Here is a 115,343-nt window from a genome sequence, read left to right as displayed (position 1 = left end):
ATGAGCCATTGCTGGTGTCAAGGGAGATAGTCCTTCTGAGATCCGAATGCCATGCTTACCATACAGAAAGGTCTCAACCGCTACCTCATGGCAACTTTGACAACTTTCCTGGGTTGGTTTAACCACTAATTCTTTAGTTTCAGAGTCTTGGTGACAGCTAGAGCAGTTGACGTCTGCTAAGGCATGAGCACTGCCTTGCCACAACTGATTAATCTCAACTAATTCTGCTTGGGAAAGGGATGCACCGGGGTCTTTGGGCACACCCCCATTAGTGGCTACATCAATAGCAGTGTTTGCGTTACCTCGGATACCGCTGACGAATACCAACCCAATTAGGACGAGTAGAATCACAATCAGTTTTTTCATGACTCGCTCCCCAGGAATTCTTCACCTAAATCGGGAGTAGGCGGTTCTTCTAATTCCGCAGTAACTGTCCGCTCCAACAGTACAGGTTCTGGCAACATTGGCAACTGATCAAGATTCTGACGCAGGAATCCTGTGGAGATGGAGCGGTGGTCGTGGAAGTTATGACAGCCTGCGGTCCAGCAACCATCCCGAGTAAATCCTGTATGACTGGCTAAGTCACCAGTGATGATGCCTTCATGGCAAGCCATACATAGGTCTGGCTTGAGGTGAACTCCTCGCCCAAATATATGGACGTGTTCGTTATGACAAGCAGTACAGGTCAGTACATCTATCTTGGTTAAGAGTTCAGCCCAACGGGGGTCACGGAACTTTTTAGTTCCGTGAGCATCTGCTGCCATTTCGGCTTCGTGACAGCGCATACAGGTTTCGTTGGTGACCGGTTTAAACCCCTCATGACAGGAGTTACAGGACACCTCAAACAAAACATGCCCCTCCGAGGTAGTGCCAGGAAGGAACACACTGCGGTGATCTAATGCGAAGGCAGCGGTTAACCACGCTAGTAGGATCACCATCACACCGATGATGACTACTTTGGATTGGAGAATAGTGGGCTTAAAAAACTTACCTAGATTGCTTGGCATTGTTAACTATTTACATCCCCATGGCTTACAACAGCATGGCCAGGATCAGGGTAACAATTCCACCAGCGCCAAACACTCCACCGACTAATGGCCAGTTAATGTTTGTTTCCGGCACCTCATACTGTTGGGGGCTGGGTTTTGTGGACTCTGGTTTTGGGGCATCTAACTCCACTTCTTCAGAGGAATAATCTGCACCATCTAACATGATGGTGGTAATGGCTCCGTAGGCATCTACCCAGGCTTGCTTGACTTCTGGTGTCCAATCCGCACCCAAGTATTGCTCAAAGGTTTTTAGGAGGCTATTGCCCACTAATGGATAATGTTCTGGGAGAGCTCCATACTTAACATGTCTCGCTCCTAGCCCTTTGAGGGCTGCACCCAGGGTATCTGGATTGCGTAGATTTTCCACTACCAGTACCAAGGAAGCCAGCAGTTTTTTCTTTTGCGCCACCATATCAGTGGTATCGAACAGAGGCTGGGCGGCTGGATAATCGGTGAATAGATTTTCGTAGAAGCTGGCTACAAATTCTGTAGCGCGAGGCTTAACCTGATCAAAGCTTTGTTCTAATAGTTCGACTTGTAAAGACATTGTTCTATATCACTCCATGGGATTTACATGGGATTTACATAAGATTTAACTGTTAGCTTGGCACCGAGACCACGATAATTACTTGAACCCACTTCTGGGTTGGGGTTAATTAGCGATGCAGTGCTCTCGTGGGGGTTCTCACGGGGCTGGAGAGCGATGCAGCGCGGTCTTGGGGGTTTCCCCCATGAGCGACTGCATCAAGACAGGTGCGGAAGCAAGTTCCGCACACAGACCCAAAACCATGAGCAACTGCATCAAGAAAGCTAGACACCTTGACATCTCCTAAAGGTAGATGCCCAGTGGAGATAACCTCCCACCAGGCAGGATTGTAAAGATGTCTAACTGTGTAAGGTTTCCACTGACTAACACTGACTAAGTCGATGTGATTAGATCAATAGTCCATATCGAGATATAACGATAGGTTTCACGATTGTGAAACATCGTAGCTTTTGTTACAAAGAATTTATAAAAATGTATTAAATGCATTAAAATTTTGCATTGAATACATTTTTGATTTGATAATTACGCTTTGATTGGAGAACGCTTAAATTAGAGTCCGATATTCGGGTCGGAAAATCACCTGTTCGTCGGATCAGTCTCCTCTCCTATCGAGAATAGTAGTCAAATGCACTTAATTTGGTGCAGTTAATTTTTTATTGCCGTGAGGCAACGATTAAACAATGCTGAACATTTTAGAACAAGCCAGTCTTGCTGGACAGCAGGAAAATTTTTCATTACTAACTCAACATCTTCAGCAGTTGTCCTTAGGGAAAAATGGTCAGACACAGCACCGGTTAAATGATGAAGAATTTAACCTAGCCTTGAGTCTGGGATTACAGGTGCTAAAGAGTGGGGATTTTCACGAAAAATGGGATTTAGTAAAGGTGCTACCAAAACTGGGGAAAGCTGTTATTGCTCCGGTAATCAGCATCCTAGAAGATGAAGCACTAGATTTGGAAGTCCGTTGGTTTGCTGGTCGGATCTTAGGTCAGTTTGATGACCCGGCAGTGGTGATGGTGCTAGTCAAATTGCTGAAGGATGGTGAGGATGAAGAGTTAGCCTATATGGCTTCTGAAGCACTGGCAAACATTGGGACTTCAGCAGTGGCGGCTTTAAGCCGTTTCCCAGAATCCCCAGAGGCCAGATTATTGGCAGTGCAAGCCCTGGCTCATATTCATCGTCCGGAAGTTATTGAGCCATTGCTGAGTGTGGTTAATGACCCCAGCTGGGAAATACGGGCTACTGCTATTGAAACCCTCAGTAATTTTCGCTCACCTTCAATTACTCCAGTGCTCCTGAACGCCTTAAGCGATAACGTGGCAGCGGTGAGGAAAGAAGCGGTGATTGGTCTAGGGTTACTACGCACTCTGTTGCCAGATTTAGATCTAGTCAAGCGGATTAAACCATTGCTTTATGACCTGAATTTGGAGGTTTGCCACCAAGCTGCGATCGCACTCGGGCGTTTAGCTACCTTGGACGCCCATCAAGCGTTAGTTAAGGCACTCCAGTCACCACCTACACCAATCACTTTACAAATCGAGATTGTCCGTGCTTTCAGTTGGGAGTTTACTAGCAATTCCCTACAACAGTTGCAAGCAGTGCTGAGGTCGGCACCCACACCAGTCTGTCGGGAAATCATTAGCGTCCTGGGGATGGTAGAGTCAGACTATTTGAAACCCAAAGCGGCTGAGATTTTGATCGACTTTTGTCAATCAGGGCAACTGGCTACTGAAGATCAGCAAATCAAACAAACTCTAGCTATGTCCCTAGGACAATTAGCTCAATTTGAATCAATACCATTACTCAAAGACTTGGTCGCAGACTCAGATCACTCCGTGAGCTTGCATGCGATCGCAGCCCTCAAAAAATTCCCATTGTAAATTTTGATTGTAAATTCCCAGTAAATTCCCATTAGTCTAGGTGCGTCAAGCCTTCAGGGCCTACCGTTGCTAACGCTTGCATTTTTTTGTGCTATACTCTATACTTGTGGTTTAATTCAGAAGTGGGCTACCCCTTAACTCAAATCCCTAAGGCGGATTTTAATTGAGGAGAGCCGATCTGAGCCATCCATAGAGAAAGAAAAATCAATAAAAAGCAAAGATATTGCGGAGCAAGCGTGGTTTAACAGCCAATTCTGGGCGTTTGCTTCATGATTTTGCCACAAAAATTTGCTAGCATCAAGTACACTCGCGAACCCTAGGGGACGATTTGGCAGAAGGCCGTTGAGTAATCCAGCCTCAATTGTTCCTAGACTTGCTCTGTGGATGGAGAAATACGAGTGAATATAAACGACGATCCCGTATTCAAAGCACTTCTGAGTTCACTGGACACAAATCCAGGCTTTGACTTTACCAAGCACGAGATTCCAGCTCAAAAGTGCCTCAAACTTGAATCACTAGATACTAAGCAATCCTATGCACCGCCGGATCTGCTCTATGCTGCTCTAGAGGAACTCTCTACGGGTTTTGAAGAACTCAGCGAGAAGTATGAGGCTTTGCAAGCGGCTTATGCTGTCTTAGAATCACGGCAACAACATTACCATAATTTGTTTGAATTGGCTCCCGAGGGTTACCTGGTAACCAATGGTCAAGGAATTATCCAAGAAGCAAACTATGCAGCGGCTAGTCTACTCAACGTACAGCAGTATTATCTGGTGGGTAAACCGCTGATGAGCTTTATCAGTGACGCTGAGTCTAATCGGTTCCAGCACCAACTCCACGAGCTCCAGGAATTGCAAAAGCTCAAGGACTGGCAAGTGGTGTTGTGTCCACGGCAAGGTAAACCTGTAGCGGTTGATATGTCAGTGTCTGTTTTCTGTGACTCTCAAGGCAATGTGGTTAGTATCCAGTGGCTGATACTCCATGTCACTGGGTTCTACAACTGCTAAAAAAACTTGAAGTCAAAGAGATCAGGGCTCTACAATGCAGTTTTAGCATTACCGTTTCTCTGGAATTGAGCAAACCCCTGAATAAGATCATCAATTAAGTAGAACAGATGGCTGATTCTTCCTATCCCCATCTTATTCGATCATCAATATAACGTCTCTGAGCCTCTATTAACCGATTAGTGTGGCGGGAATCGGGAATCGGGAATCGGGAATCGGGAAAAAATACTGTGTACCTGATAGGTATGAAAAATCCTGTAACTATCATACAAATTCTGTTTCAAAGGTTAAATTTTTCTCGTCTAGCAGCATTTCAATTACTTCTCGCAAATTTTCCTTTAACTCGTCTAAGGTTTCTCCCTGAGAATGTGCGCCTTTAAATCTTGGAATATAACCAACGTAGAGATTGGTATCTAAATCTCGCTCAACAATTGCAGTAAATGTTTTCATGAAATTATATTTTTTAAATTTAATAATATCTTCTAGCGGTTTGCGACTTTTCAAGTAGCGTGAGCTTTTAGCTGACGGCTGACGGCTGACGGCTGACGGCTTAGGTCATAGCCCCTTACCGCCAGTCACCGATTATAACAAAGGGTGCCCAGTAATAGGCATGTTCGTAGTTAGGGTCTTTCAAGATACTTAACTGAGCATGGCGCAGGGCTTCAGCTTTGGTAAGGTTCCGTTGAGTGAATTCTTGGTAAAACTGAACCATAAGCTCAGCAGTGGATTCGTCGTTAACAGCCACCAGAGTGCCCAGGATACTGCGTACTCTAGATCTTAGGGCTAATCCCGCTAATCCAAAAGGTGTTTGATTATTCCCTACAGCACCTCCACAACTACTGAGCACGAGTAATTCAATCGGGTCGAATTTTTCCTGTTCTCTTGAACCCAGTAACTCCTCAAAGTCCTTGGCTGTAATTTTTTTGTCCCAAGCCAATATAAATGTATCTTCTGAAGAAAACTGTCCATGGGTTCCCAAGTGAACTACAGGGAAGGAAGAGGAGTTAAGTGCGTTTTTCAGGGCTGTACTAGTGAAGCTCTGATTGAGTAGAACTGAACTCGGTATCATTGAGCTAATTTGTTCTACCTCCTTCTCAACTCCAGGTGATGATCCAAAATATTGGCGGCCTCCAAAATCTTGGCGACCTTGAGAAACTCCAGCAATCAAACCTCTTAAAGGTCTGTGTACCTGGGGCTGAGGCTCTAGTATCTGTAAACCAGGGGTAACAGCAATGGCATATTTTTCTACTAAATACTGCTGACCATCGTGGAGAGCTGCTATAGGAATATCTCTTAGCCCAATATTTGGCACAAATACCAGGGTCTTGACGCTGCTTTTAGCTAACTTAGTTTCTGCTGGCTGAATAAGTAATTCGTAAACTTTTTTTGACCAAGTCAAATCTTTCCTTATCAATCTATAGACTTCTAAATATGCTATTTTAAAGCTACTAATTGTATTGTATACTTCTTCTGTAGATAAGGGTGTTGAGTAGCGGTGCAATGGTTGACCGGGCAAGTGAAGAATTACTTCCAAGCGGTCGTCTAAAATAATAGGATAGATTACTGCTGCTTGGGAATCAATCTGGTCAATTTCGATTAGATTAGGATTCAAAGGAACTATCTTACGGAAGTTGTTGAGTTCAGTCAAATGGAGAGATTCAATAACCTGACGGACTTTTATCAGAGTTTGCTGGTTAGAGCCAGTTTCTTCAGAATCCAAAAGCGACCCGATCAACCCTTGATAAACACTCTCTACAATTTCTACAAAATAAACCCGTATAGCTGGATTTATCCTAGTTAAATCACTACCTAACGATTGGATAGTATCAAAAGCTGCGGCGTAAGCAGACGATGCTCTTTGAGTATCTCCTTGAGCTGCGAGTAAACGAGCTTGGATATTTAAAGATTGGGCAAGAAGAGCTGAGTGATCTAGAGAGTTTATCTTATCTGAATTTGCTAATATATCCAAACTTTCTGAAACTGCCTTATTTGCCTGATCGAACTGCTCAAGTTGCTGATAAGCAATTGAAATATTGCTCAGGAGCATGGCTTGTTTGAGTTCATAGTCTTGAATCTCAAAGGATAGAGCTGCTTGTTTCCTGGCTCTTGCTGCCTCAGAGCGCTTATTTGCACTGTGAAGTCTTACAGCTAGTTCAGATAGCTGCGAGACATATTTAACTTCTTCCTTTGCCTGGTCACGTTCTATTTTGGCAGAATCAACCTGGCGATTTGCGTTTGCCACTCGAATTGCTGCTATTTTTACAGAAATCCCAGCTCCCAATAACGCTAAAATTAAGACACCCAACCCGAAAAGCATCTGTCGTTTTGCTTTCCGATTCGCCTCAGTTAGTACCAGATTTATCTTCTGGGCTGCTTCCCTATCTTTCCTCTCTCTCTCTAATTCCGCAAATCGATCTTTTTGAGCGATTTGCTCCTCTATCTGCTTTTTTTCACTTGCTGCCAGAAACTGCTGATCCTGATAACTTAAATTTTTACCCTTGGCCCAAGCTTGAGCATTCTTTAGAGTTTTACCCCGCAACAACAGTGACTGATCCTGACAATCCGAGGCCACCCAAGCCCTAAAGGCTTCCGAATAGGGACGTAACTGGGATAATTCTTGGTTAATCCAGTCCTGATTAAAGACTTCACGGTAGATCGGGTTATAAACTTTAAGCACTGGAGAGGTTCCAAGTCTGTGCTTGACCACTAACCCAGATAACTGTAACTTGCCCTCTTCAAAACTGTTATTAGCAACAACTTCCCCCTGCTGCCACACCTGCTGATACAATTCCAACAAATAGGCAGCCCGTTGCTCATTAGAAAGAATGCGATCGCGTATGGTCTTCAAGTGTTCCGGTTCATCGGTAGCTTCCCAGTTATCTATAAAATGCGATCGCACTAACCTCTCAATCCATGGCTTCTCCCTCTCCCCCCTTGTTAAAGGCTTCTCAATCGATTCCTTCTCCATCTCCCCCCTTGTGAAGGGGGGTTGGGGGGGATCCAAACTTGTTAAAGGCTTCTCAATCGATTCCTTCTCCTTCTCCCCCCTTGTGCTATCCATTAGGCAAAAGTAGTCGAAACAGTGATAGAGACTACGATGTAGAAACAAGTTGTGAACCTTCAAGCAAATGGTAGAAGGTTGAAAGCCCTCGCCAGAGGGTTTTCAAGCCAGGTTCGCCATCTCCAGTACGAGCCAAAAATCCACCCAAGCGTGCAATCCAAATTAGAGCTTGATGAAGAGTAGGAGGTTTTTTTGAGCGGTTTTTGGGTTGAAATTTACGTCGCAAGAGTTTCCATTCTGCTGGAGAGAACACAACTTGGCAAGAAGCATCCGGATTAAGTCGAGCTTGATAAGTCAACCACATTAGTCGCCAAGCAACGATATTATAAGTAGCCAATGCTTTGAGTAAACGCTCTCGGGTTTGAAGTTGAAGTTTTTCCATACCACAGCCACTTTTTAGGGTAAAGTGAAAGCGTTCAATCAGCCATCGATAGCTATACCACCGTACACATTGCCAAGCTTTTTGGAAGTCGTCAATGGGTAGAGTGGTGAGCAACAACCAACGAATGGGTTGACTACCATCAGCCGGTTTCTCAGTCTCTTGAACCAGTAGTACGTTAATTTCCACTGGTTCAAGATTGTGAGGTTTGGGGTGATTTTGAGGCACTTCCAGTGTCACTTTCATACCTCGAATTTGCAACGTTGCTTGACGAGCTGGACGTTTGGGATTACGCTCTAAGTCGATGGTCATTGTACCTAAAGTTGGGCTTTGTTCAATCATCGGTAACAGATATCCCATCTCCTCTTTCACCCTGCGGTTATATTCTCCTCGAATTAGTAATTCGCTATTGCTACAGCGCTTTTGGGCGAACAACTCAAAGATATCAGCTTCACGATCAGCAACATGTATGACCAAGGCTTTTTCGACTAGTCCAACGGATGCTTCTTTAACTGTCTGTAACCATCGATAGCTTTCTTTTTCTTGAATCGGTTTTTTCTTGCGTTCTTTTTTCTTTCCACTCCTATGCTTTCTTGTCCAACTCTGCTGATGTAGCAGCCCTAATGGTTCCCCTTTAACACTTACCGCTAGACAACTATGAACTTTGATTCCTTGTTGAATGGTCTGATTGATATATCCCAAACCCTTCGTTGCTTCATGTGTCGTATACTCCAAATCTGTCGTATCTTGTATTGCCAGCACTACTCCTGCTTCTTGACATCTCCTCACTACGCCTTCCCTGTGTGAAGCCAATATTTGTGTTTTTGTCACTTTCTCATTTGACCAAAATCTGTAAATACTTTGGCTGTTACTCCCATTACCACTCGCTTGTGGTACTGTTTCTCCTGGATGCTCGCTTAAGAGCAAAAGTGTCTTTCTCAATCTTTTGGCATGGCGTATGTCCTGAAAAATTTAGGATTTATTTCCTGGCTAATCCAATCCTTCATTTGTTTTTCTTGAGCTCCTGATTGACTTTTTCCTCTGATACTCTCACAACCATTACCTCCCTGTCCACTCCCGCGAGGGTGCTCCTTCTTAAGTGCGATTAGCGCAAGCTGCTGCCGTAGGCAATCGCATTTGTGATGAACGCGATCGCAGTCAAGGGAGACCCCTGTTAGTCTAATAATGGCTCTCACCACTCCTCTGTCAATTCTTACCTCAATCCTAGTCTCTATCACTGTTTCGACTACTTTTGCCTAATGGATAGCCTTGTGAAGGGGGGTTGGGGGGGATCCAAACTTGTTAAAGGCTTCTCAATCCATTCCTTCTCCTTCTCCCCCCTTGTGAAGGGGGGTTGGGGGGGATCCAAACTTGTTAAGGGGGGTTGGGGGGGATCCAAACTTGTTAAGGGGGGTTGGGAGGGATCCCAACACCCAGAACTCACCACCAACTGACAAAGCTTTTGAGTAAGAAACGGTTGTCCTCCTGTCCACTTTACTATCTCCTCGATCACTGCCTGGGGATTACTGACATGTCCCTCCAACCCCCTGACTAATGGCTCAACTTCATGGAGTTGAAAGCCATGTAACTCAACAGCTCGGCCAATATTAAACGGGGTGCGGTCTTTATCTGCAATTAAATCCCCTGGTGTCGCCACCCCCAACAGCACAAAACTGATCCGATTATAGGCATAATTTTCCGCCCGTTTGTTATAACAGGCTCGAATTAGGGCAAAGAAGTCATCTTTAAACGCCAGTTGCAGAACGCTATCAATTTCATCAATAAAAATAACAATCGGTTCGGCAATTTGGATCAGTAATACCTCTTCGATAAACTCCCGAAAAAGCTGTACTGGGGGAATATCTTTGTGCTCATTGAGCCAGCTGCGAAATGATAATTTCTCTTGTAGACCGAATCGGTTAATCAGGGTTTTGGTTAAGCCACCGTACCATTTCTCTGGGGTAACCTGTTGGGTTCCTAATTCGGTAATATCAATGGATGCACAAGCCACCCCCTGGTTTTGCAGCCGTTTCATGGTTCGCACTCTCAGGGAAGACTTCCCCATTTGGCGGGAATTCAAGACATAGCAAAACTCTCCAGCCAGCAACTGCTGGTAAAGTTCCCCGTCAGCGGTACGCACGACATAAGTACTAGCATCCGGTGGTAGGCATCCCCCAACCTGATAGGCTCCTGTACTCATGACAGTTCTCCAAGGTGGTCTCTAAAATACAGTCGATATAAATTACAACTGAGCCTGACCTGATTGCCCTGCTTTTTCACTAGCCCCATGCTGTACAACTTATCGAAGAAGGGAGTTTGTTCGCGTAGCGTGGCCAAAGGCCAGGGAAAAAGAATACCCCATCCTTTTTAAGGTGGGGATGAATTTTTCCCTCAATGGCGTTAATATATAAAAAACTGGGTATCGATCTTACCCGGCTACCCTCGGAACGAGGGAAAGTCACGCCCATGGAGTTAACAGCCGTTAGGTTGTGCCTGGGAATCCCCATCCTCTTAGGTTGGGGAAGTTCAAAGGCTGCTATCAAGTCCAGATGCACAGGAGCGTTAGCATCAATCACCTGTAACAGTGCTTTGGCCAAATCTGGGTGTGGTTGCAGCATCCGCCACAGATGTCGCAGGTGGTTAGCGTAGATGCCAGCATCTGTAGGAGCCGCTTGCAACAGTTGTGCCAGGGAATCATTACCGTTGATTTGGCAGTGAGATAAGGCTTGCTGTACCAGATCAGGATGACCTCCCACCATCCCCATCAGTTGCTCCACAAGGGATTCACTCCAATCCTGTCCATGTTGTCGGGCTAATTCCTGGACTTGTTCAGGGGTAAATTCTGGTAATTCAATGGGCACTCCCACATTAAACGGGGATTCATTGATATTGAGCGGAATATAAACGTCTGTGGAATGGACAACCACCAACCGCAACCGTTTCCAGACCTGTTCGACTTTCCCCCGTTCGTGCCACGCCCTCAGCAATCCCAAAAATTCTGAAGCTACCTCAGGGTAGGGAAACACTCGGTCTACTTCATCTAGGCATAAAACCACGGGAGCGCCAGCTTCAGGCAGAAGATAGTTCTCAAAGTATTCGGTACAATCCACTTTAGCGGTGGAAAAGTCTTCATCCCAATAATCTCTCAACCGATTCGGTATCTTCAAACTTTGACCAACACTGATACAAAACCACTTGAACAATCCATCGACATCGGTCAAGTCATTGCTATGGGCTAAGTGAAAATTTACATACGCCTTTCGGTAGCCTTTCTGGGCAAGCTGATCCAACATTCTCACCATGAGTAATGTCTTCCCCATCAGCCTCGGGGCTTTAATCCTGACTAAGGCACCGGGAGCTAAAAGAGCTTGATAACAGGAGTGTTCAATGGGAGGACGTTCAACATAAATCAATGAAGAGTCTTCTTCAGGGCAGTGTGTGATCACTACTTCTGAGTTTACTGTCCCATAGGCTGACGTATCATTGCCAGTATTTTCGTCAAAGAATGCGTTCGCGTAGCGGCTCCTACGGAGCATCGCGTTCCAGTCTTGCCCCAATTTTTCACTAATTTGTTGAAAATGCAGGTTATATACAGCTTTCCCATTCAGATAATTACTGACGGTTGATAGAGATAGTAATAACTCGTCAGCTAAATCTTTCTGGCGAGGGAAACCGTTGCGTTGAACCGCTAATTTTACCTGGTCAATATACTCTGGGCGAACTCTGAGTGAGCGTGGCATGGTCTAGGTTAGATGAGCTAATCAAACTATAACGCTCTTGCCTAGGGACTTAGCCCAACTCAGGTACAACTCAGGCATAACTCAGACCCGGTGGTGCGTTACGGGGCGGGCTGTCCAAATCCTGACTACGAAGCGGAAAATGAGAACCCCCCCTAACGCACCCTACCCAAGATTTTCAAATATGAGATGCACTATTGCCTATTGCCTATTGCCTATTGCCTTTTGACTTTTTTTATCCTACGGCAAATTCGGTCAACTTACGTGCGTTGGGGTCATGATAACCGATGACAATTTCTGACTTAGGTACTCCCAATTCTACTAGCTCATTGGCGACACCCACCTCAGTACCATCATGTTGAATCCAGATTTTTTCTCCCTTGATATCAATATGGATCAACGAACCACAAACTCGGCGGTCACCTTCCCAGCCAACTGTTACTAGTAAGTAATGATCATCGTTGTGGTCACAAACTGTAAATTGTTCAATCTCACCATAGGAAGGTACAAACTGGTTATGTCGAGCTAAAACCTGCTGAATCCATTGCCGATACTGGTTCAATCGTTCCACTGTACAACTACCTCCTGGTCTGGGTCAAAAACTAGTAGTTTTACCTTGTATTCTTTTACGCTTATTCGCCATTTTCAGTGGCACCCTATCTAAGGAAGGCGCATTTTTTAAAAAATACATCCACAACTCATCCAGTTGCTCTAACTCCTCCAACTGTTTCTCAAACTTGGGTAGTTCTACAAACACTAATTCTAAGGGATTTTATACGTAGCTGATGTTGGTTATTTTTTGTCGTAACTGGAAATGAGAGGTTACCATATTATGCTCAGCAAACATAATAAAATCGGTAATCGTCAGAGCAATCACCGGTTTGAGATAACGGTAGCCTTCCCCTTTACCTAACTGTAGGGAGTAAGCTTTCGTAGCGTTATATAAAACTCGACCAGCAAAGGATTCTACCACTGTATTTTATCATATAAATTACTTAACGATACACAAATGTTTTGATTTCAATCTTTACTCTTGCCTATTGCTTCTTTAATCTTGCTTATTGCCTGTTTCCTGTTGCCTGTTGCCTATTCTTTCCCGATTCCCGATTCCCGATTCCCGATTCCCGATTCCCGATTCCCGATTCCCGAATTTAATAATTGTTTATTGTTACTTATAATAGTATTAATTTAAATAACTATTGATAATATATCAAAAATTTGGATTAAAGCCGTTAATACTGATTTAATCTGGGAAATTCTTTACATAATTGCATGTATACTATGCTCTAATCCCATCAAGCCAAAATTTTTTGTATTAAAAAATACAAACAAAACCTCCATCCAAGGTAATTCTTAAATCGGTAAAGTTAATCGTCTCTTAAACTATCCCTTGATCAAAAACTGATCAAAAAGGGCTCAAATGAGACTAAGTCAAGACAAACGACCATGACGGGATCGGCAGATGAGCAGAAGAACTACCATAATTTTGAAGCTGGTATTTCCTGATCTGTTATCTCTGTGTGCCATATTGTCATCAATTTGTCATAAATTAGTGACATACCTAAAAAGAGACGGTAGTCCTGTTGACTTTATCCAGAGGTGCGACCCGTGGCAAATTTAATAATTAGATGCGGAAAGCGCACCTATCAAAACCCTGATTGTGTGTGAGGAAACCCTGTGAACAGATCAAAAAATTTGTGGCTCTCTGTGCTAAAGTCGCCCACCTTGTTTGTTGGGGCAACTCTATTGATTTCATCCTCAGCAGTAGCAGCAACTGAGGAAGCTTTGCCAGAAGAGACAATCTCTCAAGAATCCGCTGTCAACCCTACCACTACAGTAGAAACACTGACAGTAGAAGCAGCCCCTGACCTCACCTCCATAACTCAGTCTGTTCTTCCCTCTGATCTACCATTAGTGGCTGATGCCTCTACTGGGCATACGGTTGATATCAGTAATTCTACTATCAGTAATTCTGCTAGTGATTCAGTGACCTCATACGGTGACGAGGAAACTGCACAAGATGACTTGATGGGACCGGTGACTGGTGTTTCTCAACTAAATGGAAACACTGTAGAGGATGACTCTATGGAACAAGTCACTAATGTGTCTCAACTCAGAGACGTTTCCCCTGGAGATTGGGCTTATGAAGCATTACGCTCTTTAGTAGAACGCTACGGCTGTATTGCTGGTTATCCCAATGCTACCTTCCGGGGTAACCGAGCCTTGACTCGCTACGAATTTGCTGCTGGTTTGAATTCCTGTTTGAACCAGATTGAGCGTTTACTGGGGGGCGTTACTGGAGATTTTATCACTCGTGAGGACTTAGAAAGTCTACAACGGTTAATACAGGAGTTTGAAACAGAACTGGCTACCCTAGGGGCACGAGTAGATAACCTAGAAGGACGAGTAGCCTTCTTAGAAGACCATCAGTTTTCCACTACCACTAAACTCAAGGGTGAGGTGATCTTTGCTCTAGCTGATGCCTTTGGAGGGGATGCTGATGATGTTCAGACCGTTTTTCACAACCGGACTCGTCTCAACTTCGTAACCAGCTTTACCGGTAAGGATGCGCTCCTAACCCGTCTCCAAGCTGGGGATGTACCAAGGTTGTTCACAGGGGCTGGTGGTGAGCTGGCCGGAACTCAAGAAGGTCGCTTTACCTACGATGGACCAACTGGTAATGACGTTATTATTGATATCTTGCGCTATAAGTTCCCGCTCGGGGATAAGGTAACGGTTCAACTGTTGGCTAACCGAGCACTGCATCACTATTACGCAGATACCGTCAACCCTTTCTTTGAAGGTCGTGCTGGTGGTTCCAATGCTATTACCCGTTTTGCTGAACGTAATCCCATCTATCGGATTGGGCCGTTTGGTGCTGGTGCTGCTCTTGCCATCAAGCCCATCAAGGATGTTCGGATTGATTTAGGTTACATCTCCAACACCGCTAGCAATCCTCAAGAAGGCCAGGGTCTATTCAATGGCAACTTTTCTGCGATCGCTCAGTTGGTTTATGGTAGTGATTTCAAAGTTGGATTCACCTACATTCGGGGTTACGAAGATAATGCTGATGGACGACCCCGTTTAATCCTAGGGGGTACTGGCACGGCCCTGGCTAATCTCAATCCAGCAGCCTTGGGGAATGCTACCAGTTTAGGCACGGTTGACTTTGATAGCGCAAAAGTCGAAAGTAACTCTTTCGGTGTTCAAACCTCTTTGAGACTTACCCCCAACATCGTACTCAATGGCTGGGCAGGCTACACCGATGCTGAGTTGATTGGCTTGGGTGATGCTGAAATTTGGAACTTTGCTGCTGGTATCGCTTTCCCCGATTTGGGCAAAAAAGGTAATCTCGCCGGAATTTTTGGTGGTGCGGCACCAACCCTCAGAGGACTGGATTTAGATGATGGCAACAGTAACTTTGACAATGATTTTGCTTACCAGGTTTCAGCGTTCTATAAGTACAAACTCAACAACAACATCTCGGTCACTCCTGGTGTAGTTTGGCTTTTGAATCCTAACCAAAGTTCTGACAACGATGATGTAGTCATCGGTACCCTCAGAACTACCTTTACCTTTTAATCTTTAGGCTGGAAGTCCCGCGCTCTACCTATGCTTGGTGAGCGTCGGGATCAAAGCCGTTAGGGAAATTTGACTGGAAATTTTACTAGGAAAATTTTATTACCGAGCAAGCCTTTAGAACCGTGGGAATTTTTTCTGGCTCAATTTGTGGCGCGATAGTAAAGAGTATCAAACGTTTCAGTGAAAGTTTGTAGGCATTCGGGACAGTAGTACCTTTGGCTTCCCTTACTAGTTTTGACCTATTTATGGGTCTGATGATGACCGCACAGAGGGCATTGCATCATCCATACGACTATTTTTTCACAAGCAAGATTGATATTACCACTCCCACACTTCCCCATAGGCACTATCAGCACAGTAGGGGAGCGAGGGGTATCAACCACCATACCTCTCCTTAAATTCTGTAATAAATTATACAGATGTAAGGCTTGCTATGTAGGCGTTGCTAAATTCAACTATGAATTCGCGCTCGTGTGGTTTTGGTAAACCCCTCTAAATATCGCAAACTTTGGGAGACTTTGAAAGAGCGGAATCATAGGCACAATCAGCAATCACTACTAGTTAACCTGGGATCAGTTCAAATCAAAACAGTAAAGAAGTGATGATTATCAAATTACGATCTTGGTTCAGAGCAGGAGTCTTAGCAGTAATTCTATGCACTGCTTTGTTTCTAGGTTCTGGAATCGCGTATGCAGATACACAAGGGACTCCGGAGTGGAACGACTTGGTGGGGGTATTCTCTGAAGATGGTCGGGTCCGGTTGGATGTCGGCATACGTGCGATGAAGGAGGAAGTGCCAGCATCCCACGACTCCTGGGCTACTCGGCTAGTGATCGAGCGTTTAGATGGACCGAGTAGTGGTCCTGTGGAGCCCGATCATCTGGTTGGCATCTTCTCTGAGGATGGTAGCACCCGGTTAGATCTCGGCATACGTGCGATGAAGGAGGAAGTGCCAGCATCCCACGAATCCTGGGCGACCAGGCTGAGAATTGTTCCCTTGAATGAATTGGCACTCGGCTCGATTACCTACGGTACTGTCGTTGGGGTGTTCTCCGAGGATGCTCGGGTCCGGTTGGATGTCGGCATACGTGCGATGAAGGAGGAAGTGCCAGCATCCCACGAATCCTGGGCTACTCGACTCCATATCCTAAAGCTCTAATAGCGCCTAGGGCGTAGGTCAGGGTGAGAAATGAAACACTCCTGCTTCTTTAAGGATGGTTAGTTAGGTAAAATTCCTCTTACCTTGCCCGTAGCGCTATAAATATTTTGAGCAATTTGTCAATAAAAAAAAGCGCTCCCCATATGGAGAGCGCTTTATTTTAACTTAGCAGATTAAGCCAAGTTGAGATTAACCGTTGATGACTGGAGCAGTCAAAGCTACAGGAGTAGCTTCTGCAGCAGCTAGGTCTAGAGGGAAGTTGTGAGCGTTACGCTCGTGCATTACCTCGAAACCTAGGTTAGCCCGGTTTAGTACATCAGCCCAGGTGTTGATCACGTGACCTTGTGAGTCGATGATGCTCTGGTTGAAGTTGAAACCATTTAGGTTAAATGCCATGGTGCTAATGCCCAGTGCAGTAAACCAGATGCCGATTACAGGCCATGCACCCAAGAAGAAGTGCAAGGCACGGCTGTTGTTGAAGGAAGCGTATTGGAAGATTAAACGACCGAAGTAGCCGTGAGCTGCCACGATGTTGTAAGTTTCTTCCTCTTGACCGAACTTGTAACCATAGTTCTGTGACTCAGTTTCAGTAGTCTCACGTACTAAGGAGGAGGTTACCAAAGAACCGTGCATTGCAGAGAACAAGGAACCACCGAATACACCGGCTACACCTAGCATGTGGAACGGGTGCATTAGGATGTTGTGCTCAGCTTGGAACACGAACATGAAGTTGAAGGTTCCGCTGATACCTAGAGGCATACCATCGGAGAAAGAACCTTGTCCGATTGGGTAGATCAGGAATACGGCGCTAGCAGCTGCAACAGGTGCGCTGTAAGCGACGCATATCCAAGGACGCATACCTAAGCGGTAGCTCAGTTCCCACTCACGACCCATGTAGGCAAATACACCAATCAGGAAGTGGAACACTACTAGCTGGTAAGGACCACCGTTGTAGAGCCACTCATCTAGGGAAGCAGCTTCCCAGATTGGGTAGAAGTGTAGGCCAATGGCGTTAGAAGAAGGAACAACAGCACCAGAGATGATGTTGTTGCCATACATCAAGGAGCCAGCAACAGGCTCGCGGATACCATCGATGTCCACAGGAGGAGCAGCGATGAAAGCAATGATGAAGCAGGTGGTAGCAGCAAGCAAAGTTGGGATCATTAAGACACCGAACCAGCCTACATAGAGGCGGTTGTTGGTGGAGGTGACCCAATTGCAGAACTGAGACCACACAGAGGTATTGCTCTGTTGTAATACAGTAGTCATGTTCTAATGATTGCGGGTATGAATATGAAGTTATCGAGGTTCGTCCGGCTTGTGTGCGCCTTCATGTATTTATATTAAGCAATATATTTAGTTTTGTAAAGGGTTTTTCGAGTAATTGCCCTTAGCTATATTAAATAATGTAAATAAGTAAAACTTATATTAGTTAATTATTGACATTATGTTATATTAATGGTATAGATTAGGTTTTATAATTTAGATTTACCTCAGCAACACCAGGAAAAGCTAGATTTATCTATTGATTTATACTTTCTTAATATCTTGGCTTTTTCAGAAATCCGAAGTGCTCTGTTTTCCCTTGACTGTGACTGTCCCGATTGAAATTGGTTGACTAGATTACATTGGTGGAGTTATGGATTTAGTTAAATTGGCCAGCGTCAATGTATCAAATTCTACCGAAGTTCCTCCAAAAATCTACTATGTTCAATGAATTATGATGAAACCTCATACACCTTAGACAAATCATGCGGATTGAGCAGTTGCAGGCATTTCTGGCAGTCACCCAGACAGGTAATTTTGGACAAGCGGCACAAAAATGCGGCGTAACACAATCGACTATCAGTAGACAAATTCAGTCTCTCGAAAGCCATTTGGGTATGCCACTGTTTCATCGCACTGCTCACGCCAAGTTGACTCTTGCAGGGGAACAGCTGTTACCCCGTGCTCGTAAAATCTGTCAAGAGTGGCAAACTGCTACCCAAGAATTAGCAGATTTGATCGCAGGCAAGCAGCCAGAATTGTGTGTAGCAGCAATCCAATCAGTCTGCGCTCACTATTTGCCACCGATATTAAAGCAATTTTGTCGGGCCTATCCTCAAGTGCAATTACGAGTGACTGCCCTCGGAAGCGATCGCTCTTTGAAGGTACTGCGAGATGGTCTAGTGGATGTGGCCATTGTCATGAACAATCGCTTTTTGACCACTAGTTCAGAGATGGTTGTTGAGGTACTCTATGAAGAGCCGATCGAAGTCCTGATGGCATCAGACCATCCCTTAGTCAACTATCAACCAGTGCCCTGGTCAGAACTGATTAAATACCCACAAGTAGTCTTTAAAAGTGGCTACGGGATGCAACGTTTAGTACAGCAGCAGTTTGCCCGGCTAGGGGCTAATTTGCGGGCAGTTATGGAGTTAAATACCCTAGAAGCATTCCAAGGAGTAGTGCGCCAAGGAGAATTGATTGCCCTATTGCCCAAATCAGCCCTGATCAATGTAAAGCAAGACTCTACTCTGGCTGTACGATCCCTCGAAAAACTACCAGAATCCGTGGCTAGCTCCAACAAACTAGTAGGTAGCATCTCTGCCTTGGATTCCAAGTGGACTCGTCAGGTGGTCTTGGTCACGACTCGCGATCGCTTAGAGATTCCACCAATTCAGCATTTTTGTAAACTGGTGCGTCAGCTGGACATGCCAACAGTTCAGGCTTGGAACGTCCAGCTGCCAGCCCTTGCTCAAGCTTGATCACTGTTTCCAGCTTTGGACTAATCACTAATGAGTAATGCCTTCAGGGAATTATTAAAGAAAGTGGGCAGTGGTGTACACACTGGGAAAGCGTTAACTCGTGAGGAAGCCACCACTGCAATCCGCCTCATGTTGACACAAGAGGCTACACCAGCGCAAATTGGAGCATTTATGATTGCCCACCGCATCAAACGACCGACCAGTGAAGAACTGGCAGGCATGTTGGATGCTTATGACCAACTTGGACCAAGGTTAGAACCCTGGGACATCAACCATGGACAAGATGCTTCTCGGTCACTTTCGTCTGCTTCATCCCTGGGGATTACAGTGTTAGGAACACCCTATGATGGACGAAACCGTACTGCACCAGTCACACCCCTGACCGCCTTAGTCTTAGCTACTGCTGGGGTACCTGTGGTCATGCATGGGGGAGATTGTATGCCCACTAAGTATGGAGTCCCCTTAATTCAGATTTGGCAGGGATTGGGCATGGATTTCTCCCAACTTTCTCTGCCCCAGGTGCAACAAATATTGGAGAGAACTGGCTTAGGATTTATCTATTTACCCCAGCATTTTCCCCAAGCTGATCAGTTAGTTTCCTACCGCGACCAAATCGGGAAACGTCCACCCATAGCAACCATGGAAATTCTATGGTCTGCCTATAGGTCTGGTGATCAAGGAGAAACTCATCATGTTGCCGGGTATGTTCATCCACCTACAGAAAATCTGTTTAGACAGACATGTCAGCTGCGTCTTGTCAAGAATTTTACCTTTGTCAAAGGCTTAGAGGGTAGCTGTGACCTACCACGCGATCGCACTGCCATCATAGCCATTAGTCAACCATCAGCCAGTCAAGGGTTTGAGCGTTTGCTACTCCATCCGAGTGAATACGGTTTGGCTGGCAAGGAGTTACCGTTTGAGTCAACCACTACACTGCTGGCACAGTACCAGGAAATCCTAAAGGGTAAATCCAACCCATTGATGCCAGCCGCTATCTGGAATGGTGGGTTTTATCTGTGGCGTTGTGGTATTTGCCAAGATTTAACAGCAGGTCTGGCCAAGGCTGAAGATTTATTCACCAGTGGTAATGTGGAGCAAAAATTTAACGAAATTGTTGATTACTTACACAAGCTTCAATAAACAGAAGGTAAGTATTCAGCTATCAGCTATAGCGCGTGTCGCGTATCAGCTATCAGCTAATCAGTCACAGGCTAGAAGCCTGTGCCACGCTACTTGATGTGATCCATGAGCATAGGGCAAGCTACACCGAACAGCTTTTGAATAAAATCGGTAAGCATTGGAATAATGCTGCAGTGTTGTCACAGGACTTGTGGCCTGTGTCATAAAGCTGACTGCTGACCCCTAGTGGTAATTCAAAATTCAAAATTCAAACTTCAAAATAAAGAAAATCCGTTCCCGCAGCGTGGCCTACGGCCTTAATTTGGCAATTTTTTAATTCTGGGTACAAGCCCCCCGGGTAATTAAAAATTCAAAATTCAAAATTCAAAATATAGAATTGTCCGAATCATTTTGAATTAATAATTTTGAACTTTGAATTGGAGCGCGTTAAGCAACGTGACCTACGGTAAGCGCGACTTGTGGTCTTCAATCAGTGGCGGGTACAAGCCCCCACTGATTGTCATTTTGAATTAATAATTTTTAATTTTGAATTGGAGCGCGTTAAGCAGCGTGACCTGCAGTAAGCGCGACTTGACTGCTGAGAGCTGTTCGCGCAGCGTGCGCGTAGCGCATATGCTTACAACACTCAACCAAATTACTGAACCGAGGTTCTTGCCGGAGGTGGCGCAAAGGTCGGAGACAATTCGGAGGGATATTGATTAACAGAAATACAAGTGTTTAGAGCCTTGTCAGGGCTAGCGACATTGGCACTATTCAAGCCAATAACACATTCAGAAAATTGCTCTGGCAGGAGGCTACGACGGCAGTGATCCAGCACTGAGTTAGCATTTATATTTTCAATCTGCTTGTCAATATCAATCACACAGCTAGCCAATTCCAAAGGTCGTCGGACTCGTGTACAAGCACCTAAAGCTTTTTGGCCTGCTAATGAGGTCAGTACCTTGATTTTCAGTACACACAACGATAAATCCTCAGGTTGTAGTGCCTCTGAACAAGCTTGTGATGCGATTTCTGAAGTGATATTGGCCGCTTTGAGATCTTTGGCACACAAAGCAAATTGATTCCCAGCAGTGGCAGCACCATGAGGAATCCCTAGGGTTACTAGGCCAGCAATTGCCAACTGAGTAGTACAAAATTTCAATAAAGATGTATGTCTAAACCTACTTTGCTGCTTCATAACTAGTCTTAGTCGATAAAATTTTATAAGCTACCAATTATAAACGCTCAATTATAAACAATCAAGGTATTGGTTATGTTAAACCTTGATTAGCGTTCCATGGTAAATCTATGAGTAACTACCAATCAACCTAGCTCGTTTTTAACAACTTGCTATGATAGTCGATATTTTAAACCCCTAATCTGACAATTAGTCATTCTTTGTAAGCTATCCCTTAGGGATATCTAATCTGTTTATACGTATGCTTATGCGATTCTACCAATTTTTAAGTCAAACAGTTCGCTCACTTTACTCTAATAGCCAGGGGACTGTACTCCTAATGCTAATGGCATTGTGTGTCAGCTGCTCCCCAAAAGAATCCCCTGACCTTGAGTTAGAACTAAGTGTGAAAGCAGCCAGTCGTCCTGGTGCGTATACTGTATCCGGTACTAGTAATCTACCTAACCAAAGTCAAATTGCTGTAGCTGCTATTCGTTATTTGCGTCCGACACAACAGCCTTTATTTGGTTCTAACCCCCTAGGAACCTATTCCATTTTGGATCGCCAAGTTGTTGAAGTAAACGACCAGGGTCAATGGCAAGCTAGGCTTAAACTATGGGAGGTGGCACCAGATGGTCGCCTTCAGGAAGCTTGGCAAATCAATCAATCACAAGGACGATTCTCAGTTAGCCCCAATAATAGTGTCTCTTTCGTAGCTACCTATGAGCCCTATGGTCAGGTAGGAAGAACTGAAGAGCAACAGCCACAGATTCCCAAGATGGAAGGTGACCTCGTCCGATTTAATAATGATGGTCAAGCTTACGTAAAGGCCAGTTACACTCTACCGATAGGGCTACCTAGTGGCAGGAAATCAGTACCTAGCATTAGGGCAGCAGAACGCAATGGTGGCTGGGGAAACCGCTCAGAACTTAAACCCCAACCATCGGTTAGTGGTAGTATTCGCCCACTAACCAATTTAACTAATCAAAACAATACTCCACTCTCGCCGTCAGAGTTTTTCCGATAAGACAAAACTTTGATCTTACTTAATTGTTAATGGTCATGGTTCATGGTTGGTCACTATCAAGCCTGAACCATGAATAGTACTCAGAATAATATTCATAATAATACTCAGCAAAACTGTGCACGCTCTTACCGACATACCTTAACAGTTTTATTTAATGAGCGCTATTATCGTGTTTTGTTGGCACTTTTTGTGGAAACGATCACGGTCATATAAATCGTGACAATCCAGTAATTAGCTAATGCCAAATTAATCCATTTATAAATCGAGGTTATAATTGTGAATTACAAAGGCAGAAATGGTAAACTAAATTCAGCAATTTTTAATCATTATCAACAGTAAACTATCTATACCTAACTTTCTGGATTAAATTCCAGTAGATGCTTTTTAGCTTATGGTTGGATAACAATGCACCCTAATCGTCTAACAACTTGTATTAAACCTTCTTAAGCATTTACAGACCAGGACTTAACAAGTTTTTTGGATGGGCTATTCCCTACAGGTACCTCAATCCCTCCACTTTTATGTGTGCCATCAAGGGCGGATTGTAAAGAAGCCATCTGAGTCATAATTGTTTGAAGTTGAGTGTTGAGTTGCTCTAGCTGCTCGGGTTTTGGTGAACTTACTTCGATAGGTGGGGTAACTACAGGTTTTGTGCGCACAAAACCTAGAAACGTTTGTGCTGAGGCAAACTTATGGGTTACATCCTCTACAGACCTTGTAGCGGTTGTTATGGAAGGCTCTTCAACAACATTCGAACTAGTCACTATAGTTTGAAATACTGGCTGGAATTCAAGGCTGTTATCCTGAGTTTCCGTAAGGTTTTCTGTAAGGTTTTCTGTAAGGTTTTCTGTAAGGTTTTCTATAACTTTGTCGGTAAGGTTTTTAGTAATGTTTTCCGTAACGTTTTCTGTAACTTGTCTATGGGTTTCTGTCTCATCTATAAAATCATTGAGTCCAGAAGCTGCCAAACTCGACAGCGAAAGCTTAAGGTCTTCTAATTCTTTTTCTTTTGCCTGGATATCCTCAGCTAGAGTGGAAACTTTGTCCTGAGTTTGAGAAAATTTATGGGCGGAGTGTTGCCACCCTGAAATTGCCAAACTGGCTACACCGACTCCCAAACTTAAGGCTCCAACCAACCCTAGGTAAGGGGGAGCAAGATCCTTAATTTCACCATCCATCCACTGTTCTCCCTGAATGCGAATGGAGACTGGTTGTGAGCCAAAAATTGCTACTGGTAAGGACAGTACTGACAAGACCGCTGCGGCAAGAAGAACGGGTTTGAAAAGAAATTTATTCAGAGGAGAGCCTGACATGTTTTATAGTTAACTGTTAAAACTACTCGTGTTACTATTTACCTCAAGGGCTGTGAGAGAAATTCCGCATGGTACGGTTTTTTCACTCTGGTTACCATCTTGAGGTGCGACCCGTGATGGCCAGGGATTGCTCCCCATAACGGAAAGCGCACCTCATAGCTTTTCCGTAGTGACTAGGATAAACTACATGCTTTGATTACCTGCTGCACTTTTTGCTTCTACTAAAGTTAACCACGTGTATCAGTGATTTTCCGTAAATTACTTATGAATAGTCCTACCAGATTGTAAATTTTCTGTGAAGTCTTTACAAAGGTTAGCTTAGATAGGCCATTTTTCGAGCCAAAATGGCGGCAATCAGCAGCCAAAACCAGATTTATCCCAACTAATCCGGATGAAACGGCTCTAATTAGCAAAAAAGCTGGTTTCAGCCAGTTTTTTAGGTAGCTCCTAGTCGAAAAGTCTAATCCCTGAGATCGGGCTCCTGTAGGTTAAAATCACTAATACCCAAATCGGTGTGTCACAGGTGAACACCCTGATCAGGAATGGGGTGAGGCTAGCCACTGTTGACGATTTTCTCCAAATATCTTGCAGTATATCCAAAAATATGTTAGACTTTGATGATGAATATAGTGTCATTGAAAACATTCTGTAACTTGAATTGAAGCCGAAAACCAAAGCAAACCATGATAGTGGTTGCGTTTTCTATTAAACACAGATTTATGCGCCAAGAGCGGAACAAAACCGATCTTGGCCTTGGGAGATACCCCCTGGCTGGGAGAGCAGCTTGCAGAGCGTGGGCTAAAATCGGCAAAGTAGATTTTGGTAGCTAAAAAGTATCGGCCATAACTGATCAATTCTATAGACTCCCATTCCTGCAGCCATACCTGGAAGCAAGTCATAAAATGGCACTGGACAAACCAAGTCCTAAATTCCAAATCAAAGCCGTAGCAATCCCAATTCCCATCATTGCGATCGCTATTTCTTACTTCTTTCGCTTCTGGTAGCTTGGCAGTGCGTGTTTCTGTGCTGGTGGTAAAGGTAATGGTAGTTTATGCTACACTATTAAGTTGATCGTCCACGGTTTCATTGAATGATCGCACTGTGGTTATAATTAGGTCGGCGTCATCCTCGTTAAACACCCCATCGAGTCCTTCATAATGGAGGTCGGTAAAAGGGGCTTCGTATAGCAGTCCGGGATCCATGACTCCGTTCTGGGTTAGGTAATCAATGATTGTCTCTACAAACCGGATCTGATTAGCACTAAAGTTAGTTACTTGTAGGTATTTGCTAAAGGCTTCCTTAGCAGCATTGCGATCTAAACCTACTATCTTACGGATGAATAGTTTGAGACTTATATCTTGACCATACATTTCAAAGAAGCGATCGCGTCCTCCAATCTCCTCAGCAGTAAACAGCATTTCTTCTAAGGCAGTTAGATCTGCTTCTGTCAGAGGGACATTGCGCTTCAGTTTGGCAATGGTAATATGGTCTTCATTATTCTTAATATAAGTTTTTACCTTCTTGTGGTATTGCTCGCGACTAAAGCCTGTTTGCTGACTGGGGACATCTACCTCTACGACTTCCCCTAGTTCATCCTCAAAGTTGGTGTATACAATAATATTTTGCTCTTTCTTATCTATGAATTTGATCAGGTCGCGGAGGGAAACTCGCAGTGATTCGACCTGACTGGGGGTTACATCCGACCACCATGTTTCTTCTCGAACGTCTTCGATCAGAGGAAGTTGTTGCTTTACCATCGGGATGGTTTGTTTTTCCTCTAGGCGGTCTAGTAAGTCTCTGACTTTATCTCTGAGTTGGATGAAATCACGGGATTTCTTAAGGATCGCTAGTTGTATTTTTAGACAAAGTAGGTCGAAGCGTTTGCTTCCTTCGTTTTCTTTGGGTAGTCCGTTGGGCAGGGATGCTAGGGTTTGGATCCCCCCTAACCCCCCTTGAGTAAGGGGGGAATTTAATGGGGTTTCAATCCTGCTCTGGCCTCCCCCTTGATAAGGGGGACGGGAGGGGGATCCCAGGGCGGAACTGGATGATGGGAGCTGGTTGAGGTTGTTCCAGTTTGTGCGATCGCTAAAATACTCTACTGTCTGTAGATGTCGGCGTACATTAAAGTTACCTTTCTCCATTGTTGCCACATGGTGATGGAGTTTATCTAGTAGTGAATCCCTTAGTTGATCATACTCTGGCTTATTGCTTTCTGTGATAGCATCATTTAACCTAAGACGAGCGTTAAAGATTTGAGCGGTTAGGCTTTCTGGTGGCTTTGGATCTGATTCTTTGATATCCTGACTGAAGTAATCAAAATTGCTACAGAGGTCGAATATCAAAAAATTATCTTTATCTTGTTCTACTCCAAAGAGTTCGGGGCAGAGACGAGTTCCCCGTCCAATCATTTGATTGAATTTAACTCTGGAATAAACTGGCTTGAAGAAGACTAAGTTAACGACTTCCGGAACATCTACCCCAGTATCTAACATATCAACAGATACCGCTATGGTTGGCTCTTTGTTAGACTCAGAAAAATCATCAAGTAGGCTTTGGGCGTAGGAGTTATGACTATCAATTACTTGGGCGAATTTACCTTTATAATGGGGGTAATTCTGATCGAAGCGTTCCACAATAAACTCGGCATGGCTGTGGTTGCGCGCAAAAATGATGGTTTTACCTAAGCGATCGCCTCCTTCTACTTTTAGCCCTTTCTCCATTAATAACTCTAGGGCTTGGTCTATTGTATTACCATTAAACAGCCATTTGTTTATAGCTGCTGCGTTTACCTGGTCGGGAATTTCTCCTGTTTCCTCATCCCTGAATTTTTCCTCATAGTCTTCCCGTTCAGCTTCCGAAAGTTGGTTATAGTTTATTCCTTGGCGCAGGAACTTGAAAGGGACTTTAATCCCTTGGGGTGGCACTAGATAGTTATCCGCGATCGCATCTTTTAATTCATAAGCGAAAGTGGGAATACCAGCCTCTAGGTCAAATATACCATAAGTGTCTCTATGGATTTCATTCCTAGGAGTAGCAGTAAGTCCCACTAGCAGACTATCAAAATACTCAAATAAAGCTTGATATTTTTTATAGATACTTCTATGGGCTTCGTCTACAATTACTAAATCGAAATATCCCGGACTAAACTGTAAGTTGGAGCTATTATTACCACTAATGCAGTTGAACATAGTCGGATAAGTGGAAAGCACTACATTAGCGCTATCTGCATCTTTCTTATTCTTGGTTATGTCCACAGCAGTAACATTGGGTAAGTGGCTCTTGAAGTTACGTAATGCTTGGGTTAGCAGTGGTGTACGATCCGCTAAAAATAGCACTCGTTTCACCCATTCCCCTCGCATCAGCAAGTCAACTAGGGAGATAGCAACTCTGGTTTTACCCGTACCAGTCGCCATCACTAACAGTGCTTTGCGCTTTTTGTGTTGGTCAAAGGTTTCCGTAATGCGGCGAATCGCTTCTCGTTGATAACAGCGCCCAGCAATATCCTTGCTAGGTATGACTACATTAAGGCTTTTGCGATGGGTACGGCGAAAGATGATTCTTTCTAATTCATCCTTTTTTAGAAAGCCCTGAATTGGACGAGGGGGATAAGTGTAATCGTCCCAGATCCAATGTTCGTCACCGTTGGAATAAAATATGACTGGACGCTGGTTAAACTGTTTCTCTAAGCATTCGGCGTATAACTCGGCTTGATGTTGCCCTGTTTTGGGGCTGACACTGCTGCGTTTTGCTTCAACTAAAGCCAAAGGTTTGCCATCATCCCCCCAGAGTACATAATCAACATAACCGTTACCGGTATCATTGGGCATTCCTTGAACTGGGTACTCTTTCCAGTCAGGTTGATCAATGTCCCATCCTGCTTCTTTCAGCAATACATCTATAGTGTAGCGCCGTGTATCAGCTTCGTTGTAGTTGTGGTTATCTGGAACTGTTTCATTTTGCTGCTTGAGTTTTTTTATTTCTGCTTTTAGAGTTTCAAGTTCTTCCTCTGTTTGTTTTTGCCGCTTTTCTGCGATGCTGCGCATTTCCGAGGCTTGGTTTAGCTTCGTTTCTAGCTCTTGAAGCTGCGCAATCGATAAGTCTTGTTGAGTTTTGGGGTCCGGGATAACAGTGGGATCGAATACGATCCCCCCGGACTTAGTTCCCCCCTTATTAAGGGGGGCTAGGGGGGATCCAGAGTAGTAGCGACATAGCCAGTAAAGGAAGTGAAACAGGTCTTCAACAACCCTAAGGGAATCCTTTTTGGTTATTTTACTAGAACTATGGGCGGCTAAGTTACCTATTTTGTGAATCAGGCGAACTTTGGGGAATAGTCCGGGTTTCAGGTTGTCTTTAAAGGTTTGCTCGTGGATAAGTGCGCCCAGGTTATTCTCATAGGGTGGTTTGAGATAAGCATCGTTATCGTAGAGCCAAACTACCGCTTGTTCTAGGGTGAAGCGAGTATAGAAGCAACTGGCGCGGGGGGCTGAGTAAGTTAGACTTTCGGCTTCTTTGGCGTAGTTGTAGAGTTGGGGGAATTGGTTGCTGAGAAAGTCAAAGTTAGATGTCATGGTTTTGTTGTTGTTGTTTTATTCTTAGAGGTTGTCTGAGAAGTCCCATTTGCTACATCGAAGCCCCCTAAATCCCCCAATTTTGGGGGACTTTTAGAAGCAAATTGACTCTTGTTACCCCCAAAGTTGGGGGGCTAGGGGGGCAAAATTCAGTATCAAAAAACTTGGGAGATATCCTCTTAGAGTTCCCGAAATCGAATCAAACAATATCTTGTTTTTGTTGTAATTTGGGGATTTCGCTGGCAGGAATAACTTTGACTTTCCCTTGTTCGTCACTGATAGCAATCGATTCACCTTTTTTACGGTGGTTTTCGATGGCTTTGTCTACTGCTTGTTTAAATAGTTGACTGATTTGGTTAATATCAGTAAAATTAAGTTTATTCATGGTTACAGTTCACCTCGGAAGGCTTTTTGTAGCAGTGAGTTAAAAAGGTTGTCTGAATTTTCAAGCTGGTTTTGTTCTTTTATTATGTGATCACATATCGTTTTTTTAAGAGTTAAGTATCTTTTCTGTTTATCCATCGGCGGACAAATCAGCTTAAGACGGCTTAATCCTTGGATGTTAATGTTATAATTTCCTGCTGTAGTCCGAGCTTCTCTTACTAGACGATAACGGAAGCTAGGAAATGAAATTATGTCACGTATAAAGCCAGGATATAATTGAGCATCTGGTTTGATTCGCGCTCTTATTAAATAAGAAGCATAGACTGCTTGTTTACTATTTGCTTCAACTAAAGCACATCTACCGATATATTCAGGATTGCCGTTAGATCTTACAAATAATAAATCATCCTTTTTAAGAATCAGCTTTGATATTTATTTTGATTCAAGTTTTGTATATTTTAGTTCATCCCAGCATAGTTGATCTCCAACAATATTTGGAATTCTCAGAACTGGAATATCTTCTTTTCTTTGTATATTGCTACACTTTGAATTTGTTCCATACTTAAGTTCTTCAATCTGCGACCCTAATTTAACTATTTCCCAACCCTTCGGATTAGTTACAGGATCGCCGAACATATCGAGGAAAGTCGAGCGCAAGAGTTCTTCAGTTAGTGCGATCGCATCTTTTCGCTTCCGTCGGATTGAATCAGCTTTATCCAGTATGGCAGCTATCCGCTTTTGTTCTTCTAGGGGAGGAAAAGGAATAATCATATTTCGTAAAACTTTTAGTGATACGAATTTTTGTGTTCCTCCTCTTGTTTCACAATTTAATTGCCTTATTACTATAGGAGTTTTCAGAAGATACTTAAAATATTTTGTATCAATATAACTTTTAGCCAACTTAAATAAAGCAACATTTTTAATGGAAAACTCTTGCTCAGTGTTAACAATGACTGGGTTTCCTATTGTTCCAATCATTGCCAGAAGAATATCGCCTTTATCTACTTTCGATCTTTTGCTAATTTCATAATGATCTTTTTCTGATATATATGATAATTCAGAAAAGTCTATCCCTTCAGGTTTAAGATTTTTTGAAGTAATAAGAGGATAACCAGATGAAACATATTTAGGAGTATCGTGAGTTCCATCTCGAACATCAATGACTTCGCTACATTTAGCCCATGTCCAACTGGAGGGTAAATCAATTTTCATACCTGCTACTCTCATCCCAACATCCCCCCCAGCCCATCAATATCCATCCGAATCTCATCTAACAGCAATCTACTAAGCATAAACTAACCTCCCTTTAGGAGTAGGAATATCACGCTCCAACTCCTGAGCCGTTTCGATCCATTCTTGAATTACCACCTCAGCATTAGTCACTGCTTCGACGTAAGTTTTACCATCTGCCATACATCCAGGTAATTCTGGCACTTCTACAATAAAAGCTTGGTCTGATTCACTCCAATAGATAATTAATTTGTAGTTAACTAACATCGCAATATCCTATAGCAGTTTTCAATTGGTTGAGGGACAAAGTTATCGGTTTTAGGGAGCAGGGAGCAGGGTAAAAATGTGTACCTCATTAGGATAAAAACCGCTATACTCTTAACCTATTTAAGTTATAACGATCCCCCTGAATTACCCTTAATAAGAGTAACTTTGATCTTGCTCCCCCCTTATTAAGGGGGGCTGGGGGGGATCTAATTCTCGGATTGTAGGCCAGGGTTTTGATCCCCCGTTGGTCTTACTTAGCAAGGGTGACTGTGATCTTGCTCCCCCCTTATTAAGGATCTAATTCTCGGATTCTAGGCTAGGGTTTTGATCCCCCTAAATCCCCCTTAATAAGGGGGACTTTGATTTTAATTTAGCTCCTCCCTTAATCAGGGTGACTGTGATCTTGCTCCCCCCTTATTAAAAATCTAATTCTCGGATTGTAGGCCAGGGTTTTGATCCCCCGTTGGTCTTACTTAGCAAGGGTGACTGTGATCTTGCTCCCCCCTTATTAAGGATCTAATTCTCGGATTCTAGGCTAGGGTTTTGATCCNTCCTATGCGATCGCTATAGCGCTTTGCCACCCGTGCTAATTACAATAAGAACAAGTAGTCAGTAGTCAGTAGTTAGTAGTCAGGATTATGTATCATAACTTAACCTACACGCAAACCGCTATATGTTAAGCAAGCAAATTTACGATCAGTTGAAGCTTCTGGGTCTAATTGTTTTATCTCTATTTTTCTCTCTATTGCTTGTTTTGGTATCCGGGTTATCAGGGAAGACCCAAGAGCCTGATATTGTGTTGGGAATGTCTGCTGCATTTACAGGAGCATCTAGGAGTCTGGGCATTGAACTTTATAGAGGTTCAATGGCTTATATAGAAGATATCAATCGCCAAGGGGGTATCAATGGCAAACAAATAGTGATTCAGGCCTATGATGATGGATACAATCCCACTAGGGCGATTCAAAACACCATTAAGTTGATTGAAAATGATGATGTATTTCTACTCTTTGATTATGTCGGCACTCCCACGGTGACTAGAGTACTGCCACTGCTCAAAAACTATAGTGACAGACAAACCTATCTCTTCTTTCCCTTTACAGGGGCTCAACCCCAAAGAGAAGCGCCTTACGAGCAATTTGCTTTTAATCTAAGAGCTTCCTACCGTCAGGAAACCGAAGGATTAGTTGATAACTTTGTCAAAATTAATAGACGACGAATTGCGGTATTTTATCAGATTGATGCCTATGGTAGAAGTGGATGGGATGGTGTTAGGAGAGCGTTGGCTAAGTATGGTCTGACTATCGTTGGGGAAGCCACCTATCGTCGAGGAACCTCCTATTCCGAGAGCCTAAAACGTCAGGTAAATATTCTCAGAGCTGCCAATCCGGACGCTGTGATTTCTATTGGCTCTTATGGGGCTTGTGCAGGATTTATTCGAGATGCTAGGGATGCTGGCTGGAATGTGCCGATTGCTAATATCTCGTTTGTGGGGAGCGAGAGTTTGCTGAATTTGTTGCTAGATACTGGTGTTAAAAGTGGTATAGATTATACTACAAATCTGATTAATTCGCAAGTGGTACCGAGTTATAATGACACCTCCTTACCTGCTGTAAGTGAGTATCGAGCATTGATGGATCAATATAACCCGATGCCTCCGAGGGATTTAAGCTCGGTAGGATACAAACCCCTCAGGTATAGCTTTGTGAGTCTGGAAGGGTTTCTGAATGCCAAACTCCTAGTGGCGATTTTACAAATGATGGGGGATAAGGTTGACAAGGCTCGGCTCAGACAGGCGGTTGAGAAGGTCAAGAACCTTGACTTAGGGATTAATGCGCCAGTGTCATTTAGTGCTTTTAGAAATCAGGGACTCAATAATGTCTATTACACTACTGTTGAGCAAAGTCAATTTGTACCGCTAGACAGCTGGGAAAGGTGGGAAAAATGAAGATGTATTAAAAACCATGAAATGAAGATGTCAAAGCTATTTCAAAAAACCCTGATTGGAGAAATAATTCTGTTTGGGTTCGTTATAGTGAGCACATCCACCTTATCTGGCTGGACTCTACACACAAACCTGACTAGTGAGTATAAAAGCAAAGGGACTGCGATCGCAAAAAGTCTAGCTAGGTCTAGCCTCGATCTACTCCTATACAGAGATGCCTCAACCCTTCAGGCAGCCATAGACCAGTTTATTGAGATTAAGGGGGTTGCTTATGCCTTTATTGTGGCTGAAAATGGGGAGATCGTTGCCCATACCTTTGTTCCCAGCATCCCTAAAGAAGTCAGGAAGATGGGCTTGGGGAGATACCGAGCTACCGAGTCTGTGAGCGAACAGATAGAATTCAAGGATCTAGCAATTCAGGGGATGGGGAGCTTCACCGATATATCTGCACCGATTCTAGCTGGGGTAGCTGGATATGTCCATGTGGGAATGGATCGAGAAATTATTCATGCTCAACTTCGCACGGCAATTCTAACTCAGATCTACATCGTATCCTTGATTTTTCTAGCCAGCATTGCCGTGGCTTACTTACTGGTGAACAAAATGTCTCAACAGCTTACCCAACTGTCAAACTATGCCAAACAAGTCTCTAATGGGGATTTGACCCCCCAAGTGGAAATCCCTGCTAAAAATGAGGATGAGATCGGGGATTTACTGGCATCCATCGGCACCATGACCCAAAATTTGAGTTCTTTAATTGGTAAAGTCCAGCAGTCTGGTATCCAGATTACCGCCTCAACCACCCAAATTGCTGCTGCAGGTCAACAACTACAGGCAACCATCACCAAACAGGTAGTATCCACTAACCAGGTTATGGCCACAACCCAACAGATTGCAGCAACCTCATCGGAATTGGTCAGTACCATGAAAGAGGTCGCTAGTGTCTCAGAACATACTGCTGTTGCCGCTGACAACGCCAGCGCATACATCCGGCGCATGGAAACCACCATGGGGTCATTAACGGAAGCCACTGTTGCCATTACCACTAAACTAGGGGTAATTCATAACAAAGCTGATACTATCAATAGTGTTATCAGCACGATTACCAAAGTAGCGGATCAGACCAATTTATTATCTCTCAACGCTGCCATTGAAGCTGAGAAAGCGGGAGAGTATGGGGCTGGGTTTGGCGTTGTTGCTCGGGAAATTCGTCGGCTGGCTGACCAGACTGCAGTGGCTACCTTGGAAATTGAGACCATGGTCAAAGAAATGCAATCCGCTGTAGCCACTGGGGTAATGGCAATGGATAAGTTTAACCAACAAGTTAGTACTAGTGTAGACGATGTGGGCAAGATCAGTGAGCAAATCGCTCAAGTGATCCTGCAAGTGAAGACAATTACCCCTGGCTTTGAGCTGGTGAGTCAACGGATGGAGGAGCAAGCTGAAAGCGCACAGCAAATCAGAGTAGCCATAGAACACTTAAGTGAATCCTCCCAGGACACTTCTGACTCCCTACGGCATACCAATAGTGCTTTGGAACGATTGGATGATGCTGCCCAAGGATTAAAATCAGAAATTTCAGTTTTTAAAGTCTACCAGTAATATCATGTTCGGTTGAACACTTATAAATATTAGGTAATAGGTAATAGGGAACAGGGAACAGGAAACAGGGAACAGGGAGCATGTCACTTATGCAGAACATTTGTACTAAGGTAATAGGTAATAGGTAATGGGTAATAGCGATGCAGCGCGGTCTTGGGGAGCCAGTGCGGTCTTGGGGGTTCCCCCCATGAGCAACTGGCGTGGTTTCCCCCATGAGCGACTGCATCAAGACGGTAATAGGTAATAGGGGGAGCTAGTCCTGGATGAATATTTGTACATTATCTATAGCCCCCTCATTGGTTTAAGCTTGCTCTACTGGAAAATAGTACTAATGTTTCAGCAACTTTGACCTGCTCCCCAGGGAACAGGGGATGAGAATGGAGATTACCTACGAGAAGGAAGCTATGTTTTTTTTATAACTGATTATCTGAACATAATAGAATAGCAATTTCATTTATTATTGCAAGATCTAGCGATTTGCATGCAGATAAGTTAATTATGAAAATGTTGCAAAAAAGATAAAGTCCACTTCTTAGCAAGAATAAATAACTTAGGTTGGATGCCAACTAATCTATTCCCTATTCCCTGTTCCCAGATCCGCTGTTCCCAGATCCGCTGTTCCCAGATCCGCTGTTCCCTAAAAAACCATAACTATGTACTTAATAAAGTCGCAAACCGCTATAAATGCACATGATTTTACCAATAAAATCCGAATAATTTATGTCGGTATTATAATTATTAGATTAATACTTAATTCCTAATCCCTAACCACGATGAAGATTAAAACGAAACTTATAGGCTTGCTAAGCTTCTGTGGCTGTATCGTGCTGGTGAGTGTTGCCATCAATTGGATCGGACTTTCAAAGTTATCAGCCGACATCGCTGAGATGACTGAACAGGAGCACATTAATTATGAGCATATGAGAGACCATATGCAAGAGATGCAGACTCTACATCGAAACAGTCAAACCCTTATTAATATTGTCTTAACTGTCTGTATGCTCAGCATTGTTACAGCTGTAATTCTAGGGATAGTTATCATCCGTGATATTGTCAACTCTTTAAACAAAGCAGTCGCCATAGCCGAAGAGATTTCCGCTGGTAATCTCACATCCAAAGTAGAGTTCACCTCTGATGATGAGATTGGGCAGTTACTCAAAACCCTCAAATTCATGACCATAAACCTTAGTTCACTTATGTCTAAAGTGCAGGAGTCTGGCTTCCAAATTACTAGCTCAACCAAACAGATGGCTGCCTCTGGCAAGCAATTAGAAGCAACAGTAACTGAACAATTAGCCTCGACTAACCAAGTGACAGCAACTGCGCAAACCATTGCAGCGACTTCTGAGGAATTAGTTAAAACTATGGATCAAGTTGCTCAGCTGGCTCACCGTACTGCTGACGGGGCTAGCCAGAGTCAAAAAGACTTAGAGCACATGGAGAAAAGTATGCGTCTGTTGATAGAAGCTACCAGATCTATTTCCCAACAATTGGGGGTGATGAGTGAAAAAGCTAATAATATTAATAGCGTGGTAACCACCATTACTAAGGTAGCAGATCAGACCAATTTACTATCCCTTAACGCTGCTATTGAAGCGGAGAAAGCAGGAGAGTATGGGGCTGGATTTGCGGTTGTTGCTCGGGAAATTCGTCGGCTTGCGGATCAGACGGCAGTAGCCACCTTAGAAATTGAACAGATGATTAACCAAATGCAATCTGCTGTGTCTACTGGGGTTATGAAAATGGATAAATTTAGCAAAGACGTGGGGAATAGTGTCGAAAATGTCGGTAATATCAGTGAGCAAATTGCCCAGGTGATCCAGGAGGTACAAAGCCTCACACCACAGTTTGAAGTGGTCAGTCAAAGCATGGAAGAGCAATCCCTAGGAGCACAGCAAATTAGCGAAGCGATGGCTCAACTGAGTGCTGCATCCCAACAAACTGTATACTCCCTAAAGGATACGAATACTGCTTTGGCACAATTGGAGACTACAGCACAAGGGTTCCAGAGTGATATTGTAAAGTTGAAATTACCTAGCTAATAAATTATTAAGGATGAAGGATAAAGGATGAAATCGTAATTGCAAAGATATTATTATATAGCAATTCTACGACTTGTGAGGTACACAATTTCTAGATTTTAGGGAACAGGGAACAGGGGATCTGGGAATAGGGAAGAGATAAGAGGGAATAGCGATGCGCTGCATTAAGAGGTGCGACCCGTGGCGAATTTAATAATTAGATGCGGAAAGCGCACCTAAAAGGGAATCAACGTCAAAGAAGACTGTACCTCATGAGTCCTAGAAACGCTATAAATAATGTTTATTACTAAAAAAAACTAAAAAATGGCGTTTACTTAATAAAAATATATGTAAATAATAATTGACAAAAGCCTAAAACTATTGACTAGTTAAATCCCTATACCAATCCGTGTAGTAATTGTGATAATTTTTGTTACCTTTTCCCTACTCCCTGTTCCCTGTTCCCTGTTCCCTTTGGTATATCATAACTAGGTTTATTCTTTAGATTTAATAAACTCATAAAGTAATGGAAGGTCAGACAAGTAATCAACCAATTTTTAACGATTGTTGGAACCAAATCGGAGTGACAGGCGATCGCTCCTGCCCAGAACTAAAAACCTTCATTCATTGCCGCAACTGTCCGGTTTATTCCTTAGCAGGGCGCGGCTTGCTTGAACGTGAACCGCCTCCAGGTTACATTAATGAATGGACTAACTTACTGGTTTCCCAATCTGTGCCGCAACGGGAAAGTGCTCTGACACAACTAGGGGAAACCATATCCGTAATTATCTTTAGGCTAGGAGTAGAATGGTTGGCATTGTCTGCAAAGTTATTCAAAGAAGTAACCCAGCCTTGTGTTATCCACACTATCCCCCACCGCAGCAACGAGATATTACTGGGAATTGTGAATATTCGTGGGGAAATCCTAATGTGCGTTTCCCTCAGCAATCTCCTCGGTTTAGAAGATAATCCTGCTAACTCAGGTTCCGAGCAATCCAGAATCCAACAGCCCCTAACTCGAAAATCCAAAACCCATGTGAGTCCTGTCATGTATCAACGGATGGTTGTTGTGGAAATTGAGAGCAACCGATGGGTCTTTCCTGTTGATGAAATTTTTAGTGTTCAACGGTTTCATACTAATGAATTACTCGATGCACCAGCGGTTATTTCTAAAGCTACAGATACTTATACAAAATCGATAATTATCTGGCAGGATAAAAAGGTGAATTACTTGGACGATGAGTTATTGTTTTACACCCTCAATCGGAAGATTATGTAACCCAATGGGATGGGGGTAAAGTGCTATCAGCTATTAGCTATTAGCTATCAGTAATCAGCTATCAGCTATCAGCTTAAGCTATTAGTTAATAGCTATCAGTAATCAGCTATCAGCTATCAGCCAAAGGTCTGTGGCCACGCTACTGGTGCGAACAGGTTTTGAATAAAATAAGCTGAACGCGCACGCGTGAGCTAAAAGCTCACGGCTGACCGCTGATAGCTGATAGCTGAATGGTTACAAAATATCAGAAATCGAAACTCTAAACTCTAAAATCCTATGACAGACAGCGGACAAGATATGAGCAATTTCTCCATGTTGGATTTATTCCGCATGGAGGTGGAAAGCCAAGCAACGATATTAAATGACAAGTTATTGGCTCTGGAAAGTAATCCTTCCTCCAGCCAAGAACTGGAATCCCTAATGCGTGCAGCCCATTCCATTAAAGGTGCTGCCCGAATTGTCCAAATTGATGCTGCCGTTAACATTGCTCATACCATGGAAGATTGCTTTGTGGCAGCTATTAATAAAACCATTACCCTCAAGGCAGATCACATTGATGTCCTGCTGCAAGGTGTCGATTTCCTCCAACAAATCAGCCAAGTTGATGAAGTGAATTTAGACCAATGGTTGTCCGAACATGGGCAAGCCATTGAAGGTCAGAGTATTGCGATCGCTAAAATTCTCGCACCAGAATCTGCACCTTCCTCCCCACAACAGCCATCTCCATCTGCTGCCCCTAGTACCTCGGGGTCACAGAACTCGGAAAAACTAAGCGCTATAGATGATCCTTCTGAAGTTTCCACTCTCGATAGTACGAATACAGCCATAGAGACTCAAGAGCAAACTGTTGATCAGCAAACGGTTAATCAGCAAAATCGTGATCAGGTAGTAACTCACCAGGCTCAAACCGATTCTCCCCCTCAAGTACCTAGTCAGGAGTCTGACCATAGCACGATAGAGATTGAAAGTCAACCCTTGAAGCAGGCTGTGAGCCACAACCCTCAACCTGAAGTGGCTGCCAAAGACAATCAATCCTCATCTAGCCCAGGGAATGATTTAATCAAGCAACCATTGATGGCTTTGGATACTGCCAAAAAGTCGGAAGCTAAAGAGAGAGTTGTGCGAGTCAGTGCTGAAAACTTAAATAGCTTAATGGGTTTAGCCGGTGAATCCCTAGTGGAGGCGAATTGGCTACAACCGTTTGCTGATTCTTTGATGACTCTCAAGAAACACCAAATGGAATTATCAAAGATCCTGGAAAAATTACAGGATTCTTTAGCAATATCCCAGGTCAATCAAGTGGGGGATCAATATCTGAAAGTTGCTCGACAAAAGGAACAGGAATGTCGGGAAATTTTGGGCGATCGCATGAGTGAACTAGAACTGTATGCTCGTCGTACTGCTAATCTTTCGGATCGCCTTTACCGAGAAGTGATTGCGTCTCATATGCGTCCTTTTGCTGATGGGGTACAGAGTTTTCCTCGGATGATTCGGGATATAGCCAGAAAGCTGAATAAACAAGTTAAATTAGAAATTAACGGCAAATCTACGGCAGTAGATCGAGATATTTTACAGAAACTAGAAGCACCACTGACTCATATTTTGCGTAACTCTGTAGACCATGGTATTGAACCTCCCCAAGAGCGTGTAGCAATGGGGAAACCAGCCCAAGGCACAGTGCGACTGGAAGCCGTTCATCGTGGTGGCATGTTATCGATTACTGTTGCTGACGATGGCAAAGGCATAGATCCAGAGAAATTGCGGGAAAAAATTGTCCGCAAAAAAATGATCACCTCAGAGATGGCAAGCCAGCTAGCCGAACATGAGCTGATGGAGTTTCTATTTTTGCCGGGATTTTCTACCGCTAAGCAGGTAACCGAAATTTCTGGTCGTGGCGTTGGTTTAGATATTGCCAAGAGTATGGCACAAGAGGTAGGTGGCACCCTGCGAGCTACCTCTAAGCTAGGGCAAGGAACCAGTTTCCACTTCCAATTGCCTCTGACTCTATCAGTTATTCGTACCCTATTAGTGGATATATATGGTGAACCTTATGCGTTTCCGCTAGCACGAATTGACAAAATTGTCATGGTAGATAGAAATGAAATTTATGTAGTAGAAAACCGGCAATATTTTACCCTTAATGATGAAAATATTGGACTGGTAGCTGCCCATCAAGTGTTGGAGTTAGATGACTCTTATATCAAATCTGAAACCCTACCAGTCGTGATCATCAGTGACCAATCAAACCGTTTTGGATTAGTAGTTGATAAATTTTTAGGTGAACGGGATTTGGTGGTTCGACCATTAGATCCCAGGCTGGGCAAAGTTCAGGATATTAATGCTGCTGCTTTGATGGGAGACGGTTCCCCGATTCTAATTGTGGATGTGTCAGATTTAGTGCGCTCCATTGATAATCTACTAAATAACCGCCAGTTGAGCCAAGTCAGTGGTGATCCTGATGATACTGATATCCAACAACCGAAACGAATTCTAGTAGTTGATGATTCCATTACCGTGCGGCAAATGGAACGTAAGTTACTGGAAAACCAAGGTTATGAGGTGGAAATAGCTGTTAATGGCATGGATGGTTGGAACGCTGTTCGTACCAACCCTTATGATTTAGTGATCAGTGATATTGATATGCCCCGCATGAACGGCATTGAGCTAGTCAGCCATATTAAAAGCCATGATAAATTAAAATCAATCCCTGTGATTATTATTTCCTATAAAGACCGGGAACAAGACCGTATTCAAGGTTTGGAAGCTGGCGCAGATTATTATCTAACCAAGAGTAGTTTCCATGATGATTCGTTGTTGAATGCGGTGATTGACTTAATTGGGGAGTAGTGATTAGTCATTACTCCCTACTCCCTACTCCCTACTCCCTACTCCCTACTCCCTACTCCCTACTCCCTACTCCCTTATAAAAAATCAGCATTTTTATGACATGAAAATAGCAATTGTTAATGATTCAATGATGGCAGTAGAGACCCTGCGGCGTGTCTTGATGGCGGTTCCAGACTATAAAGTAGCTTGGGTGGCTAGTGATGGTGCCGAAGCTATTACCAAATGTGCCAAAGACCTCCCAGACTTAATTTTGATGAATTTAACCATGCCAGTAATAGATGGGGTTGAGGCAACTCGCCAGATCATGAAACATTCTCCCTGTGCGATTTTAGTGGTAACTGCTAGCATCCAGCAGAATTCATCTAAAGTATTTGAAGCCCTTGGATATGGAGCCTTAGATGCTGTTAGTTTGCCAGTGTTGGGCACTCGCGGTAACCCAGACGCTGCCGAAGAACTACTTACTAAAATTGCTACCATTGGTAAACTGATCGGAATTTCCACCCGAAATTCAAAATCCCCAGCCCGAAATTCCCAACTCCATCTTCCGCCCTTAATCGCAATTGGTGCTTCTACTGGAGGACCAAAGGCTCTAGCAACGATTCTCTCGAGGATACCAGCAAGTTTCAGTGCAGCAATTGTGATTGTCCAGCATGTGGATCTGCAGTTTGCTTCAGGTTTAGTGGACTGGTTGAATCATCAGACACCCTTGGTAGTCCAACTAGCGTCTGACGGTAGCCGTCCTGAAGTAGGAAAAGTATTGATTGCTGGAACCAAAGACCACCTGTGTTTAACATCGAATTTGAGGTTAACCTACACCAGCAAACCCCGTAATTATCCCTACCGTCCCTCGGTGGATGTTTTTTTCAAAAGTGTAGCCGAGTACTGGAAGCGCAAGGGCACGGCTGTCTTGTTAACTGGCATGGGTAGAGATGGAGCTGAAGGGCTAAAACTGTTGCGCTCTAAAGGTTGGCATACGATTGCCCAAGATAAAAGCAGTTGCGTGGTTTATGGGATGCCGAAAGCAGCAGCAGAGTTGAAGGCGGCGGTGGAAATTTTGCCCATAGACGCGATCGCACCTGCCCTAATCAAAGGATTCGCGTTTAAGCCTTAGCTAAATTCCTATAGCTAAATTTCTATATCACTATTATTGCACAACACTGATATATTATAATAATTCTTAACAATAGCTGACTATTAATCACAATTGGCATGACATAGTTTTCCCAGTTTACCCAGAGTATTTAACAAAATTTGATAAACTGCTAGACAAATTAGCGTAAGCATTCAGCGGTCAGCGGTCAGCCGTCAGCTTATTTTATTCAAAAGCTGTTTGGTGTAGCGTGGCCATTCGCACAGCGTGGCCACGCTGTGCGAACGACGCATCGGACGTAGCTGATAGCTGATAGCTGATAACTGAATGCTTAAAAATTAGCTAACCCTAGGTTATTTATCTATGCTGTACCTGATCTAATTGATAGCCAAAGCTTGACAAGGACATTAAAATCAAAATGGTGAATCAAGAGCCGATTAAAGTCCTACTTATCGATGATCAGCCCATGATCGGCGAAGCCATCCGTCGCATGTTAGCTCCGGAAAAGGATATTATCTTCCGCTATTGTCAGGATCCAACTGAAACCTTAAAAGTAGCTAAAGAGTACCAACCAACGGTCATTCTACAAGACTTGGTCATGCCGGAGATGGATGGCTTGTTGTTAGTGCGTTTTTTGCGTTCTAAGGATTCGCCGACTCGACCTATTCCCTTGATTGTACTCTCCAGTAAAGAAGAACCAGTAATTAAAGCGAAAGCCTTTGGATTTGGAGCAAATGATTACTTAGTAAAACTGCCAGATCGGGTAGAACTAATTGCTCGCATTCGTTACCATTCCAAAGCCTATCTGAACTTCCTGAAACGGACCGAAGCTGAAGAGCAGCTTAAAGCTGAAAATCTGCGCCAGTCAAAGTATATAAAACAGGTAGAAAAGGTCACAGTAGCAGCCGCCGCTGTGGAAAATGATACCTTTGAGCCTGAAAATCTAGAGGAAGTAGCGACTCGGAGCGACGAGTTAGGACGACTAGCACGAGTTTTCCGGCAAATGGTTCAAACGGTAAAAGCCCGTGAGCAAGAATTGACTCAAGCCAATGAAACTCTGGAAACCCTAAAAAATTCCTTTGCTCGGTTTTTCCCATTTGAATATCTAAATTTTCTGCACAAGGAAAATGTGATTCATGTCCAATTAGGGGACCATGTTAGTAAAGAAATGGCGGTAATGTTCAGTGATATTCGCTCCTTCACTACCATTTCTGAGAGTATGACACCAAAGGAAAACTTTGACTTCGTCAATGCCTATCTTAAGCGTGTGAGTCCTGAAATTCGCAATCACGATGGCTTTATTGTCAAATTTCTAGGGGATGGCATGATGGCAATTTTCCCTGATGGCGCTGATGATGCTGTCTGTGCTGGAATTGCCAAGCTCAAAAAAGTCCACCAATACAATCAAAAGCGCGAAGCCAAGGGTTATTTACCAATTCAAGTAGGGATTGGCATCCACTATGGTCACATGATGGTGGGGATGGTTGGAGAAACATTCCGAATGCAGGGGGATGCTTTTTCTGATAATGTTAACTTAACCGCTCGTTTGGAAGGCTTGACCAAGTTTTATGGGGTTTCTTTCTTAATTTCCCAGCAAACCTTAGAGAAATTGAGCAATCGAAATCACTATCAAATTCGGTTTCTAGATCGAGCAATTGTTAAAGGGAGAAATGAACCCCTTGCCATCTACGAAGTGCTGGATGGTGAGACGGAGGCAGTTAGGGAATTGAAGTTAAAAACGCAACGGGAATTTGAACAAGGTTTAGAGTGTTATCGCACTCAAGGATTTTACAAGGCTTTAGAGTATTTTAATCACGTGTTAATGGTGAATCCTTTGGATAAGACCGCTGCCTTATATGTGGAGCGAATTAATCAGTTAATGGCCCAAGGGGTGCCACAGGATTGGGATGGAGTTTGGCGGTTTACCAAGAAGTAAGCTATCTTGGTTAAGGGGAGTAGGGAGTAGGGAGTAGAGAGTAGGGAGTAGGGAGTAGGGAGTAGGGAGTAGGGAGTAGGGCTAAATTGATAACTGCTCTACAGCCTTTTTTATAGCTATGAGGTACACATTTTTTTTTATCTGTTCCCTGTTCCCTGTTCCCTGTTCCCTGTTCCCTGTTCCCTGTTCCCTGTTCCCTGTTCCCTGCTCCCTGCTCCCTGCTCCCTGCTCCCTGCTCCCTGCTCCCTAAAACCCAGAACTTTGTACCTCACCGAATTGATAACTGCGATCTATAGTATAGTAATATTTGCCTAAGGATATTGGTACTATAGTTTAGTAATTAGTGATTGCTAAGCACTAATTACTAATCACCAATGACTAAGCACCCAGAATGATAAGTATTCATCGGGACATAATATCACAAGTTGCCGACGGTAATTGTTTATCTAATTTTTTTTATGCAGGTAGCACTCCAAAAAATTTATAATTCTGAAATATTACAGAATACAGTTTTGAGCGTAATAATCTTAGCTAGCATTATCGAATCGGGGAGCTTGAGGGGAAAAGAATACCCCATCCTCTTAGGTTGGGGATGAATTTTCCCCTCAAACACTTACTTAAGCATGACGCCAGTTTTTCCTAAAGCTTCCAAATATTCTGACAAGCTTAGACCTGCCTCGATCCCATGCTGCTTTAATCCGTCCCAGGCTTCTTCTGTAGTTCTAACAGTGTACGCTACCTTGGGTTCACCATGAATAGGTTGTCGTCCAATTCTTCCCATAGTAATTGTTATTTGTATTTCTATAAGTTATAATCAAGATAGCACGGAAACAGAGGTCGATGCCATGCAGTTGGGATACGTTTACAAATTGATTCCAAGTTCTCAGCAAGAAGTTGTCATGAACCAATGGTTAGCCATGCTTTTGGCTCAGTACAACTACTTGCTCAGAGACAGGACTGAGTCTTATGAGCAAGTCAAGTCTCCAAAGATGGGAGATTACTGCGATCTAAAAACTCATAGGGAAGCGTGTCCATTAACTTGTTCGGTAAATAAATCAACTTCAATCGGTTATCCCTGGAAAAAGAGTCAAAATAATCCTCGGCGTAGTACCTACGAAGTTCAGAGTTCGACTCTCCCCACCCTAAAAAAAGAACGCCCTTGGTACAATAAAATTAATTCAACTGTTCTGCAACAAATGTTGAGACAGTTGGATACCGCATTTTCAAAGTTCTTCAAAGGTGAAGCCCAATATCCAAAACCTAAAAGGCGATCTCGGTACCGGAGTTTCAAATATGCCCCAGGGCAAGTAAAAATAGATGGCAATAAAATCTATTTGCCAGGTATAGGATGGATGCGATTTCATAACTCCCGTCCTATACCAGAGGGTTTTACGATGAAATCTGTTACCGTTCGCCGAAAGTCACGGGGTTGGTTTGTCAGTATTCAAATTGAGGACAAATCAGTTCCGCTGCTCCCAGTAAAATCTGCTAATGAGATTAGACCTAATCGTGTTAAAGGATGCGATTTGGGAATCAGAAAACTTGTTAGCACTTCTGATGGTAAAACCATCCAAAACCCAGCCAATACCAAAAAATATAAGCGCCAAGCCAGACGTTTAAAGTTAAGACAGCGATCCGCAAGTCGGAAATTAAAAGGCTCGAATAATCGCAAAAAGTCATTTAACAAAGTGGCTTCGTTACACGAGCGGATTGCCAACAGTCGATCTGCGTACCATTGGGAAACAGCTAAAAATTTAGTTGATAGTGCAGATGCTCTGGTGTTTGAAGATCTCAACATCAAAGGCATGAAATCTCGCTGTAAGCCTAAGCCCAATGAAAATGGTGGTTACGTCCGCAACGGACAATCAGCCAAAAGAGGTCTTAATCGTGTAATTTCTGACGCTGCCTGGGGTGAATTAGTAAAAAAGGTTGAGGTCGTGGCTGCAAAGTCAGGCATACCCGTAATAAAAGTCAATCCCAGACATACATCTCAGCAATGCCCAAAGTGTCACCACACTAGTGCAGACAATCGCTCTGGTGAAAAATTTGTCTGCACTGAATGTGGGTATCACGATGATGCAGATATAAATGGCGGAGTAAATATCAGGAATAGAGGTCTCAAAAAACTGGGAATTGACCCCACCCAGCTACCTTCGGTGCGTTCGCGTAGCGTGGCCTACGGCCAAGGGAAGTCACGCCCATGGAGATAACAGCCGTAAGGCGTGTGCCTGGGAATCCCCATCCCTGCTACGGGTGGGGTAGTTCAAAGTAGGTCTGGAAACTTATCCATCATTTACGGCAAAGTATGGCACTATTGTCAATTTTATCGAACATATAATATTAGGGTTTTTCATTGCTGAAATTTTTATTAAGATAGGGGCTGAAGGTAGTAATCCATGGCGCTATTTTAAAAATGGTTGGAATCTCTTTGATTTTTTCATTGTTGTGGCTTTATTATTGCCCATTGATAATCAATATTTTATAGTGCTACGTATGCTTAGGCTGCTGAGAGTATTTAGGCTAATCTCTGCTTTGCCTCGCTTACAAATACTCGTCCGAGCTCTACTCAAGAGTCTACCCTCCATGGGCTATGTCTTTTTGCTTCTCTGTATTTTGTTCTATATTTATGGGGTAGCCGGAACCTTTTTATTTGCTGACAACGATCCGATTCACTTTTCTTCCTTACCCAAATCTATCTTGTCTCTATTTCAAGTAGTAACCCTAGAAGGTTGGACAGATTTGATGTACATTCAGATGTATGGCTGCGAACGCTACGGTTACGATGGTATAGAAGAACTTTGCACAAATCCCTCAGCTTCACCCCTGATTGGTGTCCTTTTTTTTGTGAGCTTTGTGATGTTGGGGGCGATGATTACTATCAATCTGTTTGTTGGGATTATCACCAGCAATATCACTGATAGTGTCAATGAATTCAAGCAGGATCAGGATAAAAAGTTGGATAAGGTGCTCAAGGAGCAGAATCAATTTAGCAAAGTTTCCAGACTTGAAGGTCAGTTATTAGCAATTCAAGAACAATTGAAAGATATGAATAGTTCATTAGAGCGTATCCGAACAGATATTTCCGATTATTGAGCTATTATTGATCACGTTTCATCGATAGTAGTTTTTAGTAGTTTTTAGGTGATTCTGCCACACTATCATTGATGGCATTTTTGCTCTTGATTTTAAGCTGATATCACCTAATTTATTAACCTACTTTACACATACTTATCGAGCTTGAAAAACGCAATCAATTCCTCAAATTTGCTGTCATTAGCGGTAGGAGTTAATAATTCAATTTCTTGAATTATGGCTGGATTCAAATACGTAAAAACATCATGAGTTAAAACCGCAATTGCTTCGGCGGTAAACCCTTTAAGTTCACGAGCCAATCTCGCCATTCGTCCCTTAGCAAAATTGACTTGAAAGCGAGTCCTTTTGAGCAGGCGTTGTCTAATATTTTCATAAAGCGTTTGTTTATCGATAGTTTCATAATAGGGAAGATCGGGATTCAAAATTCTTGGAATAATATCAGGATTTTCTTCTAGAAATAGCAGACTGCCTTCCTGGTTAAATGCTTCAATTCCTTCCATGCCCAAAGTGCCTAAATCAGCCAAAGCAATAATCCGAGCTACCAGAGATAGGTTTTTATCAGAAGAGTAGAGGTCAGGTTGGTAAATGGTATTGTCTGAAGTATCATACCAACAAATGGTAGCGTTAATCGCTTCTGTAATGATTTGTAAATCTGAATCGGTAAACAAGGCCAGATGGTTAGGAGTTTGCTTACTTATCCATTCATTCTGATTTTTGATGTAATCCAAAAGCTTAGTAATTGTAGCGGCTTCGCTCACACCACTTTCTCGCCGCCTAGAGGTATAGGATTGGATTTGAGGCAGAAACTCTTGCACCATATCGTGAGCAATGGCGCACAGATCGATTAACTGTTTCATTCTGCTCAGATAGTCTGGTGCTATATCATTGTCCAGACCGGCTTCCCAATAGGGTCTGATGGCTTGGAAAATCCGATCAGCCCTACGCTGCACTCCCTTAACATGGTCACAAGTATGATAGTAAAGCTGTTTTCGTTCCGTTTCTTTTTCCATTTCCAACAGAGCAAAGGTTTTCACCCTAGTGACTGCTTCCACAAAGGAGCTAGGAAGCTGAGCTAAATCATCAATTGAGGGGTATGGTAGAGACTGATTATCCTGATGGCGTTGATTCATGATAACTATCGCTTTTAAATACCAAAAATTGATTGAATACGTTTGCGAATCTCGGCGAAAGGAGTTTCGTCTTCCTCTGTGGAACTGACGGTTATTCCTAAGCGTTCCAATGTCTCTTGACGTTTGGATAATTCTTCAGAAATTCGGTCAGCTAATTCTTCGTGCTTAGCCAATAGACTTTGTAAATTGTCTCGATCCACCACAAACAGCATCGTTTCTTCTAGGGTACGAAGAGTAGCAGTACGGGGAGTACCCATCAGCAGAGACATCTCCCCGATAAACTCCCCAGACTTACGGGTAGCGACTCGTTTTCCAATGGATTCCACGAACACTTCCACTGTTCCAGATAGGATAATATAAAATGAGTCCCCTGGATCGTTTTCCCGACAGATGGTTTCGTCAGCTGGGAGAGTTTTCCGATAGCCCTCCTCTATGATATGTCGCAGTTCCAGATCGCTACAGTTTTCAAAATAACTTACTTGCCGCAATAGATCTGCCAGCATCCAGGTTTTAGGGGATTCAGACTCGGGTTTGGGTTTGTCTGTTGCGGATTGGTTGTGCATTGAGGAGGAGCCATTAGTCACCCCAGGAGTTTGTAATTGTCGAAACAGGGAGACTAAGGCTTCTGGATTGTGAATACGCAAGTTTCGCTCAGGGTGGCCGGGTTCGATGTGGCGCGATCGCATTTCAGTATCAATCAGATAATACAAAGCACTTTTAATTGCTTGGATCTCTGCTGGTTGATTGATCCAAACCAAAAGCTCAAAATCCATTCCTTCCTCTCCATAGCCCTTGAACCAAACCTGGGGAGAGGGAGAGGATAAAACTCCAGGTTCTTGGCGAGCAGCAGCTAACAGCACCTCTGTGATCACAAGGGGCTCCATTTCATCGGGAAAGTTGATTGGAATTTGGAGACGACTTGTAGGGTCTTGGTAGCTCCAGTTAATGACATTATTTTGGACAAAACTGTTATTCGGAATAATCACACAAACGTTGTGGATGGTTCGTACTACTGTAGAGCGAATCGATATTTTTTCTACAGTTCCTGACAGATTATCAATTTCTATATAATCTCCTACTTTAATCGGTTGATCTAGCAGGATAGTCAGACCACTGATAAAATTGCTAGCTAGATCTTGTAGTCCAATTCCAAAGCCAATACCGAGAGCACCAGCAAAGATGGCTAAAGAACTTAGGTTAATCCCCGACGTTTGCAGAACAATTAAAAACCCTAAGATGGTGAGAATGTAACCGATAATAGAAGCGAGGGCTTCGCGAGTACCCCGATCCATCCTGAAACGGCTCAGTAACCAATGTTTAATCAGGGTCTTGATGGTACGGGAAATAATAATAGCGATGATACATAAAAACAGGAATTTGCCTAAGAAGCTCAGAGAAAAGGCTTGGTCACCAAATTCAAATAGCTTGGCGGTAAACACCTTAGAGATGGCATTCCAGAGTTTTTGTATCTGTGTAATAATCCAAGTCATCAGAAGTGTTTAACAGGGAACAGGGGAAGAGTTTGGAGCGGGGGCGCGGGGCTTTCAGGGGTAGGTTTTTTACTTTGGAGATAGGTAATAGGTAATAGGTAATGGGGAATGGGGAATGGGGAATGGGGAATGGGGAATGGGGAATGGGGAATGGGGAATCGGGAATCGGGAATCGGGACCCACCCCTAACCCCGACCAGTGCGTACGCTACTAGTGTAGGGTGGGCAAATTATCCTAGTAATACCAATTGATCACCAATCATGTCCATTTGCCCACCCTACTACTGTTCCCAAAGAGAGGCTTTGGGTGGGCAATATATCAAATTAACTAGCTCGGCGGGAATTCCCACGCTATAGCCACAGCTTAGTGCGATTGGCCGTAGGCCACGCTACGCGAACGCATTCCGTAGGCTCGGGTGGGCAAATTCTGTACGGAAGGCAATTTCATCATAAATCATGTCCATTTGCCCACCCTACTTTATCAGCTCCTTTACTTCAGTGCGATTGGCCGTAGGCCACGCTACGCGAACGCATTCGGTTCGGTAGGGTGGGCAAATTCTGTACGGAAGGCAATTTGATAAAGAATCATGTCCATTTGCCCACCCGACAAGATCGGCGATTGGCCTTTGGCCACGCTACGCGTACGCACTGTTCTAAAGCTGATATACCAATCCGTGTAGGAATTGTGAGAATTTTTGTTCCCTTTTCCCTACTCCCTACTCCCTACTCCCTGTTCCCAGATCCGCTGTTCCCTTAGGCAATTGCTGATACCTGATAGCAGAATACTTACCTTATCGCTGTCGGGTCATTCCAATTATTGCGTCTACTGTAAAGTCTGAGATAGTGTCAAGGGTGGGGAGTATGTCAGTTCCGGCAAACACCAGTGGTAGTTCCTGGTTTTCCCAAACCCAGATTTGCTGTCGCTGAATATCGATTAGCCTCGCAATTAGACCCTTTAAAGTTGGGATAAATCGGGATTTATCGGTACAAATCCGACATGGACATTTAGCTAGCGCTAGAGTATATATAGAATATAAGATTCAGACCTGACAATGCCCAAGCCCAAAACAGTAAGAGCAACAAAGAAAATATCAACTCAGATTGTCCCCGTAGCGGGGATGACTGAGTCGGTTAAGACTGAACTGCTCTCTACACTATATAGATAGATTTTAAATAGAAAAAAATGTATTAGTTATTACAAAAAATAGCAAGCTATATAATTCTCAACACAAAAGTTGAGAATGATTACAATACTAATGACTATAATCACTACACTGATTTATCTATGCTAGACTTCTATGTGGTAAATCTTACTGCCCATTGGGGGCACAAAGGAGCAATATCATGTCAACTGCTACCCTAGAAAAGGTACTGCACCAGGCATCTATTGACGGTGACATACTCCTACACTGACCTTGACAGGTTCAGTGTAGGCTTCTTACCAACTCCACCTATTGGTTCGGATACTCGATAAGCTTTACTTCGGACGGGATGCCCCACCGCCAACTTCAATATATTTTTTGCCGCATTAACGTCCCGGTCTTCCGTGTATCCACAATGAGGGCAAGAATGAATGCGGTCTTTTAATTTTTTAGGTACTTTTGTTCCGCAATTAGAGCAGTTTTGGCTAGTATTTCGAGGATTTACTGCAACCGTGAGCAACCCAGCATTTTCGGCTTTGGTTGATAAGATAGACAGAAATTGACCCCAACCAGCATCCAATACAGATTTGGCCATTTTAGTTTTAGCCAAACCTTTTATGTTCAACTTCTCGTGAGCAACTAGATCATGATTATCTAATAAATTTTTGGCAGTTTTAAAATGAAAATCTTTTCGGGTGTCAGCTACATTCTTGTGAGCTTTCCCTAGTTTAGTGACAGCCTTTTTTCTGTTGTTACTGCCTTTTTTGGATCTAGTGACAGCTTTCTGGATCTTTTTTAGTCGCTTTTGAGCTTTTCGATAGTATTGAGGAATTGGTACCTCCGAACCATCGGACTTGATCAAAAATGATTTAAGACCCATGTCTATGCCAATAGGTTTTGATACTTGCTCTAGTGGAATCACTTTAGGGACAGTGTTATCCTGTAGAGACAATGTTACATAATATCCATCGGCTTTACGTGTAACTGTAGCAGTTTTGATTTTAAATCCGTCTGGGATAGGTCGATGATAAACCATCTTTACCCATCCAAATTTAGGTAGATTTAATTTATTTCCTTGAATAGGTTCTTTTGAGAAGGCGGAAAAAGTTAAGGATTTGTAGCTATTTTTGCTCTTAAATCTAGGTCTGCCACTTTTTTTGCCATTGGAGTCGCCTTTCAAATACCTCTTAAATGCCAGGTCTACTCTCTTGACGCAATCTTGTAAGACATTAGCGTGGATAGCCTTGTACCAATGCCTATCCTTTTTTAATTGAGGTAAAGTTTTCTTTTGAGAAAAATAGTCGGGATTATCTCTTAAGACTGGTAAGTAGCAGACGAGAGGACAGGAATTGATAGAACAGCGATTTTGCTCGTACCAGTTAAATCTATCGGCAAGCAAATAATTATACTGACAACGCAGCATATCAAGCCATCTTTCTATTTCTACTTCCTGTGATTTTGATAGCCTTAACCGATATTGATACGCTGTTCTCATTGTTGTCAGTTCCTGTTTCTCGACCTATTATTAATATAGCAGTCGTGGCGACAATTGTCAATCCATAATGAAAAATCAAAAGCTGGTAGTTAGAGTTACCGAATTTGAAAAAAGGCAGTTACAGGAAGAGGCCGACAGGAGAGGAATGACTTACTCAGAGTTGCTCAGAAGTTTTATAGCTCGTCTCCCACTCCCGAAAGACTCTGTGCAAAATTCCTCTCACACTCATGCTACCCATTGAGATGTGAGGCTCCTTTTGCTAGAAAGCTGAGTTCCGTAGCGAAGTTCAAAATAACCCAGAAGCTTTTGGACTCTCAGCTACCACTACCCTGCCTGAATCTGTTGAGAAGCAAGATCATGCTTTCGTCGAGTTGTTAAATGCTTCCTTAGGGGAGTTTGATATCGCTGCTAGTTGTGAATCCACCTGCAGCTCCGGTCCTATCACCGCAATTTGTGATGGAACAACCAAGTAGGTTGTAACCGTTTCTAATCCAATAGGCTAGGTACCTGTCTAGGAGCTGGCATGACATCGGATTGTTTAAGATCAGATATCATGCCAGGCTCCGTTGTTAAGTGTTTATTATTCGGGGTTATGGTTGACGATTCTGTGCTGGAGGAACTGGCTTGCCGAGCTAGTAATTTGGCTGAGCGAACTCTCATTGTTGAACGACTGGCTCAAGGCCAGGAGAAAGCTAGATTTACCAACCAGCTTGAACCGTTGGATAGCTGGAACATCAAAAAACTGGCTGGCAAGTTGGCTGTGCAGGTGCTAAAGGATTCCTATGAGCAAGAAGGAAAAGTCAGTCAATCGATTATTGAAGACCTACAAAAACTATTAACGGACTATAAATTATACGAACGAAACTGGGGCGAGTTGTCGGAAGCAGACCGATTGGAGTTCGTCAAACCTCACCGTCAGTGGCTAGAAACCTACCGCGCTGCGATCGCGACCTTGGATTTACCAAAAGGGGATTTTTTAGGGAGTTCCTGGTACGAACCCGATATCTACCACGGAAAATTGGCCATAGCCTGCGAACCATTTCTACGGCTGTTGCACCAGAGATTGCAACCTTTATGTGATCAGCTTAAGGTGATCTCAAAGCAAGTCGTCAGTGACCTTCAACTTCACCTGCTCAATCGCTTTGAGCTGGCTTTAACCTGGACGGTTGAAGCCAATATTAATGTCTATTGTCTTCAGAATAAGATCGCCAAATCAGCCGATGATCCAGAGGCTTATCTGGCCTACCTGGAACAGACGTTTCAAGACGGTTGGAGTTATCACCGCTTTTATTTTCAGTTTCCTGTACTAGCACGTTGGTTAGCTCAGGTAACTGGTTTCTTGTGTGATTTTGGTGAGGAAGTGATTCAGCGTTTGGCTAGGGATTGCGAGGAAATCAGCGGGACGTTCTTCTCCGGGAAACCCATAACCCAAGTCAAATCCTTTAAGTTAGGCAACTCGGATTACCATGCTGGCGGCAAGAGCGTAGTGATAGTGGAACTGGAGCTGATTAACTCTGAGCCAGCAACAATTGTTTATAAGCCTCGATGTATTCAATCTGAAGCAGCGATGCAAGGGCTCCTAGAAACATTGACTAGGGATAAGGTGGTTGACTTTGCCAGCTATGGAGTACTCTGTCGAGATGGCTATGGTTATGCAGAGTTTATTGCTTCTGGTAAAAACCATGTCCAAAGCCAAGCTTCTGCTGAAGGATTTTATCAGCAAATCGGGGGATTTCTCAGCATTTTCTACATCCTAGGGGGAGGGGATCTGCATTTTGAAAACGTCCTAGTTGCTGATGGGTATGGGTTTATTTGCGACTGCGAAACGGTTTTGGAAGTGTTGCCCCTTGGCATGGACAAATTGCCCGGTACAGTCCTCGATTCAGTTTTCAAGACGGGTTTGCTGGAATGGCCAGACCCGGAGGATAAAAATGAAATGAAATTGAGCGGGTCTAGGGGCGGCGACTCCTACGAAATACCCCATCAAGTTCCTAAAGTGAACGAGGCTAAGATGTCATTAGCCCTGGGTGTTGAATATCAATCGGGAATTCGGGTCGAATTCGAAGGAACCAATCGCATCTATTACCAAGGTCAGCTGGTACAGCCACAGCAGTACAAAGATGCCATTGTTGAGGGATTTAACCGAGTTTATAACTGGTTTCGAGAAAACCCCACTAAAGCCGCAACGTCCCTCCAAGACTTATTTTCTCCCTCATTAGTGCGCTTCATTAATTGGGGAACCCAAGCCTATGCCAAGTTAATCATCGCCGCTCGCCATCCCAAATGTCTTGCCGAACCCCTAGAAGTGGATTTGCTGTTCAACACCTTAAAAGAGCATCAACGACCGTGGGACAATCAAGGGAAACTGGCTGAGCTAGAACTAGCATCCCTGTGGCAATTGGATATCCCCATCTTCTCAGCTAAGGCAACTGGCTATCTAGATTTAATCCACAATTACCAACAATCCCTGCCAGATGCGATCGCGATTTCCCCATTGGACAATGCAGTCAAACGCATTAAAAAATTATCTGAGGAGAACCGAATCCGGCAGAACCAGTACATCTACAGTAGCCTATCCACAGAGGAACTCAATAGTCCCTACTTTATCGCTTCAGCGGTTAATTACGCCCAGCAAATTGCTTGGCAGTTGTGGGAATTGCTCGATCCCGATCCAAGTAAGGCTCCATGGCAAACCTGCGACTATACAGCTACTGGAAAACGTGTGGTAGATGTCGGGCCAGATATTTACGCGGGTTCAGCGGGGATTTGCCTATTTTTGGCTTATCTCGATGCCCTTCACCCCCAGCCAGAATTTCGTCAAGCAGCAGAGCGAGCCTTCAAGCACGCCATGGAGCACCCTAGTTCACCCTTCGTTGGGGCGTACCAGGGAACAGCTGGATTGATTTACCTGTTAACCCACCTGGCTCAGCTATGGGACAGACCAGAATTGCTGGAGCGGGCAGTAGAGTTGACTCACGAACTGATGCCACGGATTCCTCAAGACAAATACTTTGACCTTTTGCTCGGAGTCACGGGGGTGATTCCTGTCATGCTGGGGTTGGCAAAGACTGTTTCTGGCCAAGGGAGAGATAGTGCCATAGATTGTGCTGTGCAGTCTGCTCAATATTTGCTCCAAGGGGCAACTCGCCAGGGGGACACCCTAAGTTGGGAGGGTGGGCGACCGGATCTAAACCAGCAGAATCTGACCGGTTTTTCCCACGGTTCGAGTGGTCCAGGGTGGGCACTAATTTTGCTCGGGTGTGATCTTGACAAGCAAGAGTACATTCAGGCTGGTCGTCAATGCTTTGCCTATGAAGCGACTCACTTTGATCGGGAGCAGAAGGATTGGTATGACCTGCGCAAATCGATCATGGTAGCTGACAGAAACGAACCCCATTTTGCCAATGCTTGGTGCAACGGGGCGACGGGAATTGGTTTGAGCCGTATTGCCAGTTGGGCAGCTTTAGGGAAAAATGACGAAGATATTCTGCGCGAGGCTTACGCAGCTCTCAATGCTACTTTGCGGAATTTTGACAAGCTCGGTAATGATTCCCTATGTCATGGCAGATCCGGCAATGCTGAGCTATTGCTGCGGTTTTCTCAACTGAGGGACACACCTTATTTGCAGATGGAGGCTAACGTCCAAGCTCAGGCCCAATGGCGTCGGTTTGAGAAAGCTCGTACGTGGCTCTGTGGTTCTACGACTAAGGATCTCTTTCCCGATCTAATGCTTGGAATCGCTGGAATCGGAATGCACTTTTTGCGGCTAGCCTATCCGGAGCGAGTCCCTTCCCCTCTGATGCTCGATCCGCCTCCATCAGCATAAGCCGATAGACCTAGATTGAGGGGAAAGCTTGTGTCGGTGAAGGTAGACTCTGGGATTATCATTGTCGTGGTTGTAATTTTGTTGGTTTAACTGATTGAAAAAGCTATGTCAAAAGAAGCGGTTTTTAAGTTTTATGAAGCTCTTGAAAATACAGAAGCATTGAGACAGCAAATTAAGGCCATCACAAGGGAAGAAGAGCTGGTTAAACTTGGTGCAAAGCACGGTTATTGTTTTACCAAAAAAGACATAGCAGCAGCAAATGCTTCTTATGTTCCCAAGAGTGACAAACCTCTGATTGCCATTGATTGTACTCAGTCTACTTCTGATAAAGGGTTCCCCCACGCTTATCACTACGAGTTTAATTTTTCCGAGATTCCAGGGTTTAAGGAAATTGCTGAGGAGGTTGAGAAGCTCAAAATTAAGCCAGATACCGTGGATATAGGGCTGTATGAAAAGAGTTTTCGGGAAGCAGATTTACAATTTGCCGATGTTTCCCCAACTGCCCCAGAATTCCAACAGCGGTATCTTGAATCATTGCGCTCCTACGTGGATCTAGGTGTTGTTTCACCCCAGCCTGAATATGCCTGGAGTCAGTTCCACTTAATTAATCTGGATCGGTATGTTGACCATTCCCTTTACGATGATTATTTTAGGACGAAAGTAAAGTTAATCGAACTCCTGGAAAATTTCTTTGGAGCTGAAATTAGGTTTTCAGGAAGCTTATGGTATCCGCCGAATGCTTATCGGATGTGGCACACGAACGAAACTCAGCCAGGTTGGCGGATGTATTTGGTTGATTTTGATCGCTGTGAATTCAATGGGGATGGCAAACCATTTTTCCGCTACATGAATCCCGAAACCAAGGAGTTAGTAACAATTGAGGAGAAGCCGAAAGTGGTTAGATTCTTCAAGATCGAAAGCGAGCCACACAAGTTGCTTTGGCATTGTATTGTTAATAACACCCAAGCGAACCGCTGGAGTTTTGGCTTTAACGTTTCTGATCAATGGATGAATAAGTTACTGAAGCCTAAGGTAAAATTGATAGCAAACTGATATCAAAAAAATGATATAAAAAAAATATGTTATCAAGCAAATTCAACTATAAAATTATATTGGCATGGTTGCTAGGAGTAGTGCTACTGTTAGGGATGCCATCTCCAGCTTTAGCTTTCAAGGTTCCAATCCATGAGGCAATCACCAGAGAGGTATTTGCTGATTTCCAAGTGATGGCTGGTGGTGAATCCTTCAAATTTACCGATGATGCGATCGACAAAATTGTAAAAGCGAATAAGGACTCTGACGATATATCCAAACAGTTCAATACTGAGATTCATTTCGATGGCGAAGACTTTCCAGGGGGTAGTGAACGAGTTATGGATCTCAAAGAAAAAGTCATTACCAAAGTGACCGTAGAACCTGTGTACCCCACTTCGGCCCGTAACAACCTCGGTACAGCATTGCATACTGTTCAGGACTTCTATGCTCACAGCAATTGGGTGGAACTCGGTAACAGCAGCATTAACACCAACATCGGACGCCAAATTTTCTCTGGAGCAGACAAAGACACCCCAACCTGTCCTAATGATCCGGGGACTCTCGGTGGTGAGGGCTTAAAGCAGTTAACCTCTGGATATTTCATCCTCTCTGATAATTTTGCCTGTGGTGTTCCCCCAGAAAAGTGTCGTCATGGTGTCCCGATTATATGTCCCTCAGGAATCAACAAAGACGATGAAACCCGCTCCGGATTTTCTACGGCGCGAACTCTAGCTGTTGATACAACCGAAGACTTTCTCAACCAAATTTTTGAGGATTCCCGGATGAAGGACAATGTTGAGGCCATCAAACATCTGATGCGGATTCGGTCTTAGCATCCTTGTTCGTGCTAACCTTTGTTCTGTAAAGGAATTCAGATATAGCAATTCTACAACTTGTGAGGTACAAATATCTAGGTTTTAGGGAGCAGGGAGTAGGGAGCAGGGAGCACAGATTATAAAAGAGCCAAGAGCAAAGAGTGAAACAATCCTGTGTACCTCATGAGTCCTAGAAACGCTATAAAACTTTTGGCTTTGCTGTTTTAGGGTGGGCTACCCCCAAATTTCTCCCTGTGGACTTGAAACAGCTGACTTCCAAACTGATCTAGTTTGACTAAAAAATCAGTTTTGATAAGTTCTATAAAGCAGACTCGAACACATTACTAAAAAAAACTACTCGAAGACACTATGGTCAAGATCAAGCATAATCCTAAAGAATATAGAGAAGATAAAGATAAAGGTGGTGACAGGGATGAAATTCGGCAAATACAGATATTGATGCTCTTGTGTTTATTTCTGTCCTCTGAAGGCACGCTCTACGACTTGCTGAAGATGGCATTGGCGACCCCTGGGCAGCGGACATTGAATCGGGTAACTCCACCGGAAGATCTTAGTATAGATGGTCTATTTGAATGGTTGGGTGAGCTGTTTGGTGAAGCAGAACTGACACAGGAAGAAATGGATTTGCTGCTCTGGCAAAACGATATCAAAAATATGTGGCCAGCGATTAGTGAGCTCAGAGCAATCGAGGAGAAGCTTGGGTTTAAGATTACCATAGAGAAAAAGAACTAAGTTGTGCACAAAGTTCACTATCAGCTAGTGATACTTTCTTAGGGTAAATGTTAGAGGGTGGGGGATTATAGCTTCCCCCACCCTCCACGTAAGACTAAAAATTAAGACTAAAAATTAAGACTAAACATTCAAACACAACTGAACATAATTACTGTTGTCTGAATCCACTGACTGAGTGTTACCCGACCTAGGGGACAAATCATTATCCAGCCAAATTTCACTAGTACCTAACCTCTGACCATCACTAGCTAACCACCTCTGGAACACTTCCATGCGACCATCTTCTGGACTAACTAGCTGATAAACTCTGAACCGCTTTTTCCCTTGGCTCTGATAACGAATACACTGCAAGCCATAGCCAATTTTATCTAAGAAGCGCCTGATAATAACAATCGGAGTTGCTTTCTTAGCTAGTCCTATTCCGGTGATGGTTTTGATAGCACAACGGTTTGCTAATGCGATCGCAGCCATCTCCTGCAAGTCCTGATCAGTATTTTTGAGTTCTCGTTCGAGATTCTCTAATAGAATTGGTATCCCCAAAACCTTCATGGTACCAATCATTGCTCCTAGCACAGCACGATTGAAATCCGGTAGAAATATACTCCCTTGACCTTGCTCAATTAATAGTCGCGCTACCTTAGCATCCCGTTCTGCCAGATGTTGCCGACCGATGGTAAGAAAATAATGGAGCCGTAGCTGCTGATACCAGCCTTGGTCATCTTTGAGTACCAGTTCTGGTGTGACTGGGATCCGATAACGCTGCTGTAAATTGTACTTCCGTAGTGAGCGACGTTCGGATGGTTTTTTGACTAGGCGTTTGCTAATCGTTTGATATTGGCTATCACTGAAGTCTTGACTAAATGCGATCGCATTACACTCAGCCTGATAGTTTTGGTCTCTAACTGCAGTAATCGCTGCCATCAGAGCATTCTGTGCTCCCAACTCTTCCGCTTGGGGTGAACCCTTAGACTTCTTTTTCCCAGCTTTAGTGGAACTAGCTGGGGAAACATCCATCACTAGATGACCTTCAGCACGCAATCCTGCTAGCACGGATTCCCGATAGTTCACCATGGCGGCATTGAATCGGACAGCCATTTTAGCCCAGCACATCAAGGATTCTGCTTGAAAGCCCGTATCTAAATCATCCACAGCATCGAAATCCGATTGTTGTAGCAACCGAATATTCATTTGGGTCAAACGCTGTCCAGATGCCAGTAGTGAGGATAGAGACGTGGAGCCATTACCGACGTGATTAAAGCCATAAGGGGCTACCCAGATGAAGCGGGGTAGATTTTCTCGGATTCGCCCTAAGGTTTGTCTGACACTATTTTCTCCTTGCACCCCTTGGGCAATACACCACACAGAGGTAAAGTGTCCCCGCAGATCAATACTCACACCTGTTTCAATAGCAGGACTAGCTAATACAATGTCATACTTCCCTAAAACATTGTTGAGGTTATTGATACACCCCATGGCTGGATGACTAGTTTCACCAAGGGATTCCGAATCAATGCGCAATATCCGGAGGTCGGGAAATTGCTTTTTTAGGTAAGCTTCTAGAGTGCAAGTACCCCATTGGCTCTTCGGTTTTTGAGCCGAAAGACACACAAAGGGTTTGCCTCCTTGAGCAATGTGTGCTTCTAGCTCTCGCACTAGTCTTTTTGGTGTGCTATCGGTATAGTTATGAACTTGCCAGGACCCGTCATTGTTCGGTTTCCAGTCATTCTCAATGATGAAGGGTTCCAGGTCAACGCCAGACAAGGTCAGTAAGTAATCTATCGATATATCACTCAAGTCCGCATCCGCAATATAAACTTGACCAGACCCCCCCAAGACATTCTGGATTAGGGTTTTCAGGGATTTGAGAATAGCAACCCGATTACTCTGACAGGTGCTAGAGTTCAATCCATGCCAGAGCACTTGCTCCACTTCATCGATAATTACTACCCCATCAGACCAGTTAGCGGCATTGAAGCGAGCCTGAGAATTACCATGCAAGGAGTCGAGACATAAACCATAACCTAACACCCCTTCCTTCTGGTCATCCCTGACCTCAGTTATATACTTGATGCCAAAGCGTTGACACAATGCTTCTACTAATCGCACCCGATGACCAAGCACCAAAACCCATTGGTTTCGGGCTAGGGCTTGAGAGACAATTTTTTCTAGTAGTTGGGTTTTTCCAGTACCCTTAGGGGATTTAATCCCAATCAGTTGGGCTGTATCCGGAATCGGAAGTTCTTCGAGATAGCGGCAATTTACTTTAAGGTTAGCTCGATAGGTGAGCTGGGTTAGGGATTTAGCTTTCCAAGTATCCAGGGGGAGTGCTCGTTGGTAAACTTGCTCAAAGGTCTTCTGACCTTGATCAGCAATTAAATCATCTACCCCTTTGCCTAGCTGGGCATCCCAAGTTATTACCTTCACAGGGCAACCTGCTTGATTGAGCAGATATCCCATTCTACGAATGGCAGCATTGACAGCTTTGATCGTATTCGGTTTCGAGTCTTGGTCAAAGACTATGTAAATCGGTCGGTCCGGAGTCGCTAGTTTCCGTAGTTGGGGAATCAAGTCAGACTTGCCAATCCGATTTCCCTGGGCATCCCTACGGATTCGATACCCACCATTAATTCCTGGTAATGCGATCGCAGCGTAACCAGCAGTCAGTAAAGCTCCAGCTTTCTTAGCCCCCTCAGTAATACACAACGGAATCGAGGGGTGAGAGATTAGCCACTGCCAAAACCCTAGATCCGGTTGATTGTGGTCAAGCTCTGTGGGGAGAATAGTAAAATCATTGCGTTCAGCAATCCGTTGCCACAGGTGGAAAGGTACTCGCAGAGCAAACAAGCCTGTGGGGGTTTTGGGGGGATGTTCATATTTTATTAGCTTCCTAGTTTCCCCACTCTGACGGGGTTGGCTGGGTTTGAAACAGCCCCAAATATCCTCCTGACCAGTAAGCAAGTCAATACCAGAACACCACCATCCCCCTTGTTCGAGGTGTTGATAGCGTTTCAGAATCGAGTTTAGCAATCGACCATCATTGCGTCTGGGCAGGGAGTCGGAATAGAAGAGATACTCAAATGGGCTAGAGCCTTCGAGAGACCTTACATTGAGGCGAGTCAGCTGTTCATCAACACTACTAGCTGTCCACTCCTGGATATGGTTCATGGGTTTGGGGAAGACTCTGGCAGAGGTCACGCTATATCTAGTGGTTTTATTTTTAACTTAAGGAATATAACACTATTTGTGACCTAAGAGTTCATTTTACTTAATGGTTTAGATTTTGTTTACATTTGACCCTTGACGGTTGATAGTACCATAAAATCATCACTTATGCCTAGCATAGGATTACCAGTCATTAGTTATTAGTTATTTAGGGATCCGTGTAGGAATTGTGATAATTTTTGTTCCCTACTCCCTACTCCCTACTCCCTACTCCCTGTTCCCTTTGCTATTGCACCATATTCCCATAGTCTGGGCGAGAGTTGGAAACGCCACTTTCACCCTCATTGCTCTAATTAGTCTTGCCCTAAGTTTAGGTCAAGCAGGTTGGTTTCGGTGGTTAGCGCTTCACATAGCTAATTGGGGATGTGGTCGTGGCCATTTGCTTTTCTCCTTAGTGATCCTAGTCGGGATGTTATTGAGCAATGTGTTTACTAACGTGGCCACGACCATAGTCTGGACAGCTGCTGTCATGGAAATTTTGCTGCTGCTTGGCTTTAGTGCCAAAGCTACTCTAGCATTTGTATTTACTAGTGGTTTTATTACCGATGCTGCTAGCTTGCTACTGCCGATGAGTAATCCAGTAAATCTGATTTATGTTGACTATTTACAGATTTCCTGGTTGCGCTATGTGATGGTGATGTTGCCCGTAACCGTTGCCACAATAGCCACTAGTATCATCATTCTCTGGTTTTATTTTGAACCCGAAATCCCCCTGACCTATAACCTTGCCCGTCTACCACCACCTAATCGTGCGATTCGAGATTCCTTAATCTTTAAATTGAGTTTTCCTATTTTAGGACTACTCTTAATTGGTTACTTGTTCGCAAAAGTCCTAAATTTCCCCATTGCCTGGATTGCTGCTATGGCAGCTTTAGTGATGGTCGCATTAGCAGCACGTTCCTTTAACGGTCGGACTAGTACACTTAGCTATATCTTACAGCTAGTAGGTCAACTGCCATGGCGAATTATTTTACTTATCCTAGTGCTGTTTCTATTCGGCATCGGTTTGGACAATCTGGGCATAACTGCTCTGTTGAGCCAGCGGTTGGAAATCCTTTCTAATTGGGGACTCACTTTAGCAGCTAGTGGTAGTGGTTTCCTAGCCACATTTCTTGCTAGCGTACTCAACAACTTCCCAACATTACTGCTGAATGCTACGGCAATTGAAAGCATTACGGATATTGATCCAGCTCTAAAAGAAGTGATGATATACGGTAATTTAATTGGGTGCAACTTAGGAGCAAAAATTACTCCCTTAGGCAGTCTATCAACTCTACTTTGGTTTAATGTCTTGGCTTTTAGAGGACTCCAACTCAGTTGGGTTTATTATATTCGCTTAACTTTTATTCTTACCATGCCAGTTTTATTTATCAGCTTGCTGAGTTTAGCAATATGGTTGCCCTGGTTAATTGCTTAAGGATATAGCGCTTGTTAATTAGGTCAGGTACATTTTTTAGGGAGCAGGGAGCAGGGAGCAGGGAGCAGGGAGCAGGGAGCAGTAAATAGGGAATAGGGAAAGAATACTGTGTACATCATAGTTATTAAAAACGTTGTAACTGAAAATTTAATAGACTATAGATAGGAATTACATCGAGTTTTTTGCCATTAGCAATGATTACTCAAAACTATCCAGAACAAAAATCTAAACTAGTGTCATTGGAAGCGTTTATAACACTACCATAAACTAAACCTGCTAGTGAGTACATTGATGGAAAAATTATTCAGAAACCAATGCCACAAGGAAAACACAGCACAATTCAAGGGGAATTGGTGACTGCTATTAATCTAGTGGTGAAGCAAGAACGAATTGCTCGTGCTTTTCCAGAACTTCGGTGTACTTTTGGTGGACGCTCAACCGTTCCGGATGTATCTGTGTTTGTTTCCCAGAGAATTCCTCGTGATGACAATGGCGAAATTGCCAATGTTTTCCAGGCAGCGCCTGATTGGACAATTGAGATTCTTTCACCTGACCAAAGTCAAACTAAGCTGACAAAGAATATTCTCCATTGTTTAACCTATGGTACGGCAATGGGCTGGTTGATTGATCCAGAAGAGCAAACCGTTTTCGTTTATCGTCGAAAACAGCAAATCGAAGTGTTTGATCAATCATCCGAGCAACTTCCTGTTCCATCCTTTGCTAGGGAGTTAAGCATTACTGTGGGAGATTTGTTTAGTTGGCTATTGGATTGAAGCTATAATGGTAGGGTGGGCAAAAATTTATCGCCGATCAGCTTAATGACAAAACTCTATTACTTTTTGCCCACCCTACTAAACTTGGCCACCCTACAGAACTGTCACAACAATATAATTTAAATCAAGACCAGCTTACTGGTGAGCATATGCAGTAAATTGCCTTTTGAAGGGAGATTTAAATCCTAAAACTATATCCTGTTGGGGAACTCCTGCTTCAACTAACTCGTTAGCTACTCCCACTTCAGTGCCATCACTCTGAATCCAAATTTTGTTATCTTTTATATCAATATGAATTAAGCTTCCATATTCCCGTCGTTGGTCATACCAGCCCACTAGCATAACTAAATAATGATTGCGCTCACTATCAAAAATCATTTGAACTTCTGTCTGATCATCGTTAAGGTTGATAGCGTGGGTTTTCAGGATTTTTTGGACCAATTCATGATAGTTCAAGCTTTCCATGATGATATCTCCTCTGTCTTAGGGTCAAAAATTAGCAATTTTAGCTGATACTCTTCAAGAGCATCCTGAATAAAGGGGCGACGGAAAAACGTATTGTATGTATCGGTAGGAACGGCTAAGTATAAAACAAAATTAGGTGATGTTTGCTTTAATGCTAATCGATAGTTTAGGAAGCGATGCAGCGCGGTCTTGGGGGTTTCCCCCATGAGCGACTGCATCAAGACATTGACCAAGGGCGACATGAAACTCTGACATTTCTGATTCTTGTAAAAAACTTTTGATTTCTACCGCTATGCTTTGATCATCTTTCTGAGCTGCAATTAATTGTTCGGCTGCTAAGTCTATATACATTTCCGATCCGCCAACTTTGATGTATAGAGGATCTTTGGTGATCACCCAGCCATCTTTTTCTAAGCACCTAAACAAAATTAATTTCCTACTACCAATCTCTGTAACCCTTACATCGTAAGACTTTGAGTTTTGGGAAATGTGTAATTAATTTTGTGCACCTGCTTAGGGCTAACCGGACGGTGTTGTGAAAAATATCCTTGGCTGGCATAGACAGATGGGCAATTGGAAATAACTTAGGGTTTTTAATATTTATTATAACTGAGATCAAGATCAAAAATTCCTCCCGCGCTCTACCGTAACGTCAGCATCGGGAGGAATTTCAGGGGAATTATTAAATTGAGACCATAGGGTAAGAGTTAAACAAGGTTTAACTCGTCTTGGTGACACTCACCTACCCCAAAGTTAGCTATTTCCCTCTATAACTAAAACGATCTCACCAGGCAGTTTGTGACATTTTTTTCGACTTAGAGTCCTGTTTTCAGAACTTCCGCCGCTAAAATCTGGGGCTGGGTACAAACAGATTGGCCACTTTAAACTCTTTCGCTCCCACTTCCGACAGCGAGAACTGAATCGTGACGGGACGGGAAACACCTTTACAAAAATCCGGTTTCAGGCGGATGAAGGTAGCAATGGGAGGCTGGGATTTTGCCAATATGGTTGTGAAGTCCTCTTTCTGCGTGCAGCCGTTGCTCGTCACTAGGATCGCGACACCTTTTTCAGTGATGTTTATTCCATGCAATGGTTCTACCGTTGCGGCTAAAGCCGTGGGAGCTGTGGCACAGAATACTGCGACTGCGGCAAAGAGCAGGGTGGCCAGACCTAGTGCCAGTCTTGAGAGTGCTTTCTTCAAGGGAAGAGCAGCTGGCTTGAAGCGGTTGAATGGTGTATTTAGCATGATGTTTGAATTATTGATTTTCCGAATTTTGGCCTGATGTTAAAGGGACAGGACGGTCGAGATTATGGAGACCCTCAAGTCTGCTATCCCCTTAAGGCCGGGTCAATTTGGATTGAGCACTCGAAAGACTGAACCATAGGGTCTCCTTCTGGCTTCTGGTTCCCGGAAATTCAGGAATACTCAGGTTTCCTGCCCGATCGGCGTTCGCGAAGCGTGGCCAAAGGCCTCAGCCGCGCCAAAGGCGATCGCACTTTGGAAAAGAGTGGAGTTCGGGTCAAGAAGTCCTGCGCCATTCGCAATTCTAAGAGCAGGAATATTTGATTGTCAATAAAATATAAGATAATCAGAGATAATTACTCTTAAGTCCCAAAATTAAGTACAAAAACTAATGCTTCGCTTTTTGACAGAAAAGTACTAACAAAGGCAGTTGCGATTAGCCCGAAGGGCGTTGGCTAGCGATCGCATCCTTGTCAAAGCAATACCCTAAACCTGAATAAAATAGGTTAATTTCTAATCCTAACTTATTATTTTCAATGATTGGCTAGATTAAGTAAAGTCCTTGCTCAAATAATTCCTATCAGTGTTCCCTGCTCTCTGCTCCCTGCTTTCTATAAAAATGTACCGAACCTAAGTGAAAAACGCTATAGTTAATCGTTTATTATAGCGCTATAGTTAAGCTATGGAAAGTATATAGTCACTCAAGCAAGCAAGCAAGTTATCCTGCAGCGCTAGCTTACCTGACCTCTGCTGAAATCTTAACTATCACCCTACCAGCCTTGCCAGCACCAAACACCTCAGCAGTAAAGTCTCAACGGCTCGACTGGGAGTTGGGTTGGTACTGAGCAGAGTTGGTATTTTGACATCCTCCCCAGCCTAAAAGGCGTGGAGATTCCTACTAGTCGAACAGCGACAACTGAACGTACTCTCGGCGGGTTGACGCTTCTTTGACTGCTGCTCCCTTTACGGAAGTCTTACGCCTGTCTCCACGTCCGTTTTTGGTCTCCGAGTGTCCCCCGGCGACTAAAATATTCTTTGCAGCATTGACATCACGGTCGTGTTTTGTGCCACAGTTCAAGCAAGTCCATTCCCTAACGGAAAGGTCGAGTTTTCCACCACGAAAACCACAACAAGAGCAAGTCTGACTGGTAGGTTCCCAACGGCTAATTACTCGAAATTCACGACCGTACTTTTCCGCCTTTCCTTGTAGGTATGTCCGAAATTGTCGCCAACCTAAATCACTGATAGCTCTGGACAGTTTCCGGTTTCTGAGCATTCCTGCAACGTTCAAATCCTCCAAGACAATTGTTTGGTTTTCACGAATTATCTGGGTTGAGAGCTTGTGCAGAAAGTCTGTTCTAGTATCTTTGAGTTTCGCCTGTAGCCTAGCTTTCCTCTTTCTCGCTAATTCATAACGCTTACTTCCTCGGTTCTTTCTAGATAAGTTCTTACTCAGTCTCCTAAGTCTGTTGATTTTCTTCTTCAGTGGCTTAGGAGCGTCTATATGAATTCCATCATCAAAGGTGGCAAAAATTTTTATCCCCAAGTCAATACCAACAGAAGTTTGAATTTTAGGTAGAGCCTCAGGTGCTGTTTCAACAACGAAACTAGCAAAGTATCTGTTAGCAGCATCCTTGACGATAGTTACTGATGAAGGTTCAGCAGGCAGTGGTCTAGACCAAACAACCTTGAGTTTTCCAACCTTGGCTATTTTCAGGCAATCACCTCTAAGGCTAAATCCTCTTTGAGTAAACCTAGCTGACTGCTTGGCATGACGTTTTTTGAACTTTGGAGGCTTAACGGGCTTGCCTTTTCTTTGTCTGTTACAGGACTTGAAAAAGTTTTGATATGCTTGCTCTAAATCATTCAAAGATTGTTGCAAGGGTACACAAGAGACATCAGATAACCACTCTCGTTCGGCTGTTCTTTTAGCCTCGGTTATGAATTGTTTCTGAAGTTCAGAGTTTTTCGGCTTCTTTTCTCCTGATTTGTACTGGTTAATACAAAAAGCCAAAGCATCATTGAAAACTACTCGAACACAACCAAACAACTTAGCTAGCGCCATTTGTTGTCCAGGTATTGGGTAAATTCGGTATCGATATCTTGCTTTCATGCTATTATAATAACACAAATGACCGCACTATGACGGCATGAACAAACTAACAATTCGATGTTCCGATCAGGAGTATGAGCGATTAGTGGCTTATTGCGGGCAAGAGAGTAGAAGCCAGAATGATGTACTAACAGAGCTAATCATAAGGCTGAAGATTGCTGAAAAAGTCGCCCTAGAAGGGCGAGGCTTCAGACCCATTGTTTTGGTGAATAGAAGTACTCAACTTTCAGCACTTTCAGCAATTTCAGCAGGTCTTTTTTCAGGACTTTCAGCAGCTGTTTTTTCAGGACTTTCAGGACTTTCAGCAGCTCTTTTTTCCGCCATTTCAGCAGCTCTTCTCTTAGCTTCGGCCAAGGCTTCCTGCTTATCTTCTTTCCGAACTTTGCAGAACCGTGGAGCCTGATCCATTGGGGGTGCCAATTCTTCTACAAACGCGAAGGCATTTTTGTGGGGAAGAAATCGGGCTTTGACCTGGATGAATTTTGGCTTGCCCTGCTCCTTGAGCTTAGGATTGAATCGGAATGGTTTGACCGAGGAGTCGCGCCAGAATAATGGACAGTGACCAGCTTTGAGTACCCGAGTTCTTTCTGTAGCCTGGTGAGTTTTGAGATAGTTCACTAATTGTTCACTGTGGTTCCTAAAAACTGACACACAGGGTACTTTACAAACAGGAATAAACTGCCACAATCCCGCCAAGATGAAATACCCATTGCCAATCGCTTCAGCCCAAGCATGGGGTCTGTCTTCCTGTAAAATCCCAATTACCTCAAACCGGATATCCTGGAATTTGTTCCTGTCTGGGAAGTGGATCGGCTTAGGATATACCACGAGGCGATGCTCTCGGTTTCCGGCCTCGATGTGCCCCTTGAGAATATCCAGCACATACCTTTTCCGGTTGTGCTTAAGCAGGAAAAAGAGTGGGTAAGCCTTACCCTGGATGGTAATGGTAGGAATTTTTTCCGACAAATCCACCTCACCAGTTATAACCCCAACAGCCATAAACTTTGGTTCTGATGGCTGAATTAGTTCAATTGGTTGAGATGGTTTTACTAATTTTTTGGGAATCTCTGGTTTTTTGATTAGTGTTAGAATTTCTGACATAATTAAAACTGATTGTTTATGTTCTTTACAAAAGACATCTAAAGAAATCTAGGAAATGGCTCGAATAAGTTCCCTGGCAACTGCAAGACGAAAATAGAGACCATACAACTGACAGCTTGGCTTCGCCTGATTGCCATCGAGTGTCACCAACCCCATACTTTCTATAGGTGCGCTTGACCCATGAAGAATTAAATTAGCCATGGGTCGCACCTGCTGATAGCCAGTAATCCGTTCTATCGACACCCCCTGATTAGTCCTAACAACTTGTTTCAGTCCTGATCCCAATGGGGACAGATCTGTGATCATAACCAGAAGACCTCGTAGATGGTGGCTATAAATTTCCATAGGTGCGCGCCTTAAGCGGGCGAGTAAACCGCCCTTGGGTCGCACCTCCTAGTGTAGGTGCTGCTTGCAAGAACTTCTTTTATGTTATCTCTCTGACGAGAAAGGTGATAAAGGCCAAGGCTGACCAGATCTCGATATCCTCCTCCCATGGCTATTAGTGCAATTGGGTTTGACTGCTATTAGTCCAATCCATACCATAGTGCTGCCCTAAATTCTGCCCCTGCTTTGGCCTAACCTGCTTTGGGCGCTTATCTTACTTCGGCGCAGTTGTCAGGGGAAAGGGGAAAGGGAAAAGGGATTAGATTTGAGTCTACCCCAAACCTGTTGATGCCAAAATCCCTGTATGAGCAATAGGTCTTGGGCAATAGGTCTTGGGCAATAGGTCTTGATCAACCTCAGTTTTATGTAAGAAATTGGCTGGTGTTTTGAGAAGATAGGAGACATAATTCAGAATTCAGGAGAATAATTCAGACGTTATTGGGATAATACATAGCTTAATTGCCCATTAAACTCTGATTAATTCCAAATTAACTATAAAATTCAGTTATTATGGCTACTGACTCGAAGCTCGAAGCTCCTGACTCCTGGATAAAGTTGGTGATGTCGAACTCAGGTTGGGCAAGACTAGGATACTCGAAAACCACCTGGACTTAATTCACAAGATTTTTACTTTTTTTTTATAATTCACCAAATATTCACATTTAGTTTAAAAAAGCTTTCCAAAAATTTGGCTAGTCTTCATCATAAATTTATGAAAATTCTACTGATTTTTTCATATCCTTACTTATATAACCTAACTGGGTTGTTTTTACAGCACCTTTGAACGGCACAGGAAGCTGCAAACAGCGAGTCAATCCCAAATGGACTAGTTTGGGATTGACTCGTAATTATCACTATTAGCCACTGCATCAAAAGGAATTGCTACAACCCACACTCACCTCAACCAGGTTTTGTAGCAATAATAGTGCGGTGACGAGGATCGCTGGCTACCGTAGTCTGATAGTCAAAACCAACCTTAATCATTGCGCCTTCTACATCAAAGTTGTAGTAGTTATCCATCCAAGGTTCTGTGCTTTTCAACAACACAAACAGTGCAGGGGGCAGATTCTGGATGGCTGGGGAGGCAGGATTCTGGTCTAAAACACCAAGGCAGCCACCAGGTCGTAGAATCCGCAGCGCTTCCGAAAAAATTTCCTCTGTTGCTTGGTGCGGTAGTTCATGAAGGACCAACTGTAAGGTGACCACATCAAAGGAATTGTCCGGTAAACCGGTGTCCTCTCCTTTGCCATGGATCCATTCTGATATTTCTGCTGTCTCATCGATGGTCTTGGCCACAGCCAGCATATAAGGGGATAAGTCTAACCCAACGGTGCGGATTTTGCCCTTTTTAATGCTGGAGTAGTAGCGGTGTAGCGTAATGGTAGATATTCCAACGGAGCAGCCAATGTCGAGGACATCTGTGACTATCTCGGGATTATACTCTCCTAGTACTTGATGAAAACTATTTCGTAATCGTTCTTGTGCCGAAAGCCAAGTAAGTTTTTCTTCGCGCCAAATCCTCAACCCCATAGCCTGGGTAGCACTGGCAGCTTCAAAGGCAGCTTCCCAGCATAGGTTTCCCTGGTCATAAGCATGGAAAGGGACTTTGTAGTAGTCTGGGTAGACCAGGCTAGGGTTAGTAATCTCCGATAGTAAGGTCTTCGCTCCTGATTTTTCTAACTCCTGGTAGTTTTTCCGCCACTCAATCCCATTTTTTTCTGCGGTTTTAATTAGCACCTGCCTGGCCTGGTGTTGCATCACCTTGTAGATCGGCTTGGTGTCGATCAACAGATTAACGAACCGGGAGAGTAAGTCATCCCCCGCCCAGTCTGGTTTGAGCTTGTCCTTCATCAGTATTCAAAAATTATCCCAATGATTAGCTCATCTAATTATTTCATAGCGGTATTATTTCTATGCCCCAGCACCGATTTCAGTTCAAGTAACTCAACAGTGGCATCAACGATAATGAAGTAGTGTTGCAGAACGTTACCTTGATTCCTACCTACAAAGAGAATTAATGACTAATGATTCTTAACAACCCAAAATCCCAAGTGGACAAGAGCTGGAGTAGTTGGGTCATAGTTCTATTACTGCTGGTGTGGATAGCGATCGCAGCAGGTTTACGGTTTACCTATCTGGCCGGAAAACCCCCCTGGTCAGATGAATTTGCCACCCTAGTGTTTAGCCTGGGCAATAGTTTTCGGAGCGTACCCCTGGATCAGGTGATTACCTCAGATACCCTCTTAGCTCCCCTGAAACCAAACTCTAGTGCTAGCATCAATTCCGTTATTAATAACCTAATCACGGAGAGTAATCACCCACCACTGTACTTCGTCCTCACCCATCTGTGGCTGAAGCTGTTTCCAGCCCATGGGCAATTGGTATCCCTGTGGGTAGCGCGATCCTGGAGTGTGCTACTGGGAGTGATTTCCATTCCAGCCATGTTTGGCTTAGGTTGGTTAGGGTTTCGCTCTTCCCTGGTGGGTCACTTCGCAGCAGCACTGATGGCTGTGTCACCCTATGGCATCTATCTGGCTCAAGAAGCTCGACATTACACTCTAGGGATTCTATTAGTTATCGCTTCAGTCAGTTGTTTAGTGTACGCTACGCGATCGCTTCGACAGCAGACTCCCTTGCCGATTTACATAGCATTAATCTGGATTATTGTCAATAGCTTGGGCATAGCTGTCCATTACTTTTTCGTCCTGGTGATCGCAGCTGTGGGACTGGTAATGCTTGGGTTGCGGATTGGGTCAGGGGGTTCAGTGTTTTCTTGGAAGTACTGGTGGCGAATTTACGCAGTGGCCCTCGGAACATTAATGGGAGTCTTAGTTTGGCTGCCAATTTTGCCACGCCCCTCCAGTAATCGTTTGACAGAGTGGGTTCACCAAGACACAACCCTGAGCAATTTGCTCGAACCGGTAGCTAGACTCTTGTCTTGGCTGATCACTATGGTAGTGATGCTGCCAGTCGAAGGGCAATCCCTACCGATTATGGTCGCCTCTGGACTAGTAACAGTAATATTGGTGCTCTTGATAGTGCAACTGTTGCGTCGAGGACTCAGAATTCAGAGCTTACACTCCCAGACTAAGGTCATGACTCAGGTTTTGGGCGGATTTGTGGTGGGAGCGATCGCATTATTCTTATTAATCACTTACGGTCTTGGGATTGATTTGACCTTAGCCGCTCGTTACCAGTTTGTCTACTTCCCCATCGTAATTATGTTACTAGCAGCAAGCTTTGGGAGTTGTTGGAGAGCTGCCCAAGGGAAAGATCAGCAATGGGTAGCACTAATCCTGTTGATGGGATTGGTCGGTGGAGTGATAGTCGCATCCCATGTGAGTTACCAAAAAGCCGATCGACCAGATCTTGCGATCGCTAAAATGTTAGAGATTAGTGATTCCCAGCCTCAATCCCTTCCAGTCCTGATTGCCACAGTTCACAAAAGCCATGAACAAACAGGAGAAATGATGGGCTTAGCTTGGGAATTGAACCGTCGCCAAGTCGTTGATGCTGCCATTAATTCACCCCAGTTTCTCTTGGCACATAAAGACACCGAGCCAAGGGTAGCTACAGAAACCCTGCAAAAAACTGTGGCTCAACTGCCGAAACCTTTAGAATTGTGGGTAGTCAATTTTTCTGCCTCTGTTGAGTTAAAAGCCCAAGGTTGTATTAAGGATAAACAATCTATATCTAAAGTCCCTGGTTATCGATTTCGACGGTATTACTGTCAGAACTATAGGGCTGGAGCCAGCGAATAAGCGAGAGTGGTAAGCATTCAGCGATCAGCATTCAGCGATCAGCATTCAGCTTATGTGCTACGCACACGCTACTTGAGGTGCTATCAGTCGTTGGCCAACGGCTGACGGCTGACGGCTGACGCCTGACGCCTGACGCCTGAATGCTTACGTGTGGGGATAGGGTGGAGACGGGAGATCTAAGAAGTAGTTTTCGATAATTTGCTATAGTTAGAGATATTTTTGCTTATTTTTATCCTACTTTATGCACAGACATCAGCAATTTTGCTAAACCATTATTACTAGATTCAACACTTAATCTTGAATACTTAATACTTAATCTTTAATACTTAATACTTAATGCTTAATACTTAATGCTTAATCCTTAATCCTTAATGCTTAATACTTAATGCTTAATCCTTAATCCTTAATATTTAATAATCTCTGTTCCCTGTTCCCTGTTCCCTGTTCCCTGTTCCCTGTTCCCTGTTCCCTGTTCCCTGTTCCCTGTTCCCTGTTCCCTATAAAACTTGGCAATTGCTGTAATTGTATGGTATATTTCCGAATAAATTAATAGCGCTAGAGTAAGTTGTCCGATCATGATAGATACCACCCAAGCCGCCTATCTTCTAGGTATTTGTCCTCAACGAGTTCGCCAACTCCTGAAAGAGGGCAGAATTCAAGGAGCCGAAAAAGTTGGTCGCTTTTGGCGGATTCCCCTATATAACGGTATGCCCAAGATAGTTCCCGGTAGCCGAGGACCACAAGGCTCCTGGAGAAAACAGCCCAGCAAATCCCTGACTCACATCTACCTCAACGAGGAAATACTTCACAAGAATCAACAAAACCATACAACAGACCCAGTGATTACAGTTAAACGGGGTAATCGCGATATCAACTGTCATTATGTAGAAATCAGCGGGCCATCCCGGTTAGTCTATCGACCCGAATCTCCCAAGAATGGTGGTGCCACCCTTTGGATAGAGGTTGAGCCTAATGTGGAGGTTGTAACTAAAGTTTTTGGTCAGTATTAACATCTTCAGAAATAAGCTCAACCACTTGTAGGGTGTATCCTCTTTGCTTAGCAATCCGCTTAGCTTTGGCTTGGGCTTGACTAGAAGAATCAAATTTGAGTGCTCCCCCTGCATGAGGACACCAATTTAACCGTTCCATCCCACCTAATAACTCTAATGAAGCTAGGTAATTAGAGCTATTGGATTCAAATAATACGTACCTAGCCCGGGATGAAGTGCTGTTAGTAACCTCGTGAGATTCTTGGCGACGTTGTTGTTTTAGTTTTGACGCACGACCCATAGCAGACCTCTATAAAACTAGTGTTGAATGTTTAAAAAATTATTATTCCAGGGGCAGGTGATTATTAACTAAAGTAAAATTTTAGGTTTACCAAAGATAGTGTAAATCCAGGACAAACCCAGGCAAAACCTCCTCCCCTGATAAACTCTTAGGAGACTCCAACACCTCCACAACTTGACCTGGTCGATAAATTTCCACTTGCCGTGATTGAGGATTAATTAACCAGCCCAGACTTACCCCATTTTTTAGATATTCCTCCATCTTGGATTGAGTCACCGTTAACCTATCAGTTGGAGACATTAATTCTAGCACAAAATCCGGGCAAATCGGTGGAAACTTCTGCCGTTGCTCTGGTTTAAGTGAATCCCAGCGTTGTTGCTTAATCCACGCTACATCGGGAGAACGGTCAGCACCATTAGGAAGTTTAAAGCACGTCGATGAATCAAAAACTTTACCTAGCTTAGTCCGTCGATTCCAAATCACAAAATCAGCATTTATTTCTGAATTACGGTTACCAGTTTCTCCGCCAGTAGGTGACATTATAATCACTTCTCCCTTGGCATTGCGCTCAAATTTAATCTCCGGGTTAGTTCGACATAACTGATAAAATTGCTCATCGGTCAGTTCAATAATAGAGTTGAAACTTACTGTAAAAGCAGTCATGGTAATTCTATAGCTTTTGTAGTTGAGGTTTGAACACACGTATTGCAGTAAAAGGCAAAAGGCAAGAGGCAAAAGGCAAGATTGTTAAGAGCTAAGGAGTTTAATTGGATAATAAAAAAACACCTCCTATGTTAACATATAATTTCTAAATGCTATCGAACGAAACTTATATAACCGATTTAACAGTAAATATTGCTTAATTATTGCTCAATTAAAAAATAGTGATGCTCTTAAATAATCGCTACACGAACGCCAAACAAATTTTAGGCTTACCAAAGATAGTTTAAATTTAGGACAAACCCAGACAAAACCTCCTCCCCTGATAAAGTCTTAGGAGACTCCAACACCTCCACCACTTGTCCTGGTCGATAAATTTCCACTTGCGGTACTTGAGGATTGATTAACCAGCCCAGACGTACCCCATTTGCTAGATATTCCTCCATCTTGGCTTGAGTCACCGTTAACCTATCACTTGGAGACATTAATTCTAGAACAAAATCCGGGCAAATCGGTGGAAATTTCTGACGTTGCTCTGGTTTAAGTGAATCCCAGCGTTGTTGTTTAATCCACGCTACATCCGGAGAACGGTCAGCACCATTAGGGAGTTTAAAGCACGTCGATGAATCAAAAACTTTACCTAGCTTAGTTCGTCGATTCCAGATCACAAAATCAGCATTTATTTCTGAATTACGGTTACCAGTTTCTCCGCCAGTAGGTGACATAATAATCACTTCTCCCTTGGCATTGCGCTCAAATTTAATCTCCGGGTTATTTCGACATAACTGATAGAATTGGTCATCGGTCAGTTGGATAATGGAATTAAAATTTACTGTAAAAGCCGTCATGGTGATTTAAAATGTAGGTAGAATGGTAGGGACTATTGGACTTATGATCAATTTCCACAGGGATGATACACTCAGGACTATTATTTCTGACATTATTCACAGTAGTACTAACGGGATAAACACTCATCTTTTCGGCATCATAGGGAATCAGTAGTGGCTGCAATAGCTCCCGTTGACTTACCTGATGATGCAGCCATAAATCATAATCCCTAGGTTCTAATATGACTGGCATCCGATCATGGATCGGACTAATAATGTCATTAGCTACTGTGGTTATAATTGTACAAGAAGCAATTATCTCACCGGCTGGATTTTTCCAACGTTCCCAAAGTCCTGCAAAAGCAAACGGACGCTTATCTTTCCTCTGGAAATACAACGGTTGCTTCTTGCCATTCTGTAGTCGCCACTCATAAAAACCATCCGCTACAACCAAGCAACGCCGACGACGGAATGCACTGCGAAATGCTGGCTTTTCTGCTACCGTTTCTGCTCTAGCATTAATCAGCTTTGCCCCAATTTTAATATCCTTTGCCCAACTAGGAATCAAACCCCAACGTAACAATTGCCATTGTCGCTCGCTATCGTTTGAGGGGTTTAAGACTGTTGCTACCAGCTGAGTAGGGGCAATATTGTACCGAGCCTCTTGGGTTGGTACATCATCTAAATTAAAAGCTCGCCCTAGGCTTACCCCTATAGTTGTCAGGGTGAATCTACCACACATACTGGCTGGACGTGATTTAGTATTTATGTACTATTTTATAAGCCAGTTATCCGTCCTGAGTGCTACAAACCAGCAAGCCTGTATTAAGCGATCGCGTAGCGTGACCTACGGTCAATCGCGTAGCGTGGCCTACGGCCAATCGCAATTAAATCAGCAATTAAATCAGCAATTCAATCATTTGTGGCGGTCGCCTCTGGCAAGTTTGTTAGTTTCCACCCTTCCTAGAGCAACGCCAAAATAATCGATCTTGACAAAATTAGCAATATAATCAGCAATTACCCGATTCCCGATTCCCGATTCCCGATTCCCGATTCCCGATTCCCGATTCCCGATTCCCGATTCCCTGCGCGCAGCACTATAGTACGGGCAACCAGTCTGGTCACCCGTAGAACCGTCAACTGTCAACGAACCATCAATGTCTTAAACATCTGTTTCGCTAAACTCACGATTCATGTGGTCAAAAGGCTGATCAACAAATCCGATATTCCCGATACCAGCTTCTGTTGCCATTGCTTTGACCATATCTTTCATAATCTCAATCCCACGAACCGTTGGAGCGATGGGCACACCTAGGGAATTATAAGTTTCCCGCAACCCTTGTAGAACCCGCTCATCCAAGACATTGGTATCACCAGCAACTAGGGCATAACTAGCATAGCGCAGGTAATAATCCAGATCTCGTAAACAAGCAGCATAACGACGAGTTGTATAAGAATTGCCACCTGGACGCAACAGTTCAGGAACTTCCTCATACAGTTGTGCTGATGCTTGCTTGACAATAGAAGCAGCATTGCCATTGATTAAAGTAGCTACAGCCACCCGAGCGGTGCCAGTTTCAAAGTAAGACTTAAGTGAATCGATGGCATCCCGATCTAGGTAGCGACCTGAGCTATCATAATTCCTAATCAAGTTTGTGACTAGATCCCTCATTAAATTATTCTCCCAACAACAATCTTGATAATTTTGATTTACTATTGGTGTCTTCCCTAGATTTAGGGCTAGAACTCAACAGATACAGAGCGCTACACTATGCACTCCACAGGAGTTAAACAGCAAGTTGAATGTGTGCTCAACTCCAGACGCTATAATCGCCTGGAGCTAAGCGTATACATATCTTTCATCACTAGATTGTACCGTGTTGCTTGTTGCTTTCATCCCTAATCCTCCTATAGGATTGGGCGTTACCCACCATAGATAGGACCTTATAGGGGTGCATCTCATATTTGAAAATGTTCTGTAGGGTGCGTTAGGGGCGGTCACCCTAATTTTCCGCCTCTTCGTGCCTGGTTGCGACAGCCAGCCCCGTAACGCACCACCGGGTCAAACAGGAAAATTGAGATGCACCCCCTTATAGTTGAGCAAGACACTCCCAGAGGGAGGAAACAGGGCAATTAGAACCGACCGACCAAATGCCCCCACTAACACGATTGCCCATATAGAGGGATTTAGCCAAAACCTGCCACTAACCAGAGCCTAGTCTTGCCATGGGCTCCCTTGCTGAGCAGACAAAGACCTTCTCTTGAGCCTTTGTGGGAGCCTGTTTGGCAACCTGACTGAGTCTAGAACTCGAAAATTTAATTTTTTATTCATATGAGATCCGATCATCTTAGGACATTCTGTATTGTTAGATACATAATGTCCTACTTTCTATCCCTAGGATGAGTCAGGAATCAGGGAACTACAACTTTTCACTGTTCAAGGGAAAAGCCAATCAAGATGCTTTTAAGGAAATCGTGCTGCTTGCACCACTCAAAAAAAAGTATCTCCCCGCGAATAACTGACTCGGATGCTTACCCAGTCAGTCCTCGGTTTGGGAAAGCTTCACTGTCGCCAATTTTGGTAGAGTCACTGACTCAAGTAATTTTCTAAGATTGTTTCTTTGTAAACAAACGTAAAGCTGATCAAAGGAGTGATTCATGCCTGAAACCCCACAAGAAGTCTTGAAAATGATTCAAGACGAAAACATAAAAATCATTGACCTTAAATTCATTGATATGCCAGGGATCTGGCAGCACTGCTCGTTTTACCAAGACCAAATAGAAGAGAGTTCCTTTGTCGATGGAGTTCCCTTCGATGGTTCAAGTATTCGGGGTTGGAAAGCAATCAACGAATCTGACATGGCAATGGTTCCTGATCCCAAAACGGCTTGGATCGACCCATTCATGAAAGAACCAACCCTGAGCATGATTTGCAGCATTAAGGAACCGCGTACAGGGGAATGGTACAGCCGCGATCCTCGTAGCATTGCTCAGAAAGCCCTTGACTATCTGATTAGCAGTGAGATTGGGGATACCGCCTTCTTTGGTCCAGAAGCTGAATTCTTTGTGTTTGATGATGTTCGCTTTGACCAAACCGAGAGCCAGTGCTACTACTATGTGGACAGCGTTGAGGGTCGTTGGAATTCTGGTCGAGAAGAAGCAGGTGGTAACCTCGGATATAAGCCTCGCTATAAAGAAGGTTATTTCCCTGTCTCCCCCACAGACACCCTGCAAGACATGCGTACCGAAATGCTGCTCACCATGGCAGAGTGCGGCGTACCCATTGAAAAGCACCACCACGAGGTAGCTACAGGTGGACAGAACGAGTTGGGTTTCCGCTTTGGCACCCTAATTAAGGCTGCTGACGATCTGATGATTTATAAGTATGTCATCAAAAATGTTGCCAAAAAGTATGGCAGAACTGTCACCTTCATGCCCAAACCAATCTTTAATGACAATGGTTCGGGGATGCATACCCACCAATCGATCTGGAAGGATGGGGAACCCTTGTTCTGGGGTGATGGTTACGCCAACCTAAGTAAAATGGCGCTCAATTACATCGGTGGTTTACTCAAGCACGCCCCGGCTCTGTTGGCACTTACCAACCCCAGCACCAACTCCTACAAGCGTCTGGTACCTGGGTTTGAAGCGCCCGTGAACTTAGCTTATTCCCAAGGTAACCGTTCAGCTTCCATCCGCATTCCTCTATCTGGCCCCAATCCCAAGGCCAAGCGGTTAGAGTTCCGTTGCCCTGATGCCACCTGTAACCCCTATCTCGCCTTCGCCGCCATGCTCTGTGCTGGTATTGATGGGATCAAGAACGAGATTGAACCAGGTGAATCTCTGGATGTGGATATTTACGACCTCTCTCCAGAAGAATTGAGCAAAATTCCATCCACCCCCGGTTCTCTAGAGGACGCTCTCGAAGCCTTAGACAAGGATAGTTCCTTCTTGACTGAATCAGGAGTATTCACCCAAGACTTCATTACCAACTGGATTGAATTCAAACTAGACAACGAAGTCAACCCCATGCGGTTGCGGCCTCATCCCTATGAGTTCGCACTCTACTACGATGTCTAGTACTTTGTCAATGGTGAACTAAGACCATTAGCCATCCTCGAGGGTGGCTTCTTTATTTATTTGTAACTCTTGATTAATTAATATTTCAGATCCCTCAGAAGGGAAGTACAACACTGAGCTTCTGTATTATATAGCTAGGTTGCTGCATCGCTTTTCTAGGGAATTTGGGACTAGTATGTGTTAGATACCTGAGAAAATCTATGACAGTTGCATACCCTCACAAATCAAACAATGGCATGGGTGCCCGTGAAATCCTGCCACATGTGGTACGCGATCGCAAACTTCACCTGGTCATGCTCAACCGCTATCGCTACAACGAACAACACAGTTGCCTGGATCTCACGGATTTGGTAGAAAAGCTGGATGGTCAGCCAAAAGAACTCGTGCGGGATCTATCTCATCACATTGCTGACGAAGCTCGTCATGCCATGTGGCTGACTGACCTACTCATGGAACTAGGAGCAGATATTGGTAAGCCCCCTGGAGTATCCTACATCAAGGAATTTGATCGACTAATCGACCAGGAAAGCTATAAACAACAAGGAAAGCTCAACGATGGACTAATCGCTGGTTTGGCAGCGATTAATGTCACCGAAAAACGGGGATGTGAGTACTTCTCAGCTCACATCAAAGCCTTGAAAGAAGCACCGAAAACAGAAGAAAATATTAAGATTCTTAAAACCATTGAACAGATTTTCCCAGAGGAAGTTGGTCATGTCCGTTGGGGGAATCGGTGGTTGGCACAAATTGCCAAGAAAAGCCCAGAACATCGACAGAAGGTAGAACAGGCAAAGTGCCAGTATGTAGCCATTGAACAGGCGGCTTATGAATCTGGTATCGATCTGATGGCAGGTGCTGAACTGCGCCGACTCAATAACTTGCTGGAGGTTGCCAATACCTTGCCAGTGTGGGAACGTCCTCAGTACCTGATCGAGCGCTTACCCCAAACCTTGCTAGCCCCTGAACTGCAAATGACCAGGATTCAGGTAGCACAAAAGGCTTGGCAGCAAGATCCACAAGGGTTTATAGAAAAATTTGTGCCTATGTTTTTGAACGGTCTGAATCAGGTATCTAAAAATCAGCAAAAAGCAGTCTCCTAGAAAATTGTTCAAGCAGTCAGAAGCTGTTCAAGGGCCTTTGTTATTGTTTCGGTCTCTCAAAGGTAAAATCTAAGACAAGGGTTCAAGGAAAAAGGTTAAGGCAAAATCATCTTTTCCCCTTGACCTTTTACTTTTTGCCTGTCTCACCTAATTGCAAGTCTCGACCCTTGATTTAAGAAAATTAATCAACGTGTCAACATGCATAGCTACAGGTGATACTGGGTCTTAGGCAAACCCCAAGACCAGCACAGAGAAATAGATTATGACAAACCCACAGCCGAATCCTGACACTCTATCTAGTCAAGACTTGTCAATGGCAGAAATCGTTGCCAGTGAGTTCAACCAGACTATGACTGCCGTTAACTATGTCGAAAACATTGAAACGGTTATCTCCAGCCTGGAACAAAACAATAGCGCTATGGTAAGCCACAGTGAAGAAGGCTACTTGTGGAAGTTTCAGTACGGTAGCGTGGAAGTATTCGTTCAGCTCACTGGTTCCACAGATGATGACACCTTTACAGCTTGGTCTTCTGTGATGCATCTACCTGCCAAAGACGAGGCAACATTGATGCGCAAGCTCCTGGAAATGAACTGGTATGACACCTTTGAATCCCGCTTTGCTATTGTCGAGGATCAAGTTGTCGTGTTATCCACGCGAACTGTTGCTGAATTGTCCCCAGGGGAAATTTCTCGCGCCATCACCGTGGTAGCCACTATCGCCGATGACAATGATGACTTATTACAAGCTGAGTTTGGTGCGGCCTAAAATCTTCTGATACAAGATGATGTTAGCACACAGGTGAAGGATAAAAGTTAAAACATACCAGTTCGAACAAATCAGCCAACAATGGCATTGTTTAATACTTCAGACTTACCACTTAAGACTTCTGATCGTTCAGACTTACCACTTCAGAGTTCATCCTGGCGTTTAATACCCTTACTACAGGCATCAGGGCGGCTTCAGATGGCCATTGACCAGTGGCTACTAGCCCAGCACCAACGGGGAAAACATCCCCCAGTATTGCGATTTTATACCTGGGCATCACCAACCATCTCTCTTGGCTACCATCAACGCCGTTGGCCTGAGTTCTGGGAACAACTCACTTGGGCATCACAACCAGTAGAGCTGGTAAGGCGTCCCAGTGGTGGTAGAGCTGTGCTACATCAGGGAGATTTGACCTATATGGTGGTTAATTCCGGGTTGACTGGTAAACGTCTTGATGCCTATCACCAAATTTGTGAGTTTTTGATTCAGGGGTGGCGCTCCCTTGGTGTAGAGTTGCACTATGGTTCAGCTGGACGGGGGTATATTCACAATCCCAACTGTTTCGGCACTGCTACTGGTGCCGATTTAGTGTTGGCAGATGGTTCTAAACTGATTGGTAGTGCTCAATTGCGCCGTGGTAATGTGATTTTGCAGCATGGCTCAATTCGCTTAGAACCAGATGCTGGACTGTATACTCACGTGTTTGGGGAAGCGCCCCCTCCCTTTAATCTACCCATGGCTCAACAGGGAGATGCCTTAATAAACATTGTGGTGGATGCCCTAACTCATGCTGCTGCCGATTGTTTTGGTGTGGAGTTGGTAGAGAAGCCTTTATCAAATCAGGAGTGGCAAGAAATTCTGGCTTTGGTAAATAGCCCATCAGATCAATAGTCCATCAGAACAAATCTGGTTGAACACCCATAGTTAAGGCTGATGGGAAAGCAGACAAGCAGAGGTTTTTATCATGGGTAACAATCCAGAAATAATCAGGACTTAAGCAAAAGTAGGTAACAAACTCGCTTATGTCTGAAATTACTCCAAGAAACGACTTGGGAGTGATGACTTGTAAGCTTTGAATCTTGTTCCGAGCCAAATATAATCCTGGCTCGTTTCTCAATCTTTGACAATAACTGCCATAAATCCCACCTCCTGTCAGTATTTTCCCTGAGGGTAAGTTCAAGGTAAGTTTATATAATCCTAAACAAGCACCTTTTTCAGTAATAGCTTCAAGTATGCACCAGCACAGATGAATCAGGTTACCCATTTTTTTTTCCGGCTTAGGGTTTGCTAACTTTAATAAGTTAACTCATTTATCAAAATCAATTGATAATCACTAACTTTGATCTAATTAAAACTCAAAAAGATTTTTTTTTATTTTAATAAATTAAATTAGGATTATACATGGTTAAGGGATAATAAATTATAGATATTTTTAAATTTATGAGTAAATCAATTTGTGTTGATAGGATCCTGAAGCAGTGACATACGATCAAGACAAAAATCTCATCTTAGTTGTAGATGATACACCGACAAATTTATCAGTTATATCCCAGGCTTTGCACAATGCTGGCTTTACGGTTGCTGTGGAAACAGATGGTGAAAGTGCGATTGAACAAGTTAACTATAATCAACCCGATCTAATTCTATTGGACGTAATGATGCCAGGAATTGACGGATTTGAGACTTGCAAAAGACTAAAGGCAAACCCCTCAAATCGAGACATCCCGGTAATTTTCATGACCGCACTGACTGACACAGTTGATAAGGTCAAAGGTCTTTCCATCGGAGCCGTCGATTACATCACCAAACCGTTTCAACAAGACGAGGTATTGGCTAGAGTAAGGATACATCTACAAATAAGAAATTTGACTAGAACTCTTGATGAGCAAAATGCCCGTTTGAAACAAGAAGTTGCGGAACGTGCGGCGGCGGAAACGAGGTTAAGTAAAACTTTCCAACAGCTTAAGGAAGCCCAAGAGCAAATTATTGCCACAGAGAAACTAGCATACCTCGGCACCTTAACTGCAGGGGTTGCCCATGAACTGAGGAATCCTCTCAACTTTGTTAACAATTATGCCGAAGGTTCGATGGAGTTAGCTGAGGAACTCATCGAAGAATTTAAAATACAATTAGAGCATATAGAAACAACAACAGCTAGCTATATCAAAGACACCTTGACAGAACTGCGAGACAATTCTCTCGCTATCAAACGTCATGGTCAAAGAGCCGAGGGCATCATTCAAAGTATGATGCAGCATGCCCGAACTGACAGTACTCAACTCCAACTGACTGACCTCAATACTGTATTAGCCCAAGCTATCCAGTTGGCTTATCACAGTGTTCGTGCCAAGAATCATCAGTTCAATGTCACGATTAAAACTGACTATGATGATTCCATTGGTCAACTGGAGTTGGTGTCTAGTGATATTAGTCGTGCCTTTATTAACATTATCGAAAATGCTTGCTATGCCCTCCAGAGCAAGCAGAAGAACATCGGTGAACCATTTACCCCCATGCTTTGGGTGAAGACATTGCGCTTAAGTGACTCAGTAGAAATTCGGATTGGTGATAATGGTACTGGTATCCCGCCTGAAATTAAGGAGAAGATATTCCATCCTTTCTTTACTACTAAACCTACGGGAGAAGGAACAGGCTTAGGATTATCCTTAACCTATGATATTATCATTGGACAGCATAGAGGAACACTGAATGTGGACACTGAATTGGGAGCTTATACCGAATTTATAATTTGCCTACCCTTAAGGAATTTAGACAGCCGCAACTGAAACTCCTTTGGTTATCAGACATTTACAAACCAGCAAACATAATCAAATAACTTTACTACTATAGACTGTTACTTAGTCAAGGGTTAATGGGAATTATATAGATATATCACGTCCGGTATTTTTAGTAGTGTTCATAATAAACGTTTTTTTTAAATGGCTAATAAGTCATGGCTAATCGGTCATGGCTAATAAGTCATGGCTAATGGCTAATGGGTAAGCATAATTCCAAATTACAAATTTCAAATTCATTATTTTTATTATTACCCATTACCAACTATTCAAACTAAGTGGTAATCCTCAAGGGGAGATAAAATTACATGACATCTGCAAAAAAAATCATCCTTGTTGTGGATGATGAGCTGGAATTAGAACGTCTCATAAAACAGCGACTTAGAAAACGGATCAGAACTCAAGAATTGGACTTTTTATTTGCGCATAATGGCTCTGAAGCGCTCGACATCCTAAAATCTTCAAAACGAATAGATCTGATCTTAACTGATATCAATATGCCTGAGATGGATGGTCTTACTTTGCTAGGGTTTATCCCTGAAGTTGACCCAACACTTAAAGCAGTGGTGGTATCAGCTTATGGGGATATGAAAAATATTAGGACAGCGATGAACTGANTGAGTCCTGTAAGTTCGACCGCCTTACGAAACGGTATTAGTGCCATGACTTAAGTCTACCAAACAATCATAGACTTTGAGATAATCTGTGGCACTTTTATTTAATGTTCACTAACCTCTGGGGAAACCTATAATCCCGCAGTGCGAAACAGAGATAGAGCTTACCACTAGCGTGTTAGTCAGACTCCCTATAGCTAAAGGCTCTACCTACTAATGCGATCGCTAAAATCACAGTTGGAGCCAGGATCCCAATCAACCCATTAACAGATGTAGCGGCAATGGGTACACTGGGAGCAGCATATTTAATAATAACAGAAATTATCGTGGAGAGGATGACGAGTTTGATAATGAAGCTGAGCTGATTATCCATGTTGCCATTGCCGATACTTTTTAGCTACCAAAGTCTACCAAGATAGACATTAGCCCGCCAATGCAAGATGCTTTCACATCCAGGGGGTATCTCCGCGCTTCTCTGACGGAATATCCCGCGAGCGCCATAAAAATGTCAAAAAAGTTGGTTCCACCGTAGGTCGAGAGCGCAACTATTAAACCCTTGGTTTTCGGCTTTAATTTAAGTTACATAATAATCCCTGTCGGTGTTACCCTAATTTAATTCTAACAAATAATAAGAGTTTTTGGTATACTCTGCTACATTTTCTCTAGCTGTTTACTAACCCTAAGGGTGATAAATCTTTGCAAAATAATAAACCGATGAACACTGAGATCCAATTTCCTTGGCAACAAGACGCAGTAATTCGCCAGAGCCAACGTCTAATCAATAGCTTTCATCATTGGACAGGGCGTTCTCTAATCGATACTAGTGGCTCACCTATCGAAATTGCACAGGCACTATTTGAAGCTCCCTTTACGGTCCTCTCTCACAACACTGAATCAGACCCGATTTACAACTATGGCAATCGGAAAGCTTTAGAATTGTGGGAAATGGATTGGAACCAATTCACCCGGATGCCTTCGAGATATTCAGCTGAGCCGATGGAAAGGGAGGAGCGCTTACACCTGCTTAACCAAGTCACAACCCAGGGCTATATTAGCAACTATCAAGGTGTCCGTATTTCTAGCACTGGTAAACGGTTCCAGATTTCAGATGTTATCGTCTGGAATCTCATTGATGAGGAAAATAACTATTGTGGTCAAGGGGCTACGTTTTCCCAGTGGATACCGCTTAATTGAGGATTTCGCCCACTTAAATTGTCTATTTCTTGTCTATTTTTGAGAAAGGGGGAAAACTTCAAAGTTTTCTCCCTTTTTCCTGAGCGCCCCTGCCCCCTTGCCGATTCAATCAAAGAAATCATTTGTAGCATTAATAGTGCTAATTCATAGTGCTAATTCATAGTGCTAATTCATAGTGCTAATTCAGATAAGATGCCTCACAGCTTACTTCCCCTTCTTGCAGTCTCCTCCCCCACTTCGGGTCTCTTCCCAATCTCCATAAATCATCCCCCTACAAGTCTAGCATTTTTCATAGCTATGAGGTACAAATAATTTTTTACCTATTCCCTCTTGTCTGTTCTCTGTTCTCTGTTCTCTGTTCCCTGTTCCCTCTTGTCTGTTCTCTGTTCTCTGTTCCCTGTTCCCTGTTCTCTGTTCTCTGTTCCCTGTTCCCTGTTCCCTGTTCCCTGTTCCCTGTTTCCTGTTCCGTGTTCCCTAAAACCGAGTAATCTGTACCTCACCCAATTGAAAACCCCTATACAACGCCGTTATTTGGGTCGGATTAGCCGGGAACTCTATATGTAACTGGCCTCACAGAAGTCCATATTGTTCAATGAGTATAACCCTAAATGATTACAGCTCCAGGCTATCCCCATCACTGAGTCCATCGAATCTAGCACTACAACCCTACTTGGTATTGCCTATTGGTGCCATGATTTAGCCAAGTCTTACCTAAAGACCTTCCTGATCTTGATCACTCATCAAACCGAAAGCCATATTGGGAATGAAAACTATGACAAAATCCAGGCTTGTCGGCCAAACTAGATTCCCCAAACCATTGGTTTGGACAGTGATTTTTATCTGCATTTTACCCTATCTTCTGCATCAATTAGGGGTTGATTTTAGTACCCATCAGGAACTGTTTGACCTCTCGGCAGCCTCTGAATTGGAACCCCATGAACTTCATGATGCCATGCACTCCGTCCTGTCCGGAAGTTTTGTACACACACTCCTGGAGTGGAGTGCTGTCTGTACGGCTGTTTTTACGGTTTGCTTAGCCTTCACAAACTATAGTATCACCAAAGACCCAATCGTTCCTATCATCGGCCTATCACTTTTTTTTGCTGGTGTGATGGATACCTTTAATACTGTGGCTGCTGAGCACTTAATTGATGCTGTCGCCGATAATCGGAATTTAATTCCATTTACCTGGACACTCTGTCGGCTTTTCAATGCACTAATCCTGATTCTAGGAACTAGCCTTTTCTCAAGGAGAAGCTGGGTAGAAAAAAACCAAACCAGCAGCTTGGGTTTTGTCATTATTGTCAGCTTGGGGTTTGGGTTGATTGCCTATGGCATAATTCACATCTGTGCAACCAGCGAGCTTCTGCCGGAAACAACATTTCCCAACTCCATTATCCCCCGACCATGGGACATCCTGCCATTGCTTCTGTTTATTGCTGCTGGCATTTTTATTTACCCAAGCTTTCACCAACGGTATCCCAGTCTGTTCTCTTACTCCTTAATTGTGAGTACTATTCCCGATACAGTCGCCCAACTCCACATGGCTTTTGGTTCACAAGCACTCTTCGACAGTCATTTCCATATCGCCCATTTCCTCAAAATTATTGCCTACCTGATCTCCCTAGTAGGATTAATACTGGATTATCAGCGTACCTATTGTACACTAGAACATGTCAATAAACGTCTGGTATTAGAGATTGCTAAACAACAAGAAACAGAGGAAAAACTGCAAAGGTCATTCAAAGAATTATCAGATTTAAAGTATGCTTTATATCAAGGTTCAATCCTAGCTATTACTGACCAAAAAGGGGTAATTACGGATGTCAATGATCGGTTCTGTCATATCTCTAAATATTCTAGAGAAGAACTGATTGGACAAAGCCATCTATTGATCAATTCCAATTACCACCCCAAGGAATTCTTCCGAAACCTCTGGTCAATTATTGCTAGTGGTCAAGTTTGGCAGGGAGAAATTAAGAATCAAGCGAAAGATGGCACCTATTACTGGGTCGATACCACCATTGTACCGTTCTTGGATGATAGAGACAAACCTTACCAGTATTTGGCGATCAGAACCGATATTAGCGATCGCAAACAAGCTGAGGAAGACCTCAAACAGGCAAAAGAAGCAGCCGTTCGCGCTGCGGCGCAAAGCGCAGTGGCCAACCGTGCCAAAAGCGAATTTCTCGCCAACATGAGCCATGAACTCCGCACCCCTCTCAATGGCATCCTCGGTTACACCCAAATCCTGAAACGCTCCAAAACCTTGTCTGATCAGTCTCTCAAGGGGATTGACATTATCGATCAATGTGGTGATCATCTGCTCACCCTAATTAATGACATTTTAGACCTGTCCAAAATTGAAGCTGGTAAAATGGAACTCTACCGGACAGATTTTCATTTTTCGTCTTTTCTTCAGAACCTGATTGACATCTGCGAAATCCGAGTTCAAAACAAGGACATTTTGTTTACTTACCAACCCCTTTCTGAACTTCCCACCGGCATACACGCTGATGAAAAACGCCTGCGACAAGTGCTGATTAACTTACTGGGTAATGGGATTAAGTTTACTGACACTGGAGACGTTAAGTTGACAGTAAGTGTCCTTAAACCCAGGAAAAAGGAGAATGAACACATGACCAATAGCCAAGAACTGTTAACAACAATTCGATTTAAAATTGAAGACACGGGTATTGGCATGAGTCCGGAACAAATCGAACGAATCTTTTTGCCTTTCGAGCAAGTGGGGAATCCCTTAAATAAAGCACAAGGGACCGGATTGGGATTAGCCATTACTCAGAAACTGGTTCAGATGATGGGGTCTAAGTTAGAAGTAAGCAGCCAGTTGGGCATTGGCACTGTGTTTTGGTTCGATTTGCAGTTAAAAGAAACCACAGCTGCATCCAAACCCATGACTCCTCAAAGAGGGATTATTGGCTTCAAAGGTCAGCCACCCACAATTCTGGTGGTGGATGATAAACAAGAAAATCGCTGGGTGATTGTAAATCTGCTGGCTCCCCTGGGATTTGAACTAGTGGAGGCTAGCAGTGGTCAAGAGGGTTTAGAGGAAGCCACAGCATTTCCACCAGACCTGATTATCACTGACTTGTTGATGCCACAGATGGATGGCTTTGAGATGATCCGACAGTTGCGACAATCCCCCCAATTGCACTCAAAAGTAGTGATTGCGTCTTCGGCTAGTGTATTTGACACTGACAAGGAAAAAAGTAGTGAGGCTGGAGCGGATGATTTTTTGCCCAAACCAGTAGAGGCAGAAAAGCTACTAGAGATGTTACAAGTGCATCTGAAACTGGAATGGATTTATCAAGCAAGGCAGGAAGGAGGAAGTAGGAAGAAGAAAAACATCTCATCTCAAACCCTAGAGATTGTGACTCCTCCAGTCGAGAAACTTTCCCAACTTTACGATCTGGCTAGGGCAGGGTTAATCAATGACCTTTTAAAACAAATCGATAACCTAGAAAAATCCGATCCAAACACTAGTGATTTTGTACAACATATCCGTGAATTAGCTCAAAATTTTCAGTTGAAAAAAATTAGAAATTTTATTAAAGACTATATTCAGTGAATTCAGACTATGCCTTTTTTATTTCATAACAAGTTATCTTTAGCCTATTTTTTAGATTTCAGATAATGACTAATTACAAACAGTAAATTTGATGTCACAAGTGACTAATTAAAGGTGATTTTATGAATAATAAAAAACTAATTAATACGATAATAAATCTCCAAAAAACAGTCCATTATCTGCCCCTAGCAATCACTATTTTTACAGGGGTTATGTTTTCCCTACTAACGTTCATGGGAACTTGGAATTTGGAAAACAAAACCATCGAAAAAGAGTTTGAACAAGATGCCAAGGATATTGTTTCCTTGCTCCAAAGAAGCCTTGAAAAAAATCTACAACAACTGGAATCGATTGTTGGGGTCTATGCTGCCTCCGAAAAAGTGACTCGTCAGGAATTTCGGACGTTTGTCAAGCCTTACTTGTCAAATCATTCAGATATTCAAGCCCTAGAGTGGATTCCTTGGGTACCCCATGAGCAACGATCCGCTTACGAACAAGCTGCCAAACAAGAGGGTTTTCCTAACTTTAAAATTACAGAAAATAATCCTCAGGGAGAGCTGATTAAGGCTAAACCCAGAGAAGAATATTTTCCGGTCTATTTTGTTGAGCCATACCACGATAATGAGACAATGTTGGGATTTGACCTAGCCTCGAATTCTCTAAGTTTGGAAGCTTTGGAATTATCACGGGATAGTGGCAAAGCGATCGCAACTGCACCGATGACATTAATGCATAAAAACACCCAGCACCAACTAGGATTCCTAATTTTATGGCCAATTTATCGACAAAATACACCTACTAATTCAGTTATATCCCGTCGCCAAAATCTGGAAGGTTTTGCCTCAAGTGCGTTTTTGATTGGAGACATTGTAGACAGGGCTTTAAAGTATCGACAACCGAGGGGGATTGATGTTTATCTGTTTCACGAATCTGCGCCAACAGAGGAGCGATTGCTCTATACCTATTCATCTAGTACACCCAAAGCATCAAAGGACTTGAAGGACGAAAACCTTGCTACCCTCAGAAATGGGTTACACCATACTGTAATTCTTGATGTCTCAGGACAGAAATGGTTGATTCTGTCTAAGCCCAATTCCGAATATATAGCGAGTCGAAGAACCTGGTATCCCTGGACTGTTTCCTTGGGGGGACTATTACTGACCATATTGCTAGCTATCTATATTAGCGATCGCATTTCAGCAGTAGCAGCACTGGTGGAGAGTGAAAGACAGCTAGAACAGCGAGTTGAGCAACGGACAGTGGAACTCCAGAAAGCCAAAGAAGCAGCAGTTCGGGCAGCAGTGGAAAGTGAAGCTGCTAACCGTGCTAAAAGTATATTTCTTGCCAACATCAGCCACGAAGTCCGCACTCCCCTCAACGGTATTTTGGGTTACGCTCAAATCCTGAAAAAATCAACTAGTCTAACTGCTAACGACAAGAAAGGTATTGATATTATCGAGCAGTGCGGCTCTAATCTGCTCAGCCTGATCAATGAGATTTTAGACCTCTGTACAATTGAAGCTGATCAATTAGAACTCCACCCCCAAACGGTTGATTTTGGTACCTTCTTGAAAGACATCGTGGCAATTTGTCAGGTCAAAGCAGAACAAAAGGGTATTTCCTATAGTTACCAAGCGACTTCTCGACTACCTAGAGCAATTACTGTTGACGAAAAACGCTTGCGACAAGTGCTGATTAATTTACTCGACAATGGCATTAAATTTACTGAAACAGGGGGAGTAGCCTTTAAGGTTAGTGTCCTTGAATCAAGGAAAAATGCTAAAGATGAAATAACAAATAAACTCCAACAGATTACCACTATTCGCTTTGAAGTAAAAGATACCGGTATTGGGATGAATAGCGAGCAATTATCTCAACTATTTTTGCCCTTTGAAAAGCTAGAAAATATCTCTGGTTATGTGGAAGGGACTGGACTGGGTTTAGCAATTACCCATAAACTAGTCAAGATGATGGGAGGTGACATTAATGTCGAGAGCAAACCAGGCAAAGGTAGTATTTTTACTATAGATTTAGACGTACCAACTTATCCAGAATACCATGAAATAAATTTTCAAAAAAATCAGCAAAAAGTTGTTGAATGTCAAGACCAAAAAAAACATAATCATAAAAACATATCACTTCAAACAACACAAATTGTTAGTCCTCCAAAAGAAAAACTAGTTTACCTCTACGATCTGGCTATGTCAGGCTTAATCAATGACCTTTTAGAGGAAGTCGATGAGCTAGAAAAAAATGATGATATATTTATACCCTTTTCCCAAGCTATCCGTCAATTATCCGAAAAATTTCAAATAAAAAAAATTAGAGAATTCATCAAACAATACCTGTAAAGTAATTAGATAAACCTGGTGACTAACACTATAAATACCAAACTAAAGAAGCAAGGGTAATTGATAGGAGACTGAAACTGTTACTTGGGTGGGACTGGCTGGGAATTCTATAATATAACTATTGTATTTACCACCTTATTTACAACTGTATCTACAAACCCTGTATGTACAACCCCACACTGCTAAAATAAGTCGCAATAGTTTTAAAAGTACTAAAAAATAATGGCTGCATCTCCCTTGAGGAGGATATATATGACTAAATTAAAAACAGACTCAACCACCACATCTTCATTGTCAAATATGGTTTCAACCAACTCATCCCATCCCTTAACAGGTTCCCTTGCCTGGTTCAGAAAGCAGCTAAATCGCCTTAGTATCAGTCAAAAGATTGCCTATGGGTATGGTATTGCCCTTGGGATTGCTGTCCTGGGAACAACAGTTGGACTCCTGATTGGCAATAACTACCAAAACTATGCTCAGAACTTAAGAGAAGATACCTTAGAAGAAAGTGAGCTTCTCATGGACCTGCAACGTTACCTGCTGGAAATACAAATACACCATCAATACTTTGCTGTTTTGTTCCAGCAACCAGAGATTTTTCATGAAGAGTATTCTCGTTTTAAAAAGCATTCCCGATTAGCCCAGCAAAACTGGTTGGCATTAAAAGAGTCTTACAAAAATTCAGAGGTATATGAGCTACCAGAGGAAGTTGAACTTTTAAATAACCTTATCAAAAATTATGACAGCCTAATACAAGTATACACCCAACGGATAGAGGCACTATTGCGGCAAATTGATCCGTCGAATTTGACCCCAGAACACATCGAGAAAGCCCAAAAAAAGTTTTTAGATTTAAGCAAGAGTCCTTTAGGGCTAAACCTCAGGAGTTTCGTCTATGATCTTGAGGAAATAATAGAGGAAGTTGAGGAGGAAAGACCACATGCCAAAGCTGTGCTAGAGGCTTCTGAAAGGCTTCGGACTCGAATCATTTTGATTAGCATGATTGCATCAATTTCAACCGCAGCCCTATTAGCCTTCTATACCAGTAAAACACTGTTAGCAGCTCAAGATGTAGAAATTCAACGTCAACAGCTCCTGAGGGAAGAATTACAAGGGGCTAAAGAAAGCGCTGAAATTGCCAACCGTGCTAAAAGTGAGTTCCTGGCCAATATGAGTCATGAACTGCGCACTCCCCTCAATGGCATCCTCGGTTATACCCAAATCCTCCAACGCTCTAAAATCATCAGTCCTGAGGAACTCAAAGGCATCCGTGTCATCCACCAATGTGGCAACCACCTACTGACCTTGATTAACGATATTTTAGACATTTCTAAAATCGAGGCCAAGAAAATGGAACTGTACCCAAAGAATTTTCATTTTCCCTCCTTTCTAGAAAACCTAGTTGATATCTGCCGTATCCGGGCTGATCAGAAGGAAATTTCCTTTAGTTATCAACCCCAGAATCAACTCCCCAATCACATCCATGGTGATGAAAAACGGCTGCGACAAATACTAATTAATTTACTCGGTAATGGGATTAAGTTTACTGACACTGGAGTAGTCACTTTCAAGGTCAATGTTTTGGAATCAAATCCCTTAACAACGGGGGAAGACAAAAAGCTAAACAACCATGGAGTGATCAGAACAATTCGGTTTGAAATTGAAGACACCGGTATTGGTATGAGTCCGGAACACATCGAACGCATAGTGTTGCCTTTCGAGCAGGTGGGGAATGCCTTAAGTCGAGCCGAAGGGACTGGATTGGGATTAGCGATTACTCAGAAACTGCTTGAGATGATGGAGTCTACGTTGGAAGTGCAAAGCCAGCTGGGTGTTGGTAGTGTATTTTGGTTCGATTTGGACTTGCCAGAAGCCACAGGGGTAACTGATGTGATTGTTCCTGATCAGACAATTATTGGTTTCCAAGGCATTGAGCGCAAAATTCTGGTGGTGGATGATAAACAAGAAAATCGCTGGGTACTGGTGAATCTGCTCGCTCCCCTTGGCTTTGAACTCGAAGAAGCAACCAATGGTAAAGAAGGTTTGCAGAAAGCTAAACAGTTCCAACCGGATCTGATTATTACTGACTTGTTGATGCCACAGATGGATGGTTTTGAGATGAGCCGACGGTTGCGAGAATCCTCCCAATTCTCATCAGTGCCACTGATCGCTTGTTCAGCCAGTGTTTTTGATGATCACCAGCATCACAGTATTGACGCGGGAGCGGATGATTTTCTGCCCAAGCCAGTAGACTCAAAAAAGCTATTAGAGAAGTTACGGAAATATCTGAAACTAGAATGGGTTTATGAAGGAGAAGAAGATAAAGATAAAAACCTAAGCACCAAGGCACAATCCCCCCTCAAAACTGAAACGTCGATAGTGCCCCCCTCAAAAGAAGCACTAGAACACCTGTACGATCTGGCTAAAACTGGCTTAATTAGCGAGATTTTCAAACAAGTGGAAATCCTGGAAAAATCTGATGAAAAGTTAATCCCATTTAGCCAAAATCTCCGTCAATTAGCCGAAGACTTTAACCTCAAGAAAATCCGAAAGTTTATTCAGCAATATCGGGATAAATAATTATTATAGCAAAGGGATTAGGGAGTAGGGAGTAGGGAGTAGGGAGTAGGGAACAGGGAACAGGGAACAGGGAGCAGGGAATAGGTAATAAGTAAAAAAAATATCTGTACCTCATAGCTATGATAAACGCTATATAGCAAAGGGAGTCGCGAGTCTGGAGTAGAGGTAATAAAATTGAATGTAGCTTATAAGTATAAGCATATAAGAAACACTCTATATCACAATTAACTATTAATAAATAATCCACAAAACTATTTTTGGTTAGTAAATTTTCACGCTTCACATACCTTTGATAATTTTTACAGAATTTGCTAAATCAAAAATAGTTTTGTACAAAACCAAAAAGCTTCTGTTCCCTGTTCCCTGTTCCCTGTTCCCTGTTCCCTGTTCCCTGTTCCCTGTTCCCTGTTCCCTACCTTTAAAGATAAATTTTCAACTTGGTGCAATATCTGAGTATAACCAATGATATCCCATCGTAAAAGTGATGAAATCAACTAGAGATTAAGCTTAAACTGTTATTTTGCTAAGATTAGCTGGGAACTCTATAATATGGCTATTGTGGAATACCACAACTGTAAATAATTCGCAACAGTATAGCTATAGTAGTGATAAAAGACAATGGTTGCATCTCTCTTTAGGAGGATATTATATGACTAAATTAAAAATGAACTTAACCAATCAATCGTGATTCTCAAAGACGGTTTCAATCAATTCATTCAAACCTTTAACAGGCTCCCTTGTCTCGTTCAAAAAGGGTCGTGTTGCACCTTTATGGCATTGACTCTAGCACTATAACCTAAGTTGCTCAAGGCATGTCTGAGGCTGACCAAAAACCCGTAATTATCAAGGGTAAAATTAATAGTTTATTGGAGATGTCTAATGAAGTTAAATACCTGGTTTACTCTAGCTCTAGGGACGAGTCTAGCCATGTTGGTAAGCTGCACTCCCAACACCAACCAAGCGACCAATGTCCAACAAGCCCAGCAGGAAATCAAGATTACTGGGGCAGGGAGTCCCTATCCAGCCATGAAGGTATTAGCCGCTGCCTATGAAGCCAAGACTGAAAACACAGTCATTACCTTTTTGCCAAAAAGTCAATCCCCTGGTGGAATCGCTGGCGCTAAAGACAAATTAGTTGATCTTGGTACTGTTACCAGGACCTTGAAACCAGAGGAGGATGATGGCTCTTTAGTATATCGGGAAATCGCTAAAGATGGTTTACTAGTAGCAACTCACCCTAGTGTCGTAGGAGTGACCAACTTGCAAACCGAACAACTCAAGGCCATCTACAGCGGCAAGGTGACCAATTGGCAAAAGCTAGGGGGACCAGACGCAACAATTATCGTGCTGGATCGACATGAAGATGAGTCAGCCAAGAAACTATTGCGGAAATATTGCCTTGGGTCAGACCTCAAGAATGCTCCAGAAGCAGTGATTTTGCGCCACGAAGCTGATTTAATTGCAGCAGTTCAGAGTACACCCTACAGCATCGGTGCTTTTTCCCTGGCCTATGCGATCGCTAATCAGCTACCTGTGAACCGCCTCAGCCTCGATGGCGTAGAACCCACCCCTGAAAACATTCAGTCAGGTAAGTATAAAATGGTGCGTCGCCTTGGCATCGTCTACCGCCAAGCTCCCTCAGATAATGCCCAAACCTTTATTGACTTCGCCTTTAGCAAAGAAGGAGGCAACCATCTGCTCGGATCAGGGTTTATACCATCTAGCCAGGAACAGGAGTAGTAGTGACATGTTCCGACAGATGTACTCGAAACTTTCCCTCAGAGCAAAAATACTATTGCCGATGCTCTTTGTGTTCCTGGGAATGTGGATAGTAGGAACCTTTAGTTTGGGCTATTTTTTCACTAAGCGTCTGGAACAGCAAGTGCAAGAGGAGATCGAGGACTTCTCATCCATACAATTGCATGCCTTTGAACAGGAAAAAGAAACTCTATTTTTGAAAGCAAGGTGGATAGCTGACAGACAGGATGTTTCCACATTGGTTGCGACAGGGAACCGGAAAAAGCTGTTTCAGTATTTACTGCCGATACAGTTATCTTATCAGCTCGATCTGCTTAAACTCGTAGACAAGAACGGGTCTGTATTGCTGGAACTGCGGCAGGCAGACCTTAACCAAGTTGAGCTAATTGACGAGACACTCAACCAAGCGGCAAGCATTGGGATGGATTTGTTCGATTTCCTCCCAGCTCAAGACAATGCTGCATCGCTTCTAGTCGGTCTAACCTCGGTGAAGTCTGACCAGGAAATCTTAGGGGGAATAATCGTTGGGATTACCATTAGCGATGAATGGCTTGAACAATTACGCCCCCATAGGCACCATCACCTGGTTACCTTCTACGATTCTGAGGTTACTGCCTCTACCTTAACCGATGCTAAAAACACTCCTTGGCAGCCACCGCCAATCCAATCCCTACCAGTGCAGGTCACTATTGCCGAGAAAAACTACATTGCCAAAACTGTAGAGATCACTGGGATCAATGGCAAGGGGGGCAAACTGGTTTTACTCTACTCCGCCGCACCTCTTGAGCAGGTGCAGGGACAGTTGTGGTTAAGTATCAGTGCTTTGTGCTTGCTGGGGTCAGCAATTACCACCTTAGTTGCCAACAGGGTCACGTTGTTGATTATCCGTAACATTAAACAAGTAACAGAGGTAGCCCAGCGCGTCACTAAAGATGATGATTTTACTCTACAAGCCCCGATCATATCCCAAGATGAAATAGGAGTCTTAGCCACTTCACTGAATCATCTGATTAAACAAGTGAAGCATCTTTTAGCATCCAAAGAAGCAGAAGTCCAACGTCAACAGCTCTTGAGCCAAGAATTACAAGCAGCTAAAGAAAGCGCTGAAATTGCCAACCGTGCTAAAAGTGAGTTCCTGGCCAATATGAGTCATGAACTGCGCACTCCCCTCAATGGCATCCTCGGCTATACCCAAATCCTCCAACGCTCTAAAATCATGAGCCCTGAGGAACTCAAGGGCATCCGTGTTATCCACCAATGTGGCAACCACCTACTCACCCTGATTAACGATATTTTAGATATTTCTAAAATCGAGGCCAAGAAAATGGAACTTTACCCAAGGAATTTTCATTTTCCCTCCTTTCTAGAAAATCTAGTTGATATCTGTCGCATCCGCGCTGATCAGAAAGACATTTTCTTTAGTTACCAACCCTTTGCTCAACTCCCCAATCACATCCATGGGGATGAAAAACGCCTGCGACAAATACTAATTAACTTACTGGGTAATGCCATTAAGTTTACTGACACGGGACTTGTGACCTTGAAGGTAAATGTCCTCGAGTCAAAGCCCTTAACAACAAAGGAAGACAAAAAACAAAACAACCATGGAGTGATCAGAACAATTCGGTTTGAAATTGAAGACACCGGTATTGGTATGAGTCCGGAACACATCGAACGCATAGTGTTGCCCTTCGAGCAGGTGGGGAATGCCTTAACTCGAGCCGAAGGGACCGGATTAGGATTAGCCATTACTCAGAAACTGCTGGAGATGATGGGGTCTACTTTGGAAGTGCAAAGCCAGCTGGGTGTGGGCAGTGTATTTTGGTTCGATTTGGAGTTGCCAGAAGCCACAGGGGTAACTGATGCGATCGCTCCTGAGAAGACAATCATTGGTTTGTCAGGCAAAGGGCGCAAAATTCTGGTGGTGGATGATAAACCAGAAAATTGCTGGGTACTAGTGAATCTGTTAGCTCCCCTTGGCTTTGAACTAAAAGAAGCGAGCAATGGTAAAGAGGGTTTAGAGAAAGCCACAGACTTCCAACCGGATCTGATTATTACTGACTTGTTGATGCCACAGATGGATGGTTTTGAGATGATTCAACGGTTGCGAGAATCCTCCCAATTCTCATCAGTGGCAGTTATCGCTTGTTCAGCCAGTGTGTTTGATGATCACCAGAACCAAAGTAGTGAGGCTGGAGCAGATGATTTTTTGCCGAAGCCAGTAGAGTCAAAAAAGCTATTAGAGAAGTTACGGGTACACCTGAAACTAGAATGGGTTTATGAAGAAGAAGAAGAAGATAAAGATAAAAACGTCACGACCAAAGCACCATCCCCCCTCAAAACTAAAAAGTCGATGGTGCCGCCCTCAAAAGAAGCACTAGAGCACCTGTACGATTTGGCGAAGACTGGCTTAATTAGCGACATTTTAAAACAAGTGGAAATCCTGGAAAAAACGGATGATAAGTTAATCCCATTCAGTCAACATCTCCGTCAATTAGCAGAAGAGTTTAAACTCAAGAAAATTCGACAGTTTATTCAGCAATATCGGGAGCAATAATTATTATAGCAAAGGGAGTAGGGAGTAGGGAGTAGGGAGTAGGGAGTAGGGAGTAGGGAGTAGGGAGTAGGGAGTAGGGAGTAGGGAAAAAATCCTGTGTAACTCATTAGGCTATAAACAGCTATAAAATAAATAAATTAATTTTTAACTTTTTAAATTAAAAAAATCATCAAGCCAGGCATAAAACTCTATATTTTGTATAGCAATTTGTGTAGGATTATTGAGAATTTTTGTTCCCTTATAGTCCCTGCTTTATGTTACCTTTGCTATAGGATTGATTCATAACTAATCCTACAGGTATATAGTTGCTGCCTAATTAATCTTATCTTAACCAAAAAAATAATACAGTGTTTTTGTAAGTTTTTTTGGTAATTAAAGGGAACAATTAAAGGGGAACAGTGAACAGAATACTTTGGAAAAAGTAGAAAAAAAATTAATTAGTTAATCTGAGCAATGAAAACTATCAAAAAAATTAGCCCTATAGCCGAATTAAACTACTTTTTAGCTATTTTTATACCTTTAACGATAGGGATAGGAAGTTTTCTAGTGCTCATGCATCGCACCGAGGTTAAGGTTGACACAACCGAAGTCAACCTTAATGAAATCCGTAATGTTGAGATGGCAGCTCAACGAGCAGCTAGTGATTTCCATGTCATTGAATCAGACTTGAGATTCCTAGCCAATCAAAATGAGTTACGGGCAATGTTAGATAGCACCAGTGATGCTACCGAAGAAACTGAAAGGTGGCGCATGGCCCTTACTCAAGAATATCTGATCCTGGTTCGAGAGAAAGGGCTTTATGACCAAATTCGCTTTCTGGATACAACTGGTAAAGAAATTGTTAGAGTCAACTTTAACCAGGGTCAGCCGGTTATTGTGCCTGAGGAACAACTGCAAGTTAAGGCCAATCGTTACTGGTTTAAAAAAACCTTAGCTTTGCCAAAGGGAGAAATGTTTGTCTCTCCCCTAGACCTGAATGTCGAAAATGGAAAAATTGAACACCCCCTGAAGCCAGTGATTCGCGTTGGTAGCCCTGTTTTTGACAGTTCTGGTCAGAAACGGGGCATCGTCATGATTAACTATTTTCCTAAACATTTCATCAATAGTTTGGAACCCGAAAATAATACGTCATTAGGGGAAATGATGCTGTTGAATGGTGAGGGATTTTGGCTGAAGGGAACCAAGCCAGAGGATGAATGGGGATTCATGTATCCTAAGCGCAAAGACCGTACCTTTGCCAAGGGGTTTCCAAAAGAATGGCAACGGATTTCTAAGGCTGATCAGGGGCAATTTGAAACTACTAACGGTAAGTTTACCTTTACCACTGTTCATCCTTTCTACGAGATGCAAACAGGTAAAACTCCTGTACAAAAGCGTTTTTATGATCCCACTAAGATGGATGCTAACTCCGATACCTGGAAAATTGTCACCTACATTTCCCCTAAGGTGATAAATGAACGCTCTCGTGATTCCTGGAAGCCCCTAGGGCTGCTTTATGGTAGTTTAGTGGTGCTAATTGGTATTGGTTCTGGTTTACTAGCACGGGCTAAGGTAGAGCATCAGCACGCAGAAGAGGAACTGGGACTGAGTCAGGAACGCTTGCAGCTAGCTTTAGAAGGATCCGGTGATGGACTCTGGGACTGGAACATCATGACTGGAGAGGTTTATTACAGTCCCCGGTGGTTAGAAATGCTGGGCTATGATGTGGATGAACTACCAGGATACCTCAGCAGTTGGGAAAAGCTGATACATCCAGAGGATAAAGCCTTAGTAAAGTCGTTGCTGAATGCTTGTCTAAAGAACAGTTCGGTTCTCTTTGCCTGTGACCATAGAGTACGAACCAAATCTGGTCAATGGAAATGGATTGCCATTTACGGTAAAGTCGTGGCTCATGATCACAAGGGCAACCCGAAACGAATGGCAGGAACCCATAAAGATATTAGCGATCGCAAACAGGCCGAGGAGGAGCTGCGGCTGAGCAGAGAACGCTTTCGCACGCTCTATGAAAATACACCAGTTATGCTGCATTCGATTGATAGCAATGGCAGATTGCTCAGTGTCAGTAACTACTGGCAAAAGAAGTTAGGCTACGATCGTAATGAAGTTATTGGAAGACAATCAACTGATTTTTTAACAGAATCACGCCAGTACACCCAAGGGATGTTTCTGCCTAAATGTTTTGAGACAGAAATGTGCTTGGATGTTCCCTATCAGGTGATTTGCAAGAATGGAGAAATCATTGACGTGCTTCTTTCCGCTATTGCTGAACAAGATGAGTTAGGTCAGGTGGTTCGGTCTCTAGCGGTTATGGTTGATGTCACTGCTCGCAACCAAGCGGAAGCCGCACTCCAACATGCTAAAGAGGCTGCGGAAGTTGCCAATCGTGCCAAAAGCGAATTCCTGGCTAACATGAGCCACGAACTAAGAACTCCCCTTAATGGTATCCTCGGCTACACCCAAATCCTCAAAAAGTCCAAAACCATGACCCCTGAGGAACTCAAAGGCGTCCACATCATTCATCAGTGTGGTTCACACCTGTTAACCCTGATTAACGACATTCTAGATCTATCCAAAATTGAAGCCAGGAAAATGGAACTCGTTCCTAGAAATTTTCATTTTTCCTCCTTTCTGGAAAACCTGGTTGACATCTGCAGTATCCGCGCTAATCAGAAGGACATTGTATTTACTTACCAACCCCTTTCTCAACTTCCCAATGGCATCTATGGGGATGAGAAACGCCTACGACAAGTACTGATGAATCTCCTAAGTAATGCCATCAAGTTTACTGACTCTGGGGAAGTAACCTTGAAAGTGAGTGTCCTTGAATCTACCCAAAAGGATATCTCCCCATCACCCTCCTTCACAAGGGAGCTTAACAAAGAAAAAAGGACAAAAATCCGGTTTCAAGTAGAAGATACTGGGATTGGTATAACCCCAGAGCAATTACAAAAGATTTTTTTACCCTTTGAGCAAGTAGGAAATCCCTTTCGCAAAGCAGAAGGGACAGGATTGGGATTAGCGATTACTCAGAAACTCCTGTGTATGATGAACTCTACCTTAGAAGTCAGGAGCCAGCCGGAAATTGGCAGTGTGTTTTGGTTTAATTTGGAGTTGCCAGAAGCCACAGAAAGCTTACATGCCCCCATGGCTTCTCAAACAGGGATCATTGGCTTCAAAGGCCAGGGGCGGAAAATCCTGGTGGTGGATGATAAATGGGAAAATCGCATGGTTTTGGTTAATCTGCTTGCCCCCCTTGGGTTTGAACTGGTGGAGGCAACCAACGCTCAAGAGGGTTTGGAGAAAGCTCAGTGTCAGCCTGAGGTAATTATTACCGACTTGCTCATGCCAGGGATGAATGGTTGGGAATTGATCCGACAGGTGCGAGAATCTCCCCAATTACAGTCAGTAGTGGTGATTGCTTGCTCAGCCAGCGTATTTGATACTCACCAACACAAGAGTATTGAGTCTGGGGCGGACGAGTTTCTGCCCAAGCCAGTAGATTCAGAAAGACTATTCGAGATATTACGGATGCATCTGAGACTGGAATGGGTGTATGAAGGAAAAGAAGAACGAGAAAAGATGATGGCTGAAAACATCTCATGTCAAACTACAGAGATTATCCCTCCCCCAGCTGAAAAACTTGCTCAGCTCTATGATTTGGCCAGAACAGGCTTAATCAGCGAAATTCTAGAACAAGTGGATACTCTGGATAAATCCGATGATAAATTTGCGATTTTTGTCCAACATATCCAGCAATTCGCTCAAGGCTTTCAGGTTAAAAAAATCCAAGATTTCATCAAACAATACCTGGAACGTAATTAGTTAAGAGGTAAGCCTATGGGCTACGCCCACACTACTTGAGGTGCCGTCAGTTAACGCCCTAAGCCCATGCTACCCTTGCCAGGGATCATCCAATAGCCTACTTTTCGGCTAAGCAAACAGTCATGGATAATGAGAGCCAAGTTTTAGGGGTTAATGGGATTAACATTAATAAAATCCTAGTTTTACGGTTTAACTATTAGGAAGTAATGCTGATAGATTTATGGTTAGGGTTATTAGGAGTTATCAGGATGGTTTAGCAACGATTTATTAATTGGTTACTTGCTTCGACCACTCTATAAAAAGGTGTAACAATGATCAATGGCCAGGATCAACAACTAATATTAATTGTAGATGATATCGCCACCAATTTAGAAGTACTATCCACAACATTGATCAGTGCTGGTTTCAAAGTTGCAGTCGCCACTGATGGCGAAAGCGCCATTGAACAGGTTGACTATAAACCGCCAGATCTGATTGTGTTAGATGTGATGATGCCAGGAATTGATGGATTTGAAACGTGCCATCGGCTGAAGGAAAATCCGTTAACCCGTGAAATTCCTGTGATTTTTATGACAGCCCTGAGCGAGACCGTGAACAAGGTCAAGGGTTTTTCTCTCGGAGCAGTGGACTATCTGACCAAACCGATTCAGTCAGAGGAAGTATTAGCCAGAGTTAGAACCCATTTGCAACTGCAAAGTCAGGCAAAGGCCCTCAAGGAGCAAAATGCCCTTCTTAAAGAGGAAATTGAACAGCGAAGGTCAGCAGAAGCGAGGTGGCAAAACACCCTAGAACAGCTCGAAGCTGCCCAAAGCCAGATAATCGCCCAAGAAAAACTCGCTGCTCTTGGACAACTGGTTGCAGGAATCGCTCACGAAATCAATACTCCCCTCGGAGCAATTCGCTCCTGTGTGGGCAATCTGTCTAACTTCTTCAACGACCACCTCCACCAATTACCCTCATTTTTTCAAGGACTCTCGCCAGAACGTCAGTCCGATGTGTTGGCCTTACTCCAATACTCCAGCCGACAGAGTACCCCTCTATCTACCCGAGAGCAACGTCAACTCAAACGAAGGTTGAAAAGCCAACTGGAATCCTACGCTATTGATAAAGCAGTCAAGCTAGCCAATTTATTGGCGGGAATTGGTGTTTATGAGGACTTTGAAGAGTTTTTGCCTCTCCTGAAAGACCCAGACAACGAAATGATTTTAACCACTGCCTATCAGTTAGCTAACCTCTATACGAGTACTCGCAACATTACCACTGCCGTGGAACGAGCCACAAAAGTGGTGTTTGCCTTGAAAACTTATGCTCGTTATGACTCTAGTGGGGAAAAGATAGATGCACAGATTACTGATGGCATTGACACGGTCTTGACTCTTTATCATAACCAACTCAAACATGGCGTAGACGTCTACAGAAACTATGACGATTCTTTGCCAGTTATCCGGTGCTATCCTGATGAACTCAATCAAGTCTGGACGAATCTGATTCACAATGCTCTCCAAGCTATGGAGAACAAGGGGACTTTAAGCATTAATGTGAGGCAGCAAGATGACCAAATCAAGGTCAGCATTACTGACACTGGCAAAGGGATTCCTCCTGAAATTCAGCCCAAAATCTTTCAGCCGTTCTTTACCACGAAAGCCGCTGGAGAAGGCAGTGGTTTGGGATTAGATATTGTTAGGAAAATTGTAGAGAAACATCACGGACACATGGAGGTGGAGTCCGTACCTGGTGAAACTACCTTTACAGTTTCCCTACCGATTCAGCAGCCACAGCCGATGGCTGAGGAGGTACATTGAGATGATGAACCTTAAACTGTTATTTGGACAGGATTCCTGGGGAACTTTATAAGTGTAGCTAGTTATAAGTGTAGCTAGTTATAAGTTTAGCTAGTTCATAAACAATGGTCCAAGGAAAAAAAACCCGGTCTAGGCAAGAGCGGGGAGTGTCAAAACTGTGACTAGTTGCAGTCCATGTCATTAAATCATCCATAGTAACCAATAATGATTACACTCCCAGGCTATCGGCTCACTGAGGAAATTTACTAAGCGCCTTAGAACCCTGGTTTATCGAGGGGTGTGTGAGGCTTACCAAAAACTTGTCATCTTCGATCAAGACCGTAAGATTACTTATGCGATTAGCCCGAAGGGCGTTGGCTAGCGAACGCGACCTTGCCTACTCAACCCATCTCGACCGTTTCTCTGACTATTGATAGCCATTTTTCAAAGTAGGACTACAGATGCAGATGGGGAAATCGGGAGATCGCCAGATCGGGAGATGGCCAGATGAAATTGATCTGTAGCCGTAATCGGCCAGAATTGGTATGAATTCAATGAGGGAACTAGTCATGTCTGACGCCGTAATTTTATGTGTTGATGATGAAATATCGATTTTGAAAAGCTTGGAGATGGAACTTCAAGCAGCTTTTGAAGATAAGTATCTCTATGAATTTGCTGAAAGTGCTGATGAAGCTTTGGAAATCATTGATGAACTCTATGAGAATGGAGAACAAATTCTGATTATTGTCTCCGATTGGTTAATGCCAGGAATGAAAGGGGATCAATTTCTGATTAATGTCCATCACAAATATCCCGATATTATTAAAGTGATGCTAACGGGACAAGCTGATGAGGAAGCGGTTGAACGGGCGAAACAATATGCTAACTTATATCGATGTTTACATAAACCCTGGAATACTCGGGAATTAATTTTAACAATTCAGGATGCTTTAGTCGAATTATGAATCGAACTGCCATTATCTGTGTTGATGACGAACAAACCATCCTAGATAGCCTGAAAATAGAGCTAGAAACTAGTTTGGGAGATAACTATCTGATTGAAATGACCCAAGGTGGGGAAGAAGCGTTAGAAGTCTTCGAAGAATTAGTAGAGGATGACTATGAAGTTGCCCTGGTTATTTCTGATTACATCATGCCCAATCTGAAAGGGGATGAATTACTAAAACGCATTCATACTATTTCACCCAAAACCCTCAAAATTATGTTGACTGGGCAAGCGGATTTGGAAGCGGTGGGAAATGTGATTAACTATGCTAAATTATATCGTTATATCCCTAAGCCTTGGCAGGCTGACGACCTCAGAATCACTGTAAAAGAGGCATTGTATAGTTATTCTCAGGATAAGGCGCTAGCTGAAAAAAATGCTCAACTCCAGACAATGAATCAAGCGCTAGAAAAATCCAACCGCGAACAAGCTGATTTAATTTCCCAACTCCATGAAAATGAGAATCGCTTGAGGCAGTTCTTAGAAGCCATGCCTGTGGGAGTATGTGTAACTGATGCCAAGGGTAAGCCTTATTTGATCAATAAAGCTGGACAGCAGATTTCAGACAGAGCCATCATAGAGTCAGCTAAAAAGTCACAGTTACAAGACACTTATCAGATTTATCTCGCTGGAACTGAGCAACTTTACCCGAAAGCACAGAATCCGATTTTGAGGGCGTTGCAGGGGGAGAGTGTGGCAGTTGACGATATGGAAATACGCCAACGGGATAAGATGATTCCTGTAGAAGCTTGGGGTACACCGATCTATGATCAAGAGCGAAATGTGGCTTATGCGATCGCAGCCTTTCAAGACATCACCGAACGTAAACGAGCCGAAGCCGAGCGGGAGCGATTACTCGCGGAACTCTCTCAACTGAATCAGGATTTGCAGCAAGCCAATGGGCAACTAGAAGACTATTCCCACAACCTAGAAGAGAAAGTAGAACAAAGAACCGTCGAATTAAAAGCTGCTCAACAGCAGATTGTTGTCCAAGAAAAACTTGCCTCCCTCGGGGCGTTAACCGCAGGTATTGCCCATGAGCTCAGAAATCCTCTCAACTTTGTTAACAACTATGCTGAAGGTTCCGTTGAGCTGGTGGAGGAAGCGATTGAAGAACTTGACAACCAATCTGAACATCTCGATCCAGACGCTCTAGACTATCTCAAAGAGATTTTAAGCGACATCAAAGAAAATTCCCTAGCTATCAATAAGCACGGTAACAGAGCCGATAGCATTATTAGCAGTATGATGCTGCACGCACGAACCGAGAGCTCTCAACATCAACTGACTGACCTTAATGAACTTTTAGCCGAAGCAGTACAGTTGGTGTATCACAGCAAGCGAGCCTCTGACAATCGCTTCAATATTATCATTGACACAGATTACGATAACTCTATTGAACCATTAGAGCTAGTATCAAATGATCTTAGCCGCGCCTTCATTAACCTACTTGACAACAGTTGCTATGCGGTTCAAGCCAAACAGCAATCTTATCAGTCAGATCCAGATCAGGTGGAGAAAGCCTTTACCGCGACATTGCGGGTCAAAACCCAAAATCTGGAGCAGATGGTAGAAATCCGCATCCGTGACAATGGTATAGGGATACCACCGGAGATTAAAGATAAAATTTTCCATCCTTTCTTTACCACTAAACCCACTGGAGAAGGCACAGGATTAGGATTATCAATGACCCATGATATCATCGTCGGTCAGCATGGAGGAACCTTGAAGCTGGAAACTGAAGTGGGAGCGTATAGTGAATTTATCATCACTTTACCGAAACCAGCCCAATAGAGTTGATCATTTCGGACTTGAGCATCTCGAACCTGCTTGATCAGGGAAATTAGCATCGTGGTCAAGCTACTACCTTTTCCCATAGGTTTTCCCAGTGGCAGCCAATTAATTTAAATTTTAAATTGCTAATTAGGCTATTAATTAGCTAAAAATATCCTTAAAAAAGTCTGCTATTCCCTCTTCCTTATAATCCTTAAATTCACCAGCATCAAACCATATACCATAGCATACCGGGCATTTTTCATACCGAATATGAGTCTGTTTTATATCAACCATTTTGGTCAGTTTTGTCTGGCATTTCGGGTATTTATTTTATACTTACTCTATCTAAAAATAGAGATTTTATGGTACAGCCAAAACCAGAAGTGACATAATAACTGCCACTGCTCCTAGAACAACTAGTCCCATCTGCCGGAGCAAAAAGACTTCAGCTCCAGACCACCCAACAGCAGTGGCAGCAATAATAGCGCGAGCAGGTGAAATCATCGTGGCGTGGGCGCTAGCTCCATTCTGAGCTCCCATCAGCCACTCTAGTGGTAAGCCAGACTGAATGCTTACCTCTTGTTGTAATTGGGAAAGCAGGGCATTACTCGCAGTACTTGAACCAGTAATCCAGCCTCCTAGAGCAGCTAACCAAGGTGCAACCCATATATACTTGTCACCAAGTGTTGCTGCGGCCATGCCTAGACTAGCTATCATGCCACTGGCTTGCATAACTTGAGAGGCTGCTAGAAAACAGGCGAGTGCGATGGCTCCAGGGATAAATTGTTGCCAAGCTTGTATTGTTATCACTTGCAGTTTGTGTACGACTGTTCCCAAAATTGTGACTGTAGCCAAAGCTGTCAAAAGTAAATAAAAGCCTGGGTTGTAAAGCAGCGGTAGATTTAGATTTATGGCAGCTATTGATATCACAAAATGGCTCTTCAGCCAAATTTTTAGAGGAACAACTAAGCGAGAGATCAGCAGAATTGCTGTCAGAATTCCGTAGGGAGCTATTACCTGCCAGAGGGATACTTTAGTAATACCATACTTAGCCGAATCATGAGCCGTTTTTTCGGAACTATTACGGGCAGTGTTGACTAGATTTACTGGTCTTTTTCGTTTTGCCTTATGAAATAGTTTATGAAATAGTTTTCGGTTTGCCCACACCACTAAGAATGACATTACCAGTGTGCTGCCAAGTACACCGGCAAGTTCAACCCCAGGAATCCAACTGAACCCCCAAACTCCTATGGTAAGAAGCACTCCGGCAGCGATCGCTTCTGGCCATCGGCGTTGCACGGATTTCTTTCCGCCACTCACTGCTAGTGCCACCAGTCCGTAAACTACGGGCAGAGGAGCAGTCAAAACAGCAGTAGTCGAACCTAGAATACTAGGATCTAGATTAGTTATTTCTGCTCCAAGAACTGTACCTATGGCTAATCCTCCCCAAGGTACAGCCATTTGACCCAAAATACCCAGTATAGCTGACTGAGCAGAACTATAACCTAATGCGAGAAACAGTGGAATTACTAAAATGGTACCAACTCCAAATCCACTAACTGACTCGGCAAAAGGAGCGAACCCAATCACTAGCAGCAACACCTGTAAGTCTCGCTCAGGAACTAAGCGAGCAATACCCCGTCCTAAAAGGCTCATACCATCTACAGACTTGAGCAGATAGTAAAGTAGCAAACTGGGAAATAGCACATAGAAAACTGATAGTGATGTCGCAAGTCCCTTGACCAAAGCAAGTAGTAATTGCCCAGGAAACAAACGAAAAACAGGAAATAGTAGTGTTGATCCCATAGCAGCTATCAAAGTAGCAAGTCCTGCCTGTTGGCTTGGTCGCTGCAATACCACTAGCATTACTATGGCTACCCACAGGGGCATAGTAGCAATAATGATTTCCAAGACATTTGTCTCCTGTATTAACAATAGTTAATCTACTTTTGCTAGCTGGCGGCTATCTAAATTAGTATTGTGAGATAAGTTGATAGCTGGAGCTTGACACAACAGCTTTTCGGTGAACTGCATTTCTCTACACTGCTGCAATTGGTTTAGTTTGATTTCCAACTCATCTATCCTTTGGATAAGTTTATCAACCACATTAGCTACTGGATCCGGGATGTTACTGTGAGCAAGTGGACTAATCGGTTTGGCGAATTGCCTAACTATTCGTCCCGGAATCCCAACGACAGTGCAGTCACTAGGAACAGAGCGTAAAACTACTGAGCCTGCTCCAATACGGCTATTGTTACCAATTTCAATGTCCCCAAGAATTTTTGCTCCTGCTCCGACGATTACATTTTTTCCCACAGTAGGATGACGTTTACCTAGTTGTTTACCAGTGCCACCTAAAGTAACACCTTGATAAATTAAGGTTCCATCTCCAACGATGGCGGTTTGCCCAATTACTACACCTGCACCGTGATCAATAAATATGCCCCGACCAAGGGTAGCACCTGGATGAATGTCAATTCCTGTTAGCCAACGGACAATGTAGGATACGAAGCGAGACAGCCAAAATAAACGGTGGCGATATAAGATATGAGCAAAGCGATGAACCGTAACTGCCTGTAGGCCTGGATAGCAAGTTAACACCTCAAGCCAAGAGCATGCAGCAGGATCTTTCTCAAACACAGCCTCAAAATCTGCTCGAATAGAATCCCACAAGCCTAAAGTAGATCGATCTGTGGTTTGGCCATGTTTCTTCAAAGCTTCAAGAGAATGGGTCATTTCTGTCTGATTTTTGTTTCATTTTGAGTCAAAATAATATAGCAGTTAGCAGTGAGCTATCAGGCATCGGCTTTTTTGCTTTTCCTTGTGCTATGTGTCGTTGATGCTTTTCAGATGTACCTGATTAAATTGCCAACTGCTATAATAAATATCGGGTTAATTTGTGAGGATTCGATATTTTGAAGCAGTAGAGTGATTTTATTGATGGACTCTACTTACTTCTATGCCACTCAATTATTCACTCAATTATTCACTCAATTTACAGCTGCCATCTGCTTAGTCATGGCTAATTTGTAGTTATTCGTCCAAAATGTATCCCAATTATGTTTGGCTTTCTGATAGCCAGCCGTTAAATCATCTACGGTAGATGGATCCGCATCAACTATCTCATTAATGGCATCTCTGACCTTTTGACGATGGATAATATCAGCTTCGCCAACATGAAAGTTCCAAAAATCCCAATCAATGGTGTGTTTGTTTTCTTTTATGTATGGGTTTTTGACAAGATATTTGTACATAGTAGACAGATAAACTTGGCAAAGACACTCTCCACCCATGCCACATAATCCAATAACATAGGTGGTAGGCTTGGTTAATGTTAGTTGCTTTATTTCATCAAGCAAAATATTATTTTCTTCGCTCAGAGAGTCCTCAAATAACTCTTGATTTAGACCAATACTTAACAGATACTTATCCCAGAGTTGGAGATGATTCTTCTCATGATCTCCTTCACCTAACTCTTCTGCTAGTATTTCAGCCGTTAAGCTTTTAAATTTTCCGTAAGGAGCTTTGGAAATTAGAATTGCCAGATTATCAGGAAACTGTTTGGTAAAATGACGGTACTGGATACATATCTGCTGTAAAGCGTCCAGTGGGGCATGTTGTAAATATTGCAGTTTCTTATCAGCTAGATATTCAGCTTCCAGTCGAGAATGATCTGCCATAGTCCAAAATTGATCACGATTTGTCATTTTTTTCTCCANTTCATTATCTTACTGACTCATTAGTAAATATCTAGATCACTTACTATCAATTAATCTCATCCCTGGCTTCAACTGTGTAACTCCTGTTAACTCTAGCAGTTAAACATAAAAATTATATAATAATCCGTGTAGTAATTGTGATAATTGTTATCCGAATTTTCCTACTCCCTACTCCCTACTCCCTACTCCCTGTTTCCAGATCCGCTGTTCCTTTTGCTATATAGCTTCGTTGACTTAATCATCCTTTAACTTTACGCCTCTTCATCCACTGCCTCTTCAGGAATTTCTTCCGATGGAGCACTCAAAATTTCTCGCAGTAATCGGTTATCTATGGCTAGCTTTGTGTTAGCGATAAAATCTTTAATTTGCTCTTCACTCAATTCATAGTCTTCACGACTCTCATAAACAGCGCGAATCGCAATCAAGGGCTTAACCTCCTCTGTTTTCAACACTACCCATTTTCCGGCTTGAGCCTTAAGGTTCTTCAAATACTCTTGAGCCTTCTTGGCATTTGGACTTATGGGTTTAGACCGGACTAAACAACCACGGTTCAGATCATATTTTTTATAATCCCCAAGATGATATAACCCACTCGTTACCCTGTTTCCAACAGAGGCTTGGATGACCGCTAGTCCGATTTTGACCGTATTACCTTCTTGTTTACCAACTATCTTGACGCCGAGGTATTTATTTTTGGGTTTAACGGGAGCTTCAATTTTTTCGATTGTGACTCCTGCCACTATCTGTCCGATGAGTTGGTTGAGGCCAAACTTAATCGCGTTAGTGAGTTGAGAGTCATCCTCCATGTACTCTTCATTGTCAATATTTTTGATTTCGTTATTATAAGCAGAGCTAACGGGATTTATACCAGGTCTATGGGATGAAATTTGCTGACCATTAGGTAATCCCCAATTAGTTTGACACCATTTCAGAACCCTTCTTGCTGTTGGTCGTTGTTTACCCAATTCTTTCAGTGTTTCTTCCGTAAAGGGATAAACCCGCTGAGGAGGAGTTAGTTTTTTTTCATCATAAAACTTTTCTAACCATCGGGAAACTAGATCAATTATCTGGTCATAATTGAGATAATTCAACTCAACTACTCGCTCGCCTATTCTGTCAACAACTGCATCATTTAACTCTAATGCTCTAATTTGATGTGTCCAAATTTCAGGAAACATAGCCGTCAGCAACACACCCCGTTTAAGGCTATTGTATAAATCAGTTCCTAAGCTGGCAATAACTTGTGCTCTGGTAAACCCTGAATCATCACATCCTGGACCATCTAATTGATCAAAACATACCACCAAAGGATTGTAATCACTAATTAGGTCTAAAATTTGACAAGTTATATCGAAATGATCTTTGTCATCTTCCGAATCATTGGGTAACTCCATTTCATCAGCTTTTTTCTGGGATAAACTTTTCCCAGAAAGCCAGTTAATCGCATAAGGGGCATGCTGCTTTGATAATGTCCATAAAATTCCTCTGATCAGATCCGGATTATCGATGTCTGTCTTGATTTCAACAACTTTATCAGTAAGTTGACCAATTACCTTGGGATTCTTAGCCAAGACATTGGGAAATACGTTGACTAACTGCTGAGATTTGTAAGGTTTTTTCATCGTCTCATTGGCTAAAGCAGTCGCTAACTCTTGCCACTGAGTCACCCCCTGGCTACCAACTTCCTTGAGACTTAATGCCAGGGTCTTCAAAAATTCCGGCTTGATCCGATTAAGGTCATTATAATCAGTCATGTATACAAACCAAGCACCGCCCTCAGCTTGAAGTTGATGGCGAACCCTACTGAGCAAATGACTTTTGCCTAACCCTTTTTCCGCTTTGATGGTAATGCCAATAACCTGACGCTGCCCAGTACGAACTTGTTCAACAGCATCAAAAACGGCGTCGGAGGCATGAGCATTGATAGAACCAACGTCAGGAAATGCTTCTTTCCATACATTTTGCTTTGTGACAACTAGCTCTTTGTTAAAAGGGTTTTCTTTTTTGATGGCATTATGGAGTTCTTCAAGGGGAGAGGAACTATTAGTCATGGTTGTTCAAGGGGAGAGGAACTATTAGTCATGATAAACTGTTAGTCATTTTGGTGTGAGGAAACGCTACAAACAGTCAACAGAGATTTAGGGCAATAACCAGACCAGCCTAGGATTATAGCCGCTTAGCATAGCAGCGTAATCCAGTCAGTTCTGTTGTGATAGAATCTTCGATTTGGGATGGATCGCTATCGGGTAAGCTACCACCTTGGAGTTGCAAAATATCCTTAGCTTGCATCTCCAACAACCACTCATTGAACTGGGAACGACTGACACTATCCCCAATTTCCCGTCTAATCCGATAAATCGGTACGAGATCATCAAGGTTATAGTCCTGATTTAGCTTGTCGTAGACCTCCAAGACCACCGACTCAAAGGTTTCATAAGAAGCGATCGCATTTTCCCCAGTTTTCGCAGCATCAGCCCCTGGGTCAACCACTTTAGCCACTGAGCTTCTCTCTCGAATCCAATTTAGAACAGCCTTGACATCCTTAGCTCTGACCAGACTACCGTCAAACTCAAAATCAGCGCTTTTGATGCCAGCATCTAGTACTTCCAAGCCTTGCTCTGTCAAAAACACATACTCGATTCGGGCTTTTTTTGTTTTCTTTATCGTCCCATCTGTTTCCAATGTTTTAAAGATGTCAGTATAATCACCAGACCTCTCATTATTCAGTTTTACTGTATCACTTAAGTCTTTTCTTTTCACCTCCTGCTTTGATCCCCCTAGATCCCACAAGTGTAGTAGCAGACGAGTTGTAGCTTGGGCTGGGGTACCTCGTAACCCTTTTTTATTTTCTTTCTTCTTTTCTGCTTCAGGGTTTGTTGACATTTCCGTTTGTTCTGTTTGTTCTACTGTTGACATTTCCGTTTGTTCCGTTTGTTCTACTGTTGACATTTCCATTTGTTCTAGGTATTTAGTTCTAGGTATTGAGTAGATCAGATTATGGCTTGTCACCTCTCTATCCAGTGATAGCCTAACCAATAGTATGATGCCAATTCGGCACGATTTAGTGAGAAGCTGTAAATTTTTATGGCTACCCTAGCCTCAGGCCAGCCAAATTAAGCGTCTACCTTTGTATAGCTCTAAAATGACATTTTCAGGACATTTTGAGGGCTAAAAGTAATAGCTAAGTTAATCACAGGTTCGCAATCACAATTCCCCATGGTATTGCCCCTTGGGGTGCATCGGAATTGCGAAATACCACTCACTTGCCTAATCGATCAGAATTTCCAAACTATCCAGTCTTTCCCCCCAGAAAGCGATCGCATTTACTGGGACAATCTCAAATTCTGCCAGCTTGAGTAGAGCAAGGTAGTCGAGTCTCGATATTATATCACTTCTGTTCAGTCTAGGTTACTTTCAACTATTATTTCTGTGCTATTTCTGTTCCCCCTCTGCTGGCTCTGCTCACTCTGCCGTGATCGGATCACACTTCTGTAACTAAATAGGTTTGAGCCAAATCAGCTGGACTCATGGACTCATACGGTTCAAAAGGCTGATGAATCCAAGGATTATCTGGCAAATAATCTACATAGTAATCAGGAGCAATGCCAGAACAGGCTTTATACCAGATCACAGCAGTACGAATCTCCTCAATTTCTGTACCATAATGACTATAAAGCCATTTAATCCCCTCTCGTAGACTAATACCAGAATCCACTAAATCATCCACCAACAGGATCCGATTACCTAATTTTGCCGTCGTCATGGCCAGGTGGCTCGAAAAGGTTATCGGTCCTCGGATCCGATTGTCTGGTCCAGTATACGAAACAGCAGACAGAATCCCTAAGGGCTGATTGTAAATGCGACAGAGGATATCACCAACCCGTAATCCGCCCTTAGCAATACAGACAATCTGGTTGAAATCCCAATCGGCTTGATAGACTTTCACAGCTAGCCGTTCGATTTTTTCATAGTACTCTGACCAGGAGACGTAAAGTTCTGACATAGTTCGCGCCATTGATATTGGTTAGGTATTGCTCAGGGAATTGACCTGAAACAAAAGTCGAAAACTATTCGACCGAATCTGGCCGTTGTTCCCAATAAACCCAAGTTCCGAATTTCCCTACTTCTACAAGAAGTCTAATGTTAGAAATGGCTTATGAGTGATTCGTTTTGCTAAAAAAATTCCTATCACTACATTCGCTAGCTAAATTATCTTATGGGTTATGAGTGATGTTTCTAGTTCTGATGCCAGTAATCGTCCCGAAGTCTCCGGTGGACTCGAAAAGCTTAACTTTACCACCAAACTAGCTTATGGTGCTGGAGATATGGGTCCAGCCATGACCGCCAATCTCTTAGTCTTTTACCTCCTGCCATTTTTAACCAATGTGGCTGGTTTACCAGCGGGTTTGGCAGGGAGCATTCTGATGATTGGCAAAGTTTCCGATGCCATCAATGATCCCATGGTTGGGATTATGAGCGATCGCACTCGTTCTAGTTGGGGGCGTCGGATTCCCTGGATGCTGTTTGGGGCAATTCCGTTTGGTGTTCTGTTTTTCCTACAGTGGATTGTCCCCCACTTCAGCAATAACAATACCATTAATAACTGGTTACTGTTTAGCTACTATCTTCTGATTGCTATTCTGTTCAACATTGCCTACACGGCAGTTAACCTACCCTACACCGCCCTAACCCCAGAACTCACCCAAGATTACAACGAACGCACTAGCCTCAACAGCTTTCGCTTTACCTTTTCCATCGGTGGCAGCATCCTAACCTTAGTTCTAGGGGGATTAATTTTTAGTGCCTATGCCGGTGATAGTGGTAAGCAATATCTAGTGCTAGGGTTAGTCACCACCTTGCTGGCGGTGCTG

General features: G+C 43.3%; 100 protein-coding genes and 4 pseudogenes (2 of these 104 running past the window's edge). 49 read left to right on the top strand and 55 right to left on the bottom strand.

What is annotated here, in order from left to right; translation table 11 throughout:
- From F6J99_RS07060 to F6J99_RS07045, 4 genes are all read right to left on the bottom strand, one after another.
- Nucleotides 1–366 carry the 5' end (the start) of a cytochrome c3 family protein gene (locus F6J99_RS07060; RefSeq protein WP_293112311.1) on the bottom strand. Its footprint begins 474 nt before the window's first position, so the window shows 366 of its 840 coding nt (coding positions 1–366); the start codon lies at nucleotides 364–366; the stop codon falls past the left edge of the window.
- Nucleotides 363–1,007: a cytochrome c3 family protein gene (locus F6J99_RS07055; RefSeq protein WP_293112310.1), complete on the bottom strand. Its 645-nt coding sequence runs from the start codon at nucleotides 1,005–1,007 to the stop codon at nucleotides 363–365. The genes F6J99_RS07060 and F6J99_RS07055 overlap by 4 nt, the downstream gene beginning before the upstream one ends.
- Before the next feature lie 25 nt (nucleotides 1,008–1,032).
- Nucleotides 1,033–1,596 carry a globin family protein gene (locus tag F6J99_RS07050; protein WP_293112309.1) on the bottom strand — a complete coding sequence of 188 codons (564 nt, stop codon included), beginning with the start codon at nucleotides 1,594–1,596 and terminating at the stop codon, nucleotides 1,033–1,035.
- A 109-nt stretch (nucleotides 1,597–1,705) separates the two neighbouring features.
- Nucleotides 1,706–1,867, bottom strand: a complete 162-nt coding sequence (locus F6J99_RS07045; RefSeq protein WP_293112308.1) for a hypothetical protein — start codon at nucleotides 1,865–1,867, stop codon at nucleotides 1,706–1,708.
- Between the two features lie 409 nt (nucleotides 1,868–2,276).
- Between F6J99_RS07045 and F6J99_RS07040 the strand changes: the two genes are divergently transcribed.
- The gene (locus F6J99_RS07040) at nucleotides 2,277–3,476 is read left to right on the top strand and encodes a HEAT repeat domain-containing protein (RefSeq protein WP_293112307.1); all 1,200 of its coding nucleotides are present in this window, start codon (nucleotides 2,277–2,279) and stop codon (nucleotides 3,474–3,476) included.
- A 398-nt stretch (nucleotides 3,477–3,874) separates the two neighbouring features.
- Complete coding sequence (locus tag F6J99_RS07035; RefSeq protein WP_293112306.1) at nucleotides 3,875–4,483, top strand: PAS domain-containing protein; 609 nt, start codon at nucleotides 3,875–3,877, stop codon at nucleotides 4,481–4,483.
- Between the two features lie 121 nt (nucleotides 4,484–4,604).
- On the opposite strand, the gene F6J99_RS07030 is transcribed toward F6J99_RS07035, so the two are convergent.
- From F6J99_RS07030 to F6J99_RS06980, 11 genes are all read right to left on the bottom strand, one after another.
- A complete protein-coding gene (locus F6J99_RS07030) occupies nucleotides 4,605–4,748 on the bottom strand; it encodes a hypothetical protein (protein WP_293112305.1) in 144 nt (47 codons plus the stop codon).
- Nucleotides 4,745–4,930 (bottom strand): type II toxin-antitoxin system HicB family antitoxin, encoded by a 186-nt coding sequence (locus F6J99_RS07025; RefSeq protein WP_293112304.1) that lies wholly within the window; start codon nucleotides 4,928–4,930, stop codon nucleotides 4,745–4,747. Before F6J99_RS07025 ends, F6J99_RS07030 begins: the two co-directional genes overlap by 4 nt.
- Nucleotides 4,931–5,045: 115 nt before the next feature.
- Nucleotides 5,046–7,541: a CHAT domain-containing protein gene (locus F6J99_RS07020; RefSeq protein ID WP_293112303.1), complete on the bottom strand. Its 2,496-nt coding sequence runs from the start codon at nucleotides 7,539–7,541 to the stop codon at nucleotides 5,046–5,048.
- Between the two features lie 31 nt (nucleotides 7,542–7,572).
- Nucleotides 7,573–8,847 carry an IS4 family transposase gene (locus F6J99_RS07015; RefSeq protein ID WP_293112302.1) on the bottom strand — a complete coding sequence of 425 codons (1,275 nt, stop codon included), beginning with the start codon at nucleotides 8,845–8,847 and terminating at the stop codon, nucleotides 7,573–7,575.
- A gap of 11 nt (nucleotides 8,848–8,858) precedes the next feature.
- Complete coding sequence (locus F6J99_RS07010; RefSeq protein ID WP_293112301.1) at nucleotides 8,859–9,158, bottom strand: hypothetical protein; 300 nt, start codon at nucleotides 9,156–9,158, stop codon at nucleotides 8,859–8,861.
- An 8-nt stretch (nucleotides 9,159–9,166) separates the two neighbouring features.
- Nucleotides 9,167–10,120 carry an AAA-like domain-containing protein gene (locus F6J99_RS07005; RefSeq protein ID WP_365972779.1) on the bottom strand — a complete coding sequence of 318 codons (954 nt, stop codon included), beginning with the start codon at nucleotides 10,118–10,120 and terminating at the stop codon, nucleotides 9,167–9,169.
- Nucleotides 10,117–10,209, bottom strand: a complete 93-nt coding sequence (locus tag F6J99_RS07000) for a hypothetical protein (RefSeq protein ID WP_293112300.1) — start codon at nucleotides 10,207–10,209, stop codon at nucleotides 10,117–10,119. The genes F6J99_RS07005 and F6J99_RS07000 overlap by 4 nt, the downstream gene beginning before the upstream one ends.
- Nucleotides 10,200–11,660: an AAA-like domain-containing protein gene (locus tag F6J99_RS06995; RefSeq protein ID WP_293112299.1), complete on the bottom strand. Its 1,461-nt coding sequence runs from the start codon at nucleotides 11,658–11,660 to the stop codon at nucleotides 10,200–10,202. Before F6J99_RS06995 ends, F6J99_RS07000 begins: the two co-directional genes overlap by 10 nt.
- A gap of 232 nt (nucleotides 11,661–11,892) precedes the next feature.
- Complete coding sequence (locus F6J99_RS06990) at nucleotides 11,893–12,228, bottom strand: XisI protein (RefSeq protein WP_293112298.1); 336 nt, start codon at nucleotides 12,226–12,228, stop codon at nucleotides 11,893–11,895.
- A gap of 24 nt (nucleotides 12,229–12,252) precedes the next feature.
- Nucleotides 12,253–12,414, bottom strand: a complete 162-nt coding sequence (locus F6J99_RS06985) for a hypothetical protein (RefSeq protein ID WP_293112297.1) — start codon at nucleotides 12,412–12,414, stop codon at nucleotides 12,253–12,255.
- Between the two features lie 15 nt (nucleotides 12,415–12,429).
- Nucleotides 12,430–12,630, bottom strand: a complete 201-nt coding sequence (locus F6J99_RS06980) for a hypothetical protein (protein ID WP_229424416.1) — start codon at nucleotides 12,628–12,630, stop codon at nucleotides 12,430–12,432.
- Nucleotides 12,631–12,671: 41 nt separating this feature from the next.
- Between F6J99_RS06980 and F6J99_RS06975 the strand changes: the two genes are divergently transcribed.
- Both F6J99_RS06975 and F6J99_RS06970 read left to right on the top strand, forming a co-directional pair.
- Entirely contained in the window at nucleotides 12,672–12,812 is a 141-nt protein-coding gene (locus tag F6J99_RS06975; RefSeq protein ID WP_293112296.1) for a hypothetical protein, read from the top strand.
- Between the two features lie 522 nt (nucleotides 12,813–13,334).
- Entirely contained in the window at nucleotides 13,335–15,239 is a 1,905-nt protein-coding gene (locus F6J99_RS06970; protein WP_293112295.1) for an iron uptake porin, read from the top strand.
- Between the two features lie 109 nt (nucleotides 15,240–15,348).
- On the opposite strand, the pseudogene F6J99_RS06965 reads toward F6J99_RS06970, so the two are convergent.
- Both F6J99_RS06965 and psbA read right to left on the bottom strand, forming a co-directional pair.
- A pseudogene (locus F6J99_RS06965) lies at nucleotides 15,349–15,535 on the bottom strand (IS1 family transposase); the annotation flags it as partial.
- Nucleotides 15,536–16,587: 1,052 nt separating this feature from the next.
- Nucleotides 16,588–17,667 (bottom strand): photosystem II q(b) protein, encoded by a 1,080-nt coding sequence (gene psbA, locus F6J99_RS06960; RefSeq protein ID WP_293112294.1) that lies wholly within the window; start codon nucleotides 17,665–17,667, stop codon nucleotides 16,588–16,590.
- A gap of 482 nt (nucleotides 17,668–18,149) precedes the next feature.
- Between psbA and F6J99_RS06955 the strand changes: the two genes are divergently transcribed.
- Genes F6J99_RS06955 through F6J99_RS06945 form a run of 3 tightly spaced genes read left to right on the top strand, consistent with a single transcriptional unit; the run spans nucleotide 18,150 to nucleotide 20,491 of the window.
- The gene (locus F6J99_RS06955; RefSeq protein WP_293112293.1) at nucleotides 18,150–19,145 is read left to right on the top strand and encodes a LysR family transcriptional regulator; all 996 of its coding nucleotides are present in this window, start codon (nucleotides 18,150–18,152) and stop codon (nucleotides 19,143–19,145) included.
- A gap of 30 nt (nucleotides 19,146–19,175) precedes the next feature.
- Entirely contained in the window at nucleotides 19,176–20,285 is a 1,110-nt protein-coding gene (locus tag F6J99_RS06950; RefSeq protein WP_293112292.1) for an anthranilate phosphoribosyltransferase family protein, read from the top strand.
- A gap of 35 nt (nucleotides 20,286–20,320) precedes the next feature.
- Complete coding sequence (locus tag F6J99_RS06945; protein WP_293112291.1) at nucleotides 20,321–20,491, top strand: hypothetical protein; 171 nt, start codon at nucleotides 20,321–20,323, stop codon at nucleotides 20,489–20,491.
- Nucleotides 20,492–20,919: 428 nt separating this feature from the next.
- On the opposite strand, the gene F6J99_RS06940 is transcribed toward F6J99_RS06945, so the two are convergent.
- Nucleotides 20,920–21,462 (bottom strand): hypothetical protein, encoded by a 543-nt coding sequence (locus F6J99_RS06940; RefSeq protein ID WP_293112290.1) that lies wholly within the window; start codon nucleotides 21,460–21,462, stop codon nucleotides 20,920–20,922.
- A 319-nt stretch (nucleotides 21,463–21,781) separates the two neighbouring features.
- On the opposite strand from F6J99_RS06940, the gene F6J99_RS06935 reads away from it, so the two are divergent.
- Nucleotides 21,782–22,468, top strand: a complete 687-nt coding sequence (locus F6J99_RS06935) for a hypothetical protein (protein ID WP_293112289.1) — start codon at nucleotides 21,782–21,784, stop codon at nucleotides 22,466–22,468.
- Between the two features lie 443 nt (nucleotides 22,469–22,911).
- Here F6J99_RS06935 and F6J99_RS06930 read toward each other — a convergent pair whose 3' ends face one another.
- From F6J99_RS06930 to F6J99_RS06910, 5 genes are all read right to left on the bottom strand, one after another.
- Nucleotides 22,912–23,781 carry a hypothetical protein gene (locus F6J99_RS06930; protein ID WP_293112288.1) on the bottom strand — a complete coding sequence of 290 codons (870 nt, stop codon included), beginning with the start codon at nucleotides 23,779–23,781 and terminating at the stop codon, nucleotides 22,912–22,914.
- A gap of 1,049 nt (nucleotides 23,782–24,830) precedes the next feature.
- Entirely contained in the window at nucleotides 24,831–28,349 is a 3,519-nt protein-coding gene (locus F6J99_RS06925) for a DEAD/DEAH box helicase family protein (protein WP_293112287.1), read from the bottom strand.
- 199 nt (nucleotides 28,350–28,548) lie between these two features.
- The gene (locus F6J99_RS06920; RefSeq protein WP_293112286.1) at nucleotides 28,549–28,734 is read right to left on the bottom strand and encodes a hypothetical protein; all 186 of its coding nucleotides are present in this window, start codon (nucleotides 28,732–28,734) and stop codon (nucleotides 28,549–28,551) included.
- Nucleotides 28,735–29,165: 431 nt separating this feature from the next.
- Complete coding sequence (locus F6J99_RS06915; protein WP_293112285.1) at nucleotides 29,166–29,945, bottom strand: restriction endonuclease subunit S; 780 nt, start codon at nucleotides 29,943–29,945, stop codon at nucleotides 29,166–29,168.
- Between the two features lie 72 nt (nucleotides 29,946–30,017).
- Complete coding sequence (locus F6J99_RS06910; protein ID WP_293112284.1) at nucleotides 30,018–30,230, bottom strand: type II toxin-antitoxin system HicB family antitoxin; 213 nt, start codon at nucleotides 30,228–30,230, stop codon at nucleotides 30,018–30,020.
- A gap of 673 nt (nucleotides 30,231–30,903) precedes the next feature.
- Here F6J99_RS06910 and F6J99_RS06905 point away from each other — a divergent pair.
- Together F6J99_RS06905 and F6J99_RS06900 are read left to right on the top strand one after the other, a co-directional pair.
- Complete coding sequence (locus F6J99_RS06905) at nucleotides 30,904–32,178, top strand: ABC transporter substrate-binding protein (protein WP_293112283.1); 1,275 nt, start codon at nucleotides 30,904–30,906, stop codon at nucleotides 32,176–32,178.
- Between the two features lie 87 nt (nucleotides 32,179–32,265).
- A complete protein-coding gene (locus tag F6J99_RS06900; RefSeq protein ID WP_293112282.1) occupies nucleotides 32,266–33,777 on the top strand; it encodes a methyl-accepting chemotaxis protein in 1,512 nt (503 codons plus the stop codon).
- On the opposite strand, the gene F6J99_RS06895 is transcribed toward F6J99_RS06900, so the two are convergent.
- Nucleotides 33,761–33,991 carry a hypothetical protein gene (locus F6J99_RS06895; protein WP_293112281.1) on the bottom strand — a complete coding sequence of 77 codons (231 nt, stop codon included), beginning with the start codon at nucleotides 33,989–33,991 and terminating at the stop codon, nucleotides 33,761–33,763. The two genes, F6J99_RS06900 and F6J99_RS06895, sit on opposite strands and share 17 nt — an antisense overlap.
- A gap of 345 nt (nucleotides 33,992–34,336) precedes the next feature.
- Here F6J99_RS06895 and F6J99_RS06890 point away from each other — a divergent pair, with 345 nt between their 5' ends.
- The 7 genes from F6J99_RS06890 (at nucleotide 34,337) to F6J99_RS06860 (ending at nucleotide 43,200) form a co-directional block, all read left to right on the top strand.
- On the top strand, nucleotides 34,337–34,471 hold the full coding sequence (locus F6J99_RS06890) for a hypothetical protein (protein WP_293112280.1): 135 nt from the start codon (nucleotides 34,337–34,339) through the stop codon (nucleotides 34,469–34,471).
- Nucleotides 34,472–34,550: 79 nt separating this feature from the next.
- Complete coding sequence (locus F6J99_RS06885; RefSeq protein WP_293112279.1) at nucleotides 34,551–35,819, top strand: methyl-accepting chemotaxis protein; 1,269 nt, start codon at nucleotides 34,551–34,553, stop codon at nucleotides 35,817–35,819.
- A 505-nt stretch (nucleotides 35,820–36,324) separates the two neighbouring features.
- Nucleotides 36,325–37,077, top strand: coding sequence for a chemotaxis protein CheW (locus F6J99_RS06880; protein WP_293112278.1), 753 nt, complete (start codon nucleotides 36,325–36,327; stop codon nucleotides 37,075–37,077).
- Between the two features lie 276 nt (nucleotides 37,078–37,353).
- On the top strand, nucleotides 37,354–39,924 hold the full coding sequence (locus tag F6J99_RS06875) for a hybrid sensor histidine kinase/response regulator (RefSeq protein WP_293112277.1): 2,571 nt from the start codon (nucleotides 37,354–37,356) through the stop codon (nucleotides 39,922–39,924).
- A gap of 100 nt (nucleotides 39,925–40,024) precedes the next feature.
- Complete coding sequence (locus F6J99_RS06870; RefSeq protein WP_293112276.1) at nucleotides 40,025–41,035, top strand: chemotaxis response regulator protein-glutamate methylesterase; 1,011 nt, start codon at nucleotides 40,025–40,027, stop codon at nucleotides 41,033–41,035.
- 397 nt (nucleotides 41,036–41,432) lie between these two features.
- Nucleotides 41,433–42,950: an adenylate/guanylate cyclase domain-containing protein gene (locus tag F6J99_RS06865; RefSeq protein WP_293112275.1), complete on the top strand. Its 1,518-nt coding sequence runs from the start codon at nucleotides 41,433–41,435 to the stop codon at nucleotides 42,948–42,950.
- A gap of 118 nt (nucleotides 42,951–43,068) precedes the next feature.
- On the top strand, nucleotides 43,069–43,200 hold the full coding sequence (locus F6J99_RS06860; protein ID WP_293112274.1) for a hypothetical protein: 132 nt from the start codon (nucleotides 43,069–43,071) through the stop codon (nucleotides 43,198–43,200).
- Between the two features lie 363 nt (nucleotides 43,201–43,563).
- Here the strand turns inward: F6J99_RS06860 and F6J99_RS06855 are convergent, their stop codons facing one another.
- Entirely contained in the window at nucleotides 43,564–43,731 is a 168-nt protein-coding gene (locus F6J99_RS06855; RefSeq protein ID WP_168166510.1) for a hypothetical protein, read from the bottom strand.
- 64 nt (nucleotides 43,732–43,795) lie between these two features.
- Between F6J99_RS06855 and F6J99_RS06850 the strand changes: the two genes are divergently transcribed.
- Together F6J99_RS06850 and F6J99_RS06845 are read left to right on the top strand one after the other, a co-directional pair.
- Nucleotides 43,796–45,160 carry a transposase gene (locus tag F6J99_RS06850; protein ID WP_293112273.1) on the top strand — a complete coding sequence of 455 codons (1,365 nt, stop codon included), beginning with the start codon at nucleotides 43,796–43,798 and terminating at the stop codon, nucleotides 45,158–45,160.
- Nucleotides 45,161–45,224: 64 nt separating this feature from the next.
- The gene (locus F6J99_RS06845) at nucleotides 45,225–46,043 is read left to right on the top strand and encodes an ion transporter (RefSeq protein ID WP_293112333.1); all 819 of its coding nucleotides are present in this window, start codon (nucleotides 45,225–45,227) and stop codon (nucleotides 46,041–46,043) included.
- Between the two features lie 125 nt (nucleotides 46,044–46,168).
- On the opposite strand, the gene F6J99_RS06840 is transcribed toward F6J99_RS06845, so the two are convergent.
- Together F6J99_RS06840 and F6J99_RS06835 are read right to left on the bottom strand one after the other, a co-directional pair.
- Nucleotides 46,169–47,173, bottom strand: a complete 1,005-nt coding sequence (locus F6J99_RS06840; protein ID WP_293112272.1) for a hypothetical protein — start codon at nucleotides 47,171–47,173, stop codon at nucleotides 46,169–46,171.
- 14 nt (nucleotides 47,174–47,187) lie between these two features.
- Nucleotides 47,188–48,663, bottom strand: coding sequence for a mechanosensitive ion channel domain-containing protein (locus tag F6J99_RS06835; RefSeq protein ID WP_293112271.1), 1,476 nt, complete (start codon nucleotides 48,661–48,663; stop codon nucleotides 47,188–47,190).
- A gap of 101 nt (nucleotides 48,664–48,764) precedes the next feature.
- On the opposite strand from F6J99_RS06835, the gene F6J99_RS06830 reads away from it, so the two are divergent.
- Together F6J99_RS06830 and F6J99_RS06825 are read left to right on the top strand one after the other, a co-directional pair.
- Nucleotides 48,765–48,914, top strand: a complete 150-nt coding sequence (locus F6J99_RS06830; protein ID WP_293112270.1) for a hypothetical protein — start codon at nucleotides 48,765–48,767, stop codon at nucleotides 48,912–48,914.
- 322 nt (nucleotides 48,915–49,236) lie between these two features.
- Complete coding sequence (locus tag F6J99_RS06825) at nucleotides 49,237–49,419, top strand: hypothetical protein (RefSeq protein WP_293112269.1); 183 nt, start codon at nucleotides 49,237–49,239, stop codon at nucleotides 49,417–49,419.
- A gap of 647 nt (nucleotides 49,420–50,066) precedes the next feature.
- On the opposite strand, the gene F6J99_RS06820 is transcribed toward F6J99_RS06825, so the two are convergent.
- Nucleotides 50,067–51,299, bottom strand: a complete 1,233-nt coding sequence (locus tag F6J99_RS06820; protein ID WP_293112268.1) for a transposase — start codon at nucleotides 51,297–51,299, stop codon at nucleotides 50,067–50,069.
- A 266-nt stretch (nucleotides 51,300–51,565) separates the two neighbouring features.
- Here F6J99_RS06820 and F6J99_RS06815 point away from each other — a divergent pair.
- From F6J99_RS06815 to F6J99_RS06795, 5 genes and pseudogenes are all read left to right on the top strand, one after another.
- Nucleotides 51,566–51,772: pseudogene (locus F6J99_RS06815) on the top strand (cinnamycin family lantibiotic); the annotation flags it as partial.
- 119 nt (nucleotides 51,773–51,891) lie between these two features.
- Nucleotides 51,892–55,125 (top strand): type 2 lanthipeptide synthetase LanM family protein, encoded by a 3,234-nt coding sequence (locus F6J99_RS06810; protein ID WP_293112267.1) that lies wholly within the window; start codon nucleotides 51,892–51,894, stop codon nucleotides 55,123–55,125.
- A gap of 105 nt (nucleotides 55,126–55,230) precedes the next feature.
- The gene (locus tag F6J99_RS06805; RefSeq protein WP_293112266.1) at nucleotides 55,231–56,178 is read left to right on the top strand and encodes a Nif11-like leader peptide family natural product precursor; all 948 of its coding nucleotides are present in this window, start codon (nucleotides 55,231–55,233) and stop codon (nucleotides 56,176–56,178) included.
- Between the two features lie 26 nt (nucleotides 56,179–56,204).
- On the top strand, nucleotides 56,205–56,993 hold the full coding sequence (locus F6J99_RS06800; RefSeq protein WP_293112265.1) for an HET-C-related protein: 789 nt from the start codon (nucleotides 56,205–56,207) through the stop codon (nucleotides 56,991–56,993).
- A gap of 351 nt (nucleotides 56,994–57,344) precedes the next feature.
- Nucleotides 57,345–57,728 (top strand): DurN family substrate-assisted peptide maturase, encoded by a 384-nt coding sequence (locus tag F6J99_RS06795; protein ID WP_293112264.1) that lies wholly within the window; start codon nucleotides 57,345–57,347, stop codon nucleotides 57,726–57,728.
- Nucleotides 57,729–57,848: 120 nt separating this feature from the next.
- On the opposite strand, the gene F6J99_RS06790 is transcribed toward F6J99_RS06795, so the two are convergent.
- On the bottom strand, nucleotides 57,849–60,923 hold the full coding sequence (locus F6J99_RS06790; protein ID WP_365972767.1) for a plasmid replication protein, CyRepA1 family: 3,075 nt from the start codon (nucleotides 60,921–60,923) through the stop codon (nucleotides 57,849–57,851).
- Between the two features lie 196 nt (nucleotides 60,924–61,119).
- Here F6J99_RS06790 and F6J99_RS06785 point away from each other — a divergent pair, with 196 nt between their 5' ends.
- Together F6J99_RS06785 and F6J99_RS06780 are read left to right on the top strand one after the other, a co-directional pair.
- Nucleotides 61,120–62,367, top strand: a complete 1,248-nt coding sequence (locus F6J99_RS06785) for an ArsB/NhaD family transporter (protein WP_293112263.1) — start codon at nucleotides 61,120–61,122, stop codon at nucleotides 62,365–62,367.
- A 194-nt stretch (nucleotides 62,368–62,561) separates the two neighbouring features.
- Nucleotides 62,562–63,140 (top strand): annotated as a pseudogene (locus F6J99_RS06780) (Uma2 family endonuclease).
- 135 nt (nucleotides 63,141–63,275) lie between these two features.
- Here the strand turns inward: F6J99_RS06780 and F6J99_RS06775 are convergent.
- The 8 genes from F6J99_RS06775 to F6J99_RS06745 all read right to left on the bottom strand — a co-directional run bounded on the left by F6J99_RS06775 (nucleotide 63,276) and on the right by F6J99_RS06745 (nucleotide 70,297).
- Nucleotides 63,276–63,605, bottom strand: coding sequence for a XisI protein (locus tag F6J99_RS06775; protein ID WP_293112262.1), 330 nt, complete (start codon nucleotides 63,603–63,605; stop codon nucleotides 63,276–63,278).
- A complete protein-coding gene (locus F6J99_RS45470; RefSeq protein WP_365972764.1) occupies nucleotides 63,593–63,811 on the bottom strand; it encodes an element excision factor XisH family protein in 219 nt (72 codons plus the stop codon). The genes F6J99_RS06775 and F6J99_RS45470 overlap by 13 nt, the downstream gene beginning before the upstream one ends.
- Nucleotides 63,738–64,001 carry an element excision factor XisH family protein gene (locus F6J99_RS45465; RefSeq protein WP_365972795.1) on the bottom strand — a complete coding sequence of 88 codons (264 nt, stop codon included), beginning with the start codon at nucleotides 63,999–64,001 and terminating at the stop codon, nucleotides 63,738–63,740. Before F6J99_RS45465 ends, F6J99_RS45470 begins: the two co-directional genes overlap by 74 nt.
- A gap of 448 nt (nucleotides 64,002–64,449) precedes the next feature.
- Nucleotides 64,450–64,851, bottom strand: coding sequence for a hypothetical protein (locus F6J99_RS06765; RefSeq protein WP_293112261.1), 402 nt, complete (start codon nucleotides 64,849–64,851; stop codon nucleotides 64,450–64,452).
- 895 nt (nucleotides 64,852–65,746) lie between these two features.
- Complete coding sequence (locus F6J99_RS06760; RefSeq protein ID WP_293112260.1) at nucleotides 65,747–66,961, bottom strand: RNA-guided endonuclease TnpB family protein; 1,215 nt, start codon at nucleotides 66,959–66,961, stop codon at nucleotides 65,747–65,749.
- A gap of 219 nt (nucleotides 66,962–67,180) precedes the next feature.
- Nucleotides 67,181–68,062 carry a hypothetical protein gene (locus tag F6J99_RS06755; protein WP_293112259.1) on the bottom strand — a complete coding sequence of 294 codons (882 nt, stop codon included), beginning with the start codon at nucleotides 68,060–68,062 and terminating at the stop codon, nucleotides 67,181–67,183.
- Between the two features lie 48 nt (nucleotides 68,063–68,110).
- The gene (locus tag F6J99_RS06750; protein WP_293112258.1) at nucleotides 68,111–68,407 is read right to left on the bottom strand and encodes an AAA-like domain-containing protein; all 297 of its coding nucleotides are present in this window, start codon (nucleotides 68,405–68,407) and stop codon (nucleotides 68,111–68,113) included.
- A 939-nt stretch (nucleotides 68,408–69,346) separates the two neighbouring features.
- Nucleotides 69,347–70,297, bottom strand: a complete 951-nt coding sequence (locus F6J99_RS06745; protein ID WP_293112257.1) for a class I SAM-dependent methyltransferase — start codon at nucleotides 70,295–70,297, stop codon at nucleotides 69,347–69,349.
- A 173-nt stretch (nucleotides 70,298–70,470) separates the two neighbouring features.
- On the opposite strand from F6J99_RS06745, the gene F6J99_RS06740 reads away from it, so the two are divergent.
- Complete coding sequence (locus F6J99_RS06740) at nucleotides 70,471–72,207, top strand: glycosyltransferase family 39 protein (protein WP_293112256.1); 1,737 nt, start codon at nucleotides 70,471–70,473, stop codon at nucleotides 72,205–72,207.
- A gap of 403 nt (nucleotides 72,208–72,610) precedes the next feature.
- Here F6J99_RS06740 and F6J99_RS06735 read toward each other — a convergent pair whose 3' ends face one another.
- Nucleotides 72,611–72,784 carry a hypothetical protein gene (locus F6J99_RS06735; protein WP_293112255.1) on the bottom strand — a complete coding sequence of 58 codons (174 nt, stop codon included), beginning with the start codon at nucleotides 72,782–72,784 and terminating at the stop codon, nucleotides 72,611–72,613.
- On the opposite strand from F6J99_RS06735, the gene F6J99_RS06730 reads away from it, so the two are divergent.
- On the top strand, nucleotides 72,783–73,217 hold the full coding sequence (locus tag F6J99_RS06730; protein WP_293112254.1) for a helix-turn-helix domain-containing protein: 435 nt from the start codon (nucleotides 72,783–72,785) through the stop codon (nucleotides 73,215–73,217). The genes F6J99_RS06735 and F6J99_RS06730 overlap by 2 nt on opposite strands.
- Here F6J99_RS06730 and F6J99_RS06725 read toward each other — a convergent pair.
- The 6 genes from F6J99_RS06725 to apcB all read right to left on the bottom strand — a co-directional run bounded on the left by F6J99_RS06725 (nucleotide 73,195) and on the right by apcB (nucleotide 76,656).
- The gene (locus F6J99_RS06725) at nucleotides 73,195–73,497 is read right to left on the bottom strand and encodes a hypothetical protein (RefSeq protein ID WP_293112253.1); all 303 of its coding nucleotides are present in this window, start codon (nucleotides 73,495–73,497) and stop codon (nucleotides 73,195–73,197) included. The genes F6J99_RS06730 and F6J99_RS06725 overlap by 23 nt on opposite strands.
- A gap of 87 nt (nucleotides 73,498–73,584) precedes the next feature.
- Nucleotides 73,585–74,160: a Uma2 family endonuclease gene (locus F6J99_RS06720; RefSeq protein ID WP_293112252.1), complete on the bottom strand. Its 576-nt coding sequence runs from the start codon at nucleotides 74,158–74,160 to the stop codon at nucleotides 73,585–73,587.
- Nucleotides 74,161–74,429: 269 nt separating this feature from the next.
- Nucleotides 74,430–75,005 (bottom strand): Uma2 family endonuclease, encoded by a 576-nt coding sequence (locus tag F6J99_RS06715; protein ID WP_293112251.1) that lies wholly within the window; start codon nucleotides 75,003–75,005, stop codon nucleotides 74,430–74,432.
- Nucleotides 74,980–75,726, bottom strand: coding sequence for an SOS response-associated peptidase (locus F6J99_RS06710; RefSeq protein ID WP_293112250.1), 747 nt, complete (start codon nucleotides 75,724–75,726; stop codon nucleotides 74,980–74,982). The genes F6J99_RS06715 and F6J99_RS06710 overlap by 26 nt, the downstream gene beginning before the upstream one ends.
- 174 nt (nucleotides 75,727–75,900) lie before the next feature.
- A complete protein-coding gene (locus F6J99_RS06705) occupies nucleotides 75,901–76,131 on the bottom strand; it encodes a hypothetical protein (protein ID WP_293112249.1) in 231 nt (76 codons plus the stop codon).
- A 15-nt stretch (nucleotides 76,132–76,146) separates the two neighbouring features.
- Nucleotides 76,147–76,656, bottom strand: coding sequence for an allophycocyanin subunit beta (gene apcB, locus F6J99_RS06700; RefSeq protein WP_293101504.1), 510 nt, complete (start codon nucleotides 76,654–76,656; stop codon nucleotides 76,147–76,149).
- Between the two features lie 986 nt (nucleotides 76,657–77,642).
- On the opposite strand from apcB, the gene glnA reads away from it, so the two are divergent.
- From glnA to F6J99_RS06680, 4 genes are all read left to right on the top strand, one after another.
- Nucleotides 77,643–79,064 (top strand): type I glutamate--ammonia ligase, encoded by a 1,422-nt coding sequence (gene glnA, locus F6J99_RS06695; RefSeq protein WP_293112248.1) that lies wholly within the window; start codon nucleotides 77,643–77,645, stop codon nucleotides 79,062–79,064.
- 200 nt (nucleotides 79,065–79,264) lie between these two features.
- Complete coding sequence (locus F6J99_RS06690) at nucleotides 79,265–80,164, top strand: ferritin-like domain-containing protein (RefSeq protein ID WP_293112247.1); 900 nt, start codon at nucleotides 79,265–79,267, stop codon at nucleotides 80,162–80,164.
- 262 nt (nucleotides 80,165–80,426) lie between these two features.
- Nucleotides 80,427–80,930 (top strand): YbjN domain-containing protein, encoded by a 504-nt coding sequence (locus tag F6J99_RS06685; protein ID WP_070396130.1) that lies wholly within the window; start codon nucleotides 80,427–80,429, stop codon nucleotides 80,928–80,930.
- 81 nt (nucleotides 80,931–81,011) lie between these two features.
- Entirely contained in the window at nucleotides 81,012–81,821 is an 810-nt protein-coding gene (locus F6J99_RS06680; protein ID WP_293112246.1) for a lipoate--protein ligase family protein, read from the top strand.
- 4 nt (nucleotides 81,822–81,825) lie between these two features.
- Here F6J99_RS06680 and F6J99_RS06675 read toward each other — a convergent pair whose 3' ends face one another.
- Nucleotides 81,826–82,194 (bottom strand): hypothetical protein, encoded by a 369-nt coding sequence (locus tag F6J99_RS06675; protein WP_293112245.1) that lies wholly within the window; start codon nucleotides 82,192–82,194, stop codon nucleotides 81,826–81,828.
- A gap of 214 nt (nucleotides 82,195–82,408) precedes the next feature.
- Here F6J99_RS06675 and F6J99_RS06670 point away from each other — a divergent pair, with 214 nt between their 5' ends.
- Both F6J99_RS06670 and F6J99_RS06665 read left to right on the top strand, forming a co-directional pair.
- Entirely contained in the window at nucleotides 82,409–83,716 is a 1,308-nt protein-coding gene (locus F6J99_RS06670; RefSeq protein WP_293112244.1) for a response regulator, read from the top strand.
- 317 nt (nucleotides 83,717–84,033) lie between these two features.
- Nucleotides 84,034–84,342, top strand: a complete 309-nt coding sequence (locus tag F6J99_RS06665; protein ID WP_293112243.1) for a response regulator — start codon at nucleotides 84,034–84,036, stop codon at nucleotides 84,340–84,342.
- Nucleotides 84,343–84,517: 175 nt separating this feature from the next.
- Here F6J99_RS06665 and F6J99_RS06660 read toward each other — a convergent pair whose 3' ends face one another.
- On the bottom strand, nucleotides 84,518–84,712 hold the full coding sequence (locus F6J99_RS06660; protein ID WP_293112242.1) for a hypothetical protein: 195 nt from the start codon (nucleotides 84,710–84,712) through the stop codon (nucleotides 84,518–84,520).
- A 341-nt stretch (nucleotides 84,713–85,053) separates the two neighbouring features.
- Between F6J99_RS06660 and F6J99_RS06655 the strand changes: the two genes are divergently transcribed.
- The 5 genes from F6J99_RS06655 to F6J99_RS06635 all read left to right on the top strand — a co-directional run bounded on the left by F6J99_RS06655 (nucleotide 85,054) and on the right by F6J99_RS06635 (nucleotide 94,053).
- A complete protein-coding gene (locus F6J99_RS06655; protein ID WP_293112241.1) occupies nucleotides 85,054–85,533 on the top strand; it encodes an MEKHLA domain-containing protein in 480 nt (159 codons plus the stop codon).
- A gap of 330 nt (nucleotides 85,534–85,863) precedes the next feature.
- Nucleotides 85,864–86,097 (top strand): hypothetical protein, encoded by a 234-nt coding sequence (locus tag F6J99_RS06650; RefSeq protein ID WP_293112240.1) that lies wholly within the window; start codon nucleotides 85,864–85,866, stop codon nucleotides 86,095–86,097.
- 208 nt (nucleotides 86,098–86,305) lie between these two features.
- The gene (locus tag F6J99_RS06645) at nucleotides 86,306–89,122 is read left to right on the top strand and encodes an ATP-binding protein (protein WP_293112239.1); all 2,817 of its coding nucleotides are present in this window, start codon (nucleotides 86,306–86,308) and stop codon (nucleotides 89,120–89,122) included.
- Nucleotides 89,123–89,334: 212 nt separating this feature from the next.
- On the top strand, nucleotides 89,335–91,473 hold the full coding sequence (locus tag F6J99_RS06640) for a CHASE domain-containing protein (RefSeq protein WP_293112238.1): 2,139 nt from the start codon (nucleotides 89,335–89,337) through the stop codon (nucleotides 91,471–91,473).
- A 252-nt stretch (nucleotides 91,474–91,725) separates the two neighbouring features.
- Complete coding sequence (locus tag F6J99_RS06635; RefSeq protein ID WP_293112237.1) at nucleotides 91,726–94,053, top strand: response regulator; 2,328 nt, start codon at nucleotides 91,726–91,728, stop codon at nucleotides 94,051–94,053.
- On the opposite strand, the gene F6J99_RS06630 is transcribed toward F6J99_RS06635, so the two are convergent.
- Entirely contained in the window at nucleotides 94,028–94,168 is a 141-nt protein-coding gene (locus tag F6J99_RS06630) for a hypothetical protein (protein ID WP_293112236.1), read from the bottom strand. The two genes, F6J99_RS06635 and F6J99_RS06630, sit on opposite strands and share 26 nt — an antisense overlap.
- Before the next feature lie 213 nt (nucleotides 94,169–94,381).
- Between F6J99_RS06630 and F6J99_RS06625 the strand changes: the two genes are divergently transcribed.
- The 3 genes from F6J99_RS06625 to F6J99_RS06615 all read left to right on the top strand — a co-directional run bounded on the left by F6J99_RS06625 (nucleotide 94,382) and on the right by F6J99_RS06615 (nucleotide 98,368).
- Entirely contained in the window at nucleotides 94,382–94,519 is a 138-nt protein-coding gene (locus F6J99_RS06625) for a hypothetical protein (RefSeq protein WP_293112235.1), read from the top strand.
- Between the two features lie 413 nt (nucleotides 94,520–94,932).
- On the top strand, nucleotides 94,933–95,793 hold the full coding sequence (locus F6J99_RS06620; RefSeq protein ID WP_293112234.1) for a substrate-binding domain-containing protein: 861 nt from the start codon (nucleotides 94,933–94,935) through the stop codon (nucleotides 95,791–95,793).
- Between the two features lie 7 nt (nucleotides 95,794–95,800).
- On the top strand, nucleotides 95,801–98,368 hold the full coding sequence (locus F6J99_RS06615) for a response regulator (protein ID WP_293112233.1): 2,568 nt from the start codon (nucleotides 95,801–95,803) through the stop codon (nucleotides 98,366–98,368).
- On the opposite strand, the gene F6J99_RS06610 is transcribed toward F6J99_RS06615, so the two are convergent.
- Complete coding sequence (locus F6J99_RS06610) at nucleotides 98,347–98,475, bottom strand: hypothetical protein (protein ID WP_293112232.1); 129 nt, start codon at nucleotides 98,473–98,475, stop codon at nucleotides 98,347–98,349. The two genes, F6J99_RS06615 and F6J99_RS06610, sit on opposite strands and share 22 nt — an antisense overlap.
- 445 nt (nucleotides 98,476–98,920) lie before the next feature.
- Between F6J99_RS06610 and F6J99_RS06605 the strand changes: the two genes are divergently transcribed.
- The 4 genes from F6J99_RS06605 to F6J99_RS06590 all read left to right on the top strand — a co-directional run bounded on the left by F6J99_RS06605 (nucleotide 98,921) and on the right by F6J99_RS06590 (nucleotide 106,771).
- A complete protein-coding gene (locus F6J99_RS06605) occupies nucleotides 98,921–102,190 on the top strand; it encodes a PAS domain S-box protein (RefSeq protein ID WP_293112231.1) in 3,270 nt (1,089 codons plus the stop codon).
- A gap of 311 nt (nucleotides 102,191–102,501) precedes the next feature.
- Entirely contained in the window at nucleotides 102,502–103,992 is a 1,491-nt protein-coding gene (locus F6J99_RS06600) for a response regulator (protein WP_293112230.1), read from the top strand.
- 548 nt (nucleotides 103,993–104,540) lie between these two features.
- On the top strand, nucleotides 104,541–104,936 hold the full coding sequence (locus tag F6J99_RS06595; RefSeq protein ID WP_293031622.1) for a response regulator: 396 nt from the start codon (nucleotides 104,541–104,543) through the stop codon (nucleotides 104,934–104,936).
- Nucleotides 104,933–106,771 carry an ATP-binding protein gene (locus F6J99_RS06590; protein WP_293112229.1) on the top strand — a complete coding sequence of 613 codons (1,839 nt, stop codon included), beginning with the start codon at nucleotides 104,933–104,935 and terminating at the stop codon, nucleotides 106,769–106,771. Before F6J99_RS06595 ends, F6J99_RS06590 begins: the two co-directional genes overlap by 4 nt.
- 141 nt (nucleotides 106,772–106,912) lie before the next feature.
- On the opposite strand, the pseudogene F6J99_RS06585 reads toward F6J99_RS06590, so the two are convergent.
- The 7 genes and pseudogenes from F6J99_RS06585 to F6J99_RS06555 form a co-directional block, all read right to left on the bottom strand.
- A pseudogene (locus F6J99_RS06585) lies at nucleotides 106,913–107,062 on the bottom strand (zf-TFIIB domain-containing protein); the annotation flags it as partial.
- A gap of 51 nt (nucleotides 107,063–107,113) precedes the next feature.
- The gene (locus F6J99_RS06580) at nucleotides 107,114–108,664 is read right to left on the bottom strand and encodes an L-lactate permease (protein WP_293112228.1); all 1,551 of its coding nucleotides are present in this window, start codon (nucleotides 108,662–108,664) and stop codon (nucleotides 107,114–107,116) included.
- Nucleotides 108,665–108,691: 27 nt separating this feature from the next.
- The gene (cysE, locus tag F6J99_RS06575; protein ID WP_070396426.1) at nucleotides 108,692–109,426 is read right to left on the bottom strand and encodes a serine O-acetyltransferase; all 735 of its coding nucleotides are present in this window, start codon (nucleotides 109,424–109,426) and stop codon (nucleotides 108,692–108,694) included.
- Between the two features lie 317 nt (nucleotides 109,427–109,743).
- Nucleotides 109,744–110,460: an iron-containing redox enzyme family protein gene (locus tag F6J99_RS06570; protein ID WP_293112227.1), complete on the bottom strand. Its 717-nt coding sequence runs from the start codon at nucleotides 110,458–110,460 to the stop codon at nucleotides 109,744–109,746.
- A gap of 263 nt (nucleotides 110,461–110,723) precedes the next feature.
- Complete coding sequence (locus F6J99_RS06565; protein ID WP_293112226.1) at nucleotides 110,724–112,523, bottom strand: hypothetical protein; 1,800 nt, start codon at nucleotides 112,521–112,523, stop codon at nucleotides 110,724–110,726.
- A 115-nt stretch (nucleotides 112,524–112,638) separates the two neighbouring features.
- A complete protein-coding gene (locus F6J99_RS06560) occupies nucleotides 112,639–113,481 on the bottom strand; it encodes a hypothetical protein (protein ID WP_293112225.1) in 843 nt (280 codons plus the stop codon).
- Nucleotides 113,482–113,953: 472 nt separating this feature from the next.
- Nucleotides 113,954–114,475 (bottom strand): phosphoribosyltransferase family protein, encoded by a 522-nt coding sequence (locus tag F6J99_RS06555; RefSeq protein WP_293112224.1) that lies wholly within the window; start codon nucleotides 114,473–114,475, stop codon nucleotides 113,954–113,956.
- Nucleotides 114,476–114,695: 220 nt separating this feature from the next.
- On the opposite strand from F6J99_RS06555, the gene F6J99_RS06550 reads away from it, so the two are divergent.
- A protein-coding gene (locus tag F6J99_RS06550; RefSeq protein ID WP_293112223.1) for an MFS transporter crosses the window boundary here: on the top strand, nucleotides 114,696–115,343 show its start. The gene runs 1,053 nt beyond the window's last position; only the first 648 of its 1,701 coding nucleotides appear in the window; the start codon lies at nucleotides 114,696–114,698; the stop codon falls past the right edge of the window.

The sequence above is a fragment of the Moorena sp. SIO4G3 genome (assembly GCF_010692305.1).
GTDB classification, from domain to species: Bacteria; Cyanobacteriota; Cyanobacteriia; order Cyanobacteriales; family Coleofasciculaceae; genus Moorena; species Moorena producens_A.
This window is presented reverse-complemented; position numbering and strand designations above follow the sequence as displayed.

Coding starts and splice junctions, on each gene's coding strand:
- F6J99_RS07055 (WP_293112310.1), bottom strand. CDS start 1,007: ATGCCAAGCAATCTAGGTAAGTTTTTTAAGCCCACTATTCTCCAATCC.
- F6J99_RS07050 (WP_293112309.1), bottom strand. CDS start 1,596: ATGTCTTTACAAGTCGAACTATTAGAACAAAGCTTTGATCAGGTTAAG.
- F6J99_RS07040 (WP_293112307.1), top strand. CDS start 2,277: ATGCTGAACATTTTAGAACAAGCCAGTCTTGCTGGACAGCAGGAAAAT.
- F6J99_RS07030 (WP_293112305.1), bottom strand. CDS start 4,748: ATGATAGTTACAGGATTTTTCATACCTATCAGGTACACAGTATTTTTT.
- F6J99_RS07025 (WP_293112304.1), bottom strand. CDS start 4,930: ATGAAAACATTTACTGCAATTGTTGAGCGAGATTTAGATACCAATCTC.
- F6J99_RS07020 (WP_293112303.1), bottom strand. CDS start 7,541: ATGGATAGCACAAGGGGGGAGAAGGAGAAGGAATCGATTGAGAAGCCT.
- F6J99_RS07005 (WP_365972779.1), bottom strand. CDS start 10,120: ATGAGTACAGGAGCCTATCAGGTTGGGGGATGCCTACCACCGGATGCT.
- F6J99_RS07000 (WP_293112300.1), bottom strand. CDS start 10,209: ATGGGGCTAGTGAAAAAGCAGGGCAATCAGGTCAGGCTCAGTTGTAAT.
- F6J99_RS06995 (WP_293112299.1), bottom strand. CDS start 11,660: ATGCCACGCTCACTCAGAGTTCGCCCAGAGTATATTGACCAGGTAAAA.
- psbA (WP_293112294.1), bottom strand. CDS start 17,667: ATGACTACTGTATTACAACAGAGCAATACCTCTGTGTGGTCTCAGTTC.
- F6J99_RS06955 (WP_293112293.1), top strand. CDS start 18,150: ATGCGGATTGAGCAGTTGCAGGCATTTCTGGCAGTCACCCAGACAGGT.
- F6J99_RS06950 (WP_293112292.1), top strand. CDS start 19,176: ATGAGTAATGCCTTCAGGGAATTATTAAAGAAAGTGGGCAGTGGTGTA.
- F6J99_RS06940 (WP_293112290.1), bottom strand. CDS start 21,462: ATGAAGCAGCAAAGTAGGTTTAGACATACATCTTTATTGAAATTTTGT.
- F6J99_RS06935 (WP_293112289.1), top strand. CDS start 21,782: ATGCTAATGGCATTGTGTGTCAGCTGCTCCCCAAAAGAATCCCCTGAC.
- F6J99_RS06930 (WP_293112288.1), bottom strand. CDS start 23,781: ATGTCAGGCTCTCCTCTGAATAAATTTCTTTTCAAACCCGTTCTTCTT.
- F6J99_RS06925 (WP_293112287.1), bottom strand. CDS start 28,349: ATGACATCTAACTTTGACTTTCTCAGCAACCAATTCCCCCAACTCTAC.
- F6J99_RS06920 (WP_293112286.1), bottom strand. CDS start 28,734: ATGAATAAACTTAATTTTACTGATATTAACCAAATCAGTCAACTATTT.
- F6J99_RS06915 (WP_293112285.1), bottom strand. CDS start 29,945: ATGAAAATTGATTTACCCTCCAGTTGGACATGGGCTAAATGTAGCGAA.
- F6J99_RS06910 (WP_293112284.1), bottom strand. CDS start 30,230: ATGTTAGTTAACTACAAATTAATTATCTATTGGAGTGAATCAGACCAA.
- F6J99_RS06905 (WP_293112283.1), top strand. CDS start 30,904: ATGTTAAGCAAGCAAATTTACGATCAGTTGAAGCTTCTGGGTCTAATT.
- F6J99_RS06895 (WP_293112281.1), bottom strand. CDS start 33,991: ATGGGGGAAACCACGCCAGTTGCTCATGGGGGGAACCCCCAAGACCGC.
- F6J99_RS06890 (WP_293112280.1), top strand. CDS start 34,337: ATGCCAACTAATCTATTCCCTATTCCCTGTTCCCAGATCCGCTGTTCC.
- F6J99_RS06885 (WP_293112279.1), top strand. CDS start 34,551: ATGAAGATTAAAACGAAACTTATAGGCTTGCTAAGCTTCTGTGGCTGT.
- F6J99_RS06880 (WP_293112278.1), top strand. CDS start 36,325: ATGGAAGGTCAGACAAGTAATCAACCAATTTTTAACGATTGTTGGAAC.
- F6J99_RS06875 (WP_293112277.1), top strand. CDS start 37,354: ATGACAGACAGCGGACAAGATATGAGCAATTTCTCCATGTTGGATTTA.
- F6J99_RS06870 (WP_293112276.1), top strand. CDS start 40,025: ATGAAAATAGCAATTGTTAATGATTCAATGATGGCAGTAGAGACCCTG.
- F6J99_RS06865 (WP_293112275.1), top strand. CDS start 41,433: ATGGTGAATCAAGAGCCGATTAAAGTCCTACTTATCGATGATCAGCCC.
- F6J99_RS06860 (WP_293112274.1), top strand. CDS start 43,069: ATGAGGTACACATTTTTTTTTATCTGTTCCCTGTTCCCTGTTCCCTGT.
- F6J99_RS06855 (WP_168166510.1), bottom strand. CDS start 43,731: ATGGGAAGAATTGGACGACAACCTATTCATGGTGAACCCAAGGTAGCG.
- F6J99_RS06850 (WP_293112273.1), top strand. CDS start 43,796: ATGCAGTTGGGATACGTTTACAAATTGATTCCAAGTTCTCAGCAAGAA.
- F6J99_RS06840 (WP_293112272.1), bottom strand. CDS start 47,173: ATGAATCAACGCCATCAGGATAATCAGTCTCTACCATACCCCTCAATT.
- F6J99_RS06835 (WP_293112271.1), bottom strand. CDS start 48,663: ATGACTTGGATTATTACACAGATACAAAAACTCTGGAATGCCATCTCT.
- F6J99_RS06830 (WP_293112270.1), top strand. CDS start 48,765: ATGGGGAATGGGGAATGGGGAATGGGGAATGGGGAATGGGGAATGGGG.
- F6J99_RS06820 (WP_293112268.1), bottom strand. CDS start 51,299: ATGAGAACAGCGTATCAATATCGGTTAAGGCTATCAAAATCACAGGAA.
- F6J99_RS06810 (WP_293112267.1), top strand. CDS start 51,892: ATGGTTGACGATTCTGTGCTGGAGGAACTGGCTTGCCGAGCTAGTAAT.
- F6J99_RS06805 (WP_293112266.1), top strand. CDS start 55,231: ATGTCAAAAGAAGCGGTTTTTAAGTTTTATGAAGCTCTTGAAAATACA.
- F6J99_RS06800 (WP_293112265.1), top strand. CDS start 56,205: ATGTTATCAAGCAAATTCAACTATAAAATTATATTGGCATGGTTGCTA.
- F6J99_RS06795 (WP_293112264.1), top strand. CDS start 57,345: ATGGTCAAGATCAAGCATAATCCTAAAGAATATAGAGAAGATAAAGAT.
- F6J99_RS06775 (WP_293112262.1), bottom strand. CDS start 63,605: ATGGAAAGCTTGAACTATCATGAATTGGTCCAAAAAATCCTGAAAACC.
- F6J99_RS45470 (WP_365972764.1), bottom strand. CDS start 63,811: ATGGGGGAAACCCCCAAGACCGCGCTGCATCGCTTCCTAAACTATCGA.
- F6J99_RS06765 (WP_293112261.1), bottom strand. CDS start 64,851: ATGCTAAATACACCATTCAACCGCTTCAAGCCAGCTGCTCTTCCCTTG.
- F6J99_RS06760 (WP_293112260.1), bottom strand. CDS start 66,961: ATGAAAGCAAGATATCGATACCGAATTTACCCAATACCTGGACAACAA.
- F6J99_RS06755 (WP_293112259.1), bottom strand. CDS start 68,062: ATGTCAGAAATTCTAACACTAATCAAAAAACCAGAGATTCCCAAAAAA.
- F6J99_RS06750 (WP_293112258.1), bottom strand. CDS start 68,407: ATGGAAATTTATAGCCACCATCTACGAGGTCTTCTGGTTATGATCACA.
- F6J99_RS06745 (WP_293112257.1), bottom strand. CDS start 70,297: ATGAAGGACAAGCTCAAACCAGACTGGGCGGGGGATGACTTACTCTCC.
- F6J99_RS06740 (WP_293112256.1), top strand. CDS start 70,471: ATGATTCTTAACAACCCAAAATCCCAAGTGGACAAGAGCTGGAGTAGT.
- F6J99_RS06730 (WP_293112254.1), top strand. CDS start 72,783: ATGATAGATACCACCCAAGCCGCCTATCTTCTAGGTATTTGTCCTCAA.
- F6J99_RS06735 (WP_293112255.1), bottom strand. CDS start 72,784: ATGATCGGACAACTTACTCTAGCGCTATTAATTTATTCGGAAATATAC.
- F6J99_RS06725 (WP_293112253.1), bottom strand. CDS start 73,497: ATGGGTCGTGCGTCAAAACTAAAACAACAACGTCGCCAAGAATCTCAC.
- F6J99_RS06720 (WP_293112252.1), bottom strand. CDS start 74,160: ATGACTGCTTTTACAGTAAGTTTCAACTCTATTATTGAACTGACCGAT.
- F6J99_RS06715 (WP_293112251.1), bottom strand. CDS start 75,005: ATGACGGCTTTTACAGTAAATTTTAATTCCATTATCCAACTGACCGAT.
- F6J99_RS06710 (WP_293112250.1), bottom strand. CDS start 75,726: ATGTGTGGTAGATTCACCCTGACAACTATAGGGGTAAGCCTAGGGCGA.
- apcB (WP_293101504.1), bottom strand. CDS start 76,656: ATGAGGGATCTAGTCACAAACTTGATTAGGAATTATGATAGCTCAGGT.
- glnA (WP_293112248.1), top strand. CDS start 77,643: ATGCCTGAAACCCCACAAGAAGTCTTGAAAATGATTCAAGACGAAAAC.
- F6J99_RS06690 (WP_293112247.1), top strand. CDS start 79,265: ATGACAGTTGCATACCCTCACAAATCAAACAATGGCATGGGTGCCCGT.
- F6J99_RS06685 (WP_070396130.1), top strand. CDS start 80,427: ATGACAAACCCACAGCCGAATCCTGACACTCTATCTAGTCAAGACTTG.
- F6J99_RS06680 (WP_293112246.1), top strand. CDS start 81,012: ATGGCATTGTTTAATACTTCAGACTTACCACTTAAGACTTCTGATCGT.
- F6J99_RS06675 (WP_293112245.1), bottom strand. CDS start 82,194: ATGGGTAACCTGATTCATCTGTGCTGGTGCATACTTGAAGCTATTACT.
- F6J99_RS06665 (WP_293112243.1), top strand. CDS start 84,034: ATGACATCTGCAAAAAAAATCATCCTTGTTGTGGATGATGAGCTGGAA.
- F6J99_RS06660 (WP_293112242.1), bottom strand. CDS start 84,712: ATGGATAATCAGCTCAGCTTCATTATCAAACTCGTCATCCTCTCCACG.
- F6J99_RS06655 (WP_293112241.1), top strand. CDS start 85,054: ATGAACACTGAGATCCAATTTCCTTGGCAACAAGACGCAGTAATTCGC.
- F6J99_RS06645 (WP_293112239.1), top strand. CDS start 86,306: ATGACAAAATCCAGGCTTGTCGGCCAAACTAGATTCCCCAAACCATTG.
- F6J99_RS06640 (WP_293112238.1), top strand. CDS start 89,335: ATGTTTTCCCTACTAACGTTCATGGGAACTTGGAATTTGGAAAACAAA.
- F6J99_RS06635 (WP_293112237.1), top strand. CDS start 91,726: ATGACTAAATTAAAAACAGACTCAACCACCACATCTTCATTGTCAAAT.
- F6J99_RS06630 (WP_293112236.1), bottom strand. CDS start 94,168: ATGAGGTACAGATATTTTTTTTACTTATTACCTATTCCCTGCTCCCTG.
- F6J99_RS06620 (WP_293112234.1), top strand. CDS start 94,933: ATGAAGTTAAATACCTGGTTTACTCTAGCTCTAGGGACGAGTCTAGCC.
- F6J99_RS06615 (WP_293112233.1), top strand. CDS start 95,801: ATGTTCCGACAGATGTACTCGAAACTTTCCCTCAGAGCAAAAATACTA.
- F6J99_RS06610 (WP_293112232.1), bottom strand. CDS start 98,475: ATGAGTTACACAGGATTTTTTCCCTACTCCCTACTCCCTACTCCCTAC.
- F6J99_RS06605 (WP_293112231.1), top strand. CDS start 98,921: ATGCATCGCACCGAGGTTAAGGTTGACACAACCGAAGTCAACCTTAAT.
- F6J99_RS06600 (WP_293112230.1), top strand. CDS start 102,502: ATGATCAATGGCCAGGATCAACAACTAATATTAATTGTAGATGATATC.
- F6J99_RS06595 (WP_293031622.1), top strand. CDS start 104,541: ATGTCTGACGCCGTAATTTTATGTGTTGATGATGAAATATCGATTTTG.
- F6J99_RS06590 (WP_293112229.1), top strand. CDS start 104,933: ATGAATCGAACTGCCATTATCTGTGTTGATGACGAACAAACCATCCTA.
- F6J99_RS06570 (WP_293112227.1), bottom strand. CDS start 110,460: ATGACAAATCGTGATCAATTTTGGACTATGGCAGATCATTCTCGACTG.
- F6J99_RS06565 (WP_293112226.1), bottom strand. CDS start 112,523: ATGACTAATAGTTCCTCTCCCCTTGAAGAACTCCATAATGCCATCAAA.
- F6J99_RS06555 (WP_293112224.1), bottom strand. CDS start 114,475: ATGTCAGAACTTTACGTCTCCTGGTCAGAGTACTATGAAAAAATCGAA.